The sequence below is a fragment of the Collimonas arenae genome, assembly GCF_001584165.1.
Classification (GTDB): Bacteria; Pseudomonadota; Gammaproteobacteria; order Burkholderiales; family Burkholderiaceae_D; genus Collimonas; species Collimonas arenae.
The window spans coordinates 4,602,277-4,717,619 of the sequence record NZ_CP013233.1; the positions used below are offsets into that span (position 1 = coordinate 4,602,277).

Consider the following 115,343-nt stretch of genomic DNA (forward strand, 5'->3'; position numbering starts at 1 on the left):
CGGCACTGCCTATCGCGGGCAAGTCGGCGGCTGATCCGTAGCTGGCCAAGTCAAAAAAAATGCCGACCGGATAAGCGGTCGGCAAACACATCCCCCATAGGATGCAAAACTACTCAAATCTACGTGGAGCACCGCTCTCAGCAGCAGCGTCCCACCCGGCCATTGCCGCCATAACGGGCTTCCTGGCGCTCCTTGAAAAACTCTTCGTAACTCATCATCGGTTCACCGGGATGGGTGTTCTCCATGTGCGTGACGTAAGTGCCGTACTCGGGCAAACCCACCATCAACCGCATGGTTTGCCCGAGATAGCGTCCCGCTTTCGACAGTTCTTCCAGCATGCTTGGCCTTTCAGGCTGACGGCAGGGCACTTGCCGGCAGCGATTCGAATGGCGTTTCCTTGGTGCTCGGCTTGTTGACTGCGCGTGCCGCCAGCACCGTCTTGATGCCAAACCCGAGGATACTGAGCAGCACCAGGATGAAGAAACCAGCCAGGCCGGCATCCAGGTAGTCGTTGAAAATCACCTGCTGCATCTGCGCGATTGACTTGGCCGGCGCCAGCAATTTGCCGTCCGCCAGCGCCGCCTGGTATTTCTCGGCATGCGCCAGGAAGCCGACGCGCGGATTGGCGTCGAACATCTTTTGCCAGCCGGCCGTCAGCGTGCAGATCAGAATCCAGATGGTCGGCAAGATGGTGACCCAGGCGAAGCGGTCGCGCTTCATCTTGAACAGCACGCAGGTCGCCAGGATCAGCGCAATTCCCGCCAGCATCTGGTTGGAAATGCCGAACAGCGGCCACAAGGTGTTGATGCCGCCCAACGGATCGACCACGCCCTGGTACAGGAAATAACCCCAGCCGGCGACACACAATGCGGTTGCGATCAGGCTGGCCGGCACCGAATCGATCTTGCGCATGGAAGGCACGAAGGTGCCGAGCAGGTCTTGCAGCATGAAGCGGCCGGCGCGGGTGCCGGCATCCACCGCGGTCAGGATGAACAGCGCCTCAAACAGGATCGCAAAGTGGTACCAGAACGCCATCATGACTTGGCCACCGCCGATGCTCGACAGGATGTGCGCCATGCCGACCGCCAGGGTCGGCGCACCGCCGGCGCGTGAAATGATGCTGTGCTCGCCGACATCCTTGGCTACCTGCGCCAGCATTTCCGGCGTCACGTAGAAGCCCCATTGCGACACCGCCTGCGCAGCCGAATCGACGGTAGTACCGATCAGTGCCGCCGGGCTGTTCATGGCGAAGTATACGCCCGGCTCGATACAGGAAGCAGCGATCAGCGCCATGATGGCGACGAACGATTCCATCAGCATCGCGCCGTAGCCGATGAAGCGCGCGTGGCGTTCGTTTTCCAGCAATTTGGGCGTGGTGCCGGAAGCAATCAGCGCATGGAAGCCGGATACCGCGCCGCAAGCGATGGTAATGAACAGGAAAGGAAACAAGCTACCCGACCAGACCGGGCCGGAGCCGTCCATGAACTGGGTAAAAGCCGGCATCTTCAGCGTCGGTGCGACGAACACGATGCCCAGCGCCAGGCCGACGATGGTGCCGATCTTGAGAAAGGTCGACAAGTAATCGCGCGGCGCCAGCAGCAACCACACCGGCAGCACCGAAGCGATGAAGCCGTAACCGATCAACATCCAGGTCAATTCCTTGCCGGTGAAGGTAAACATCGCAGACAACACCGGATGGTCATGCACATACTGGCCGCCGACAATCGCCAGCATCAACAACACAAAGCCGATCAGCGAAATCTCGCCAACCCGGCCCGGACGCAGGTAGCGGGTGTAGACGCCCATGAACAATGCAATCGGGATGGTCGCCGCCACCGTGAAAGTACCCCACGGCGATTCCGCCAGCGCCTTGACCACGATCAGCGCCAGCACCGCCAGGATGATCACCATGATCATGAACGTACCGAGCAATGCGATCACGCCCGGAATCGGTCCTAGCTCGGACTTGATCAGGTCGCCAAGGGAACGGCCGTCGCGCCGGGTCGAGATGAACAGCACCATCAGATCCTGCACTGCACCGGCAAACACCACGCCGGCCAGTATCCATAACATGCCTGGCAGATAACCCATCTGCGCCGCCAGCACCGGACCGACCAACGGGCCGGCGCCGGCAATCGCCGCAAAATGATGGCCGAACAAGACGTTCTTGTTGGTCGGCACATAATCCAGCCCGTCGTTGTATTTGTACGCGGGCGTCATCCGTGTGGCGTCGAGGCCGAGCACCTTGTCGGAAATATACAGGCTGTAGAAACGGTAGGCGATCAGATAGACGCAGACTGCGGCAATCACGATCCAGATGGCGCTGATGGATTCGCCGCGCTGCAGGCCGATATAGCCAAACGCGAATGCACCGAGCAGGGCCAGCGCAAGCCAGCCCATTTTTGAAAATAGACGATTCATTGTTCTCCTCCCAACCGGGAATGAATTTGTGAAATATTGTTTTTATTGATAGAGGGCGATTTGCCAGGACGCAAAAACTCCCCCGAATGTAGCCGGCCAAGTATTTGGCAAATGCGGGTTGGGAACAAGCGAGGAACTACGCAGCATTTCTAGGTAGAACTACGTATACGCGGTTGTCGGTGCAAGCCCGGCGGCCAAGGGATTTTGTGGATTCCCATGCATTTCCGAGTAAAGTAGCGCCATGAAATTACGGCAAAAAATCATCTTCCTGGCGATCGTCCCACTGATCCTGGCGTTGTGCGCCATCGCGCTGGCGGTGCGGCACCAGGCGATCTCGCTCGGCCAGCAGCAACGGGCGACGATCCAGGCCGCTTACCTGGCCAGCAAGGAAGCCGAGCTGAACCACTATGTCGCGCTGGCCACGCGTTCGATCGCGCATCTGTACGATTCCGGCCGCAACGACCAGGCCACCCTTGACCAGGCCAAGGCGATCCTGGCCAAACTGTCGTACGGCGACGATGGTTATTTCTTTGTCTACGACATGCAAGGCAACAACCTGATGCATCCGCGCCAACCGGAACTGGTGGGCCGCAACCTGTGGGGCATGAAAGACGCCAACGGCAGCCTGACCATCCAGCACCTGATCGAACGCGCCCGCAACGGCGGTGGCTTCGAACGCTATCTGTGGACCAAGCCGTCCAGCCACCATGTCGCTCCCAAGCTCGGCTATGTCGTGCCGCTGCCGAAATGGGGCTGGATGCTCGGCACCGGCATCTATCTGGATGATGTTGACGATGCGCTCAACAAGATCGATACCCAGGTCTCCGGCAATATCCTCAGCACCATGTGGTGGATCGCCGGCATCGCCATCCTCAGCGCACTGGTGGTCGGCGCTTCCGGGCTGGTGCTGAATATCAGCGAACACCGCGTCGCTGACGCCAAGCTGAAGGTGTTGGCGCAGCGCGTGGTGCGCTCGCAGGAGGAGGAGCGCGCCAGGCTGTCACGCGACTTGCACGATGGCATCAGCCAGTGGCTCGTGTCGATCAAGCTGCAGGTCGAGGCCGGCATCGCCAAGCTCGACAACGGTCCGCAGCATGCCGCCGCAGCCAGGACCAACTTCGAACGCACTGCCGGCCAACTCAACGATGTGCTGGGCGAAGTGCGCCGCATCTCGCACGACTTGCGGCCCGCCATCCTCGATGACCTGGGCCTGGCGGCAGCGCTCGGCCACCTCGGCCAGGAATGGCAGGCGCACGCCGGCACTCCGATCGATTTCAGCGTCTCCGGCAACACCGATGACATGCCCACCGTGGTCAATACAGTGCTGTTCCGCATCGCCCAGGAAGCCCTGACCAATATTGCCCGCCACGCGCAAGCCAAGCAGATCGTCATGCACTTGCAGGACGATGGACAAGCAATTACGCTAACCGTGCACGACGATGGCGTCGGCTTTGACATGGCGCAGATCGACGGCAATCCAAAACGCGGCATCGGCCTGCGCAATATGGCGGAACGGCTGGAAGCGGTCGGCGGTAAACTGGAAGTGAGTTCATCGTCAGCGGGCACCACTGTGCTCGCCACAATCCCCCGATCCCAATTGAAAGCGGCGTAACGCTGCGCCTCACAGAAAAGAATCAATGTCCGATCAACCATCCACCAAAATCATGCTGGTCGACGACCACCCGCTGGTGCGCGACGGCCTGCGCGCACGGCTGGAGGCGGTGCCGCATTTCGACATCGTAGCCGAGGCCGGCAGCGCCGAAGAAGCCTTGCAGCGCGCCGAGCAGCAGCCGATCGACCTGATCCTGATGGATATCAACCTGCGCGGCAGCATCAACGGCATCGACCTGACCGCCCGTTTTCATGTGGACTTCCCGGAAATCGCCGTGCTGATCCTGAGCATGCACGACAAGACCGAGTACCTGATGCAGTCGGTGCAGGCCGGCGCGCGCGGCTATGTGCTCAAGGACGCACCTGGCAAGGACATCGTGCACGCGATCGAAACGGTGATTTCAGGGGGGATCTATTACAGCGCCGCGCTGGCGCAAAAACTGGCGCGGCCAATGACGCCGGGCCAGTTGCTGACTGCGCGCGAAAGGCAGGTGCTGCAGCACATCGCGAACGGCGAATCGAACAAGCAGATTGCCCGCGAACTGGACCTGAGCGTGCGCACCGTCGAAGCGCACCGGCTCAACATCAAGCGCAAGCTGGATATCGACGGCCAGGCGGAATTGATCAAGTTTGCGGTGGAAAACAACTTCCGATAAAAGCCGGTCCGTAAAGATTTGAATGAATTGCGCGCCCCGCCTCTACAGACACCTCATTCGTCATCCCCGCGAACGCGGGGATCCAAATTGCTGAATGGGCGCACTGAAAATGGATTCTCGCGCTCGCGGGAATGACGGGGAGCCGAGCTGGAGACACCTAGTCGGGGCGCCGAGTCCGGGTCGGCCGGACGGGCAGCGAGACAAGACACGACAAGCGGAATCCCGTCTTAACTTTACGGCATCAGGACCGCAGCCGGGTTTTATCCCAACCGGCCTTCGGCAGCCAGTTCGCGGATGACACGCACCGTGTCGATATCGGCTTCCTGATAGGCGGAACGCCGGAATTCGTCGTAAAACTCTTGTTCGGCCTGGGCCGCCGGCTGCAACTCAACGGCGTCGTCCTCATACTCGAAACGCACAAACAGCATTTCCGGCTCCGGTTCCTCAATCGTCATGATCAGGTTGGAGCCGCCGATATCCTGCTGTTTTGGCACCTGGTAGCGCACCTGGAGCTGCGGCAGGTAGCTGACGATGTCGCGCACGATGACTTTGCCATAGCGCAACTCACGCGTGACCGACTGCATCGACTGCTCGGATAGCTGGCAGTCGTCGAGATGCTCGACAAACAACATCGGCTGTTCGGCGCGCATGACCAGCCCGCGCCACAATTGCTCGCGCGTCAAGGTGTCGATCAGCGGGTTGAGGGGATCGTTGATTTCGATCAGATGGCTGAATTTCATGGCATGTCCGGCAAATGGGTTGATGACGAATTGTCCCATATTCGGCGGCCTAGCTGGGGCAAGACGGTAAGCAGGGTCGCAGCACTCCCACACTGTTAAAATACAGCGCTTTGCTCCTTCCGGCTTGTCGCTGTCTTGTCACTTATGTCGTCTACCCCCAATTTCGGTCTGAATGCTCCCCAACGGGAAGCCGTCAAGTATCTTGACGGCCCCTGCCTGGTGCTGGCCGGCGCCGGTTCGGGCAAAACGCGCGTGATCACGCAGAAAATCCAGCACTTGATCGAGGATTGCGGCTACGACGCCAAGCATATCGCCGCGCTGACCTTTACCAACAAGGCGGCTACCGAAATGCAGGAGCGGATCGCCAAGCTGCTCAAGGATCCGAAACAGGCCAAGCACATCACGGTCAGCACCTTTCATTCGCTCGGGTCAAGATCCTGCGCCAGGAAGCGCGCGAACTGGGCCTGAAAGACCGTTTCTCGATCATGGACAGCGACGATTGCTTTTCAATCGTGCAAGACCTGGCCATTACCACCGATAAACAACTGATCCGCCGCATCCAGACCGCCATGTCGCTGTGGAAAAACGGCCTGGTAGATCCAGAACAGGCCATCAAGCAGGCGGTCACTGAAGACGAAGCCCAGGCCGCGCGCATCTACCGCAGCTATGTGGCGACACTGGCGGCCTACCAGGCGGTGGATTTCGATGATCTCATCCGGTTGCCGGTGGAACTGTTCCGCAGCAATGAAACGGTGCGCGACAAATGGCAGCGCCGCCTGCGCTATCTGCTGGTCGATGAATATCAGGACACCAACACCTGCCAGTACGAACTGGTCAAGTTGCTGGTGACCGGGCTCGGCAAGAAACCGATGTTTACCGCGGTGGGCGACGACGACCAGGCGATCTACGCCTGGCGCGGCGCCACCATCGAAAACCTGAAAACCCTGCAGGTCGATTTCCCCGACCTGAAAGTCATCAAGCTGGAACAGAATTACCGTTCCTCGACCCGCATCCTGCAAGCCGCCAACGCGGTGATCGGCAACAACCCCAAGCTGTTCGACAAGAAGCTGTGGTCGGAACACGGCCTGGGCGATCCGATCAAGGTGATGGGCATGGAAGATGACGAGAAAGAGGCGGAGCAGGTGGCGATCATGCTGTCGGCACACCGCTTCGAGCGACGCGCCAAGTTCTCCGATTACGCCATCCTGTACCGCGGCAACCACCAATCGCGAATTTTTGAAAAAGCGCTGCGGCGCGAACGCATCCCGTACACGATGTCGGGCGGCCAAAGTTTCTTCGACCGCGCCGAAATCAAGGACATCATCAGTTACCTGCGCCTGATCGCCAACGAAGACGACGATCCGGCCTTCATCCGCGCCATCACCACGCCCAAGCGCGGCGTTGGTCAGGCCACGCTGGAGGTGCTGGGCACAGTGGCCGGCCAATGGCAGTGCTCGCTGTTCGAAGCCGTGTTCAAAGGCGGCATCGAAGCCAAGCTGACCGACCGCCAGCTGTATCCGCTGCGCGAATTCTGCCATTTCATCAACCAGCTGGAAGCGCGCGCCAGCCGCGTCGGCCCGGCTGGCAGCGGCGAAAATGCGGCGGCGGTGCTGGATGACATGATGAAGGAAATCAATTACGAGCATTACCTGTACGACAGCTTCGACGACCGCGCCGCGCAAGGCAAATGGCAAAACGTGCTGGACTTCACCAACTGGCTGAAGGAAAAGGGCAACGGCGGCAAGGAAGGCGACGGCGACGAGCGCAATCTGCTGGAACTGACCCAGATGGTGGCGCTGATGTCGATGCTGGAAGGGCGCGACGAAGAACCGGATGCGGTGCGCATGTCGACCCTGCACGCCTCCAAAGGGCTGGAATACCCGCACGTCTTCCTTATCGGCGTCGAAGAGGGCATCCTGCCGCACAAGGGCGATCCGGACGCGCCGCCCGAGACCATCGCCGCCCGCATCGAGGAAGAACGACGCCTGATGTACGTCGGCATCACACGCGCCCAGCGCAGCCTGCATGTCAGCTGGTGCAAGAAGCGCAAGCGCGCCGGCGAATCGATCCATTGCGAGATATCGCGCTTCGTCAAGGAAATGCGGCTCGACGAGGGCGACGCAGTGCCGACCGAAGCCGAACAGATCACGCCGCAGAACCGCCTGGCCAGTTTGAAGGCATTGTTGCAGAAGCCGCGAGCGGCGTGAGATGATAGGCAAGTCAGGACGCACCGCGAATCTTGCGGTCGGCCCAAAATGCATGCCGGTTCCAGCCTGTACGGAACCGCAACACTTACTTCAGGAGTAGCACACCATGACCATCGACAATATCAAGGCATCACTGCAAAAGCTCCACACCACGCTGGAAAGCAACGGTACAGTCGATAATGAACTGAAGGAACTGCTGCAAAAGCTGGATATCGACATCCAGGACCTGCTCAAAAAAGATGCAGCAGACATCGCCGCCAAAGCGCCGGAACCCGATCTGCGCTCGGAATTGGTGGAACGCGCGCAAGGCATTTCGGCGCGGCTGGCAGTGAAACATCCGCATCTGGAACCGGTATTGCGCGAAATCGCCGATACACTGACCAATATGGGTATCTGATCATCCCGTCAATTTAACTTTGCAGGCTGGATTGGCCTCGCGCGACCTGGCCTGCAACTGCTGCTTCAAACTTCCCGTTTAACCGATTTGGGCACAGCATAATCGCCGCACGATGTGTGGCCATGAAGCCGTGCCTGCGATTGCTTTATTTTATTGGAACGCCATGTGGTTTAAAAATCTCCAAATTTTCCGAATTCCCGCTCCGTGGGCCATCTCCGCAGAACAATTGGAAGCCTTCCTGGCACCGCAGGCTTTCGCCAAGTGCAGCAGTCTGGAATTGCAAAGCCAGGGCTGGCTGTCGCCGCGCGAGAACGGCATGCTGGTGCATACCGTCAATCGCCAGATGATGATCCTGCTTGGCACTGAAAAGAAATTGTTGCCGGCCACCGTCGTCAACCAGGTCACCAAGGCGCGCGCCGCCGAGATTGAAGAGCAGCAAGGCTTTGCGCCCGGCCGCAAGCAGCTCAAGGACCTCAAGGAACAAATCACCGACGAACTGCTGCCGCGCGCGTTCAGCATCCAGCGCAATACCTGGGTCTGGATCGATCCGGTCAACGGTTGGCTGGTGATCGACGCCGCCAGCCCGACCAAGGCCGAGGAAATCCTCAAGCTGCTGCTGGCATCGGTCGATAAATTGCAGATTTCCGGCCTGCGCACCGCGCACTCGCCGCTGACCTCGATGACCAACTGGCTGGCATCGGATGAAGCGCCGCACGGCTTCACCGTTGACCAGGACACCGAACTGCGCGCCACCGGCGAGGGCAAGGCCACCGTCCGCTACGTACGCCACACCATCGAAGCCGACGACGTCCGGCGCCACATCGCCGCCGGCAAGCAATGCACGCGCCTGGCCATGACCTGGGCCGACCACATTTCCTTCGTCCTGACCGAATCCTTGGCAATCAAACGCATCGCGCCGCTGGACGTCCTGAAAGAAGGCAACGACACCAGCAGCAAGAACGACGACGAACGTTTCGATTCCGACATGATGCTGATGACCGGCGAACTAAGCAAGATGCTCAACGACCTGGTATTTGCATTAGGCGGCGAAGCCCAAGCCCTAAGTTAAAAACAAGTTTTAACAGCCGGCAAGGGGCTCTGCAGAAGCGTAGCGAGCCCGTCAATGTCAGCGCGAGAAGCGCAGCCGTACGAAAGTACGGTGAGCATCACAGCGTTGAGATTGCCGGGCGCAGTAGCTTATGCAGAGTCCAACTAGAACGCGCGGATGGTGGTGCCGTCGCTTGAGGTATCGAAACTGTCAGGGCTGATCATGACGCGATTGCGCCCAGCCGATTTGGCCGCGTACAGGGCCATGTCGGCACGCTGAAATGCAGCGTCGATGGTTTCCCCCGGACGGAAATCGGTAATCCCGATCGAAGCAGTCAGCACAATGCCTTGTCCAAACTTGCTCCAATCGTAGACTTCAGTTTCGGCGCAGATGCGGTCGAGCGCAGTCACGCCTTCACTGACCGTGGTACCGGTCAGCACCAGTACGAATTCATCGCCGCCATAACGGGCAAAGTGGTCGCTCAAGCGCATTTCATTGCGCACGATCTCGACGAAGGTCTTGAGCACCATATCGCCGGCTGCATGGCCGAAATTGTCATTGACTGACTTGAAGCCGTCCAGATCAAGGATGGCGATGCAGAACGGCGTACCGCCGCGCTGGAAGCGCTTCTGTTCGACCGCCAGAATTTCCATCAGCGAACGACGGTTCTCGATGTTGGTCAGTTCGTCGCGCGTGGCCAGTTCCTGCACCCGCTTCATGGCCTGCACCAGCTGCTGGTTCTTCTCGGTCATCTTGCGCTGCATGCGGCTCAGCATGTTGGCCAGGTAGATGCAACGCCCCAGAGTCAGGATGAAGGACAGGCAAACCAGCAGCTGGCTGAAATTGGTGGCGACCGGGAAGCTCAAGTGCGACCCCATCACACTGAAGGCCAGCACAAGCGCCAGCGAACCGATCAGCCAGCTGACCACGTACCAGAAGGTACTCAGTCCCAATACCCGAAGCCGTAGATAATGAAGAAATTGATCAGGAACAGATAGCCAACATGAGGCGCCATGATCATGAAAGCGGTCTGCATCAACAGCGCCGTCACCATCTGCGGAAACATCATGCTGGGATATTTGTAGCGACGATTGACTCCGCTGCGGATCAGCAAATAGAAGATGCCGTTGACGATCACCACGACCATGCCATACAGCAGCGCAATCTCCGGCTCGATTACCCCGGCACGCGAAAATCCCCATAGCAGCAATGTATCCAGCAAGCCGCTCAAGGCGACGCGGGCAACCATGCCAAGCGCCATCGCATTGAATTCTCTTGAACGTTGCTGTGTCATGTACCCGATTTCCTGTAGGTTGCCATTTGTTTTTCTAGTTTGATTGGCAACAAGCAGCCACGCGTAACAGACACCAATGCATTTTTCCAGCGAAATGGATGCGGGATGTATTTCCATGCAAAAACATTAGCGCTAAATCTTCTGGCATTCGCATATTCGCATGGATGCGGGATTGTTAAGTTATCTATCAAAATTATTGCACTACAGATATTCTATAGCTTACTGGCTATTTAAGTTACATCTTCCATCGATAGTAAACCCGCAGGCGGGTGTCGGCATGGCGGAATGAAAACTTTTTTAGAGGCTGTTTTTCCCGCTTAAAGGATTAAGGAAGCATGAGAGTCATTATTTTATTGTTAGTTGCCATCGGGATAGGTGGTTGGTATTGGAATCGTCAAAATACCATCGACGAGGAAAGCGTCAACCGCTTTTACGATACCGCCACCGAACATATCCTGAACGGCCGCAGCAAGGCGCTGTGCGCGATGATGACCAAGGATTTTACCCGTACCGGAGTCAATTCCACCAGCCAGGGACGGATTCAGGAGAACGCCGACAAGGAAGAGTCCTGCGACAAATTCGACAAGATGTTTACCTCGCTGGCCCAGGCCGGACGGCAGACCGGCGGCCAGATGTCGACCAACTACCAGGTCTCCATCGACCATATCGACATCGCCCCTGACCGCAAGAGCGCAGAGGTAAAGGTCTCGACCCAGATCAGCATGGCGGTCGGCCCGATCGGCCGGATCGCCGAAACCAGGGACAAGAGTACCGAAACGCTGGTGATCCGCAATGGCAAGCTGCTGTTGCAAAAATCGGAAGGAAGTTCGATCACGCGCACTATCGGCGATCGCTTTTGAGATGAATTGGACTTACAAATAAAAACGCCCGCTTGCGCGGGCATTTGTATTCTTGGCGGAGTGGACGGGACTCGCCTACATGCTGCAGGCCGCTGCTGCGCTTGCAAGCGCAGCCCTTCGCGTCCGCCGGAAGCCGCGCAGGCGGCTTCCTCCACCCCGCAGAGCGATATTCCCGCACACGGGAATATGAAACTGGACGTATAAATAAAAACGCCCGCTTGCGCGGGCATTTGTATTCTTGGCGGAGTGGACGGGACTCGAACCCGCGACCCCCGGCGTGACAGGCCGGTATTCTAACCAACTGAACTACCACTCCTAAACTGCACTTCATTTACGATCGTCTGGCTACTTGGTGGGTGCTGAGAGGCTCGAACTCCCGACCTACGCCTTGTAAGGGCGCCGCTCTACCAACTGAGCTAAGCACCCAAAATGCACACTTAGTCAGCCAAACTTTCTTAGCGTATGTCACTACGCCTGAAGGGGGCAGATTGTACAACGGTTTTTTTAAATAAGCTAGCGCTTCGTCAAATTTTGTTTCGAAAAGTTTTTCGAAGCAGTGTATTTCGATGCGCCGGCCTGTTGATCCGCTCTTGCAACAAGCGCTCATCAACCCGGCAGAATTATATACAAAACCGCCGGTAAAAGACGATTAAAGAAGGATTAATTGCATATTTCCATTCAGCAATCGGAAATTCCCATCATTGTCATGACAGATTCTGAAAGCCGAATTGAACCTCAAGTAATTTTCTGCATCTCAAAACCCGCCCGCACAAAACCAAGGCGGGCGATTGATTTTTGCAACGACGCTTGCCACACTGGGCACAGGCCACCACGATACCGGTAATGCCACGCCACGTTCGGAGACTGCAATGAATGCCAAGACCAGGATGGGACTGTACTGCGCAACAGCGGTACTGATGAGTGGCTGCTCCGGCCTGCTGCCGGGAACCCGGCCGCCAATCGCCACCACCACGCCGGACGCTACCTCAACCGCCTCCACACTGGACGACTACAAACGTGCGCTGGCGCAGCGCATCGTAGCGGTCAACTCGACCGCGGTTTATGTCGGACGGCCGCAAGCGCTGCTGCGAGCGGTAATCGTGGTCAAATATTATGTCGACGCCGATGGCAAATTGCTGCGCACCGAAATCATCCGCACCAACAAGGACCGCCGGGCGGAAACCAGCGCACTGACCGCCTTGCGTCGCGCAGCGCCCTTCCCCAAACCCGAAAGCAAATTCCTGCGGCGCGGCGAAGTCGAAATCGCCGAAAGCTGGCTGTTCAATGACGACGGCCGTTTCCAGTTACGTTCGATCGCCGAACAGCAGATGGACGAATAGGACAGCGCGGCTGTTGCCGGGCGTCACGACCTGCCTGACTTGCTTCCGCCGCGCTTCTCGCCTACCATCGGTCTACCAGCCGCAACGCCAGGAATGCCACCGTGTGACAACCCGTCACGCAGCGTTCGCACTTGCCACTTGCATTACTCCCACCTTTTTTCTGATGAGATCACAAAACAATGGATATCAAGCCGCCAATCACCATCTCCAGCTTTGACCTTGAACGGATTGAACAATTGCTGGAATCGGCCGCCTATCGCAACCTGCCGGGCCTTGATGCCCTGCAAGAGGAATTGCACCGCGCTACGGTGGTCGATCCGGAACAAATCCCGCCAGGCGTGATTACGATGAATTCCGCAGTACGCTTCGTCGACGACACGACCCACACCGAATACGGCCTGACGCTGGCTTACCCAAGCCCGTCAAACCCGCCCGATGCCGTGTCGATCCTGGCGCCGGTCGGCAGCGCCTTGCTGGGCCTGTCGGTAGGTCAGTCGATTTCCTGGCAAGGGCCGGGCGGCCGTCCCTTGCAACTGCGGATACTGGAAGTCACCTACCAGCCGGAAGCCAACGGCGAATTCCACCTTTAACAGGAGGCAGGCGACAACTCGCTCCAGCGGGCAGAATCGTTGTCGCCACTTCCCCTATTCCACCAGCCAGGTATCAGCGCGATTTGCCGGCCAGCGGCCGGATACCGACGCCGATACGCACTACATCCAGACAGGTCACCATGTTAAGCGCAGATTATCAACGCCCTTCCAAGCTTTACCGATATTCGGAACGGCAATGGCTGGAACGCTCCCTTACGCTCGGAGAATTTCGTTTGCGCCCGCCGGCAGAAAGCCTGCAGATCGGCAATCTGCATCATTCGCGCAGCACCGGCGTGCGGCCGATGCCGCAGTTGCTGACCCTGAGCATGAGCAGCAGCGACGATGCCGCCCTGTTTTCCACATTTGCGCCGGCAGATTGCTGTCTGGTGATTCACGACACCGAGCAATTCGGCGAACTGATCCATCGCGCCGCACAGCGAATCCTGCCGAACTGGGCCGGCATCGACGCCGCCGTGAGCTATGGCCAGAAAAGTCCTCTGGGAACGGCGTTCACCAAGGGCAAACCCGAAGCTTCCCAACGCGAATGGCTGTTCGCCTGGCGCCCGGCGCAACCAACGATTGCGCTGCGGCCGATCGTTCTGCAGATAGGTAACATTGAAAAGATTGCCGAACTACGTGACAAGAAGTAGTACATTATTGCAATATTATTGCTCACCTTCACTGACGCAGATAAAGAGCTGTCCCATATCGCAGTGCGATTGGGCAGCGCCTCACTGGTAATCAGCCTTTTATTAGCAGATAAACATGAGAGCCTGTATCATCGCCGACATGGCCTTGCCGACATCAGCAATCGCTTCTGCGGAAACCGCACAAACGATCCGCGCTATTTGAACATGACGAATTAAGGAGTCCCACGATGTATCGATCCACTCTGAAAACCACCCGCAGCGACGTCCGTAGCCTGGTGAAGGATGCCCAGGAATTATTCCTCGAAGCAGCTGCGACAACTGGCGAGAAAGCCGAAGACCTGCGTGAAAAAGGTTTGGAACTACTGGACGCGGCAATGTCCAAGGCACAGGACGTGCAAGCTGCAGCAATCGAAACCAGCAAGGAAATTGCGGCAACCACAGATGAGTACGTGCAGGAAAACCCATGGCGCGCAATTGCCATTTCGGCCGGCATCGGCTTGCTGGTCGGCCTGGTCATCTCCCGTAAATAATCGCAACATAACCTTCAGGCGCGCATGAACCCACAACAACCCAAGCAAGGCAGTCCGGGTCTGGTGTCCGGCCTGGTTGGCACCGCCAAGAACATGTTTGCGCTGGTGATCAGCCGCATTGAACTGGCCGCATTGGAATTCTCCGAAATCGGCACCCATCTGCTCAGGCTGATGTTTGCCAGCGCACTCAGCATTGTCGCGCTCTGGTTTGCACTGGCATTCTGGTGCGCTCTGGTGGTGGTGTTGGCCTGGGATGCGCTGGGATGGAAGATCCTGCTGATCCTGGCGGCGCTGTTCACGATCCTGGCAGTCGGTTGCGCTTTATATGTACGCAGCGTGCTGCGTCAGGGCCGCCTCGGCCTGCCTGTCACCATGGCCGAACTGCGCAAAGATCGCGACGCCATACTTTGAGCGGAGAACCTCACATGCATCGACACCCGCAACAGGACGGTCATCTTTCGACCGCCGAACGCAAGCAGAAACTGCTCCAGGAAGGTGCCGAATTTCGCGCCGCAATGGTGAGCTCGCGCGACGTCGTCCGCACCAGCCTGCACAGTCGCTCGCTACTGGCCAACCTGTTTGGACGCATCACCGGCGCAGCCTCATCGGTCTTCGGCAAGCCAGGCAATATCAAAACCGCCAATCTGCCGGCCCTGTTGCCACTGCTGCTCTCCAGCGCATCCTGGATCGCCAGGCGCGGCACCCGAAAACCATTGCTTGTCGGCGGTGCCGCCCTGGCCGCGATCGGCGCCGCCGTTTATCTCAGCAGTAGAAGTAGCAAGGCAACAAAAGATAGTGAATAGCTGTAATCCCCAGCGAGGGAAAAGGTATTTTTCTGATGCTGTCTCATACCAAGATTTGAAAGGAAAGACCATGAATAAATTCAAGATTGGCGCCCTGGTGTTGGCCGTTACCATGGCAACCGCAGGTTGCGCCGACATGTCGGAGACACAAAAAGGCACGGCGATGGGCGCCGGCGCAGGAGCTGTGCTGGGCGGCCTGGTCGGCGGCATCGCAGGTCCGGGCGGCGCCAAGCGGACAGCTATCGGCGCCGGCATAGGCGCTGCTATCGGCGCGGTTGGCGGCAATATCTGGGGCCAGCGCCAGCAAGAACAGAAACTGGCAATGGAACGGGCAACGGCAGGTACTAACGTCCAGGTCACCCAGACTGCCGACAACCGGCTGAAGGTAAACGTACCGGCCGATACCGGCTTTGCTACCGGACGTGCCGACCTCAATCCGGCCTTGCGCCCGATCCTGGACCAGCTGGCGACATCGCTGGTGCAAAGCCCGACGTCCCTGGTGGAAGTCTATGGCCATACGGATAATACCGGCACAGATGCGATCAACGGCCCACTGTCACGCCAGCGCGCACAGAATGTCGCCAGCTACCTGACCAGCCGCGGCGTTGCGCCGAATCGCATCACTACGGATGGCCTCGGCTCGACCCAGCCTCTGGTCGCCAATGATACGGTGGCCAACCGTGCGATCAACCGTCGCGTTGAATTGTTTGTCCGCGAACCGGCTCCTGCTCAGTAAGGCCAGCCTCAAGCCTATTGATCGCTGTCCCGAAGTCTTGGGCAAAAAAAAGCCAGTCAATAACTTGACTGGCTTTTTTACGACCGCGGCTACACTGCATTATTTTGCGGCAGGCCCCGAAGCTGCGCTAGCGGCAGCAGAAGCGGCGGCGCTTGCTGAAGCATCAGCGGCAGCCGCCGGTGCAGCCGGAGCCGGCACTTCAGGTTCCTTGAATTTGCCGCCGGATTGATTGGCCATGTAGACCACCGCGCGCGCGACTTCGATATCGTCCAGATCGGGATTGCCGCCCTTGGCCGGCATTGCCCGCAAGCCGTGCAGCGCATAACCAACAACCTTGTCGTAGCCATCAGCCAAACGCGGCCCCCAGGCGGCGGCGTCGCCAACCTTAGGCGCACCAGCAACACCGGCAGCATGGCAGGCGGAGCAAGTCGACTTGAAAACTTCTTCGCCCGACAGCAATTGCTTCGGTGCGTTGACATCCTTGAAGGTGAAGCCGATATCGGCCACCGGTTTGATACGGGTATCGATCGCTTCCGCCGTCTGCCCCTCTGAGCCAGCGCCGACCTTCTTGCCGTTGGTGACGTACTGCACCAGCAAGACGATACAAATGATGGGAACCAGAAAGCCTGCCGCTACGGCAGCGATCAGTTGCTTTGGCGTCTTGATTGCGGATTGATGTTCTTCGTTATGTGCGTCGCTCATGATTTCCCCAGTGCAATTTTCAAAACCGAAAAGCCGGACCATCCGCACAAAAAACCGTTCAAACCGCCAGAACAGCGCACGATCCCTCGCCAAACCCTTGATTATAGTCGCAATAATTACCTTTTGGAACGGGAAACCTTTGCTTTGCATGGACGCGCACGCAGAAAAACGGTATCCTTCATGCCTCTTCTCAGTTCCTCATACGCGGCTGTAGCTCAGTGGATAGAGTATTGGCCTCCGAAGCCAAGGGTCGCTGGTTCGATTCCAGCCAGCCGCACCAGTAAAATCAAAGCTCTTTGCTTGCCATCACATTTCTAGCCCAGCACCTTGCTTGTTGCCAAAAATTGCGGAAATTATATTTTTCGATACGGCGTTGCGACGCTTGATGGACATCAAATCACTGTTGTCTCTTGCAATAATGAATTACTCGACGTCAAACAATTGACGCCCAAAGATGCTGCGCAGCGTAGGCGCGCCAAGGCCGCCAAGCCTCTGCCCGTTCAGTCAACTGCCTTGCATTGGGTCTGTCACCTTCATGCTGCGCTATCGCCTGCATCAGGCCAACATCGCCGGCCGGAAATGCGTCGGTTTCGCGCAATTGGCGAATCGCAATGTATTGCGCGGTCCAATCCCCGATTCCCGGCAACTCACGCAATGTGAGGACTGCTTCCTCGAGACTGGCGCGCGTATCAAACAAGCGTGGATTTGCCACCAGTGCCGCCGCCACGCCGGACAGCGTTGCGGCCCGGGTTCTAGGCATTCCCAGCGTTGCCAGATCGGCTGCGGCCACGCGTTCCGCCTGCGGAAAGACATGCGTCAACCCGGGCCGGTCAACGGCAATCTCGTGTAGCGGTTCGCCATATTGCTGCACCAGCTTCCCTGCCAGCTTGACTGCGGCAGTCACCGTGATCTGCTGGCCCAGGACTGCCCGCATCGCCAGTTCAAAGCCATCCCAGGCGCCCGGCACGCGCAACCCCGGGCGAGCTGCCGTCAATGTCGACATTAACGGATCTTCCGCCAACTGGCGATTGATGATTTCAGGATCCGCAGCCAGATCGAACACCCGGCGCAATCGGGCGATGATTGCCGGGAGCGCGGCCAGCCGCGGAAAACGGATCGTCACTTCTAGGGCATGCCCCGCCCCCGGTCGAACCGCTATCGTGCCATGCGTGCCGTCAAGGCTGATACTGCGGTAATAACAATCATCGGCAACCCATTCCAGGCCGGCAATCGCGCGCGCCTGTAAAAAACCTAGCATTGCGGGCCAGTCGTAAGGTGGACGGTAACGCAGCAAGAGCGTGATCTCTCCCTGCGGGCCGGCCGATTGCTCTGGCTTGGCCCATGTCGCAATGCACTTGGCGGTCGCTGATAAAGCGCCTGGAATACCTCATTGAAACGACGAACGCTGCCGAAACCAGCCGCGAACGCGATCTCGGTGAACGGCAAACGCGTTTCGTGAATAAGCTGTTTCGCCAGCAGCACGCGGCGTGTCTGTGCCACTGCAATCGGCGAGGCTCCTACATGCTGTACAAACAGGCGACGCAGTTGCCGCTCGCCGATACCCAAACGCGCCACCAAGGCATCCATTCCGGCTTCATCCAATGCACCCATTTCAATCAGAGCGAGTGCGCGCGACACCGTATTGGATACGCCCGTGTTGGAAACACCACGCCAGGCGCCTGAATCGGGCGCGGCTTCAGGACGACAGCGCAGGCATGGCCGAAAGCCGCTCTCCTGAGCTGCGGCCGCAGAAGGAAAGAACATCACGTTTTCCGACTTGGCGGTACGTGCCGGGCAGATCGGGCGGCAATAGATCCTGGTGGTTTTGACGGCGATGAAAAAGCGGCCGTCAAAGCGCGCATCGCGGCTGGCCAGCGCCCGGTAGCATATATCGTGATCGAGTTCCATACGGCATGATCGCGCCGATGTTTTGTACTGTCTAGCGGTTTTCGGACATAGCCATGACACCCAGGATGTCTCGATGGCCACGTCCGAAAAGCGCCAGTTCGACACGTTTATGACGGGAATAATCTGCGTTGTTGATATTCCTCATTATGGAGAAACACATGCAACCCCGCTTCGACCTCGCCCAGCAATTCCGCCACCTCAATTTGCAAGGCAATTTCCTGCTCGCCAACGCCTGGGATATCGCCGGCGCTCGTATTTTTGAGGAAACCGGCTTCGCCGCCATCGGCACCACCAGCGGTGGGATAGCCTATTCGCATGGCTACTGCGATGCTGAATTGATCGACCGCGACGATATGTTGCGTCATATCGCGGCAATTGCCGGTGCAGTGAATGTTCCGGTAACTGCCGATATAGAAGCTGGTTACGGCGCATCCGCGCCGGCAGTGGCTGATACGATCCTGCGTGTGATTGAAGCGGGTGCGGTCGGCATCAACATCGAAGACAATAGCCACGGTACGATGCCTTCGCCCCTATTCGATATCCCAGAACAATCCGCCCGCATCCGCGCCGCTCGCGAAGCAGCGGATCAAGCCGACTTGCCACTATGGATCAATGCCCGCATCGATACTTACCTGCTGGGCCTGGGCGATGAAACCGAAAGCCGATTGGCAATGACCGTGGCACGCGCCAACGCTTACCTGGCGGCCGGTGCCGACATGGTATTTGTTCCCGCGCTAACCGATATCTCACTCGTCAAACGACTGCGTGCCCTCCTGCATGGCCCACTCAACCTGATGGCCATGCCGGGCGCACCCTCTGCAGCAGAACTGTTCGCCGCAGGGGCCAACCGTGTCAGCTTGGGCGTATGCCCAATGCTAGCCGCAATGGGCACGATCCGCGAGATCGCCATCGAAGCCCGCAGCCGTGGGACCTGGCAGACCATGCAGCGTAGTTTCTATGGTTTTGCCGAAGCAGAAGCGCTGTTTTCGGCTCGTGGCAACTAATCAATCGGGGGCTATGACCAGCCAACAATGCAAAGCGTGTCGCCGGAGGCCGTGGCGCCTGCAGGGTTGCTGTTTGGAGGGAATGCTGCGCGAGGAGGTTGCGCGCAGCGAATTGACATTATTTGTTGCTGCTCGCAGCGCCATTGAGCGCAGACCACAACCTTGGGCCGCCGTCGCCGTAGCGATCGTCGAAACGCTTCAGTAATGCTTCGCGTACCGGATCGGACAAGCTTGGATATTTATCGCCTTGCTCGATGGCGGCGTATTCTTCGCCAGCCTTGGCGAGGTCTGCGGGGATATGGAAATTGCCGATAAAGTCCTGCTGCCACTGCTCGGTGACCTTAGCGACGAGCGCCACACGCGCAGCGTGATTCAGGACACTGAACTCGTCGACGCCAGCGGTGATGCGTTGCACCGTCTCAGTCAATCCCTCCTCTGTCAACGGGGCCTTGGTGAACTCTTTAACGGCATGTGAGCCACTCGTCTTACTCATGTCACTCTCCTCTGTAAAGTGGTGCGATGATGGACGGTCCGCTTGCGCGTCATGTTTCTGTTGGAAGGCAAGCGGGTATTGCGTGAGTCGATTTAGTGCGGATCCAATGTAGTCAGGGTGTGGTGAAAAATCGCTGCTGCATTTCCTCCAGACCCAGGGTGTGCAGTACTTCGTTCAAGCGCTCGGTCGGCCGTTTGCGAGGCAGGTCCCGATAACTGGCAATAATCAATTCATTTTTCATCGAATGCTCCCAGCCGACCAGTTCTGTGACGCTGACCTGATAGCCGTGTGCCTCCAGTTGCAGGCAACGCAGTACATTGGTGACCTGGCTGCCGAACTCACGCGTATGCAGCGGATGGCGCCAGATTTCAGTCAATGCTTCCTTGCCCAGCGATTTGCCCTTGTTCTTTTTCAATACCGAAGCCACTTCGGCTTGGCAGCATGGCACCAGTACCATGAAGCGCGCCTGCTTCTTCAATCCAAATTCAATCGCGTCGTCCGTCGCGGTATTGCATGCGTGCAGCGCAGTGACAACATCGATCCTGGCCGGCAATTGAGAGGATTCAATCGACTCTGCGACCGACAGATTGAGAAACGACATTCCCGGAAATCCCAGTCGTTGCGCCAGTTCCTGCGATTTCTTGACCAGTTCTTCCCGGGTTTCAATACCGAAAATGTGCGATTTGTCGTTGAGCGTCTTGAAAAACAGGTCATACAGGATGAATCCCAGGTACGACTTGCCGGCGCCATGGTCAACAAGTTGCACACTCGCATTATCGCGCTGGATTTCCTGCAACAAGGGCTCAATGAATTGATATAGATGATATACCTGCTTGAGCTTGCGACGGCTGTCCTGATTCAATTTCCCGTCGCGCGTCAGGATATGCAATTCCTTGAGCAGCTCGATCGACTGGCCGGGACGGATTTCGTGCTTGGACGACTGCTGGTTGGAGGAGTTGGACTCTTGCTTGATGCCGTTCATTGCGCTTGCTTTCTGATGACCGGACCAGCCGGTGATCTTCACAAGTATAACGGCTTCGCAGGCCAGCGGCCGCATTAACCGCCGACGAGTGTCCAAAATATCATGCCGTATGGCTGAGACGCCCCATGGTGCAGCAGTAGCGACCCAATTCAATGTCATTGCGTAAGCCCAGTTTTTTCATCGCGGAGCTTTTTTGCAGGCCGACAGTCTTGACGCTCTTGTTCAGGCTGCGGGCAATTTCGCGCAAACTGTTGCCCACCACATACATCTTCAGCACTTCGGCTTCACGCACGGTCGGCAGCTTGCCACTTGGCCCTTTGCGCAACAACCGTTGCACCGACTTCCCGAGATACGGCGTGCTGCGTGTGCCTTCCTGGATAGCCCTGCCGAGTTCGGCTATCTCATCACTCTTATGGATCAGTCCCTTCACCCCGACGGTGCTGATCTGGTACAGCACCGCGGGTATATCAAGCATTGTCAGGACAATCAGGTCGATTGCGGGGTAGTCTTGATTGAGCCGATTGAGCAAGGCGCAGCCCTCGCCGATGCGATTGATCGGCATCGAAAACTCCGTGATCAACATATCGCACGGCGTGTCTCGCAGGCGCAATGCCAGCTCGTCAATGGACGAAACGCATGCGACTACCGAATAACCGGGTATTTCATTGAGATACTTCAGTGCCCCCGAAATCACAGCAGGTTGATCGTCTGCCAGGATGATCTTGATCATGGAATTTTCTCCGGTTAATGAGGTAACAATTAATCTCCAGGGAGGCGCGCTCCCCTTTCGTTTGTCAAATTATGTTCGACCAGGATTGTTAATAATATAAGTTTATCCCTTAAAAATGTGATCGAAATGATAACATATAGGCAAAATATCTAAAATGATTCCCAGTTACACGCAGCCGGCATTCCTGCACCGCTGATCAGCGAGCGCCGGCATTTACCAGCATGACGTTGTTGAAGGAGACATCAACATGAAAATTGTTCTAGCGGATGACCACCCCGTGTTTGTCGCCGGAGTGCGGGCTTATTTTGACAATGTGCCGGATTGCGGCGTGGTGGCCAGCGTGACCAGTTCGGATGCGCTAATCAAATGCCTGGACTCAACGCCATGCGATCTTGTCATCACCGAGTTTTCGATGCCGATGAACCGCATCAGCGATGGCCTGCATCTGCTGTCTTATATACAGCGCCATTACCGCAAAAATGGTTGATCGTCCTCACCATGAACGCCATGCCGGCGGTGCTGCATCAGTTAATCCAGAGCGGCGCCAACGCCTTGCTGCACAAGAGCGACGAAATCCCCGAAATCAGCAAGGCGATCCGCCATCTCGGCAACAACACGCCATACATAGGGCCATCGTTCCGAGCGTTGCTGATGCAGGGAGTCGACCCACAAGCCAAAAGCGGCATTCCCAGCCCGCGCGAGACAGAGGTATTACGTCTGTATGCAGCAGGCAACAGCCTGCGCGAAATCTCCGAACGCCTGAGCAAAAGCGTGAAGACGGTCAGCCTGCAAAAAACTGCTGCGATGAAGAAACTGGGCCTGCGCAACGATATCGAACTGGGCCGTTACTACGCAACCGTCAGCGGCGATAGCGTCCAGCCGCCGGAACACGTCGGCTGGTTTCTTTCGGCGGAAGCAACCGACGCCGTCGATTTCACGCATTAGGTGGCTGCAAGCACCACTTCCCGGTTCGTTGAGCAGATTACATTGGAAAACGGGCCGGCCGAATATGATTTTAAGGAAAATCGTCGGCAACGCGATGCGGTTCTGCTTGCGCGTGCGGCGGCGTGGCACAATATAAGAAATATCATTTACCGCTGCCATGCCCATACAAGTTATACAGAACCGCCGCCTCTATCAGCAAATTGCCGACCAACTGCGCGACATGATAGATCGCGGCGAGTACGGCCCGGTGGCAATCTGCCGCCTGAGCGAGAGCTTGCCAAACAGTTTGGCGTCAGTCGCACTTCAGTACGAGAGGCACTGATCGCGCTGGAAGTCATTGGCATTGTCAGCGTGCGTGTCGGCAACGGCGTGGTGGTCTTGCCGCGTGGGCAGGCCATGGCCGGCGGCGAAACTGGGGCGTCAGCGCTGCAGCAGGCGGCAAGCCGCAGCGGCTGGGAGATTGATCCAGAGCTCGACCTCGAAATCAGCCGGAGCTGGATGATGAAATCCCACCGTTCAAGTTGTTGCAGGCACGGAGGCTGGTGGAACCTGAGACGGCGGCGCTGGCGGCGGTCAACGCCAGCGACGAGCAACTGCGCAGCATCGCCGAGGCGTTTGCCCGCAATGTCGAAGACAACCGCAACGGTTCCCACACCCATCCCGGCGATCGCCTGTTTCATATCCGCATTGCAGAAGCCAGCGGCAATCCGGCTTACCTGCTGCTGGTCAGCCATCTGCTGGGACGCAAATACGGCATGATGTTCCAGCGCCTGCAGACGTTATATACGTCGAAGGATATGCCGAATCGTTCGGAGCACGAACACCAGCTGATCCTGGATGCGCTGCAGGCGCGCGACGCCGTGGCGGCGCGACGGGCGATGCGCGCGCATATGGATTCGGTGGTGCGGATATTCTCGCGCTCGGTGCCGGAGCAAAGAAGCAATTAAAGCAGCGCCGCTTGGCGAATTCCATGCAGTTAAGTGATATTGCGCCGACATTCCCGCAGGTATTACGTCGTTCCCGCGAACGCGAGAATCCAGTTTCATGGCTTCACTCCGCAATTTGGATTTCCGCGTTCGCGGGAATGACGAGGACGCTCAGTCGGGAACGCCGAGTCGGGAGCGCTGAGTCTGAGCGCCGAGCCCCAGTCTTCAAACCGGCGGCGTCGAGCCGAGGCCGTCTAAACAGGGTCGCGTAAGCGGAACCACCGGGACGCCCAACGATGAAAATCACAGGCATATCAACTGAATGGCATGCCGCTCTCTGAGTCTCTTCATGGTTCGGCTGAGCAGTTGTCTTCCGCCAGAAACAATCCTCAGATATCGACCGGGTCCACTTCCAGCGACCACTTGGCGCGTGTCTTGACCTGCCTTAGCACTGCCATCCAGTCGGTCAGGAATGCCTGCAAACCCGGACGCGACGGACATTCGACCAACAATTGCGCACGGTCGACATTGGCGACCCGGGTCATGGTCATCGGGATTGGATCGTGAATCGTGATGCCGTCATGTTCGATGCAATTTGCTGCGTGCTGCAGAAACTCAATCGCGGTTTCCAGTTCTTTCGCTTCGGCGCGCAGCAGCGCCTGGTAAATATAGGGCGGCAGGCAGGCCTGTTCGCGCTCTTCCAGCAATGAGCTAGCGAAGTGATCGTAATCGTGGGCGATCACTGCCGCGTACAGCGGGTGCTGCGGATAGCGGGTCTGAATCAGCACTTCGCTCGGGCTGCCACCTTCCTTCTGCGCCGCACGGCCGGCGCGGCCGGCCACCTGCATCAGTTGCGCAAACAGGCGTTCGCTGGCACGGTAATCGTGCGAAAACAGGGCGGTGTCGGGATTGAGGATGCCGACCAGGGTCAGGTTCTTGAAGTCATGTCCCTTGGCGACCATCTGGGTGCCGATCAGGATATCCACATCGCCCCGGTGCACGCTGTCGAACGCCTCTTGCGCGCTACCTTTGCGCCGCGTCGAATCGGCATCGATGCGCAACACGCGCGCTTCCGGGAACATCGCCCGCAAACCTTCCTCCAGGCGCTGCGTACCGCGCCCCAACGGCTGCAGGTCGACGTTGCCGCAGGTCGGGCAGGATTTCGGAATGCGCAGCTCCAGGCTGCAATGATGGCAGCGTAGCCGATGCTCGGGTTTGTGCAGCACCATGAACGAGGTGCAGCGCGTACAGTTGCTGACCCAACCGCAGGCGTCGCAGGCGATCACCGGGCATAGCCGCGCCGATTCAGGAACAGCAGCGATTGCTCGCCGCGCTCCAGCCTTTGCTTGAGCGCGCTTATCAAAGTTGAGGTCAGGCCTTCGCTGGGTTTGTCGCGCTCCATGTCGATCCGCCGCACTGCCGGCAACACGGCATCCTTGACGGCCCGTTCGCGTAGCTCCAGTTTCTTGTAACGCCCGGACTGCGCGTGATGCCAGGTTTCCAGCGACGGCGTGGCCGAGCCCAGCACGATCGGTATCCGCAATTGGTGGGCGCGCCACACGGCCAGGTCGCGCGCAGAGTAGCGTAGGCCTTCCTGCTGTTTGTAGGATGGATCGTGCTCTTCGTCGATCACGATCAGCTTCAGATGCGGCAACGAAGCCAGCACCGCCAGCCGGGTGCCGAGGATGATCCGTGCCTGCCCCAGATGCGCCGCCAGCCAGTGGCGCATGCGCTCGCCTTCGGCCAGGCCGCTGTGCAACGTCGCCACCATGACACCCGGGAAGCGCGCGCGGATGTTGCCCTCCAGCTGCGGCGTCAGGTTGATTTCCGGGACCAGGATCAGGATCTGCGACAGGTTGTCTTCATCCGTTCCGCTATGCGCCAGGATTTGCGCTGCCGCCTGCAAATAGACTTCTGTCTTGCCGCTGCCGGTGACGCCATACAGCAGCGTCGGCGCAAAGCCGCTGGCGCCGGCGATGGCATCGGCGGCGTGCTGCTGCGCCGGGTTCAGCTGAGCGACGTCGATCGGTGTGGCATCGTGCACGGCGCCGGCTTGCTGCAGCTTCTTTAAACCGCGATCCAATGCTACGGTGGTCAGCGCACGCAGGTTTTTCGGCAAACCGGGTAACGCCACCTCGCCCAACGGCCGCTGGTAGTAATCGGCGGCAAAACGACACAGCGCCAGCCATTGCGCCGACAACGGCGGCAACTGGTGGCGCACGGCTTGCACATCTTTCAATTTTTCCGGCGGAACATCACTTTCGGCACTGGTACCGACGATCAGCCCGACTACTTCGCGACGGCCAAACGACAACTGAACCAATTGCCCAATTTGCGGCGTGGGTTCGCTTTCGTCGCGGGCCTGCCAGCGATAGTCGAAGCTGCTATCCAACGGGGTGTCGAGGACGATTTGGAGGATGCTTTGTTTCACGAACTTAATGTGGTTCCCGAAGAAATAGGCTAACTATCGGTTTCATAAGTGCTTTTACTGCTGTCCACAAGATCTGTGGATAACTTTGTGGACAAGGTTGCCAAAACAAAGTAACAGCATGTATTTGCGGGCGATTTCGTCGCTTGCTCAAACTATTGGCAAAATAAATATTCTTTAAAATCAAATACTTAATCCATCCATTTATATTGTTGAAAAATTTCTGATTTTCAAAAAAATGGCCTTGCAGAAACTAAAAAATGTGCATAACTAAATGCGCTGCGCCCAAAAAAGAGCAATTGAAGGTAACAATCATCGCGGCTAATCGAGGCTGGCAAATTGCCTTGCGAAATGACAATGTTTTCAAAAAACCCGTCCACTCCCGCCAGTAAAATTATCGGGATGTCAATCGCCTGCCATCACCAACAATTTCTAAAGGGCAACAAAAATTCAGATTTCACTTAATGTAAAACATCAAGACATGTCCTAACTCACGGTTTCATAAGCGCTTTTCAAATTATCCACAATGTCTGTGGATAACTTTGTGGGTAAGTCGCTCTTGACAGGCTGCAGACGCATATCTGATGCGGGTTTCAATAAATTGCCTAAACTAAAAGCAGAAAATTAATCCTTTTAAATCATGCACTTACAAAATAGATCGCGGCGACAAATAATAAATATAGATATAAATAATTACCGTACTGCAGCAGATTTAATTTGTGCATAACTAGAGCCGGTCGATAGCCAAATCAATCGGGAAATGTGCTATGCAGGATCATTTCCGGGAACCGGTTTGAGCGCCTGACGCAATGACTTGCCCGGACAGGGCACAATTGCGCACCTTAAGCGCTCACCAATCAGACGGCTCCCCTTATCCGCGCATCTTGCGGCTGATTTCATGCACCGCATCGACCATCACGGCAACCGATTCCGGTGGCGTGAATTGCGAAATGCCATGGCCAAGGTTGAATACATGGCCGCTATCGGCCTTTGGCGCGCCATAGGAGTTCAGCAGGCGCTCGACTTCATTGCGGATCTGCTCAGGATTGGCGAACAGCACCGCAGGATCGAGATTGCCCTGCAATGCTACGCGTTGGCCGACCCGGGCTCGTGCCTCAGCCAGATTGACGGTCCAGTCCAGGCCGACGGCATCGGCGCCGATGTTGGCGATCTGCTCCAGCCACAGGCCGCCGCCCTTGGTGAAGACGATAGCCGGGATCGGTACACCATCCTTCTCGCGCTGCAACTGTCCGAGCACTTGCTGCATATAGTTGAGCGAGAATTCCTGGTAGGCGCCATCCGCCAACGCCCCGCCCCACGAATCGAAAATCATGACGGCCTGGGCGCCAGCATCGATCTGTGCGTTCAAATAGGCCGCTACCGCCGCCGCGTTGGTGCTGAGCACATGATGCATCAGGTCGGGACGGTTGTAGAGCATGGTCTTGACGGTATGAAACTCGCGCGAACCGGCGCCTTCCACCATATAGCAGGCCAGCGTCCACGGGCTGCCTGCAAACCCGATCAACGGCACGCGGCCGTTGAGTTCTGTGCGGATTTGCGTGACGGCCTTGAACACGTAGTCGAGTTTCTCCAGATCAGGCGCTTGCAGTGCCATCACATCTTTTTCATGGCACAGCGGGCGTTCGAACTTGGGGCCTTCGCCATCGGCGAAATACAAACCCAGGCCCATTGCATCGGGCACGGTCAGGATGTCGGAAAACAGGATCGCGGCATCCAGCGGGTAGCGGTCGATCGGCTGCAGCGTGACTTCGGTAGCATAATCCGGATTGGTTGCCAGTCCCATGAACGAGCCGGCGCGGCTACGCGTCTTGCGGTATTCCGGCAGGTAGCGCCCGGCCTGACGCATCAGCCACAACGGTGTGTATTCGGTCGGCTGGCGCAGCAGTGCGCGCAGGAAAGTGTCGTTCTGGAGGGGAGCAAATTGTGGCATAGGGCAATTATCAGTTGAGGACGGCACAATTGGGGACAGCCGCATCCGGCACACGGCGACTGCACCTGGGACAATCCCGCAATTCATCAAAATACATGTGGCAATTTCTTATTATCTCACCCAAACCAACGGCGGCGACAGCTGCTGCGGCTAATGGTTAGTATTAGGCGCCATCGCGTTGCGCGGCGACAAGGTCGTCGAGGAAAGCCTGCAGCACCTCGCCGCGGCCGGATTGGCGCCGCATCACCATGTGCAGGGTGACATCATAAGACAACAATTGCGGGTTCAGCGCCGCCAGCAATCCCTGCTGCACCAGCGGCGCAGCAAAATGCTGCGGCAGGAAACCCAGGTGCCGGCCTGACAAGATCAGCACTGCCACTGCTTCCATGTTGTCGGCCAGCGCCGTCACCCGCGCCGGTGAAAATACGCCGCCCGGTCCATCGGCTTCCGGCAACGGATAACTGCGCCAGACCCAGTCGTACAGCGCCAGCGCAGCGCTGTCCAAAGTCCCTGCCTGGCTGAATAGCGGATGGCCGGCGGCGCAATACGCCACCTGATGTTCGTCATACAGGGGGACGTATTCCAGGTTCGGCAGCCGGTGCCAGAAGTACCCGATGCCGGCATCGAGGCGGCCGTTAACCACCTCCTCTTCCAACTGGCTCGGCGCCAGCACCGCCAGCGACAAGGTGACCGCCTCGTCCCGGGCGCGAAAACGGGCAATCGCCTGGCTCAGCCGCGCGTTGGCACTCATCGCCGCGTGGCCGATCAAACCCAGGTGCAACTGGCCGACCAGCTTGCGGCCAATCTGTCGTGCATCCAGGCAGAAATGGTCGATGTTTTCCAGCAACTGGCGGCTCGACTGGGCGAACTGCTCGCCGCGTGGGGTCAGCCGGAAACCGGCCCGGCCGCGCTCGCATAAACGGAAACCGAGCCGCGTCTCCAGCGTCGCCAGTTGGGTGCTGATGGTGGACTGGCTGACGTTGAGCGCGGTCTGGGCAGCCGAAATGCCGCCGGCGTCGCGCACCGACAGGAACACACGGATCAGGCGCAGATCAAGATCGGATAATTGGTTGAGCATGATGGAAAGGCAAGCGGCTGATGAAAACGAGAGTAAATCAACAACACATCTATTTATATCAATGTGAGCGTTACATTACACGCATTTTTCATAAAGTGGTTTATCGCTAGAGTGGCGCAATACGAAATCACGTACAGATTTCGCCCTTCCCTTCCCGGAGACGATCATGTCAGACACCCCACTCTATCAACCACTTGGCGGCAATGACATGCCGCGTTTCGGCGGCATCGCCACCATGATGCGGCTGCCGCACGTGACCAGCAGCGCGGAACTGGATGCCTGTTTCGTTGGCGTGCCGTTCGACCTCGGCACGTCGAACCGTTCCGGGACACGCTTCGGGCCGCGCCAGATCCGCAGCGAATCGGTGCTGCTGCGTCCATACAACATGGCGACCCGGGCCGCGCCCTTCGATGCGCTGCGGGTAGCCGACATCGGCGACGTCGCCATCAATCCGTACAACCTGCTCGATTCAATCAAGCTGATCGAAGCGGCCTACGATGGCATCGTCAGCTCCGGCTGCCGGCCGATTTCACTGGGCGGCGACCACACCATCGCGCTGCCGATCCTGCGCGCGCTGCATCGCAAGTACGGCAAGATCGGCCTGATCCACGTCGATGCCCATGCCGACGTCAACGACACCATGTTCGGCGAAAAAATCGCCCACGGCACACCGTTCCGGCGCGCGGTCGAAGAGGGCTTGCTGGATTGCCAGCGGGTGGTGCAGATCGGTTTGCGCGGCACCGGCTATACCGCAGAAGATTTTGACTGGTGCCGCGACCAGGGTTTCAAGGTAGTGCAAGTGGAAGATTGCTGGAACAAATCACTGACGCCTCTGATGGAAGAAGTGCGCGCGCGCGTGGCCGGCGGCCCGGTTTATCTGAGTTTCGATATCGACGGCATCGATCCGGCTTATGCGCCCGGCACCGGCACCCCAGAGATCGCCGGCCTGACCGTGCCGCAGGCGCTGGAAATCATCCGCGGCGCCTGGGGCCTGGACATCGTCGGCGCCGACCTGGTTGAAGTGTCGCCGCCGTACGATCCGATCGGCACTACCGCCCTGCTCGGCGCCAACCTGGCCTATGAAATGTTGTGTGTGCTGCCGGGCGTACCGCGCCGCTAACGATTACTCATCGTCACGCCACGGAATGGTCCATTCCTCGCCGCGCACGGTGGTGATGTATTCCGGCCAGCGATAACGATGCGGCACCTTGAAATCCTTCGGCAACAGTGGCGCCTGCCAGGTGCTGCCGCCGATGCCGCCGCCAGTGCGTTGCGTGAACTCATCCTTGGCGGCCTGTAGCAGCTGTGGCTGGGTGAACAGGTCGACCAGGGTCGCGCCGATGGTCTTGGCAGCGGACTGGATCATCGGATCGATGGTTTCGGCGATCCCGCCCAGCGCATTGGCCACCCAGTCCGGATAGACGAAACCGCGTGGCGCCGCCAGCATCGGCCGCGCCACGTACAGGCGCACGGTCGGGCAGTGCCAGGTGTAGTCGGTGTAATCGTCCGAGGTCAGGTATTTCTGCCAGGCCGGCATCTGCTTGCGCAGTTCGCGTTCGCAGTCTTCCGGGTCGATCAACTCCTCTGTCACCGCCAGGAAAGGCTTGTCCATCGGCTCGTGGCCGAGATTCTTCTGTATCTCGCGAGCGATGCCGATTGCCTTGTCGCCCCACTTGGGCGGCCCGGCCAGCACCATGTTGTCGTAGGTGGCGCGCGCCATCACATGGTTCGGCAAGCCGCCACGCGATTTGCTGACCCAGGTTTTCTTCCATTGGCAAAAGGTCGCTTTGGCGGCGGCTTCGGCGTTGTTGTCCATCACTTGGCTGATGATGTCGGCCTGCTCGATGGAATCGGTGCGCAGCATGAAATTGATTTGCGAGACATGCGGCGTCAGGTTGTCGGCAGTGGCCTGGCCGGCGCTCAGGATCGCTTCATTGAAACTCCACAATCCTGTGGCCGGCAGCATCGAGCGGCGCAGGCTTTCGTTGAGATTGTAGAACAGCACCAATGCATCGCTGGCGCCAGGCGCCCGCGCCGCCAGGTGGTTTTGCGGAATCGGGCTGAACTTGTCGGCGGCGATCCAGTTTTCCGGATCCTCGCAAGTGAAGGTGTAGATATAGTTGTAGCCGACTCCACAGTGGGCGTCCCATACCGTGGTGTTGCATAGCGGCAGCATGTAGGTCGGGTGAAAGCTGACGGCGGCGTCGAGCGTGTCGTAATAACCCTTGGCGGCGTGGATCGGCTTCGAGGCGCGCAACTTTTCGGCCGGCTCACCAAATACCTTCAACGTGCCGTGGATGCCGAATTTCAGCATCGCCTGCTGCGCCGCCAGCGCACCGCCAAGCGCGCTGATCCCGAGTGCAGAATGCGGATCGGTGTGGCCGGGCGCGTATTTGGATAAACCCTTGCGCGGCTCTTTCGTGGTCGACGCCGCCTGGCAATTGCCCGGCACCGCATCGTATTCGGCATAAGTGGCGATGGTGGGACCGTCGCCGTTCTTGAAGGTGGCGACAAAGGCAGTCGGCATGTCGCCGCTGCCGACTTCGACTTCAAACCCGCATTCGCGCAGCTTGGCAACATACCAGGCGCTGGATTTGTATTCGCGGAAAGCCGGCTCGGCGTAATGCCAGATGATCTGATGCCAGTCGGATAACTGCCGGGCGTTATCGCTCACCCAATCCAGTACGCTTTGTTTTGCTGCTGTAGTCATTGTCTTCTCCGGGATATGCTTCGCAAAATATTGATTCGCTGCGGATGCATCCTAATGAGGAACGGCGCCATGCCATAATTAACGGTCATCAGTTTTGTCGATAACGGCGCCTCCGGCCTCCTCCATGACTCTCGAAAACCTCCTGGTATTTGTCACCATTGCCGAATGCGGCAGCCTGTCAGCGGCGGCGCGCCGCCTGGGCAAAGCGCAATCGACCGTCAGCACCGCGCTGGCTAACCTGGAAGTGGATATGGACACGCGCCTGTTCGAGCGCGATTTGCACCATCTGGCGTTGACTGCGGACGGCGCCGTCTTGCTGGGCTTTGCCCGTTCGACGCTGACCGCCGCCAACAACCTGGAGCGCAAGGCGCACAGCCTGAGCGCCGGTCATGGCCATCGTCTGCGGTTGGGGATCGACCAGGCGTTACCGGTGGCGCGCAGCCATGGTTTGTGTGCGGAGCTGGAACGGCGCTTCCCGCAGTTGCAACTGGAACTGTTCCGCCCGACCAGCATTGATGCTACCGACCTGATGCGGCGCGGCCTGCTGGATATCGCGATTGCCGTCACGGTTGATCCGATGCCGAGCGACTTCAATGCCAGCACGCTCGGCCAGTTGCAATTCGTGCCAGTGGCGGCTGCTGCCCATCCTTTAAGCAGCTTGCCAATCGTCCACAACAGCGACCTGGCGCAGCATCGGCAATTGCTGGCGTCGAGCCGCGACGGCGGCGATGCCTCGGTTTTCGGCCGCTACAGCGAAATCACCTGGCGTATTGAAAGCCCGGAATTGCTGCTGGATTTGCTTAAACGGGGAATGGGCTGGGCCTTCTTGCCACTGCATGCGATGCAGGAAAACGGCGCGCTAGCCGATCTGAAAATATTGGCGCACGAGTACCGTGAGCCGGCTTTCCTGAAAAGCATAGACCTGATCTGGAGCAAGCAGGACCAGCAAAGCGAAGCTGCCCGCTGGCTGTGCAGCGACCTCGAATGGGCCCGTTCCGTGGTGCCGGCCTGATTGCACTTTTGCGAAGAAGTGAGTGCTGTCACCCGGGATTAGCCACTATTTATCGATATCTATTCTTGAACTCGCGCGGACTCACACCCTTGGCAGCGCGGAACTGGCGGTTGAAATGCGCCAGGTTGCGGTAACCCGCCTGCTGCGCAATCGCGCCAATTGACTTGTCGGTCTGGATCAATAACTGGCAGGCGCTGCCGATCCGCAGTTGCGCCAGGTAGGCGGTCACCGTCAATTGCGTATGCCGCTTGAAGAAGCGATGAAAGGCCCCGACCGACAGCGCCGCGCGCTCGGCCAGCAACTGCACCGGGATTTCCGTCTGGAAGTGTGCATGCATGTAATCGAGCACCCGCGCCATGCGCTGGCGTTGCGCATCCAGCGCGATCGGCGCCGAGGCAATCGACGCCAGCGGCTGCGCCTGCTCATCCTGGGCCAGCAGCAACAGCAGTTCCAGCAATAGCGGCAAACGCTGCGCCGGCGACAAATTCTCCATCCGCAGCATCAGCGGCCTGACCGCTTCGGCGGCCGTGGCGGAAAACTGCAAACCCCGGTCGGCGCGCTTGCCCAATTGCAGCAGGCCCGCCAGTTCCGGCAGGCTGGTTTGCAGTTGCACCAGCCAGTCGCGCGAAAACCAGACCACCACCGCCAGCATCTGACGCGCCGGATCGATGCGCTCGCTGGCCGACCAGGTATGCGGCAAGTTCGGCCCGAGCAAGATCAGATCGCCATCGGCAAAGTCGGCCAGATGGTCACCCACATAACGCTGCCCGCGCGCATTGACGGTCAAGGTCAGTTCGAACTCGGGATGGTAATGCCAGAGGAACGGCAACTCCGGCAACTCGCGCCACAGCAGTTGCCAGGAGTGCCCGGGAGACAGGGTGAGATGCTCGTATTGCGGTCGCATTCTGCTCTTTGAGAAGATTGATACATCAGAATAGTATCAATAAGCGGCATTTCCAGCGAAATCGGCATTCCGTTGCGGACTGAGAATGGGGCAGAAGTTGCGCTACTGGGCTGTAACAGTCCACTTTATCCCCTGCCCTCACATCCAAAACGCATATGGAGATGCCCATGAACCAGCCCTACGCCGTCGCCAAAAAATACCTCAGCAACCCGTCCGTGCTCTATCCTGAACAGGAGCAACTGCGCGATATCCGCAAAAAATTACCGCTACGGGTATTGTCGACGGCGGATTTTCGGCACTGGCAAACCAATGGCTATGTGATCGTCAAGCAGGCAATCCCGGCCGAACAGGTGCAACGCACCGTCGATTTCCTGTGGGAGTTCCAGGAAATGGATGCGCACGACCCGCAAACCTGGAACCGGGCGCAGTTGCGCGACCATGAAATGAAAGAGTTGAACGGCTCCGGCATGGTCGAGGCTTATCATCATCAAACCTTTTGGGACAACCGCCAGACGCCGCGCGTCGTCGATGCCTTCGTCGATATCTGGGACCGCGAAGACCTGTGGGTCACCATCGACCGCGCCAACCTGAACACACCGAACCAGGGTGCACGACGCTTCGGCGGCTTCATCCATTGGGACGCCGACACCACGCTGGAACCGTTGCCGGTCAACGTCCAGGGCGTGCTGGCACTCTCCGATACGACACCCGAAGGCGGCGGCTTTCAATGCATCCCTGAACTGTTCGAACACTTTGCCGAATGGCGCCGCAGCGCGCCCAAGAACCGCAACCCGTGGCGCCCGGACCTGGAATCGCTGCCGTGGCAACCGCGCTTCATTCCAATGCAGGCTGGCGATCTGCTGATCTTCAACAGCCTGCTGGCACACGGCATCCGTCCGAACACATCGGCCGATCAGGTACGGCTGGCGCAGTACATCGCCTTTACGCCGGCACAGGAAGAAGTCGCCGAGCTGCGTGACTGGCGGCTGGCAAGCTGGCGCCAACGGACGCCGCCGGAAAGCTACGCCTTCCCTGGCGATCCACGCGAGTGGGAGAGGACCCGCTATCCGCTGGCGCAGTTGAGTGAGTTGGGAGAAAAGATTCTTGGCTTGAAACGCTGGTAAACGGTAGTCTGAAACCAACCGACTGAGCGTCCCCGGCTCGGTGCCCCCATCATTTCCGCGAACGTGGGAATGATGGGTTCGTAGTGAAGTTACTCGCTCGGCGTCATCGCCAAGCCGCTATTGCGTTCGATCGACGCCGACCACAATGTCAGGCCCAGCGCCAGCACCACCAGCAGCACACCGACGTAAGGCAGCGTGGTCAGTTGGAAACCGGCGCTGATTGCCATGCCGCCGAACCAGGCGCCACTGGCGTTGCCGAGATTGAAGGCGCCCTGGTTCAAGGTCGAAGCCAGGTTAGGCGCGGCGCTGGCGCGCTCCACCACCAGCATCTGCAACGGCGGTACGATGGCAAACGCCAGCACGCCCCAGATGAAAATCGTGATCACTGCCGGCAACGGCGCGCGCATGGTCAACGTAAATACCGTCAGGATCACCGCCAGCGCTACCAGGAAAGCGATCAGCGACGGCAGCAAGCGCCAGTCGGCCAGCTTGCCGCCGAGCGCGCTGCCGACCGTCAGGCCGAGGCCGAACACCAGCAGCACCAATGTCACCGAGTGCGGCGTCAAACCGGTGACATCTTCCAGGATCGGCGTGATGTAGGTAAATACGGCAAACAGACTGGCCGACGCCAGCGCGCTGATCGCCAGCACCATCACCACCTGCTTGTCCTTGAGCACGGCAAATTCCTGCAACAGGCTGGTCTTCTGCATCTCGATTTTCTTCGGCAGCCACAACGCCAGCGCGATCGCCGCCAGCACGCCGATGACCGTCACCGCCCAGAACGTCGAACGCCAGCCCAGTTGCTGCCCGAGCGCGGTGCCAAACGGTACGCCCAGCACGTTGGCCAGGGTCAGGCCGGCAAACATCAGCGCAATCGCCTGCGCGCGCCGGTTCGGCGCCACCAGTCCGGCCGCCACCACCGAGCCGATGCCGAAGAAAGCGCCATGGCAAAACGCCGTCACCACCCGCGCCACCATCAGCACTGCATAATTCGGCGACAACGCACACATCACGTTGCCGATAATGAACAAGCCGATCAGGCTCAGCAACGCCAGCCGGCGCGGCATGTTGGCCGTCGCGATGGCAACGATCGGCGCGCCGATGGTCACCCCCAGCGCATAACCAGTCACCAGCATCCCCGCCGCCGGAATCGTCACCCCCAGATCACGCGCCACATCGGGCAGCAAACCCATGATGACGAACTCGGTTGTGCCGATGCCGAAAGCGGCAACAGCAAGGGCTAGTAGTGGCAAAGACAACATGATGGCATCCGGAAATGGAACCGCCGGAATAGCTTGAACGGCGTGGCGGTTTGAGGCGCGCACCTGAGGATGGTGCGTGGCAACATTATATCAACCGGTGTTATTTTTTGTTAGCGCTACCAGAATTCGCCTAAAAAATGGCGGTAGTGAAGGCTAAAGTGTTGGATTTCTGCGATAAAACTCCCAGCTGCCAGCCCTCACAGCAAGCGGCTCAAACGCCATACGCCACCACCCCACAACGTCAATGAAACGCCCCGGCTGTCTCTCACGACAGGCCGGGCGCGTCAAAGGCTCCGAAGTCAACCGCTATCTCAGATTCCGCCCATGCACAGATATTTGATGACCTGGTAGTCCTCAATCCCGTACTTCGAACCTTCGCGACCCAGGCCGGATTGCTTGACGCCGCCGAATGGTGCGACTTCGTTCGAGATCAGGCCGGTGTTGATGCCGACCATGCCGCTTTCCAGGCCTTCCGCGACGCGCCAGATACGGCCGATATCGCGCGAGTAGAAATAGCTGGCGAGGCCGAATTCGGTGTCGTTGGCCAGTGCGATCGCCTCGTCGTCGGTCTTGAAGCGGAACAACGGCGCCATCGGGCCGAAGGTTTCTTCGCGCGCCACCAGCATGTCGGATGTGACGTCAGCCAGCACGGTCGGCTCGAAGAAGCTGTGTCCGAGTGCATGGCGCTTGCCGCCGACGAGGATCCGCGCGCCTTTTGAAACGGCGTCGGCGATGTGCTGTTCGACCTTGGCAACGGCTTTATCGTCGATCAGCGGGCCTTGCGTGACGCCTTCCTGCTGGCCGTTGCCGACCTTGAGCTTGGCCACCGCGGCCACCAGCTTTGCGGCGAAGGCGTCGTAGATGCCGTCCTGCACGTATAGGCGGTTGGCGCACACGCAAGTTTGCCCGGCATTGCGATATTTGGAAGCCATCGCGCCTTCAACGGCTGCGTCCAGATCGGCGTCGTCGAACACGATGAACGGCGCATTGCCGCCCAGTTCCAGCGATAATTTCTTGATGGTCGGCGCGCACTGCTCCATCAGCAATCGGCCGACGCCGGTCGAGCCGGTGAAGGTCAGCTTGCGCACGATCGGATTGCTGGTCATTTCCGCGCCGATTTCACGCGCCGAACCGGTCACTACGCTGAACACGCCGGCCGGAATGCCGGCACGTTCTGCCAGCACCGCCAGCGCCAGTGCCGAGAACGGCGTCGATTCGGCCGGCTTGAGCACCATGCTGCAGCCGGCGGCAAGTGCCGGGCCGGCTTTGCGGGTGATCATCGCAGCGGGGAAATTCCACGGCGTAATCGCAGCGCAGACACCGATCGATTCCTTGATCACGACGATGCGCGAGTTCGGCGACGGCGACGGAATCGTATCGCCGCCGGCACGCTTGCCCTCTTCAGCAAACCATTCGATGAACGAGGCCGCATAGGCGATCTCGCCTTTGGCTTCGGCCAGCGGCTTGCCTTGTTCGACCGTCATGATCAGTCCCAGGTCATCGACATTGGCCAGCATCAGGTCATTCCATTTGCGCAGGATGATGCTGCGTTCCTTGGCGGTCTTGCGGCGCCACTGGCGCCAGGCGTCGTTGGCTGCGGAAATCGCGCGCTTGGTTTCGGCCGCACCCATCAACGGCACGCTACCGATGGTTTCGCCGGTGGCGGGATTGGTCACCGCATGGGTCTTGCCACTGTCGGCGTTGCACCACTCGCCGTTGATATAGGCTTGCTGGCGAAACAATGAAGGATCTTTTAATTGGATCATGGATAACTCCTGTAGGGGCATTGATGCCGCGCATACAGCGAGATGCAATATGCGCGGCGAAAACGGTAGCCGGTAAATCCAGCCTAGATCTTGGCGAGCGCCTTGTTGCGACCGCGTATCCACTCCAGCACCAGCAGCAAACAGGTCGAAAATACGATCAGGATGGTGGCCAGCGCAGCGATGGTCGGGCTGATGTTTTCCTTGATGCCTGTAAACATCTGGCGCGGCAACGTGGCTTGGCCGGGACCGGCAACAAACAAGGTTACCACCACATCGTCAAACGAGGTGGCGAAGGCGAATAGTGCTCCGGAAATCAAACCCGGCGCAATCACCGGCAAAGTGATCCGGAAAAATGTCGAGAGTGGATTGGCGCCGAGGCTGAGGCTGGCCCGCACCAGATTCTGGTTGAAGCCCTGCAGCGTCGCCAGCACGGTAGTCACCACAAACGGCGCACCAAGCGCGGCGTGCGCCAGGATAAGGCCGGTATAACTATCGGACAAGCCGATCTGCGCGAAGAACAGATAGACGCCGACCCCGACCACCACCACCGGCACCACCATCGGCGAGATCAACACCGCCATCAACAAACCTTTGCCACGGAAATCGGCCTTGTTCAAACCGACGGCAGCCAGCGTACCGAGAATGGTTGCCAGCACCGTCGCCAACGGCGCCACGATAAAACTGTTCTTGGCGGCGCTGATCCATTCTTCCGATTGCACCAGGTTCTGGTACCAGCGCAACGAGAAGCCCTGGATCGGATACACGAGGAAGGTACTGTCGCTGAATGACAGTGGAATGATGACCAGGATCGGCAACAGCAGGAACACCAGCACCAGCAAATTGAAGCCGCGCGAAACAAAGAACCAGACGCGTTCGATCAACGAAACATAGGGAGGAAATTGCGGAAACAGTTTCATTTTCTTATCCCATCGCTACATCATTTTTGGTAAAGCGGCGATATACACCGTACAACACAAGCGTTGCGGCAAACAGCAGAGCGCCGAGTGCGCAAGCCATGCCCCAGTTGATGGTGACATTGGTGAAATAGGCGATGTAATAGCTGACCATCTGCTCATTCGGTCCGCCCAGCAACGCCGGCGTGATGTAATAGCCGACCGCCAAAATGAACACCAGCAAAGCGCCGGCGCCGATGCCCGGATAGGTCTGCGGCACGTACACGCGCCAGAACGCAGCGAACGGATGGCTGCCGAGCGAGACCGCGGCGCGCAGATAGGTTGGCGGAATCGATTTCATCACGCTATACAGCGGCAGGATCATGAACGGCAGCAGGATATGCGTCATCGCGATATAGACGCCGACGCGGTTGAATAGCAGCTCCAGCGGCGCCTGGGTCAGGCCGGTCGCCATCAGCGCCTTGTTGACCAGCCCTTCGGATTGCAGCAGCACGATCCACGCTGCGACCCGCACCAGGATCGAGGTCCAGAATGGAATCAGCACCAGGATCATGAACAGGTTGGCGCGCCGTTCCGACATGGTCGACAGCCAGTACGCCAGCGGATAACCTATCACCAGGCAAGCCAGGGTAGCAACCAGGCCCATCCAGAATGTGCGGCCAAAAATCTTTTGATATACCGATGCGTCAGGATCGGCTTTTTCAATGTGTCCGAACGCGTCCTGTTTCAGATCGAGCGCGGCCAGCAGATAGTATGGGGAATACGGCGCGCCGTTCTTGGCGATCACTTGCCAGTACGGCAGTTGACCCCACTGGTCATCGATATCGATCAGCGCCTGCTTCACCTGCGTGGGCGGCAGCGGCTTTCCATCGGCATCCAGCAGCGGCAGTGCACGCGCGGTTTTCATGATGATCGAACGAGCACCGGAAATTTCAGAATTCAGGCGACGCGCCAACGAACCGGCGGAACTGTCCTCCCTGGCTTGCAGCAAATCGGTCGCCAGGCCCACGAACGCGGCATCAGGTGGACTGCTCTTGCGGTCCCAATCGGCCAGTGCGGCGACGGTGTGCGGCAATGTCGTCGCGATTTCCGGGTTTTCCACGGCGCGCTTGAGCAGCATTGCAATCGGCACCAGGAAAGTCAGCAATAGGAAAATCGCCAACGGCGCGATCAGGGCCAGCGCTGCGGCGCGCTTACGGAATTGTGCCTGGCGCAACTCACGCTTAAGTTGCGAATTCTGCGGCGCTGCGGGTGGCGCCGTCATCGCAGGACTGATGCCGGCGGCAGATGCAATGGAAGTCATAGTGATCCGGGAGTTACTTAAATTGTGAGTCGCAAGAAACTACCGCAAGCCGGCGGGATACAATCCCGAAAGCCGGCCTGCGGCGACACCTACTTGTTACTTGGCGGCCCAAGCAGTGAAACGTTGCTCCAGTTCTTCACCGTGGTCGGTCCAGAACGCCAGGCTCAGCTGCAGCGCATCTTTTGCGTTGGTCGGCGATGTCGGCAAATTGGCCAACACTTTCGGATCCAGCATCTTCAGCGCCTGGTTGTTCACCGGACCATAGGAAATATTGCTGGCATAGGCTTTTTGCGATTCCGGCTTGCTGGCGAACGCAATGAATTTCTCGGCGTCAGCCTTGTTCGGCGTCCCCTTTGGAATTACCCAGAAATCGAGCGTGTAAATGCTGCCGATCCAGCTCACCTTGAGGTTTTTGCCTTCCCGTTGCGCGGCGTCGATACGACCATTGAATGCTGTCGACATCACGACATCGCCGGCCACCAGGAATTGCGGCGGTTGCGCGCCGGCTTCCCACCACTGGATGTTCGGCTTCAGTTCATCCAGCTTCTTGAATGCGCGGTCGACGCCGGCTTTGGTGCCCAGCACCTTGTAGACATCCTTCGGCGCCACGCCATCGGCCATCAGTGCGAACTCCAGCGTGTATTCGGCGCCCTTCTTCATGGCGCGCTTGCCAGGAAATTTCTTGGTATCCCAGAAATCGGCCCAGGTCTTCGGCGCAACTTTCAACTTGTCAGCATCGTAGGCCAGCACGGTCGACCAGACAAATGCGCCAACGCCACATTCATGGATAGCGGCAGGGCTGAAGTCGGCTTTGTTGCCGATCTTGCTGAAGTCGATTTTTTCCAGCAAACCTTCTTCGCACGCACGGCCGATATCGCCGGCGTCCACCTCCACCACGTCCCAGCTGACTTTCTTGGCTTCCACCATGGCCTTGACCTTGGCCAGTTCACCGTTGAATTCCACTACGGTGATCTTGTCACCGCTCGCCTTGGCATACGGATCGATATAAGCCACCTTCTGCGCCGCGCCATTGGCGCCGCCAAAATTAACCACCGTCAGCGCAGCAGCCTGAGCCATGCCAACCGCGGCAAGCGACAATGCAATCCCAGTAAATACAGGTTTGAAAACAGAATTCATCACATCTCCCAAAGATGAAAAAACACACAAAATCAACAGCGCCAAAAATGACGTATCGGGGCTGTCAGGACCGTAGCGAGCGATTCAGTGTCAGGTAGAGAAGCGCGACTGTACGGAGGTACGGCGAGCATCGCAGATCTGAGACTGGGTCGCGCAGTAGGTCTTGGCGGCCCTCTTCTTAGATGAAGAGGCGTAGGTGCTTTGGATCTATGTCCAGTGCCACCTGGCTACCCTCATACAATCCGGCCAGCGCAGGATCGTTCAAGGACAGCTTGACGAAGCAATCGTCCTGTTGCGGAATCGCACAACGCACACGCACGTGGTCGCCGAAATAAATCAGGCTGGTGACGCTGACGCGCAAGGCATTCGGTGTGGTGCTGTCGAGTGGCAGCAAGTGAATACGCTCGGGCCGGATACATGCCACCACTTGTTGGTTGACTGCGGCCTGATTGGCGTTGACGCCGCTCAGCAAGGCGCCATGCGGCAAGCGCAGTGTGGCATTGCCGCCATCGGTCGCTGTGAGCACACCATTGAAGCGGTTGTTGTCGCCGATGAAGCCGGCCACGAACTGGTTTTCCGGATATTCGTAGAGACGGTCGACTACCGCCAGCTGCTGGATGATGCCCTGGTCGAACACGGCAACACGATCCGACATCGTCAACGCTTCGCTTTGATCGTGTGTGACATAGACGAAAGTGACGCCGAGCCGCTTGTGCAACGCTTTCAATTCAAGCTGCATGTGTTCACGCAACTGTTTGTCCAACGCGCCCAGCGGCTCATCCATCAACACCAGCTTGGGATCAAACACCAGCGCCCGTGCCAGCGCAATCCGCTGCTGCTGGCCACCGGACAATTGTGCCGGATAGCGATCGCCGAACTTGCCCATCTGGACCATGTCGAGCGCCTTCTTGACCTTCTCGGCGCGCTCGCTGCCATTGATATTACGCACCCGCAACGGATAAGCGACATTCTGCGCGACCGTCATATGCGGAAACAGTGCGTAGTTCTGGAATACCATGCCGATATTGCGCTTGTGCGGCGGTACCTTGTTGAGCAACTGACCATCCAGGCGGATCTCACCGCCGGTTGGAAACTCGAATCCAGCCAACATCATCAGGCAGGTGGTCTTGCCAGAGCCGGACGGCCCGAGCAAGGTCAGGAACTCGCCGCGCTGGATATCCAGGTTGAGGTTCTTGACGACCAGATTCTCGCCGTCGTAGGTTTTCTTGACCCCGGAAAACTGCACCAGGATATCCGCCGCGCCTTTGCCGACATCGGCCGGGCTTACGGCTGAGTTTACGACTGACGCCAGATGGGGGGCGATATTTTCTCGCTTCAACTTGTTCTCCTGCCAAATATGTAGAGCCTGCTGCAACATCCGGGCCGGCCGCATGCGGCCGGGGACAAATTTGCAAAAACCTCATCATGCCAACGATACTGCTGCGTTCATCGCATGCATGCGCAATGAACGCTGCGTTGGCCACCTCGGGGATCACCTGTAGGTGATCTCATATTATTATTTATATAAATCGAACTTCAACCTGCCTCACCACCAAGTGGCTTTCAGGCTGCAGCGACAGTCCGCATCGCCTTGCTCAGAATTGCCAGCGCTTCATCCATCAACGCATCTTCGATGGTCAACGGGAACAGGAATCGAATGGCGTTACTGTAGACCCCGCAGCTCAGCAACAGCAAGCCGTTTTTGAGCGCTTCCGCCTGTACCTTCTTGGTGAAATCGGCATCCGGCTGTTTGCTGCCTGGCTGCGTGAATTCCACCGCCACCATTGCCCCCAGGCCACGGATATCCGCGATTTGCGGCACATCGGCACGCAAACCTTCCAGCACCTGCTTGAGCCTGCCGCCGAGCACATTGGCGCGCTCAACCAGCTTTTCTTCTTCGATCACGTCCAGCACCGCCAGCGCCGATGCGACTGCCAGCGGATTGCCGGCGTAGGTGCCGCCGAGGCCGCCCGGCGCTGCCGCATCCATGATCTCGGCGCGGCCGCATACTGCCGATAGCGGCATGCCGCCAGCCAGGCTCTTGGCCATTGTCATCAGGTCAGGAATCACGCCCGAATGCTCAACAGCGAACAGCTTGCCGGTACGGGCAAAGCCGGTTTGCACTTCATCGACCACCAGCAAAATGCCGTGCTCATCGCACAATTTGCGCAGAGCCTGCATGAAGGCCGGCGGTGCGGCGTAGAAACCACCCTCGCCTTGCACCGGTTCCAGGATGATGGCGGCGACGCGCTTCGGATCGACGTCGGCCTTGAACAGGCTTTGCAACGCCGCCAACGAATTCTCGATGCTGACGCCATGCAACTCAACCGGGAACGGCACGTGATACACCTCAGCCGGGAATGGGCCGAAACCAACCTTGTACGGCACCACTTTGCCAGTCAGCGCCATGCCCATCATGGTGCGGCCGTGGAACGCACCGGAAAACGCGATCACCGCACTACGGCCGGTGGCGGCACGAGCGATCTTGACGGCGTTTTCGACGGCTTCAGCGCCGGTCGAGAAGAACGTGGTTTTTTTGGCATGATCACCTGGCGTGACCGCATTGATGCGTTCGGCCAGTTCGACATAGCTGCCATATGGCACGATCTGGTAAGCGGTATGGGTAAATTTGCCGAGTTGTTCCTGGATTGCCGCCACCAGTTTCGGATGGCGATGGCCGGTGTTCAACACGGCGATACCGGCAGCGAAGTCGATAAAGCGACGGCCTTCGACGTCCCAGATTTCTGAATTCAGCGCATGCGAAGCGTAGAAATCGCACATGACGCCGACGCCGCGCGGGGTCGCGGCATTCTTGCGCTGGTGCAGTTCGGCATTGGTGGCTGATTTGCCGCTGGTTGAGGTCGCAGTTGCCGCGGCCGCGTGGTATCCGTCGTTCTTCATTTTGGCTCCTAGATAAGATTGCGCTACGGAACCTCGAAAAACCAATTGCTCGCTGCGTTTTTTCGACGTTCCCGTCATATGCGCTTTTTGTATGTGCACATGCTTTGATGCATACTAAGGCCGTCGTGGATCTATAATATAGTGCCACTTTCAGTTTTTTAATGGAGCCACTTTGCGCATCGCGTCGCTCACCGATTTCCTGCTGATGCGCATCGAACGCGGCGCCGACGGCCGCATTGCGAAGACACGCGGCAGCGCCAAGACAACGGCAAGCAACGGCAACGCCGCAGCGCCGCTCAACCGACAGATCTACCTGGCCATTCGCGAAGCCATCCTGTCGCAGCTGCTGCCCTCTGGGCTGCAACTGCCATCGTCGCGCGACCTGGCCGGCGAATTGGGTATTTCCCGCAATACGGTGACCTACGCCTACGAGCAGCTGATTGCCGAGGGTTACCTGGAAACCCGCCCCGGCTCCGGCACCTTCATCGCCGACACGACACCCGACCAGATTCCCGAGGCGCGCCTCAACACGCTGCCGTTGACCGATCCCAGCGGCCAGTCGGAACTGTCGGCACACGGCGCGCAACTGATCCGGCAGGCTGGCGTCAGCGATCTGCAATGGGGCGCGTTCATGCCGGGCGTGCCGGACGTGACGCTGTTTCCCAACAAGATCTGGAGCCGCCTGCAAAACAAACACTGGCGGCGATCACGCGCTGAACTACTGACCTATGGCGAGGCCGGCGGCTACCTGCCGCTACGCGAAGCGATCGCCGAATACCTGCGCATGGCGCGTTCGGTCAACTGCAATGCCAGCCAGGTCATCATCACCACCGGCATCCATCAATCGCTGGACATCGTGGTCAAGCTGCTGGGCGAGCATGGCGACAGCGCCTGGGTTGAAGATCCTTGTTATTGGGGTACGCGCAGCGTGCTCAACTCGCTCGGCATCAAGCCGGTGGCGATCCCGGTCGACGCAGAAGGCATGCGCATGCGGCTCGCCAACCTGCGCCAGCCACCGCGCTTCATCTGCGCCACGCCGTCGCACCAGTATCCGCTCGGCATGGTGATGAGCCTGTCGCGGCGACGCATGCTGCTGGAATACGCAGCGACCCGCAAGGTGTGGATCATCGAGGACGACTACGACAGCGAATTCCGCTATGGCAGCCGGCCGCTGGCGTCGCTGCAAGGCATGGATACCAACGACCGCGTGCTGTACATGGGCACCTTCAGCAAAACCATGTTTCCCAGCCTGCGGATCGGCTTCCTGGTGGTGCCCGAGTCGCTGGCGAATGCCTTTGCGATCGGCGTCTCCGAGCTGTATCGCGGCAGCCAGGTGTTCCTCCAGGCGATCATGGCCGACTTCATGACTGAGGGCCATTTCGCTTCGCATATCCGGCGCATGCGCGTATTGTATGCCGAGCGCCTGCAACTGCTGCAAGCCGCCATCGAGCGCCATTTCGGCGACCGCATCACACTCACCGGCGGCGAAGCGGGCCTGCATCTGGCGCTTGGCCTGCCGCCGCAATGCGATGACATTGCGATCAGCCGCGCGGCGCGCGAAGTTGGCATCGTGGCGCGGCCGCTGTCGCGCTATTTCATGAACAGCGATACAGCCCGCAACGGTTTGTTGCTGGGTTATGCCTGCGTGCCGAATGAACAGATCGGGCCGGCTTTCGACAAGCTGGCTGCCATCATCAAAATGCACTGGAAATAAGCGGCAAACACGACTGCATAAGCCTCAAAAAACATCTCTAAATTTAGCCAGGGGAATTTCATGAAGAAGTTTATTTTTACGCTCGTTTTAACGCTCAGCGCAGCAGCCTCCTCGGTCTCGGCCCAAACCACGCCAACGCGGCTGGATGAGATCATCAAGTCAGGCACCCTGCGTGTCTGCATGACCGGCGACTACAAACCGTTCACCTTCCTGAAAGGCGACAACAGTTTCGAAGGCATTGATGTCGACCTGGCGCAATCACTGGCCAAGGCGCTCGGCGTCGAAGCGCGCTTCGTCAAGACCAGCTGGACTAACCTGACCAACGACTTCCTGGAGAAATGCGATATCGCGATGGGTGGCGTGTCGGTGACACTGGAGCGCCAGAAGAAAGTATCGTTTTCGGTACCGCACATGGTGGATGGCAAGGCCGCCATTGCGCGCTGCGCCGATGTCGGCAAATTCCAGTCGCTGGCGGCCATTGACCAGCCGAGCACGCGTGCCATCGTCAATCCGGGCGGCACCAACGAACGCTTTGCGCGCGCCAACTACAAGCAGGCGCAACTGATCCTGCATCCGGACAACGTCACCATCTTCGACCAGATCGTACAAGGCAAAGCCGATGTCATGGTGACCGACGCCAGCGAGACGATGTGGCAGGCAAAACTGCATCCGCAACTGTGTTCGATCCACCCTGACCAGCCGCTACAGTTCTCGGAAAAGGCATTCATGCTGCCGCGCGGCGACGTGCCGTTTAAAGAATTTGTCGATACGTGGATGCACCAGCTGAAGGCCACCGGCGAATACGACCGCGTGTTCAATCAGTGGCTGAAGTAATGGTCAGCCCTGCTTGCTGGCCGCATTCTGCGCGGCCTTGCTCTTCTTGATCGATTTCAGGTGGGCGGCAACCGCGGTCGCCAGCTGGCGCGCCCACAGCGCAACACCGCTAGCCGATGGATGGTAGCCGTCGGAAGCCATCAGGTCGCGATCGTTGATATCGATCAGCATCGGCACCCGCGTCACCCGAACACTCCGCAGGTCGACAGGCAGGTTGGAAATCAGGTGCTCGACCGTTTCATCCAGCGCCTTGGCTTTCATGCCGAGCACATAGCGCAACGGTTCCGGCAGCGCCGGGAAGGCATGGATCGGCGGAATGCCGGAAATCACCATCAGACGCGGCGACACATGCGCCTGCAAATCGCGCATCAGTTGCAGCAGCTCGGCGCGGTAGCGGCGGCAGGAGCGGAACGAAGTGGTATCGTTGACACCAAATGCGATGAGCACGATATCGACTTTTTGTGATGCCACCTGCGGCAGCATGGTCTTGACCGCCATGCTGATCGTCGCACCGTTCTGGCCGACAGCCTGCCAGGTAATCGTGCGCTGCAGGCGCGCTGCCAAGGCAGCGGCAAACTGACCGGTGATCGCCTCATAATGCGTGGCGACGCCAACCCCGGCCACCGGCGACTCACCGATAGTCAACAGGGCCAGTGGTCGCTGCGGCGTCTCGCCGGCGTCGGCGACAATGCGCGCCTGGCCGATCGTCGGCCCCATTGCCTCCGGCAGGCGCGGCGTGACGCGGCGCGCGCGGCGGCCTTGCACAATCAACCATGGCAATAGCGGTAATGCGATCAGTTCCGGCAACCAGCGGCGCACTTCGTATCTCCTTAAGCCTGTTATCAGAGCGCATTTCTTCGGTATCCGTGAAATGCGCCCATGTTCGAGAGTATGCTCATTTTGCCAAACGGCAAACGATTATAGTAGCCCTCTTTCCAGAATTTATTCGATCTTCAAGCCCTTTAATTCAGGCTTCGGATCGGGTGGCGTCAACTTCAGGTCGAGCAGGGTTTCCAGCAGAATGGTGGCAATCGCCAGGTTGCGGTGCGTCTTGGAATTGGCCGGGATCACGTACCAGGGCGCATGATCTGCATCGGTGGCATTGATCGCCTTGCCAAACAGCTCCTGGTACTTGTCCCAGCTCTTGCGCTCCTCCAGGTCCTGCATGTCGAATTTCCAGTGCTTGGCGGGATCGTCGATGCGTTCCTGCAGGCGGCTGCGCTGCTCATTCTTCGAAATGTGCAGCAGGCATTTGATGATGGTGGTGCCGGTTTCCGACAGCATCCGCTCGAAGTCGCGGATCTGCGCGTAGCGGCGCTCGCATTCGGCATCGTCGATCCAGTCATGCACGCGTGTTATCAGCACATCTTCATAGTGGCTGCGATTGAATACGACAATGTCGCCGGACTTCGGCACCTGCTGATGAACCCGCCACAGATAATCATGGGCCAGCTCAATACTGCTCGGCGCCTTGAAATTGACAATCTGAACGCCCTGAGGATTGATGACGTTAAACACATCCTTCACAGTGCCATCCTTGCCGCTAGTATCTATCCCCTGCAGCACCACCAGCACCTTATGCTTGCCAGCGGCGAACAACATCTCCTGTTGCACCGCAATCTGGGTCGCCAATTCGGCGACCAGCATCTTGTCTTTCGCCTTGTCGCCACTGGACAGCGGTTTCAATTCAGCGTCGGCATCCTTGATCTTGGTCTGTTTACCGCCACGAAACTGCTTGCTTGCTTTCATTGCTTTCTCCATTCGGTCAGTAACGCGTTTCCGGCGATGTGGCCAACGGTCTGTCGCCTACAAAATACCGTGCAAGTTGCCCAATGCATGCTCGATCTTCAGACAGCGATCCATCACGACCTGTATGCCATTGGCGCGCGCCTTCTCAGCAGCAGCTTCGTTGACAATGCCGAGTTGCATCCAGACGCATCGTGCGTCGATCATGATTGCCTCGCCGACCACCGGCGGAATATCCTCGGCCTTGCGAAAACAATCGACAATATCAATTTTCTGTCCCTCCGCAGCCAACGCTTTCGCAGCATCGAACAGATTTGCATAGCAAAGCTCTCCGAGGATGTGAGCGCCCACATGCATCGGATTGACCGGAATGATTCGATAACCACGCTCTTGCATGTAGCGAGCCACGCCGAAACTCGGTCGATCCGATTTGGTTGAGAGGCCAACGATGGCAATCACCGGGTTGGCGGGATTAGGAATGGGGGCGGAAGTGTTTGGCATGGGCGATGGAAATGATCCGGCTGGCTGCATAAATAAAATTCCCGATAATTCCGGGCAACTGCTCATGATCTTACCGCGAGAACATGATTGGTTGCTGGATTGCAGGATGCTTGCGCCCCCCCTGCCCTGCCTAGCTCAGGATTGCCGCCATTTGACAAATAAACGAAACTGAACGGGCAACAAAAAAGCAGCCGAAGCTGCTTTTTCTTGTTGTATCCAAACTACCGCCGAACGAGCAAATCAACGTCCTTTTTGACGCAATTTCTGGATCGCCGCCAATTGTGCAATCGCTGCCGACAACTCGGACTGGGCTTTTGCATAATCGATCAGGGATTCCTTGTTGGTCAGCGCTTCTTCAGCACGACGCTTGGCTTCGCTCGCCTTCGCTTCATCCAGGTCGGCGCCGCGGATTGCAGTGTCGGCCAGCACGGTAACGTGGTGCGGCTGCACTTCCAGCAAACCGCCGGCAACGAACACAAATTCGTCGTTTGCCTGGCCTGCTACCTTGATCCGTACAGCACCCGGCTTGATGCGCGTGATCAGCGGGGTATGACGAGGATAAATCCCCAACTCACCCGATTCACCCGGCAACGCGACGAATTCGGCTTCGCCGGAGAAGATCATCTCTTCCGCGGAAACAACGTCTACGTGAATAGTGTTTGCCATCTTAAACCCTTTGTTGTCCATTGAATCAACTAGCGGCAAGCGCTACCGCGTCATTCCCACGAACGCAGGAATCCATCTTAGTGAAAATATTGCTCAATAACATGGATCCCCACGTTCGCGGGGACGACGAGGCGAAACTTGCTTTAGCCGATCTTCTTGGCCTTTTCGATTGCTTCTTCGATCGTGCCGACCATGTAGAACGCTTGTTCCGGCAGGTGATCGAGTTCGCCGCTGGCGATCATCTTGAAGCCCTTGATCGTATCCTTCAGCGAAACGTATTTACCTGGCGAGCCGGTAAACACTTCAGCAACGTGGAAAGGCTGCGACAGGAAACGCTGCATCTTACGTGCGCGCGCGACCAGCAGCTTGTCTTCCGGAGCCAATTCGTCCATACCCAGAATCGCGATAATGTCGCGCAATTCCTTGTAACGCTGCAAAGTACCTTGCACAGCGCGGGCAGTTTCGTAGTGCTCTTGACCAACCACTTGCGGATCCAGCTGACGCGAAGTCGAATCCAGCGGATCAACCGCAGGGTAGATACCCAGCGAAGCGATATCACGCGACAACACAACGGTGGAGTCCAAGTGAGCAAAGGTAGTAGCTGGCGACGGGTCGGTCAAGTCATCCGCAGGAACGTAGACGGCCTGGATCGATGTGATCGAACCGGTTTTTGTCGAGGTAATACGTTCTTGCAGCTGGCCCATTTCCGAAGCCAGTGTCGGCTGGTAACCCACGGCGGAAGGCATACGGCCCAGCAGCGCGGAAACTTCAGTACCGGCCAGTGTGTAACGGTAGATGTTATCGACGAAGAACAGCACGTCTTTACCTTCGTCACGGAAGCCTTCAGCGATCGTCAGGCCGGTCAGCGCAACGCGCAGACGGTTACCTGGCGGTTCATTCATCTGGCCGTAAACCATCGCAACCTTGGATTTTTCCGGATGTTCCAGATCAACCACTTTCGCATCAGCCATTTCGTGATAGAAGTCGTTACCTTCACGAGTACGCTCACCGACACCGGCAAACACGGACAAACCGCTGTGCGCCTTGGCGATGTTGTTGATCAGTTCCATCATGTTCACGGTCTTGCCCACACCCGCGCCGCCGAACAGACCAACTTTACCACCCTTGGCAAACGGGCAAACCAGGTCAATAACCTTGATGCCGGTTTCCAGCAGTTCTTGCGATGGCGACAGTTCGTCGTACGCAGGAGCCTTGCGGTGGATCGATGCAGTGGTTTCGTGGCTTACCGGACCGCATTCGTCGATTGGGTTGCCCAGCACGTCCATGATGCGGCCCAGTGTTGCTTTACCGGTAGGCACCATGATTGGCTGACCTGTGTTCTTGATTGTCATGCCGCGGCGCAAACCGTCGGATGTACCCAGCGCAATGGTACGGACTACGCCGTCACCCAGCTGTTGTTGTACTTCCAGCGTCAGTTCCGAGCCATCCATCTTCAAGGCGTCGTAAATCTTAGGCATCGCGTCACGTGGGAATTCAACGTCCACCACAGCGCCGATACACTGAACGATTTTGCCATCAGCCATTTTCGTTCCTTCAATATATAAAATTAAGTTCTGTTAAGCGCAGTTTGCGCGTTACACCGCAGCCGCACCGGCAACGATTTCCGAGAGTTCCTTGGTAATCGCCGCTTGACGCGTCTTGTTGTAGACCAGTTTCAATTCGCCGATCACGTTACCCGCGTTGTCGCTAGCCGACTTCATCGCCACCATCCGCGCCGATTGCTCGGACGCCATGTTTTCTGCGACAGCCTGATAAATCAGCGCTTCCACGTAACGCACCAGCAATTCATCGATGACGCTTTGAACATCCGGCTCATAAATGTAGTCCCATGCATGCGAACCTTCTTTATCAGCCTCAAGACGATCAGACGACAGCGGCAGCAACTGCTGCAGCATCGGCTCTTGCTTCATCGTGTTGATGAACTTGGTGTACACCAGATAAACCGCGTCCAGGCGACCTTCCTGGTAAGCATCGAGCAGCACTTTGACCGGCCCGATCAGCTTGTCCAGATGTGGCGTATCACCCAGTTGCACGGCATGTGCAACGACCTTGGCGCCGATCCGGTTTAGGAAACCCAGACCCTTGTTGCCGATCGCTACTGCCTGAACCTTGTTGCCTTGTCCTTCCAGCTCACGCAGTTTCGCGGTCAGCAAACGCAAGGAGTTGGTGTTCATGCCGCCGCACAGACCTTTGTCTGTGGTGACGACGATGAAACCAACGTTCTTGGAGTTGTCCTGCTTCACCATGAACGGGTGCGTGTACTCTGGATTGGCTTGCGACAAGTTGGAAGCGATATTACGAATCTTGTCACTGTATGGACGTGCCGCGTGCATCCGGTCCTGCGCCTTGCGCATTTTGGAAGCAGCGACCATTTCCATCGCCTTCGTGATCTTCTTCGTATTTTCTACGCTCTTGATCTTGCCGCGTATCTCTTTACCTGTAGCCATTCCGTGCTCCAGTTAAATTAAGCCACGAACGATTTTTTGAAATCAGCAACGGCAGCGGACAATGCAGCTTCGCCATCTTTATCGAGTTGCTTGGTTTCTTCGATCTTTTGCAGCAAAGGTGCGTGGCTGGTCTTCATGAAGCTGTGCAGACCGCTTTCGAACGGCAATACTTGCTTGACGTCGATGCTGTCCAGGAAACCCTTGTTGACTGCGAACAGAGTCACAGCCATCAGCGAGATCGACAGCGGCGAGTATTGCGCCTGCTTCAACAGCTCGGTCACGCGTGCGCCGCGGTCCAGCTGCTTGCGGGTCGCTTCGTCGAGATCGGAAGCAAACTGCGCAAACGCAGCCAGTTCACGATACTGCGCCAAGTCGGTACGGATACCGCCGGACAGGTTCTTGATAACCTTGGTCTGAGCAGCGCCACCAACGCGCGACACCGAAATACCGGCGTTGATCGCAGGACGGATACCAGCGTTGAACAACGAAGTTTCCAGGAAGATCTGACCGTCGGTAATCGAAATCACGTTGGTCGGAACGAAAGCGGAAACGTCGCCGGCTTGCGTTTCGATGATCGGCAGAGCTGTCAGCGAACCGGTCTTGCCCTTGACTGCGCCCTTGGTGAAGGCTTCGACGTAGTCTGGGTTGACACGTGCTGCGCGTTCCAGCAAACGGCTGTGCAGGTAGAACACGTCGCCAGGGTAAGCTTCACGGCCTGGTGGACGGCGCAACAGCAGCGATACCTGACGATATGCAACAGCTTGCTTGGACAGATCGTCGTACACGATCAGGGCATCTTCACCGCGGTCACGGAAGTATTCGCCCATTGCGCAGCCGGAATAGGCCGACACGTATTGCATCGCAGCCGACTCAGAAGCCGATGCAGCAACAACGATGGTGTATTCCATGGCGCCGTGTGCTTCCAACGAGCGCACGATGTTCTTGATCGACGATGCTTTTTGACCGATCGCAACATAGATACATGTCACGTCCTGGCCCTTTTGATTGATGATCGCATCAATCGCTACAGCAGTCTTGCCGGTTTGACGGTCGCCGATGATCAGTTCGCGCTGGCCGCGGCCGATTGGTACCATCGAGTCGATCGATTTGATACCAGTCTGCATTGGCTGCGAAACGGATTGACGGGCGATAACGCCTGGTGCGATCTTTTCGATCGGCGCCGACAGCTTGGCGTCGATTGCGCCCTTGCCATCGATCGGCTGACCCAGCGCGTTGACGACACGGCCACGCAGCTCAGGACCAACCGGCACTTCCAGGATACGGCCGGTACATTTGACTGTATCGCCTTCGGAAATGTGCTCGTAGTCGCCCAGGATAACCGCGCCGACAGAGTCGCGCTCGAGGTTCAGCGCGAGGCCGAATGTATTGCCTGGGAATTCCAGCATCTCACCTTGCATCACGTCAGACAGACCATGGATACGGCAGATACCGTCGGACACGGAAATAACCGTGCCTTGATTGCGAATTTCAGCGGTATCGCCAAGGCCTTGAATCCGGCTCTTGATCAGTTCGCTGATTTCAGACGCGTTGAGTTGCATATAAACTCCTAAAATTTTTCTCGTTGCTCATTACGCAAATACGCAGGGGCTCAGGCAGCCAAAGCAGCGTGCAATTCCTGCAGCTTGGCACGTACCGAGGTGTCGAGCACTTCGTCGCCGACTACTACGCGTACACCGCCGATCAGCGAGTTATCCACTGTTACCGATGGGTTCAGCTTACGGCCGAATTTCTTTTCCAGCGTGGCGATCAGATCCTTCACTTGCGCTTCGGTCATTTCGAATGCGCTGGTGATTTCTGCATCGGCTGCGCCTTCTTGTGCGTTCTTCAGCACTTGAAATTGCTCGGCGATTTCCGGCAATGCTGTCAAACGGCCGTTATCAACCAGCGCCGCGACGAAGTTCTTGACCTCGGCGTGGGCCGATTGCGGCGATTTCAACAGTGCCAGGAACGTATCCACCAATTGCTGATGCGATACGGCGGGATTTTGTGCCAGCGCCTTGACATCAGGATGGACCGCTACCTGGCCCATCTCGGCAACCAGGCCAGACCAGGCAGCCAGGTCTTGCGACTTGGCTACGCGGAACAGCGCTTCTGCATAAGGACGAGCAATCGTTGCAAGTTCAGCCATGATTACAGCTCTGTTTTCAGTTGGTTCAGCAAATCGGCGTGTGCCGACAGATTGACTTCACGCTTGAGGATCTGTTCGGCGCCTTTGACCGCAAGGGTCGCAACTTCACCGCGCAGAGCTTCGCGAGCTTTGGTCATTTGCTGTTCCGCTTCGGCTTTGGCGTTAGCGATGATACGGGCAGCTTCTTCGGAAGCCGTTTTCTTGGCTTCGTCAACGATCAGCTGGCCGCGCTTTTCAGCTTCGCCAATACGCTTTTGACCTTCGTCGCGTGCGGTCGCCAGTTCTGCCGAAGCGCGCTTCTCAGCGGCTGCCAGATCTGCCTTGCCGCGGTCAGCGGCTGCCAGGCCGTCCGCGATCTTCTTGGCGCGCTCATCGAGCGCTTTTATCAACGGCGGCCACACGAATTTCATCGTGAACAACGCGAGGATAAAGAAGACCACGAACTGCGCAAACAATGTTGCATTTAAGTTCACGGTAATTTCCTTCTCAGAATAACGTGTGCTGAAGTGACTCAGCAGATTCGGTTACGCTTGATTAAATTAGTGAGCAATGAACGGATTTGCGAATGCGAACAACATGGCGATACCAACACCGATCAGGAACGCAGCGTCGATCAGACCAGCCAACAGGAACATCTTGGTTTGCAGGGTGTTCATCAGTTCTGGTTGACGTGCCGATGCTTCGAGGTACTTACCACCCATGATTGCGATACCGATACAAGCACCAATAGCGCCCAAACCGATGATCAAACCACAAGCCAAAGCAACAAAAGACAGATCAGTCATGACAATTCCTTCAAAGTTAAGTGAATACAAAAATTAATACAAAAACAGATTTAAAGCCAAAACTACAAATTCAAAACCAGTACTGATTAATGCCGCTCTTTAATTAATGAGCCTCATGTGCCTGGCCGATATACACCAGAGTCAGCATCATGAAAATAAACGCTTGCAACAACACGATCAGGATGTGGAAGATCGCCCAGATCGAACCGGCAATCACGTGGCCGACAACACCAAACGCCGTAGCGGTGGAGCCCAGCAGCGCGATCAACAGGAACAGCAGTTCACCGGCATACATGTTGCCGAACAGTCGCATCGCCAGCGATACGGTCTTTGCAGCAAATTCAATGATGTTCAACAAGAGATTGGCGGGAGCCAGCCAGATACCGAAAGGTGCGGCGACCAGCTCGTGCAGGAAGCCACCGATGCCCTTGATCTTGAAGCTGTAATACAGCATCAGCACCAACACGCCAAGGGCGATACCCATGGTGCCGTTCAGGTCGGCGGTAGGAACCACGCGATGATGCGAAATCACGCTATCCAGGCCTACCCATTTGAAGAATGAGGAGAACATGTCAACCGGCAGGAAGTCGAGCGAATTCATCAGGGCGACCCAGACGAACACGGTCAGCGCCAGCGGTGCGATGAAGCTGCGGTCGCCGTGGACGATGCCCTTGGCCTGGTCGTCAACCATCTCGACCACCATTTCGACGAAAGCCTGGAAACGGCCTGGCACGCCAGCAGTCGCCTTACGGGCTGCCACGTACATCAGCAGGCAGCCGAGCACGCCCGCAAATACCGACCAGAAAATCGTGTCGATATTGATAATCGAAAAATCGACTATCTTGCTTTGATGGCCGGTTGCAAAATGTCCAAGGTGATGGACGATGTATTCTGAGGGGGTTAGTGCTTCGCTTGGAGCTACGGTCATGATCGATGTCTAAAAAGTAAGATTATGTAACTTTTAAGTACCACGATGAAGCTGACGATAAATGCCGGCCAATTCAAATCATGGTACAACCATACGACCGCGCCAATCAGCGCAATCGTTGTAGCAATTTTGACAAACTCTCCGATGAAAAAAGACATCGGGTTGGCGCCACCTGGTTTGCGCGCGCTGATGTAAAGACGGAGGGCAAACAGTCCATTGGGAACCGCGCAGCACACACCACCTAAAAGCGCGGAACAGAATCCGGGTACGCCGGCTAGTAAACCTGCTATACATGCCAGCACGGCCGTAGTAACAAATTGCATAAGCACGATGCGCAGCATACTGACCCAATAATGTGCGAAAACGACTCGCTTAACAGAACGCGGTTGCAGTGTGGTGATGCAGCGCAGTTATCACGCAACGATCAGCCTACGGCTGATTTAGAAGCCCGAGGATTATAAAGGCTGGCCGCGACTTTCGTCAAACTTTTGCTGCCGAATCATAAGCTTATACAACAGGCGACGATCAATCCGGTTGCCACCGGCGGCGGAATTTCCGGGACCAATCCGGACATTTGCCGACACCGTGAATTTGCTACGATGCACCAAATTCGTGAATCCGGAAAATTCCCGAAGCTCATCCACTCTCGCGGCCGCAACTTCCTTTCGCAGCTATCTTTGTAACTTACTCTACACCCTTGAGGCGTGTGATCAGGCCATCGAGCGTATCCAGATCGGAAAAATCGATGATCAACTGGCCGCGATTCTTCGCTGCCGTTTTGATTGTTACCTGAGTTGCCAGCAAATCCGACAATTCCTCTTCCAGCCGCGCGATGTCGCGCGATTTTTCCTTGCTCTTGGCTGGGCGACCGGCAGCCTCCGCTTCGGTGGTCGTGCGCACCACGAGTTTTTCGGTATCGCGCACCGACATGCGCTTGGCCACCACCTGATTGGCCAGCGAGATCTGGGTCGCTGCGTCGACCGCCAACAGTGCGCGCGCGTGCCCCATATCGATATCGCCTGCCATCAGCATGGTCTGCACCGGCTTGGCTAGGTTCAGCAGGCGCAGCAGGTTGGATACCGCGCTGCGTGAGCGCCCTACCGACACTGCTGCCTGCTCGTGGGTGAAGCTGAAATCGGTAATCAGACGGTGGATGCCTTGCGCTTCTTCCAGAGGATTCAGATCCTCGCGCTGCATGTTTTCGATCAGCGCCATGGCGGCGGTGGTCTGGTCGTCAACATCCTTGACCAATACAGGCACCTCGATCAGTCCCGCCAGCTGGGCGGCACGGAAACGCCGCTCGCCGGCAATGATTTCATAGTGCTGGGAACCGTTGTGCAAGGCAATCGGCCGCACCAGAATCGGCTGCAGCAAGCCCTGCTCCTTGATCGATGCCGCCAGTTCAGCCAACGCGCCCTCGTCCATCCTGGTCCGCGGCTGGTATTTACCGGCTTGCATGACGGTCACCGCCAATACTGATGGCGCGCCGACAATCGTTGGCACCGCTTCAGTGATATCGGTTGAACCACCGAGCAAGGCTTCCAGACCGCGACCGAGTCCTTTTGATTTTTTCGTGACCATCTTTTCCTATCGTAGAGTGCCTGTTGCCCAGCAACAGCCTGTGGATAACTTTATGGATAACTCAGTGGATAAACCATGAATAAGTCAGGAATAAGCTGTGACTAACGCCATGGATAACTTCTGTATTACCGGTGTATTAGCTGTGTCTAACTTGCCGGGAATGAGTCGCATATCGCATCACATCTGCTGCGGTGGCCCTGCCCGGCAATTACTCACATCGTTTTGATACGTTCCACCATCTCGGCGCCAAAAGCGATGTATGCCTGCGCTCCCTTGGAAGCAGCATCAAAGCTGACGCCCGGCATGCCGTACGACGGTGCTTCGGCCAGGCGCACGTTGCGCGGGATGACGGTCTTGAACACTTTATCGCCAAAGTGCTTTTCCAGTTCTTCCGATACCTGTTGCGATAATGTCATGCGCGGATCGAACATGACGCGCAACAAGCCGATGATCTTCAGATCCGGATTCAGGTTGGCGTGCACCTTCTTGATGGTGTTGACCAGATCAGACAAGCCCTCCAGCGCATAGTATTCGCACTGCATCGGAATGATGACGCCGTTGGCCGCGCACAAGCCATTCAGCGTCAGCAGCGACAATGCTGGCGGACAGTCGATCAGGATGAAATCATATTCGTCGGCAACCAGAGCGAAGGCATCTTTCAGGCGCTTTTCCCGGTTCTCCAGCTCGACCATCTCAACTTCGGCGCCGGCCAGTTCACGATTTGCGGGCAGCACGTCGAAACCACCGGTTTCAGAAGTCTTGCGCACGTTCTTGATATCCGACATGCCCAGCAGCACTTCATAAATCGAAGCGGTCAACGTACCTTTGTTAATCCCTGCTCCCATCGTCGCATTGCCTTGCGGATCGAGGTCTGCCAGCAATACGCGCTGGTTCAGTTGGGCCAGCCCGGCGGCCAGGTTGACAGCGGTAGTGGTTTTACCGACTCCACCTTTTTGATTGGCGACGCAGAAGATTTTTGCCATGTGTTTTCTATTTATTGATGGGACGGATTCGATGTCGCCAACTGATCAGATAAAACGGTTAAATTACAAGGAGCTACGAGGCTATTAGACAATACCCTAGTGGGACGCAATAGCCCACTAGTGTCAGCTCCGTTTGATAAAAATAAGGTGACGTTCCGCATCCAGCCCGGGCACCGTCACTGGACGTATTTCAGTGACTTGCCAGCCCGCAAGTAAACGCGCGATCTCTTGATCCGGCTGCACACCCTTGAGGGCGATGAACTGACCGCCATCGGCCAGCAGATGTTCGGACCAGTTGATGAAGTCGGCCAGTTCGGCAAACGCCCGCGATGTAATCACATCAAATTTTTGTGCGACCTGCAGTTGTTCCACTCTTGCCGTGTGGACACTGACGTTACTCAATCCCAGCTCGGCCTTGGCCTGTGTCAGGAATGCCGTTTTCTTGTGCACCGTGTCGATCATCGAGACCCGCATTGACGGCCGCGCCTTGCTCGCCCAGATCGCCAGGATCATCCCTGGCAAGCCGCCACCGGCGCCGACATCCAGCACATTATCGGCCGCAGCAAAGGCCGGCACTACCGCCAGCGAATCCAGCAGATGGTGCGTCATCATCTGTGCCGGCTCGCGGATCGAAGTCAGGTTATAAGTGCGATTCCACTTTGCCAGCAAACTCAGATAAGCCAGCAATTGCTGCTGCTGCTTTTCATCCAGTTCAATTCCCAATGCCTGTGCGCCCTGCTGCAGGCTCGCTTCCAGCGATGCACCCGATGCGATCTGCGTTGCACTCATCCTGCCAATCCTCCACTATCCCGGCAATTACCCTTGAGGTCATTGCCCATTATTTATGCAGCCTGGTCGTCGGCGCCAAGCTCGTTCAAACGCTTCATGCCACCCTTTTTCAGGTGCACCAACAACAGCGACAATGCCGCCGGCGTGACACCGGAAATCCGCGAGGCCTGGCCAAAGGTTTCCGGGCGATGCAGGTTCAGCTTTTGCCGCACCTCAATCGACAGCGCCTGTACGTCCATGTAATCCAGATCGGCCGGCAGCTTCAGGTTTTCATTGTGTTCATGGCGCTCGACTTCGCGCGCCTGGCGATCGATGTAGCCGGCGTATTTCACCTGAATCTCGACTTGTTCCTTGACGGTATCGTCCTCGACTCCCGGGCCGCCTATTTCCTGGCCATCGACACCTTTGAGCGTCATCAATTGTTCGTAAGTAACATTGGGGCGACGCAACAGGTCGGCCAGCGCATATTCGCGCTCCATTGCCTTTCCAACAACCCGCTCCGCCTCGGCGTCGGAAATGATGCGCGGGTTGACCCAAGTCGTGCGCAACCGCTCCATTTCCAGTGCGACGGCTTCGCGCTTCTTCTCGAATTGCGCCCATTGAGCATCGCCGACGCAACCCAGCTGGCGGCCGATTTCGGTCAGGCGCAGGTCAGCGTTATCTTCGCGCAAGCTCAGACGATACTCGGCACGACTGGTGAACATCCGGTAAGGCTCTTGCACGCCTTGGGTAATCAAGTCGTCGACCAACACGCCAAGATAGGCTTCGTCGCGGCGCGGTGTCCAGGCGTCGCGCTCTTGTGTTTGCAAGGCAGCGTTCAAACCCGCCAGCATCCCTTGCGCGGCGGCTTCTTCGTAACCCGTCGTGCCATTGATCTGGCCGGCAAAGTACAAACCTTGGATCGACTTGGTTTCCAGAGAAGCTTTCAGCCCGCGCGGGTCGAAATAGTCGTATTCGATCGCATAGCCGGGACGCAGGATATGTGCATTCTCCAAGCCACGCATCGAATGCACCAAAGCCAGCTGGACATCGAACGGCAAACTTGTCGAAATACCATTGGGATAAAACTCATTGGTGGTCAAGCCTTCCGGCTCTAGGAATATCTGGTGCGAATCCTTGCCGGCGAAACGATGGATCTTGTCCTCGATCGACGGGCAATAACGCGGACCGACACCTTCAATCACACCGGTGTACATCGGGCTGCGATCCAGGCCTGCCCGAATGATGTCGTGTGTCTCTTGGTTGGTATGGGTCACCCAGCATGGCAACTGCTGCGGATGCATGCCGACATTACCCATGACCGAAAATACGGGAATCGGGTCGAGGTCGCCCGGTTGTTCCTGCATGACCGAGAAGTCGATGGTACGGCCGTCAATGCGTGGCGGCGTGCCCGTCTTCAACCGGCCTTGCGGCAACTTGAGTTCTTTCAGGCGCGCCGACAGCGAAATCGCCGGCGGGTCGCCGGCACGGCCGGCAGAGTAATTATTGAGGCCGACATGGATCTTCCCATCGAGGAAAGTACCCGCTGTCAGCACCACCGCCCTACTGAGGAATTTGATGCCAACCTGAGTCACGGCGCCAATCACGCGATCGCCCTCAACCAGCAAATCATCCACTGCCTGTTGGAACAACCAGAGATTTTCCTGGTTTTCCAGGCGTGAGCGAATCGCTTGCTTGTAAAGGATACGGTCAGCTTGCGCGCGGGTTGCGCGAACGGCCGGGCCCTTCGATGAATTCAGGATACGGAACTGGATACCCGCCTCGTCGGTAGCGATAGCCATCGCCCGCCCATGGCATCGACCTCTTTTACGAGATGGCCCTTGCCTATCCCACCAATTGACGGGTTGCACGACATCTGGCCCAGGGTCTCGATATTGTGCGTCAACAATAACGTTTTTTGGCCCATGCGAGCAGACGCCAACGCGGCTTCGGTACCAGCGTGACCGCCGCCGACAACGATTACATCAAAATTTGTAGGAAAAAGCATAGTGCGCCTCGTGGAGACGATGAAAAACGGTGAACAGAGGCGTGATTATAAACCCAGAAGCATCGGTGGAACGAGTCGCGGCCAAGACGACACATGATTTGACCTCGAGATACGACAGTGTTTCACGTGAAACATTGCCCATTACGAATTTTCGGCAAGCAAAAACAAAAGCGGCGATTGTTTCACGTGGAACAATCGCCGCTCATTACTGCCATGTTTAACTTGGATATCGACCAACGCCTATTTAAGGAAGGCGTCGTACCCTGTCTTCAAGATCAATACCGAGACCACCAGCAAGAATAGCTTCCGTACAAAACCACTGCCATGCTTCAATGCCAGACGCGTACCGACCAACGATCCACCTACATTGCAGATAGCCATAATCAATCCAAGTTGCCAGATGATATGCCCGCTATATCCAAACCAGAGCAAGGCGGCGAGATTGGTCGCAACGTTGATAACCTTGGATACTGCCGACGCAGCCAGGAAATCGAAGCCGAAAAACCGCACAAACAGGAAAATCAGGAAGCTACCTGTACCAGGGCCAAAAACACCATCGTAAAACCCAATTCCGCCACCGATTAATACTGCCAGTATTTTCTCTTTCGAACCCGAGTGCAAAGGGGCATGAATACTGCCGAAATCCTTCTTCTTTATCGTGTATATCGCTACTGCCAGCAAAATGAACGGCAGCGACTTGCGGATCGCTTCGGTCGGGATATGCGTAACGGTGTAAGCGCCGAGGAAGGCAAACAGAAATGCGGCGCCGGCTGCGGGCAAGGCCGCGCTCCATGCCAGCTTCACCCGTCGAGCAAAATTCACTGCTGCGGCGCTGGTACCGAATATCCCGGCCAGTTTGTTAGTGCCAAATATGGTTGCAGGTGCGGTATTGGGTAGCATCGCGAATAATGCCGGGATCTGGATCAAGCCCCCTCCTCCAACTACCGCATCGATCAAACCAGCGAGGAAACTGGCCGCAGCCAAGATGAAAAAATCTGGAAATAGTTCAGGCATGATCCGTTACCCCTTCTTTAACTATGCAGGAAAGGTCGACATGAAAGCCGTAGGCAACGACACGGATAAGTAAATACATGGATGACAGGAGCTGGTTAGGAGTGGAGCAGGATTGCCGTTTTTATATTTATGGCATCTGCAAGAGCTGTCATTTTACGTGGCGGATCTGAGGCTGGGCGCCCGCCCTGCTATGTTATTTACTCATAGCTATCCAAGAAATCCCATCAGCCAGACGGCTCTCATCGCGAAGCAGCTTTAACACTTCAAAATTAACCTGCCTATTTACTAGGCAGTGATTTGGCAGCTTAGAACTCAGCAGCACCGAACTCAGCAATATCCAACGCCAATGAAAAAAGCCCGTAGCAGCAAGCTGCATACGGGCTTCGATTTACGATATTACTTACGTCAGTTTTTAGCATTTGCTGTTTTTTTAAGCAATGCGGAAATCTCACCAACGATCCCTCGCCTGAACGCCAGCACACAAACGATAAAGATAAAGCCTGTCACGATAGTCACCGATTCACCCAAGCCATTGAACCAGTCGATATGGGTCACGGAGGCCAGCCAATTGCCGATATCACCCAGCTTGTTTTCCAACATGATGATGATCAATGCGCCAACGATCGGGCCGACAATTGTTCCCAATCCGCCAACCAAGGTCATCAGCACCACCAGGCCGGACATGGTCCAGTGAACATCGGTCAGCGTCTCAAAACCCAGCACCAGCGTCTTGGTCGAGCCCGCCAGGCCTGACAGCGCAGCCGACAAAACGAAGGCCAACAGCTTGTAGCGGCTGACATCGTAGCCTAGCGAAATGGCGCGGGGCTCGTTTTCCTTGATCGCCTTGAGCACCTGACCGAATGGCGAATTGACGATCCGCACGATCAACGCAAAGCCGGCGACAGCGATTGCCAGCACTACATAATACAAGGTCAAGTCGTTGCCGAGATCGATGAAGTCGAGCAGATGTCCGCGCGGCACGCCTTGCAAGCCATCCTCACCACCGGTGAACGGTGCCTGCAGGCAAACGAAATACAGCATCTGTGCCAACGCCAGCGTAATCATCGTGAAGTAGATACCCTGCCGCCGGATCGCCAGGCTACCCATGACCAGGCCAATCAGCGCGCCGAACAGGGTTCCCAGAATCAGACCCAACTCAGTCGGCAATCCCAGGGTCGTCAACGCATAACCGGTTACATAGCCGGCGCCGCCGAAAAACGCTGCATGCCCAAATGACAACAAACCAGTAAAGCCGATCAGCAAATTGAAGGCGCAGGCAAACAGTGCGAAACAGATGATCTTCATCAGGAACACCGGATAAACCCCGAATGGGGCAGCCAGCGCGACAAGGAGAATCAGGCCGTAACCAATTTTCTTATTCATGTTCATCTATCATTTCTCCTTGCCGAACAAGCCAGCCGGCCGAATCATCAGGACGATCGCCATCACGATGAACACCACGGTCGCCGAAGCCTCCGGATAAAACACCCGGGTCAGTCCTTCAATCACGCCCAGCGCCAGGCCGGTGATGATCGAGCCCATGATGGAACCCATGCCGCCGATCACCACAACCGCGAATACGACGATAATCAGGTTGGAACCCATCAGTGGCGACACCTGGATCACCGGCGCCGCCAGCACCCCGGCAAAGGCCGCCAAAGCGACGCCGAAGCCGTAGGTCAGCGTAACCATCAACGGCACGTTGATGCCGAACGCTTCGACCAGTTTCGGATTCTCGGTGCCGGCGCGCAGATACGCACCCAGCTTGGTTTTTTCAATCACGAACCAGGTCGCAAAACACACCACCAGCGAAGCCAGCACCACCCAGGCACGATAATTCGGCAGCACCATGAAGCCGAGGTCGGTAGCGCCGCTCAAGAGGTCAGGCACCGAATACGGCTGGCCGGAGACGCCATAGAACGAGCGGAAGATGCCCTCGACCATCAAGGTGATGCCGAAGGTCAGTAACAGCCCGTAGAGATGATCTAGCTTGTACAGCCAGCGCAGCATGGTCTTCTCAATGACGATCCCGAACAGGCCGACCAGCACTGGCGCCAGCACCAGCATCACCCAGTAGTTCAGGTTGAGATAAGTGAGCCCGATCCAGGCCAGGAACGCGCCCATCATGTACAGGGCGCCGTGGGCGAAGTTGATCACGTTAAGCAGACCGAAGATCACGGCCAGGCCAAGCGACAACATCGCGTAAAACGAACCGTTGACCAGGCCCAGCAGCAGCTGGCTCATCAAGGCTTGAAAGGGAATGCCGAATATTTCCATGGCAATGTCATCAAAAAATCACTCGGGTGAGTGAACAACTATCAAACAGCGCAAATCAAGCAGCGCAACGGCGTACATGCCCTGTCAGGGACATGCACGCCTGTCACACGCTCGGTACGCCAGGAATATCGTCAGGCAACCGCACTCAATCATGGTCAAATGCGGTGGCGCTGAAAACTCAGAGCACCATTATTTCCACAACGCGCACTTGGTTTCGGCTTTGGTGCCGAAGGCTTGCTCGCCAGGAATAGTCTGGACCTTGTTCAGATAGTCCCAAGGGTATTTGGATTCAGCCGGTGTCTTGACCTGATACAGCACCATGTCATGCACGACACGGCCGTCCGGGCGCAGATAGGCATTCTTGGTGTACATGTCGTTGAATTTGGTCTTGCGCAGTTGCGCCATGACCTTGTCACCGTCATCGGTGCCGATCGCCTTGACCGCCATCAGGTATTGCATCGCCGACGAGTAATCGGCAGCTTGCAGGCTGGACGGTTCCTTCTTCATCTTCTCAAAGTAACGCTTGGCCCATTTGCGGGTTTCGTCGTTCTGGTCCCAGTACCAGCTGTCGGTCAGGTACATGCCCTGCGTCTGTTTCAGTGTCAGCGAATGGATATCGTTGATGAACACCAGCAAGCCAGCCAGCTTGGCGTTCTTGGTCACGCCGAATTCGTTCGCAGCCTTGACCGCATTGATCAGGTCGCCGCCAGCATTCGCCAGACCGATGATCTGCGCTTTGGACGATTGTGCCTGCAACATGAACGACGAGAAGTCGGAAGCGTTCAGCGGATGCTTGACCGCGCCTAGCACCGTACCGCCGGAAGCCTTGACCACTGCTGTCGTATCTTTTTCCAGCGATGCGCCGAAGGCGTAATCCGCAGTCACGAAGTACCAGGTCTTGCCGCCCTGCTTGACCACTTCCGAACCAGTGCCGTGCGCCAGCGCGTAGGTGTCGTAGGCATAGTGCACGGTATAAGGCGTGCACTCTTCATTGGTCAGGCGGGTGCTGCCGGCGCCGATTTCAAAGAACGGTTTTTTCTTTTCCGCAGCAATCTTCGCCATCGCCAACGCTGTGCCGGAGTTGGTGCCGCCGATCAGCATGTCCAGGCCTTGCTGGTCAAACCATTCGCGCGCCTTGCTCGAGGCAATGTCGGCCTTGTTCTGGTGATCGGCCACGATCAGTTCGATTTTCTTGCCGTTGATATTGCCACCCATGTCGGCAATCGCCATCTTGATGGCTTCAGCGCCGCCAGGACCGTCAATGTCGGAATACACGCTCGACATGTCGGTGATGAAACCGATCTTGATTACGTCTCCGGAAATCTGTGCTGACGCCGGTGCGGCAAAACCGATAGCGATTGTGCTGCTGACCGCGATTGCCAAAGTCTTTAATTTGATATTCATTGTCTTCTCCATTTTATAAACGACCTCCGACTTGTGACTCGTGACTAATGACCCGTCATACTCCCAACAAAGCATTCAACACCGGCATTTTTTCTTCCAGTTGAGAAGAAGCAAACGACTCGACGATCTGTCCGTGCTCCATCACATAAAAACGATCCGCCAACGGCGCGGCAAAACGGAAATTCTGTTCCACCATCACGATGGTGTAACCCTTGGCCTTCAAAGTCGTGATCATGCGCGCCAGAGCTTGCACGATCACCGGCGCGAGGCCTTCGGAAATTTCATCGAGCAGCAACAGCCGTGCACCGGTGCGCAGGATACGCGCAACTGCCAGCATCTGCTGTTCACCACCTGACAGGCGTGTGCCTTGGCTGGAGCGGCGTTCCTTCAGGTTCGGGAACATGTCGTAGATTTCCTCGATCGACATGCCCTTTTCCGTGGTCGACAAGGTCGGTGGCAACAGCAGGTTTTCTTCCGTCGACAGCGAAGAAAAAATGCCACGCTCCTCCGGACAATAGCCGACGCCGTGATGCGCAATTTTGTAGGTTGGCAGGCCGATGGTCTCGACGCCACCGATCTTGATCGAACCTTTGCGAGCGCCGGTCAAGCCCATGATAGCCCGCATGGTGGTGGTGCGGCCGGCGCCGTTCCGGCCCAGCAGCGTCACGACTTCACCCTTGTTCACGTTCAAATTGACGTTGTGCAGGATATGCGATTCACCGTACCAGGCTTGCAGGTTCTCGATGCTGAGCGCCGCGGTGCCTTGCGCAGCGCCGGCGATGGATGGGGATTGGACTGCGGACATCAATGCGCTCCTGCCAGGGCCTCGGCAGTGGTGCCCATGTAGGCTTCCATTACCAGCGGGTTCTTCGAAACTTCTTCGTAGCGGCCTTCAGCCAGCATCGCGCCGCGTTGCAGTACGCTGATCTTGTCGCAGATGCCGGATACCACGTTCATGTTGTGCTCCACCATCAGGATGGTGCGGCCGGCCGACACCTTCTTGATCAGCGCCGTGACGCGGTCAACATCCTCGTGGCCCATGCCTTGGGTTGGCTCATCCAGCAGCATCAGCTCGGGCTCCATGGCCAGCGTAGTGGCAATCTCCAGCGCGCGCTTGCGACCGTAGGGCAAATCGACTGTCAAGGTATCGGCGAATTCGGTCAGGTCGACCTCCGCCAGCAACGCCATTGCGCGCTCATTCAACTGCGCCAGTGACTTGCCACTTTTCCAGAAGTGAAACGATGTTCCCAATGTTCGCTGCAAGCCGATGCGAACGTTTTCCATCACCGTCAGATGGGGAAAAACGGCTGAAATCTGGAAAGAACGAATGATTCCCTGGCGCGCAATCTGGGCCGGCGCATCGGTGGTGATGTCGCGACCGTTGAACAGGATCTGGCCGGAGGTCGGCACCAGGAATTTGGTCAGCAAATTGAAGCAAGTGGTTTTCCCGGCCCCATTGGGACCGATCAACGCATGAATATGGCCGCGCTGGACTTGCAGATTAACGCCATTGACGGCCGTGAACCCCCTGAACTCCTTGGTCAGGTTTTTTGTCTCCAAGATGATGTCGGTCATCTGGTCTCCTATTGATGTTGCTTTATCGGAACATCCCGTAGTGATTGGTTATGTATATTGGACTAACCTTATCACCCTTATATTTTTTTACGGATACTACCGGTGCCACTCTGACGGAGCAATACGTAGAAATACTATACAAAAACTTAGACGAAAATCAGAATTGCCTGACAAATTACCGAAAACAACACTATCGACCGCGATTCAGGCAAAGCCGCACATTACTTATCAACTTCACAAGCCTGCATCGGCTCCCCCATCATCGGCTCTCCTTGACAAAACCCGCAGCCATTTCTGCAATCATCAAGGTTGGCGAGTTGGTGTTTCCTGACGTAATGGTCGGCATGACCGACGCATCGACCACCCGCAATCCGGCAACCCCCTTCACTCTCAATTTGCTGTCTACCACCGCCATAGGGTCAGCTGCATGTCCCATCTTGCAAGTCCCGACCGGATGGAAAATGGTCGTGCCGACCTCGGCGGCAGCGTCGACCAATTCTTCTTCAGTCCGATATTGCAGGCCAGGCTTGAACTCTTCCGGCGCATATTTCTGCAGTGCCGGAGCGGCAACGATCTTGCGCGTCAATCGCACCGATGCGGCGGCAACGGCTCGGTCTTCGACAGTATCTAGGTAATTTAGCGTGATCTTCGGCGCCACACCGGCATCGCCCGACGCAATCCGCACATGTCCGCGCGAAGTTGGCCGCAAGTTGCAAACGCTGGCGGTAAAAGCCGGAAAGGTATGCAGCGGATCGCCGAATTTCTCCAATGATAAAGGTTGCACGTGATATTCCAGATTGGCGCTGGCCTGAGCCGGATCAGACTTGGCAAAGGCGCCCAACTGCGACGGCGCCATCGACATCGGTCCGCTTTGCGACAACAGATATTGCATGCCGATCTTCGCCTTGCCGAACCAGTTGCTGCTCATTGTGTTGAGTGTTTTGACGCCGCTCACCTTGAACGCCATACGGATCTGCAAATGGTCTTGCAGGTTTTCACCGATGCCTGGCAAATCAACCTGTACCGGAATCTGCAGCTGTTGCAACAGCGCGGCAGGACCGATGCCAGACAACTGCAAAATCTGTGGAGAGCCGACCGCGCCGGCACTCAGCAAGGTCTCTCGACTGGCTTCGGCATTCCATTCCCGTCCGCCGCCGGAAAACTCAACACCCTTGCACACCACGCCCTGCTCACCGCGTTCCAGTAGCAGACGCTTGACCTGGCAGCCGGTCATGATCGTCAGATTGCCGCGACCGCTAGCTGAACGCAGGAAAGCTTTGGATGCATTCCAGCGTATGCCGCGTTTCTGGTTGACGTCGAAATACCCGGATCCTTCATTGTCGCCGCGATTGAAATCGTCAGTCTTAGGAATCCCGGTTTCGGCAGCAGCATCCCTGAACGCATCCAGGATCTGCCACGACAAACGCTGCTTTTCGACCCGCCATTCACCGCCGGCGCCATGAAATTCATCGGCACCTTTATAGTGATCTTCACTCTTCTTGAACAGCGGCAGAACATGCTCCCAGCGCCAGGCATCATCACCGGTCAATTGCGCCCATTCATCGTAATCGCGGGCCTGGCCGCGCATATAGATCATGCCGTTGATCGACGAGCTGCCGCCCAACACTTTACCGCGCGGATAAATCAGGCTGCGGCCGCGCAAGCCAGGATCCGGCTCGGTCCGATATAACCAGTCGGTACGTGGATTATTGATGCAATACAGGTAACCGACAGGAATATGAATCCAGATGTAATCGTCTTTTGCACCTGCTTCTATCAGCAGAATTTTTACCGAACTGTCCTGGCTCAAGCGATTCGCCAGAACGCAGCCAGCGGTTCCCGCACCGATGATGATGTAGTCGTAATTCCCTGCAGATTCCATTCGTCTCTTTCTATTTATTGTGTGCTGCGACAATCTGTTCTACGTCTGCTCTTCGACTTATTATTGCAATTTCAAACCAGCGATTTTCAAGTCACATGAAACATCGCTGGCTGAATAAAATAAACAATAATATTATTTATACTGTTTGTAATTTTAATTATTTACACTATTTACTTGGCAACTGGCATGGTGAACTCAGCGCCTTTTGAAATCGTCTGCGGCCAGCGTTGCATGATCGATTTGTAGCGCGTATAAAATCGCACGCCTTCTTCACCATAAGCATGCGTATCGCCAAACAACGAGCGCTTCCAGCCGCCAAACGAATGCCATGCCATCGGCACCGGAATCGGCACGTTGACGCCAACCATGCCAACCTCTACACGCCGCGAAAAATCGCGTGCAGTATTGCCATCCGAGGTGAACAACGACACGCCGTTGCCAAACTCATGCGCATTGATCAGGCTCACTGCAGCAGCAAAATCGGGAACACGAACGATGCACAACACCGGCCCGAAAATCTCTTCCCGATAAATCTGCATCTCCGGCGTAACCTGGTCAAACAACGAACCGCCAAGGAAAAATCCTTGTTCCAGACCTGGTACTTTCAAGCCGCGCCCATCAACCAGCAATTTCGCTCCAGCGCGCACGCCGCTGTCGATATATGTCTCGATCTTGTCCTTGTGCGCAGCACTGACGACCGGCCCCATTTCCGCATCGAGCTCCATGCCGTTCTTGATCTTCAACGCCTTCACGCGTGGAATCAGTGCTTCAATTAATTTATCCGCGACATCGCCGACCGCGACCGCCACGGAAATCGCCATGCAACGCTCGCCGGCAGAGCCGTAGGCTGCTCCCATCAATGCATCCACCGCCTGTTCCAGATCGGCATCCGGCATCACCACCAGATGATTTTTGGCGCCACCCAACGCTTGTACCCTGAGCGGATAAGCGCCTTTGCGTTGCGCACCCTGCTGATAGATATATTCAGCAATCGGCGTCGAGCCGACAAAGGATACTGCCTTCACGTCGGGATGCTGCAACAAGGCATCAACGGCCAGCTTGTCGCCCTGCACCACATTGAAGACGCCGTCCGGCAAACCGGCCTGCTGCAACAAATCAGCAATCATCAGCGACGGCGACGGATCGCGTTCGGATGGCTTCAAGATAAACGTATTACCGGTAGCGATCGCCAGCGGCGCCATCCACAACGGCACCATCACCGGAAAATTGAACGGCGTGATGCCCACAGTAACGCCGAGCGGCTGGCGCAGGTTCCAGTTATCGATGCCACCACCGATGTTGTCAGTGAATTGCGTTTTCAACAGCTGCGGAATGCCGCAGGCGAACTCAACGATTTCCAGGCCACGCGTCACTTCACCTTTGGCATCGGAAAAAACCTTGCCGTGTTCACGGGTGATCGCAGCTGCCAATGCATCGTGATGCTGCTCCATTAATTCCTTGAACTTGAACATCACACGCGCACGCTTTAGTGGCGCCGTGTCGGCCCAAGCAGGCGCAGCCGCGGAAGCCGCGGCTACCGCGGCGTTCACTTCTTCAACGTTGCCCAATACGACTTTTGCAGACGCGGCCCCGGTTGCCGGGTTAAACACATCCTGCATGCGGCCGCTACTGGATTCGGTCACTTTGCCATTGATGAAATGCTGGATCAGCGGAATATTGATTGAAGAGGTAGTCATAAGGATTCCTTTTAATGAAGCCGGGTTGAATTATTTTTTGCCCAGAATATCGTTTGAACTACCAACAATCCAATGAGTTATCATCAATATCGATATAAGAAACCTTAATAATGAAACCCCTTTGATGAAAAATCAGGCAATGGACCTTACACTGCTTCGCGCCTTTGTCACGGTCGCCCGTGAAGGCAATCTGACCCGAGCCGCCGAATTGCTGCATGTCACTCAGCCGGCTGTCAGCCTGCAAATCAAATCGCTACAGGCAAATCTGAATCTGCAATTATTCACCCGCGTTCCCAGTGGCATGGCGTTGACCGACGAAGGCATCAAGTTACTGCCTTTTGCCGAACGCGCCATTGCCAGCATGTCCGAACTGCGGCAACAAGCTGAAAGCCTGCATCCAAGTCACTTGGAAACACTCAGTGGAAAACTCGCAATCGGCACGATTCTCGATCCTGAATTTATCCGTCTTGGCGCATTTCTCAAACGACTTGTTGAGAGTTATCCACAACTTTCTACACAGTTGCAGCACAGCATGTCGGGTGATGTCTTGCAGCAGATTAAGTCCGGTCATCTCGATGTCGGCTACTACCTGGGCATCCCGAACAAGAGTTTTCATCGACTGACATTGACACAATTTACTTACTGCGTGCTTGCACCGTCGGGTTGGAAAAATCGCATTTCCGGAAAAGACTGGCCGGCATTGGCAAAATTACCCTGGATCTGGACTCCCCCAGAATCTGCTCATCATCGTTTACTCAGCAAAACTTTTGCTCAACACAAAGTTACTCCGAATAAAGTTGCTTTGGTTGATCAGGAACCATCGATGCTGGATTTGGTGAAATCTGGAGTCGGTCTTTCTCTTGTCAGAGAGTCAATTGCACTTCGCGAAGCACATGCACATGGTTTGGTGATCTCCGATACGGTGAATTTATCCACTGAATTGTCGTTTATTACCCTGGATAAACGTAAAGACGAACCAATCATTGCCGCTATTTTTGCCATATTGCAAACAATTTGGGGAAATTGATGTTCTAAAGGCATTTTCTTTGTCCTGTAGACCCGTTTTTTTGGAAAACCAACTTCTTCAGGTTTAAATTTAAAGATTTATATATATAAATAGTAGTAGTAGTTAACCACCTGTTTTTCTGTGGACAACTCAAAATTTGACTATTCATTCAAGCACTTACGACTTGGATAAAGACTTGGTAAGCCTTGTATCTGGAAAGAACATTTCTTGGATAAAAAATAGGTTGTGGATTTCTATCTGGATTATTCACAATGGATTCCTGGTGTTATCCAAAGACTTATCCACAGTTGTTTCATTGCATCCCTTCTTTTTCTGCTTTTCACGTAGAAATTCTCAATAAATTTTCTTAAACAGAGTTGTGTAAAAAAATCATTTTTTTTGAAAAAGTGATTTTTTTCATCAACCGCTTTTTTTCGGGCAATTTCAAGAAAAAAAGTGCTTCGGTTTTGTATTTAAAGATTTATATATACAAATAGTAGTAGTAGTTAACGACCTGTTTTCCTGTGGATAACTCAAAATTTGACTATTCATTCAATGGCTTACAAATTGGATAAAAGCTTGGTAATCGGTGTATCGCAAAAGAATAATTCTTGGATAAAAAGTCGCCTGTGGAAAACTAACTCTGATATCCACAATTCAAAAGCAAGATATCCACAGCTTTATTCACAAAATTGCAAAAAATGTCCGTTTACAGCCGTTTTTTGAGTTGCGAAGGGGAAATTCGAAAAATTTTTCTCTGATTAAATTATGAGCAGCAAGGATTTTTTAAAAATCTGGACAGCCAAAGCTGAAAGCAGTAATGTACGCAAAGCGTATATTGGGAGATATGAATGATCGATCAACAGACTTTTCTTCGTGATGCAATGCGGCGCTTGAACCTTACCAGGGATCATTTTTCGGACCGCATCGGCGTTCGCAAACGTGCATTGGATACTTGGTTGTTACCGGAAATATCGGGCGAATTTCGCGCCATGCCTGACATTGTCAGCAAATTCGTCAACGAAATATTGCATGGCGAGTTACCAGAAGCGAGAAATACGCAGAGCGTATATATAGCAAAACCAAACGTCCCTCTCCGGACGATCATCGGTCATGCCGGCAAGCCGCAGCTGCTATCTGTCGACCAGTTTTCGCGCGATTCGCTGGAAGACCTGTTCCGCGTCGCAGACATGATGCAGCCCATTGCGAGGCGCCAGAAGGTGTCGCGCATACTGGAGGGTGCCGTACTAGCCAATTTGTTCTTTGAAGCCAGCACACGCACGCGTATCAGCTTTGGAGCCGCTTTTTGCCGGCTTGGAGGCTCGGTGTGCGACACCACCGGCTTTACCTTCTCTTCGATGACCAAGGGCGAATCGATTTACGACACGAGCCGTGTCATCAGCGGTTATGTCGACGCATTGGTGGTGCGCCATCCGGAACAAGGCGCGGTTGACGAGTTTGCGCGCGCCACCAACATCCCGGTGATTAATGGCGGCGACGGGCCGGGAGAACATCCGAGCCAGGCGATTCTTGACCTGTACACGATCCAGCGTGAATTCTCGCGCCTGGGCAAATTGATTGATGGCGCGCACATCGTCATGGTCGGCGACTTGAAATATGGCCGCACGGTGCACTCGCTGATCAAGTTGCTGGCCTTGTACCGCGGCTTGAAGTTCACGCTGATTGCTCCGCCGACGCTCGAAATGCCGGCGCACATCCTGGAACGGATTTCACGCGGCGGCCATGTGGTGGAGCAAACGACTTCGCTGGCGCAAGGCTTGAAGGGAGCGGACATCGTCTATGCGACGCGCATCCAGAAAGAACGCTTTGCTGACGAAGCAATAGAAGGCTATACGCCGGAATTCCAGATCAACCAGGCTTTGATCGATGCCAGCTGCGGCGCCAGCACCATCGTCATGCACCCATTGCCACGCGACGGCAGGCCCGGCGCCAACGATCTCAGTACCGACTTGAACCATGATCCGCGACTGGCGATCTTCCGCCAAACCGACAACGGCATACCCGTTCGGATGGCTATTTTTGCCATCTTGTTGGGAGTGGAAAACCAGGTGCAGCATTCGATGCGCGACGCGAGTTGGCGCTCGCCGTCACACGTCGGACCGGATGATGCGGCGTTTGACGGACTCGACTGAGGGATGAGGAAGAAATTGCGCCGGCTGTCCATTCTGTAAATGGCGAGGCCGGCGCAAAAGAGAGGACCTGAAGGGATTAGTGCGGATTCTTTGACTTTAAGGTCTTGCCCGGCGGCGGCGCCACCGGCTTTTGCTTCGCCTCTGCCAGCAGGCCCGCGCAATCGCTATGCTGGTCCGGCCCGATATTGATCAATGGCAGCAAGGCCGCAACCGGCGCCAGTACGCCAAGCGCCACAGCGCCGCCAGCCTTCAAGGCCAGCACGCCCTTGTCGACCCCGACGTCAGGGTCTTTGAACGTTCCTGTGAGGTGCAGCGGCGCGCGCAGCGAGAAGATCCGCAGGCCTTTGTTCTTTGGATTGATGGTCAGCGCCAGGGTTTCCTTGGCCAGGTTGACCTGGCCTTCGATATTAATGATGGCGTCGTCGGTGTCGAGCACGAATGTGCGCGCATCCATCACGCCATTGCTGACGGCAAAGTCGCTGGCCAGGCAGTTCAGCTTGACCTGCTTGTCGCCGAACAGCTTGGAAATCACCACGTTGCCGATGTTCAAGCCAGCCGCCTCCAGCAGGAATTTGCTGATGGTGCCCTGGTTGATCAGGGTTTTCACTTCGCCGTTCGATGCGCCCAGCAAGGTCGCCACCGAATTGCCCACTGCCGATAACGAGGCATCACCATTCACTTCGCCTAAACTAGCTTGTGCAGACTCCAGCGCCGGAAATAATTGCTTGATTTTCAGGTGGCGCGCCGACATTTTTATTTCCGCCTTGATCAGTTTGTTGCTACCGTCGAGCTTGATGTTGGAAATCAAGTTGCCGCCGGCTACGCCGAAATTCAATGGCGTCAACGACAGCACGCTATCCTTCATGTGCACATCGGCGACCAGGTCCTGGATCGGCAACTCCTTGTCGCGGATGATCTTGCGGCCGGTGAATTTGACATCGGCGTCGATGCTGCCCCATCGCGTGGTGTCGAATTGCTCGACCGGCAGCACCTTGCCGCTTGGTTGCGCCACGCCGTCGCCGCGATTGGCCTTGCTGGCGTTCGAATCGGCGCCGATCAGCGGCGCCAGGTCTTGCAGCCGCAGCTGATTGGACAGCAGCGTACCCTTCAGCAAGGGCCGCGGTTTTTGCGCCACATACTCCAGCGTGCCGGACAAATCGCTGGAACCGACGTGACCGCTGAACTTCTCATAGATCCAGTCGCCGCCGGCGCTGTTGAGTTTGCCGATCAAGTGCCCTTCGGTGGCGAACGGCGGCGTCGCCGGCAGCACGATGCCGGTCAATGGAAACAGATTCGACATGCTGGCGCCTGACAATTTCAGGCGCAGGTCGAGTGCGGCCAGGTCGCTCGGTTTGGTCAGGGTGCCCTGGATGGCAATCGCGGTCTTGCCGACACGGACACTGGCTTGTAATGGATAAGGTGTGCTTGAGTTTTGCAACGACAGCACCGCGCCGGCCCTGCCGTCGCCGCTGACAGCAGTCTTGTTGAACGTGCCGGCCACCTTCCAGCCGATGCCATAGCCTTCTGCGCTGGTGGCAGGCAGGCTGTCGATATCGGCTTTGATATCAAGTTTGCTGACCGGGTCCAGCAATCGCACAGTGCCTTTCGCCAAAACCAGCTTTTGCAGGTCAAGCTGCCAGGCCGATGGCCCACTGGATGCGAAGGTCCAGTTGTTTTCGCCATTCTGCTGGCGTTCCAGCGCGATGTTCGGCGCATTGAGTTCCAGCTCGGGCAAGACAATCCGGTGCGCCAGCAGTGGCAAGGGGCTGAGTGAAAACGTCAGCTGGCCGATCTCAGCCATGTGCGGGCCGGTCTTGGCCCACTCCGGATTGTCGAACACGATGTCATTGGCGCTCAGGCGTGGCCATGGTATCCAGCGCCGCCAGCTATCCTGGTCCGATTGCGACTTTTGCCAACTCAGCGACAAATCGCCTCGGATCGCAAACGGGCGGCCGGTGGCCTCGCTGACAGTCTGGTTGAGCCACGGTTTGGCCCGATTCCAATCGAATGTGAGCAGCAATGCAATACATAAGGCGAACAACGCTGCCAATAAGGCCAACGTACACAACAACAGCCTGACGGGGCGGATTTTTTTTGTAGTCATGAAATTTGTGAGGCAACCAAATTGGAAAGGTTCAACAGACAGGCACTGATGAAACAATAGTTAATATTTTCCAAATAACAACTACCATAAAGATTGTATGTCATCGAGACTCCTTGTCCAGGCGTTACACAACAAGCACGGCGCCATCGCGTCCAAGCGTTTGTTTTCTGTGAGACATGCAATAGTTTGTAACCTATTGTTGCGACGGAAATCCAGCATGCTAGCTTGTAACAACTGCCATTTCATGTTGTGTGGAGTAAAAAATGACAAATAATAAAAAAACCCTTTCGCTGATGCTCAGCGCTTCGTTGTGCGTGGCGTTGTTGCCGCTGGCCGGGTGCGACAAAAAAACGGATGCCGGCACCGCCGCATCGGTGCCGCCAGCCCCCCAAGCCCAGGCGGCGCAGCCGTATGTGCCTCCAACTGCCGACCAGTTATACCAGCTGGTCGGGCCGATCGCGCTGTTCCCCGACAAGCTGTTGGCGCAGGTCCTGGCTGCCTCCAGCTATCCAGACCAGATCACGGCGGCCGATAACTGGCTGGCGCAGAACAAAAACCTGAAAGGTGGCCAGCTGCAGGATGCAATCAATCAGCAACCTTGGGATGTCAGTGTCAAAGGCGTGGCGCAGTTCCCAAGCGTTTTGGACCAGATGGCCCACAATATTCCCTGGACTTCGGCGCTCGGCGATGCATATGTCAATGATCCGACCGACGTGATGAATGCGATTCAGGTCATGCGCCAGCGCGCAGCCAGCAGCGGCAACCTGAAAAACAACCAGCGGCAGCGGATTGCCGTTGCGCCACGCGTGCAGCCGGCGCCGCCAGCCAACTATGCGCTGCCGCCTGGCGAACCGCTGGTGTATGCGGGGCCGGAAGTGATACCACCGCCGCCCGAAACCATCGTGATCGAACCAGCGGAACCAGATGTGGTGTATGTGCCGGACTACAATCCGAGCGTCGTGTATGGTGAACCGTTGCCAGTCTATCCGGGCTATTACTATCAACCTCCACCGGCTTACTATCCGCCCGGTGAAATAGTCACTGCCGGCGTGATTACGTTTGGCGTGGGCATTGCAGTCGGCGCGTTGATCGGCCACCACGACTGGGGCTGGAATTCGTGGGGTGTGCACTGGGGCGGCCCAGGGGGCGGCGGCAACTGGCGCGGCGATGGCGATGGCGGCGGCGGTGGTTGGCACCGGCCGGCGGTGGTGTACAACAACAACACGTATGTGTCGCGCTCCACCACCATCGTCAACCGGGTTACCAACAACTACAACAACACGGTGATTAATAACAACAACGTTACCCGGAATAATTTCGGACCGGGCCCGGCCAACAATCCCGCTTTGGCCAATGGTGCGCGTCCTGGCCAACCGGGCGGAGGCGCAGCCAATTTCAATTCGGCGCGTCCCAACTTTGCGCCGCAAGGTAATCCCGGCCAGCCGCGTCCGAACCAGAACGCGATGCCAAATGGACAGCAGTTCGGCGGTAGCCAACAGCAAGCGCACGTGCGACCAGACTTCAACAACATGACGCGGCCGAATTTCGGCAGGATTCCGCAAACTACTGCTCCGCTTGGCGCTGCGACCGCAAATCAGCTAGCGCGTCCGGGCTTTGTCCATCCTGGAGCGAATCCGGCGCCGCAGAATGAACCGGGACGGCCCAATTTTGGCCAACCGGCGCAAAACGGCAGGCCAACGCCAAATCCGTTGCAGCAAAATGCCCAGACCCATGTTCCGGTCCAGCCGCGCCATCTTGATTTGGAAAAGCCCCCCGTCAATCTTAACCAGCATCCGTTTGGCGGCAATCTGCAGCAGCCGGCTGTGAATCATCCGGCCGCGCCGGCACCAAGGGCGCAACCGTTCGAGCCGCCGCAAAATGTACAGAACCGGCCGCCGGAACAATTTCAAAACAGGCCAAATGGTGGTCAGCAAATGCATCCGGAAATGAATCGTCCGGCGCCGGCCGCCCCACCACCGGTTTTTAACCGCCCGGAACCACGCCCGCAGGCACCGGCACCACAGGCTAGGCCGCAGCCTCAACCTCAACCACAGGCACGGCCACCTATGCCGGCGCCGCATCCATCTGCGCCTGCACAAAATCACGAACAGCCGCATCACGATGGCAATCATCCGGATAAGCGGAATGAAGATCACAAGTAAGCGGGTTGGAAGTCGCTGATCGGGCTAGCGGCTGGAGTAAAGCGAATTCGTCATCCTGGAGTGCAAAAAAAAAGCTGGCTGAACGTGAGTTCAGCCAGCTTTTTCACTTTCGCAGCTTGCGCGTTGCCCCGGCGAAAATCAAGCCTGCAAAGTCATCAGGCTCGCATTACCCCCGGCGGCGGTGGTGTTGACGCATACAGCCCGTTCCGCCAGCAAGCGCCACAACGGGATCGATCCGTATTCCGACGTTTCCAGGAGCGGTACCAGCGCCCCACTTTGCTCCCCCAATGTTGCCAGCAAGGGACGCAAGCGCCACGTGCCAGCGCCGTCGACCAGCGCCAAATGCAGGGGTACGCCTATAGCATTTGCATCAATGCCATCGACCAGTCGAATCGCCGCATGCACCGCTTTCGGCAACCCTTGTGGAATCATCGCGGCCGAGGCCTTTTCAATCACCGGGAAATTACCGGTAGCAAAAACCGCAGCCAGTTGATTCAGCATTGCGCCGACATTGTCCGCGCTGCAAAGGATCGCACCGCGCGGTGCGAACGACAGGCTGTTGCGTTCGCCGGTCGGGCCTGGCAGCACCAGCGAAGTGCCGAGCCAACTGGCGTGCAGGTACTCTTCGCCGAGCGCGGCAACGCGCTGGTGGCCATGGGTCCGTGCCCAGCCCAGCAAGGCTTGTAGCGCGGGTGTGTCGACTTCCGCGTTAGGCGCATGGATCGTATGCGCGCCTAGCGAAACGATGGGATTGCGCTGCAGGCGCTTCAGGTATAGAGGGCCGCCGGCTTTGGGGCCGGTTCCCGATTTGCCTTCGCCGCCGAACGGCTGCACGCCGACCACGGCGCCGACGATATTGCGGTTGACGTAAATGTTGCCGACATGGGCATGGCTGACGATGAAGTCGATGGTTTCATCGATGCGCGAGTGAATGCCGAGGGTCAAGCCGTAACCGGTAGCATTGATGGCATCGACCAGTTGCGGCAGCGTATTGCGGGCATAGCGCAGCACGTGCAAGACCGGGCCGAATACTTCGCGTTTCAATTCGGACAGCGAACCAATCTCGATCAGCGTTGGCGCCACGAACGTACCATTGCGCTGTTCTTCCGGCAGCGGCAGCTGGTAGAAATCCTTGGCGGCGCCACGCATTTTCTCAATGTGGGCCAGCAGATTGCCCTGCGCTTCGGCGTCGATTACCGGGCCGATGTCGGTTGCCAGGCGATCCGGATTGCCGATCCGCAGTTCCTGCATCGCTCCCTTCAACATATGCAGCGTGCGATCCGCAATATCGTTTTGCAGGCACAGCACGCGCAATGCCGAGCAACGCTGGCCGGCGCTATCGAATGCTGAATTCAGCACGTCCTGCACCACCTGTTCCGGCAACGCGCTGGAGTCAACGATCAAGGCATTCTGACCGCCTGTCTCTGCGATCAACGGCAGGTCTACCGATTCCTCCAAAGCACGCTTGGCCAGCGTGCGGTTGATCAGTTGCGCAACTTCGGTCGAGCCGGTGAAGATCACGCCCTTGACGCGTGGATCGCCGGTCAGCGTAGCGCCGACGGTCTCGCCCTGGCCCGGCAGGAATTGCAATGCCGCGCGCGGGATGCCCGCTTCATGCAGTAGCTGCACCGCACGCGCCGCGATCAGCGGGGTTTGTTCGGCCGGCTTGGCCAGCACAACGTTGCCGGCTGCCAGCGCTGCACTGACTTCACCGACAAAGATCGCCAGCGGGAAATTCCAGGGGCTGATGCAGACCACCGGTCCCAGCGCCAGCGCATTCTGGGTGTGACGGATTTGTGCCGCGTAATAGCGCAGGAAATCAACCGCTTCGCGCACTTCGGCGATGGCGTTCGGCAGCGATTTTCCGGCCTCCCGGATCGCCAGCGAAATCAGTTCCAGCTGCTGCACCTCAAACAGCGCTGCAGCACGCTCCAGTTTCTCGGCGCGCTCTGTCGGCGGCAGGGTTTGCCAATCCATCGCGTACGTGGTGGCGGCGTGCAAGGCATTGTCGACATCTGCGGTGGTCGCTTCGACCACGCTGCCGACCACATCCCGATGATCGGCCGGGTTCAGCACTGGCCTTGCCGTACGGCTGTAGACATGCAGTTCCGCCAGCAGCGGCGTGGCGTGCCATTGTTGCTTGCCGAGCGTTTCGAAGGCGATATCGACTTGGCGCAGCACTTCTTCGTTGCTGAGATCGAGACCGGCAGAATTCCTGCGCTCTGCGCCATACATTGCAGCCGGCAGCGCAATGTGCGGATGCGGCTCGCCGCCGAGCTGCTGAGCGGTTTGCAGCGGATCGGCAATCAGCGAATCGATCGATACGCTTTCATCGACGATCTGGTTGACGAACGACGAGTTGGCGCCGTTTTCCAGCAGGCGCCGCACCAGGTAGGCGAGCAGGGTCTGATGCGAACCGACCGGTGCGTAGATACGACATGGCTTGTCCAGCATGTCCTTGCCGACCACCTGGTCGTACAGCGTTTCGCCCATGCCGTGCAGGCACTGGAATTCGTAGTCGGTGATGTTCTTTTCTTTCGCCCAGCTGTAGATGGTCGCCAGCGTATGCGCGTTATGTGTAGCGAATTGTGGATAGATGACGTCGGTCGAGGCCAGCAGCTTTTGTGCGCAAGTCAGGTAGGACACATCGGTGTATACCTTGCGCGTGTAGACCGGAAAACCAGGCATGCCGTCGACTTGCGCGCGCTTGATTTCGGAATCCCAATAAGCGCCTTTGACCAGCCGCACCATGAACTTGCGGCCGCTGCGGCGCGCCAGGTCGACCAGGTAATCGATCACGAAAGGACAGCGTTTCTGATAGCCCTGCACCACGAATCCGATGCCATCGAAACCGGCCAACTCGACATCGAAGGCCAGCGCTTCCATCAGATCGAGCGACAATTCCAGGCGGTCGGCTTCTTCGGCGTCGATGTTGAGGCCGATATTGTATTGCTTGGCCAGCAGCAGTAATTGCTTCAGGCGCGGCAACAGTTGTTCCATCGTGCGTTGCCGCTGCGCGCGCGAATAGCGCGGATGCAGCGCTGACAGTTTGACCGAGATGCCCGGCCCCTGTTTGATGCCGCGTCCCGCCGAAGCGCGGCCGATGGCGTGGATGGCTTCTTCATACGAGCGGTAATACGCGGCCGCATCTTCTTCAGTCAGCGCCGCTTCGCCCAGCATGTCATAGGAATAGCGGTAGCCGCGTTTTTCATTGTCGCGGCTGTTGTCGAGTGCTTCGCCGATGGTCTGGCCGGTCACGAACTGGTTGCCCAGCATGCGCATCGCCACATCGACGCCCTTGCGGATCAGCGGTTCGCCACCCTTGCCGATCAATTTGGTCAGGGCCGAGCCTAAACCGCTTTCGCTGCTGGTGCCGACCAGCTTGCCGGTGATCAGCAAACCCCAGGTTGCGGCATTGACAAACAGCGACGGCGATTCACCCAAGTGGCTGCGCCAGTCACCCTTGCTGATCTTGTCGGCGATCAGGCGATCGGCGGTCTGGTGATCCGGAATCCGCAGCAGCGCTTCGGCCAGGCACATCAATGCGACACCCTCTTCCGACGACAGCGAAAACTCATGCATCAAGGCATCGACGCCGGATGCGCGGGTGCGCTTTTCGCGCACCGCCTGCACCAGCTTGCGCGCCAGCGTCTGGCTGGCTGCATGGGCGCTCGCGTTGTTTTCTATCTGCGACAACAACCATTGGACAGCCAGTGTTTCATCGCGTCGATAAGCGGCGGTGATGGCGGCGCGCAACGGCGTCGGGTCGCGCATGACTTCATCGTGGAAAGCGGAGAACGGGCTGGGCATGATTGAGGAACTGGAATTGCTGGATGGCTGGGATGACGGCTGTAGCGGCGGCATGGCGATTGTCTCGGTAAGGGTATTTATTGTGTCAATTGGCTGCTGCTTGCGAACAAGCCCGCAAGCGCCGTCGCCGGATGGCAATGCTGACGCTCCCTGCGATGCATCTTGTGGGAATTGCAACATTGCCGTCCGGCTGCAGAATTGCTTGCTGACGTTGTGTCAGGCGATTTATGTTGACTCTCGTTGAAAACCAAGTTGTTCGATTGTAGGCGGCATCGGCATGGATTAATTCTGGTAATAATGGCCGCTATCAAAATTTTGTTATTGGTGAGAAAATTTAACCGAATAAAATTTTTCAGAAAACAGCCCATGCTTGACAAGATCAGTAAGAAAATTCTGGCGGAGTTGCAGAACGACGGCCGTATCAGCAACGTCGATCTGTCGGCCCGCGTCAACTTGTCACCCGCGGCGTGCCTGGAGCGGGTGCGCAAGTTGCAGGAAGCCGGTTATATCCTCCACTACAGCGCTCAGCTCAATCCGCAGCTGCTCGATGTGGCGCTATTGGTGTTTATCGAAGTGGTGTTGGACCGCACCACGCCGGAAGTCTTCGACGCCTTCAGCCAGAGCGTGCAGATCATTCCGGAAGTGCTGGAGTGTCACATGGTGGCTGGCGGGTTCGATTACCTGGTCAAGGCGCGCGTCAAGGACATGAATGCCTATCGCGAGTTTCTCGGCAAATCGCTGCTGCAGCTGAAGGGGGTGCGCGAGACGCACACCTATGCAGTGATGGAAGAGGTAAAGCACACTACCAAGTTGCCGATTCGATAAGCGTTTACGCCGCTGCCAAACAAAAACCGCTCTGTCCGGCGCTATCGGAAAGAGCGGTTTTTTTATCAAACCTCGGATTTCTTGCTCAGGTGCTATGCCGGATCGCCAGTCGGAAACCGAGGTTGATATTCGGATTGTCGATTGGTTCGCGCCGCAAGATCTTGATGAGCAGTTGGGCTGCAGTAAAACCGATCTGGTAGCGCGGCGTGACGATGGTGGTGATGCCAGGATTGGCGAACGCCGACCATGGCAGATCGTTGAAACCGGCTATCGCCATCTGGCTGGGAACCGACAAGCCGCGGCGCTGGCATTCGAACAGGACGCCCAGCGCCAGATCGTCATTGCAGCAGAACACAGCGTCACAGTCGGGAGCCTGTTGCAGTATCTGGCCGAGCATCTGGGTGCCAAGTTCAACCGTCGACGCTGCCGGCGTCAGCACTTCGACACCGGGGTTGAGGCCGGCTTCCGACAATGCCCGGCGAAAGCCATGGCGGCGCTTCATCATGCGCGGATCCAGCTGGGCGCCGAGGAAACCGGGCTGGCGGTAGCCGCGCTCGATCAGATGGCGGGCAATGCTGTAACCCGCCTCTTCATGCGAAAAGCCTACCGTTACATCGTCGCAGCTGGTGCCAAGGTCAAACATGCGCACTGCCGGCACATTGTTGGTGGCCAGTTGCTCGCGTAGCGTGTCCTGCTGCTCGATGCCGCTCAGCAGAAAGCCGTCCGGCGCATGCGCCAGGTAAGTGCTGATCAGCTGGCTTTCCCGTTCCGGCGAATAGCCGCTTTCACCGATCAGGAATTTGTAGCCGTGCTGGTTGAGGCTATCGCGAATGCCCGTCAGGGTTTCCACGAATACCGAGTTGCTCAGCGATGGCACGATGACGCCAATCACTTGCGACTTGGCCGACGCCAAGGTGCTGGCGGCCTGATTCGGCACGTAGCCGAGTTGCTTGATCGCTTCCGCAATCCGTTCGCGTGCGCCCAGTTGCACCAGCGCCGGTGTCTTTAGTGCACGCGAGACAGTCATCGGGCTGACTTTGGCCAGCCGTGCGACGTCGACGATTGTTACCCTTCCGCTGGCTCTGCTGTGACGTTGTGGTTTCAATTCCGGAAACGGAGTATTCATGGTGGCTGACAGTGATTAACGTATTGTCTTCTTGGCGCTCGATATTTTGCCAGTAGCTCGCGCTGTTTAGTATGTTCTGCCGCTGATGTTGTATTTCAGGCTGCCGCGGGATATTGTTGCTTTGCCCAGCGTAATGATGTTACGCCGAAACATGCCTTACTGTTACTGTTTCCTTAGGGGAATGATACTACTCGCACGTGAACTGTTACCCTGCATTTTGCGAAAGATGGGCAATGTTAGCGCTAACATCTGGTGTATCATCCCAGCCGCCTGCAAGCACTACAATTGACAGATTCAGGTGGCAGAGACAGGTAACGATTACCGCCCCTGTGCGGAGTTCATCAGATCACGAGGAAGTTCATGCATCATCAGCCAGAATACATGCTTGGCGTAGACATCGGCACCACCAGCACCAAGGCGGTGCTGTTCACAACCCAGGGAAAAGTGGTGGCGCAGCACGCGGTGGAATATCCGCTGATGTGCACCAGTCCCGGCATGGCGGAACAGGATCCGTTGCTGATCTATGCCGCGGTTCTTGAAGCGATTCGCCAGGCTGTCAGCAGCAGCAAGGCGGCTGCCGAACAGATTGCGTTGGTGTCTTTCAGTGCGGCCATGCATAGCGTCATTGCGGTCGACAGTGAAGGCAATTTACTGAGCAACAGCATTACCTGGGCAGATAACCGCGCCGGCGAATGGGCCAACCGGATTCGCGACAAGATGGATGGACGCGCGATTTACCTGCGCACCGGCACGCCGATTCATCCGATGTCGCCGCTATGCAAGATCATGTGGTTGCGCCATGACCAACCGGACATGTTTGCTCGCACCGCGCGCTTCGTGGGCATGAAGGAATACGTTTTCTATCGATTGTTCGGAAGTTGGCTGGTCGATCATTCGATTGCATCGGCAACCGGGCTGTTCAACCTGCAGCAGCTTGATTGGGACTGTGGCGCGCTGGAATTGCTCGGCATTGGCGCCAACCAGCTTTCGCAATTGGTGCCGACCACGCATCACCTCAGCGGCCTTGAGCCAGCGGTGGCGCAACAACTCGGATTGTTGCCGACGACGCCGTTTGTCATCGGCGCCAATGACGGTGTGCTGTCCAACCTCGGCGTCAACGCCATCGGTCCGGGCCAGGTGGCGGTCACCATCGGCACCTCCGGCGCGATGCGTACTGTAATCGACAAGCCGTTGACCGACCCATCCGGCCGTACGTTCTGCTATGCATTGACCGACAAGCATTGGGTGGTCGGCGGCCCGACCAACAACGGCGGCAGCATCTTCCGCTGGGTGCGCGATGAACTGGCGACAGCCGAAGCGGCGGCGGCCAGGGATGCCGGCCTGGATCCTTACGAAGCCCTGACCAGTATTGCTGAAACGGTGGTAGCCGGTTGTGAAGGCCTGTTATTTCACCCGTATCTGGCCGGTGAGCGTGCGCCGCTGTGGAACGCCGATGCACGCGGTTCCTTCTTCGGCCTGGCGATGCATCACCGCAAGCAACACATGATTCGCGCCGCCCTGGAGGGCGTGATTTTCAGTTTGTACAGCATCTTGCCGGCGGTCGAGGATTTGATCGGTCCGACCCAACGCATGATGGCGACCGGCGGCTTTGCCCGTTCAGCCTTGTGGCGGCAGATGATGGCCGACATCTTCAATCGTGAAGTGGTGGTGCCGGAGAGCGTCGAATCGTCCTGCCTCGGGGCGACCGTGCTTGGCTTGTATGCGCTGGGGAAAATCGATTCTCTGGAAGTGATCGCCGACATGGTGGGAGCGACGCACCGGCATGTGCCGAATCCAGACAATGTCGCGCTGTATGCGCGCTTGTGGCCGATCTATTCGGCGATTCCGCAGCTGCTGGAGCAGCAGTATCGGCAGTTGTCGCTGTTTCAGCGGGAGACTGCTGCTTGAGTTAAGTTGAGGTGGTGTGTGGGCAAAAATTTGCCCACCCAACTTCGCTAAATTTCGCCTTGTAGAGTGAGCACCTGTGCTTACGCACATTTCAATGTCGTCTATGTGGGTCAATCTTCCTCTTCAGGATCAATCAGGCTGAATTTTTCATGCGCCGTCGCGCTCAGGTGGCTGCGCAGCCATTTGTGCGCCGGGTTGCGCGCATCCCGTTCGTGCCACAGCATGTCGACATGCACCGCCGGTGTCGGGAACGGCAACTCGCGCGCAACCAGGACATCGGTCATGCCGGTGGCGCCGATCAGGTGGCGCGGCAACACTGTCAGCAGGTCGGAACTGGCGACCACGCGGCCGGCAGTGAAGAACTGGTTGACGGTCAACAGGATGCGCCGCTCACGACCCATCGCCGCCAGCGTTTCATCGATCAAGCCGTGGGCGCGGCCCGAGAAGCTGACCAGCAAGTGATGCGATGCGCAGTAATTGTCCAGCGTCAGCACTTGGTTGGCCAGCGGATGGTTCTTGTGCATCACGCACACGTACTCGCCGGTATAGAGGCGCTCATGATGGATAGGCGAAGCGCTGGTGGTTTGACCACCAGCCAGTTGCGCCGCTACGCCAGGGAAAAAACCGACCGCCAGGTCAACGTCGCCACGCAACAGCATTTGGCGTGGATCGCGGGTCGTCAGCGGCACCATGCGGATATTCAATTGCGGGGCGTCGCGCTCGATGGTGCGCACCAGCGCCGGCAGCCACAAGGCCGCAGTGGCGTCTGCCATGGCCATCTGGAAGGTGGTGTGCGCGCGCGAGACGTCGAAGGTCTCCGGTGTGATCGCGGTTTCCAGGTCAGTCAATGCGCGCCGTACCACAGGCCACAACTCTTCCGCATGCTGGGTCGGCTTGACGCCGTGCGCGGTACGGATCAGCAGTTCATCGTTAAGGGTGTCGCGCAAGCGCTTCAAGGCATTGGACACTGCCGGTTGCGTCATGGCCAGGCGGCTGGCGGCGCGCGTCAGGTTTTGCTCAGTCATGACTGCATCGAAGACGCGCAGCAGATTCAAGTCAAGCGTTAGAAAGCTCATGGTCGGTTAATCGTTAATTTCATTCTGGCTGAATGCGGGAATAATTCGTTTGGCTATAGAAATATTCATGGATTTTATATCTGTTATATGAAACCACAATGACAGATTTCAAGCGAGATATAAATATTGCGGTGCCGCAAAAGCTGCATATCGAGTTTGATTATGTCTGAAATATCGGTTGATTGCTGACGTGGAACGGAAACCAGCACGTGAACGTTGTCAGTATTGGCGCGGCACAGGAAATGTTAACGGCGGCGCATCCTCCATCTTTTAAATATTCCACCCATTATTCGCTCAGGGCATAACTGATATCGAAAATGGGAATTGGATAGGTTACTTCCTAATGAATATACTGCAATGCAACAACACCATGAAAAGTAATTTGTATGTCCATATTTGCCCTAGCCATCCCTGCTGAAATTGCCCTGTTCGATGCGTCGGCCTTGTTGGCCGCAGCGGCAAACGTGCTGCGGCCGGTGCTTGGGCTGGGCGCGGTGGCGACCTTGATGGTTTATTTCAAGCCGCTGTGGATGGGGTTGTTGCGTGCTGCACTGATGTTGATTAAACCGCGCAAGTCGCTGGATCAGCGAATTGCGCGCAGCAAGTTCATGGGACAGCAATTGATGCGCCGCATGGCTAACGACCATGCCGTCAGCCAGCCGAACCTGGCCGCTGAATTGCGTTTGCTGGCCGGTCGCGATTAATTAACTATAAGGAGTTTCCACATGCACCAATATATCTACCACGACGACGACGGTTTCCCGACTTTTGCAGTCATGCAATGGCTGCGTGCGCAAGGCGCGCGCGTGTTGGCCTGGATGGGTCTGAACGGCCTGTAAGAAGTTGCCTCAAGGCGGATGCGCTGTATTTGTCCGCCGTATTGCATTACCGTATTTCTGACGTCTCCTCTTTCCTGCGATGGAAGGATTAACCCCGTTGCCTGAAATGGCCGCGGGGATTTTTTTGCCTTAAGTATCCTGGTTCGCGTTTTTGTTCGCACTTGGATTTGTCGTGTAGCATAAAAAACGCCCGCAAATTGCGGGCGTTTTTATTTGGTGGGCATTCAGCGCGGGTGCGACATGGCGCGGGTGTTTAGTCGGCCAGTTGCTTTTCCAGCGCTTGCTTCACCGCCACCAGTTCCTGCGGCAAATGATGCTTCAGCTTATCGAACAACTCGGTATGCAGGGCTGTTTCGGCTTTCCAGGCGGCCTTGTCGATTGATGTGATGTGGTCGAACTGTTGCTCGCTGAAGTCTAGGCCTTCCCAAGTCAGGTCGGCAAAGCGCGGAGTTACGCCGAACAGGTGCTCGACGCCGCCGCTCTTGCCGTCGAGGCGATCCAGCATCCACTTCAGCACGCGCATGTTGTCGCCGAAGCCAGGCCAGACAAACTTGCCGTCGGCGTCGGTGCGGAACCAGTTGACGCAGTAAATCTTCGGCAGCGCAGCAGCGCCCTGTGCCGTCAGCTTTTCACCCAGCGTCAGCCAGTGCTGGAAGTAGTCGCTCATGTTGTAGCCGATGAACGGCAGCATGGCGAACGGATCGCGGCGCACGATACCTTGCTGTCCGGCTGCGGCGGCAGTGGTTTCCGAACCCATCGTCGCCGCCATGTAGACGCCCTCGACCCAGTTGCGGGCTTCGGTTACCAGCGGCACCGTGGTGGAGCGTCGGCCGCCGAAAATGAAAGCGGAAATCGGCACGCCGGCTGGATCGTCCCAAGCGGCGTCGATCACGGGATTCTGGGTTGCGGCGACGGTGAAGCGCGCGTTCGGATGGGCTGCCTTGGCGCCGGTTTCCTTGGCGATCGCGGGAGTCCAATCCTTGCCTTGCCAGTCGATCAGATGCGCTGGCGCTTCCTTGCTCATGCCTTCCCACCAGACATCGCCGTCGTCGGTCAGCGCAACGTTGGTGAAAATCGTGTTTTCACGCAACGAAGCCATGCAGTTGTGGTTGGTCTTGTCGTTGGTGCCGGGCGCCACGCCGAAATAACCCGCTTCCGGGTTGATCGCATACAGGCGGCCATCGGCACCGGGTTTGATCCAGGCGATGTCGTCACCGATGGTGGTGACCTTCCAGCCTTCGAAGCCCTTCGGCGGGATCAGCATGGCGAAGTTGGTCTTGCCGCAAGCCGACGGGAACGCTGCCGCCACGTAGTGTTTTTTGCCTGCTGGCGATTCGACGCCGAGGATCAGCATGTGTTCCGCCAGCCAGCCCTGATCGCGGCCCATGGTCGAGGCGATCCGCAATGCGAAGCACTTCTTGCCGAGCAGCGCATTGCCGCCGTAGCCGGAGCCGTAGGACCAGATTTCGCGGGTTTCCGGATAATGGACGATGTACTTGGTTGGGTTGCAAGGCCAGGCCACGTCCATCTGGCCAGCTGCCAGCGGCGCGCCGACGCTGTGCACGCATGGCACGAATTCACCGTCGGCGCCGAGCACGTCGTACACGGCTTTGCCCATGCGGGTCATGATGCGCATGTTGACAGCGACGTAAGGCGAGTCGGACAGTTCGACGCCGATATGCGCAATCGGCGAGCCCAGCGGACCATCGAGAATGGCACAACGTACATGGTGCGGCCCTGCATGCAGCCATCGAACAGGTTGTGCAACGTGTTGCGCATTTCGGCCGGATCGGTCCAGTTGTTGGTCGGGCCGGCGTCTTCTTTCTTGGCCGAACAGATGAAAGTGCGGTCTTCGACGCGTGCCACGTCCGATGGATCGGAACAGGCCAGGTAGCTGTTCGGACGCTTTTCCTGATTCAGCTTTTTCATGGTGCCCGCGGCGACCATTTCGGCGCACAGGCGATCGTATTCGGCTTGCGAGCCATCGCACCAGTAGATACGTTCAGGCTTGGTCAGTGCTGCAACTTCGGCGACCCAGTTGATCAGTTTTTGCTGTTTGACGTAGGCGGGTGCATTCAGTGCGGCGATGCCGCCCATGAGTGGTTGATTCATGAAAAACTACCTCCAATACTAATAAAGAAATTTTTTCATTCCAGTGCGGCGCGCGGCGCTCAAGCAACTGGTTTGCCAGGTGGTTCTGGCTTTGCTCTGACTCGATTGTTATCGCTATCAGTGGATGACCGCCGACAGCGAAAATGAAATAATGGGTCCGGTTCAGATCAGCGTTCGCTCGTTGGTTTTACTGCTGGCACACGCCGCATACCAAGGCTGATGTTGTCTCTTTTGTACAAGTTATCCTGGAAATTGGGGCGATTGTACACCCGATTTGTAGTGAAAATGACCAACTTTTGTAGTAAGGTATTTTCCATTTTCCGGATGCCGTTGCTTTATTACGCAAAGCCCGGGTTTTCGCCGTTTTTCCCTGTTTATTCTTCAATTTCCTGATCAAGAAACCGCCATGAAAATTGCCGTATTGGATGATTATCAAGACAGCGTCCGTCATCTCGATTGCTTCAAGATGTTGGATGGCCACGACGTGAAAGTGTTCAACAATTCTGCGCGCGGAACCGGGCAGTTGGCGATCCGCCTGGCCGAATTTGACGCGCTGGTGCTGATCCGCGAACGCAGCACGTTTTCAAAGGCGCTGCTGCAAAAATTGCCGAACTTAAAAGTGATCTCGCAGACCGGCAAGGTCAGCGGCCATATCGATGTCGAAGCGGCTACCGAAAACGGCATCGCTATCGTTGAAGGCATTGGTGATCCAACTGCGCCGGCTGAACTGACCTGGGCGTTGATCATGGCTGCCAGCCGCCGTATTCCACGCTACGTCGCCAATTTGCAGCAAGGCCAATGGCAAACGGTGTCGTCGCTGCCGCAAAACAATGTGCTCGGCAATGTCCTCAAGGGACGGACACTGGCTATCTGGGGTTATGGAAAAATCGGCCGCATGATTGCCGGCTATGGCAAGGCGTTCGGCATGCGCGTGCTGGTCTGGGGCCGCGATGCCAGTCGCGCGGCAGCGCAGCAGGATGGCTATCAGGCCGCCGAATCGAAACAACAGTTTTTTTCTGAAGCCGATGTGCTGACATTGCATTTGCGCCTGAACGATGCGACACGCGGCATCGTTGAAGCCGGTGACCTGGCGCTGATGAAGCCGAGCGCTATCTTCGTCAATACCAGCCGCGCCGAACTGGTTGCCACCGATGCCTTGCTGCCTGCCTTGCAGCAAGGTCGGCCAGGTTACGCGGCGCTGGATGTGTATGAGACCGAGCCGTTGCCGCACACGTCCCCACTGTTGCAGATGGAGAATGTGCTGGCGTCGCCGCATCTCGGTTATGTGGAAAAAGACAGTTACGAGCTGTATTTCCGTGCGGCCTTCCAGAACCTGGTGGACTTTGCCAACGGTACGCCGAAGAATGTCCTGAACCCGAACGCCCTGTTGCAAAAATAATCGCAGGGGGCAGCGCGCCGAGCCTATGTCAAATCAATCGTCGTCCGCGCCACTCGGCAGGATCAGCTTGTTCAGCCTGGCGGCGGGTGCCGCCAGCGTGGTGTCGTGCCACATGCCGTTCCAGCCGGGCGGCCATGGCAGCGGTGGACCGCTGTACTCGGGTACGTTCTTGCGCACTGGGATCACCGGCAGGCTTGGCGGCAATACGCCGCCGCTCCAGCCGAGGCTGAACGCATAGTCGGGCAGCAAGGCGTCGCAGATGTGGGCAAACCAGTTGCTGTGATCCTCGTCGCGTCCCAATGCCTGCGCCAGGCCGTGCGGATCGAATTGCGCCAGGGCGCTCGCCAGTTCCGGCACTGAAGCGCCGGGCTGGTCGCCCCAGCCGAGGATCGGATTGAAATTGTAATCGGCGCCGGAACCGTACCAGCCTTCGCGCCATGGGCGTTCCATCCAGTTGCGGCGACCGCAAAATAGGTGCCAGCGCCAATGCAGGCCGGACGGTTTGGGCCAGTTGTACAGATACAAACGCTGATAACCGGCGCGATGCAATTCGCGCACCAGCGCCATCAGGCGCGCATGCGGCATGCGATCCGGTGGCGCCCGCCGGAACAGGATCGGCTCGCCATCGGCATGCTGCAATTCGTCGGATGACAGGTTCATGTCGAGCGTTCGCACTTCACTACCGAAGCGCGCGGCGACCCAACCGGTCAACAGGTTGACCGAGGTGATCACGCCATAGCCGCGATAGCGATGGAAAATAACAGTGCCGGGTGCGATGGGTTTCATGTGCGATGCTTAAAAAAGGGCTTATGCTGAAATCAAACGCTACCAGTGTAGCTGCTGCGCCGCGTTTTCATAGATAGCACGCTGTAACAATCTTTGATTGATACAGCCCGCCCGTAAAAACACGAGGCAGTGATTTTCTTTGCCATGTCCTAGTATAATCAGCCAACCCACAAGGCAGAAAGGACTAGCCACATGAAGCAACGTCCACACAATGCAAGTGAAAAGAAAGTCGATCCGCCCGATGCAGTGCCAGACGGCAGTGCGTTTTCCGCCAGCAGGCGCAATGCCATATTGCTGACCGGCGTCAGTTTCGCATTGCTGAGTACGCCACGCTGGATGCGGCAAGCATCCGCCCAAACCCAATCCCCCCTCCCGTAACACCCGCCGCATCCGCATCCTCTCCGCAAAATCCCGCCAATCAGCAGCAAAGTAATTTCCTGGCTCTATCGACATTGTTGACCGGTACGCAAAAACTCAATCCGCGCACCGGCACGAGAATCTATGGCGCGCTGAGTACGCAGGCGATCGAGTTTGAAAAGCAGGCTGCGGCGCTTTGGCAATACGCGCTCGATCATCAGATCAAGGATGTGGATAACCTGGCGGCGGCGGTCGGCAACGATTCTGCGCTCTCGCTGGTATTGCATCGGATTATCAGCGCCTGGTATCTGGGCGTCGTCGGCGACGACGGCGTAACCGGCGGCGCCAAAGTCGTCTCATTCGAGTCGGCGCTGATGTTTGACCAGGTCCGCGACGCGGTGGTGGTGCCGACCTATTGTCGCGCCGCTCCCGGCTATTGGGTGACACAACCGGCAGTCTTGAAAGCGGGGGGTTGAACATGGCCGATAACTTGTCTGCCGATGTCGTGATCGTGGGTTCCGGCGTCGCCGGCGCTTTGGTTGCGCATCAACTTGCCTTGTCTGGCGCATCGGTACTGGTGCTGGAAGCCGGGCCGCGGATCGAACGCTGGCGCATCGTCGAAAACTATCGGAATACGCCGAGCAAAGACGATTTCATGGTGCCCTACCCGTCCACCAAATATGCGCCGCATCCGGAATACACGCCGGAAAACAATTACCTGATCCTCAAGGGAACACACAAATACAATTCGCAATACATCCGCGCAGTGGGTGGTACGACCTGGCACTGGGCCGCCGCTGCATGGCGCTTCCTGCCTAACGACTTCAAGATGAAAACCTTGTACGGCGTCGGCCGCGACTGGCCGATCAGTTACGACGAGCTGGAGCCGTACTATTACCGCGCCGAAGTCGAGCTTGGAGTATCCGGCCCCAACGACGGCACCGATCTCGGCTCGCCGCGCAAACAGCCGTATCCGATGGATCACCTGCCGCTCTCGTGGAATGACCAGCGCTTCAGCGCCGTCGTCAATGCCGCCGGCCATAAGGTCGTGTCGGAGCCGGTGGCGCGCAACAGCCGCGCTTACGACCAGCGGCCGAACTGCTGCGGCAACAACAACTGCATGCCGATCTGCCCGATCGCCGCCATGTACAGCGGCATCATCCACGTCGAGAAGGCCGAGAAAGCCGGCGCCAAGGTGCTGGCCGACGCGGTGGTCTACCGCATTGAGGTGGATGCCAAGGAACGCATTAGCGCAGTGCATTACAAGGACCCGGACGGTGTCACGCATCGTGTCACCGGCAAGTATTTCGTGCTGGCGGCGAACGGCATCGAGATTCCGAAACTGATGCTGATCTCGACAGACGACAAGCATCCTAACGGCGTCGGCAACAGCTCCGACCAGGTCGGCCGCAACCTGATGGATCATCCCGGCACCGGCGTCACTTTCCTCGCCAACGAAGATTTATGGCCGGGACGCGGGCCGATCGAAATGACTTCCTTGGTGGATATGCGCGATGGCGCTTTCCGCTCCGAATACGCCGCCAAGAAGCTGCATCTGAATAACATGGCGCAGACTAATCATGCGGCGCAAACGGCGCTGAAGAATGGATTGGTCGGCGTCAAGCTGAACCAGGAAATCCGCCGCCGCGCGGCGCGCACCGTCAATATCAACAGCTTCCACGATATCCTGCCGAATCCGGAAAACCGGATCCGGCCGAGTGCCGACAAGCGCGATGCATTGGGCATCCCGCAACCGGAGATCACCTACTCGATTGATGACTACGTAAAGAAAAGTGCGGTGCTGACGCACCAGACCTACGCCAGCATCGCGGCAATGTTCGGCGGCACAGAAATCCAATTTGCAGACGATTTTGCGCCGAACAATCACATCATGGGCGCGGTCATCATGGGTGGCGATCCGCGCGATTCGGTAGTTGATGCCCATTGCCGTTCGCATGACCACGAGAACTTGTTCATCGCCAGTAGCGCCGTGATGCCGGTGGCCGGTACGGTGAATTGCACCCTGACGATCGCGGCGTTGTCGCTACGCATCGCCGATACCTTGAGGACAGTGCTATGACGGCCCGCCATCACTTTTCCCGCTGGATTGGCGCTGTGGCCTTGGTCGCCGGCGTGGTGCACGGCGCGTATGCAGCCGATGTCGTCAATGCGGCCAATCCGCCCCCCGGTCCCGGTCCGAACGCCGACCAGATCAAGCGTGGCGAATATCTGGCCAAGGCCGCCGACTGCATCGCCTGCCACACGGTAGACCCGGCCAAGCCATTTGCCGGCGGTTATCCGCTGGCGACGCCGTTCGGCACCATCTACGGCCCCAACATCACGTCCGACAAGGAAACCGGCATCGGCAACTGGAGCGACGAAGATTTCGTTCGTGCGCTGCATGAAGGCATCGACGACGAAGGCAAGCATCTCTATCCGGCGTTCCCCTACGCTTCTTTCACCAAGCTGTCGCGTGACGATGTACTGGCGATCAAGGCCTATCTGTTCAGCCTGCCGCCGATACAGCAGAAAACCCCGGAAAACAAATTGCCGTTCCCGCTCAACCAGCGTTGGGTCCTGGCGGGCTGGAATCTGTTCAATTTCAAGCCGGGCGAATTGAAGCCCGACACCGCCAAGAGTCCGGAATGGAACCGCGGCATGTACCTGGTCGAAGGGCTGGCCCACTGCCAGGAATGCCATACCCCGCGTAACGTCACCATGGGCGTCGACGGCAAGCGCGCCTTCGGTGGCGCTCAGCTGGGCGGCTGGACCGCGTTCAACATCACGCCCGATCCGGTCAGCGGCGTCGGCGGCTGGAAAGATGAAGAATTGATCCAGTATCTGAAGACCGGCCTGGTTCCCGGCAAGGCCTCGGCCGCCGGCGGCATGGCCGAAGCGGTCGAACACAGCTTGCAATACCTCAACGATGACGACCTGAAAGCAATCGTCACTTATCTGCGCAGCGTGCCGGCCATCAATGATGCAGCCGACAAGAAGCCGCGTTATGCATGGGGCCAGCCGTCTGACGACGACGCTGATTTGCGTGGCGTTGCAACGGTATCGGTCAGCAACAACGCATCCGGTGGCGTTGAACTGTTCAGCGGCAATTGCGCAAGTTGCCATTCAGCCAGCGGCAGCGGCGTGGTCGGCGGTTATTACCCGTCATTGTTCAGCAACAGCGTGGTGGGTGCGCGCGATCCGGGCAATCTGCTGATGGTGATCCTGAATGGCGTGCAGCGTCGCGGCAAGAATGACGAGGCTTTCATGCCCGGCTTCGCCGACCATTTGAACGATGCCCAGATTGCCACGCTGGCCAATTACATCCTCAAGCAATACGGCCATGCCGACGCGCCGGCTATCACGCCGGAGCTGGTCAAGACCCAGCGCCAGGGTGGGCCGGCATCGCCGTTGCTGACTTTATTGCCGGTGGGGCTGGCGGCAGCGGCGTTGATCGTGGTATTTATACTGTTTTTACTGTTCGGACGGCGTCGGCGCAAACCATCGCCGTGACAATCGACCGGCAATAATTGCAGAAAAGGAAACGGAATACCATGGCTTTACGCATCATCGCCACCGGCGGAACCTTCGATAAACACTACGACGAGATCGCCGGTAAATTGACCTTTGCCGCCAGCCATCTGCCGCAGGTGATCCAGCGCGCCCGGATCACCGTCGACATCGCGCTGGAAGAATTGCCGTTGCTCGATTCGCTCGACATGCAGGACATCGACCGTCGCCGCGTGCTGGCATCCTGTTCGCACGCGAGCGAGCAGGCGATCGTGATCATCCACGGCACCGACACCATGCGCGATACCGCCGCCGTACTGGGCGCAGCTGCGCTCGACAAGACCATTGTGGTGACTGGCGCGATGATTCCCTATTCGATCGATAACTCAGACGCGTTGTTCAATTTCGGATTTGCCTGCGGGGTCGCGCAAGTGTTGCCACCTGGCGTCTATGTGGCGATGAATGGCAAGATTTTTGCGTGGGATAAAGTCGAAAAGAATCGTGCGGCAGGGGTTTTCGAGCCACTTTAATTTCGCTCTGACACCCGCTGCAATTCGAGCAGGCAAAAAAACGGAGCAGGCTAGCTGCTCCGCATCGGTAATCAACCACATTAGCAAACCGGGGATAGCCTTCGCCGATCCCCGTTCAATACCCTCACTGGGTCTTGGCAGTTTGCGCCATGCCGCGCGCTTCCAGCAGCGGTCCGACATCGGGACCACGTCCATAAAAATCCTTGAATAATGCGCTCGGATCTTCACTGAAGCCGCGCGACAGTATCTTGGCCCGCAGCAGGTCGCCGTTGGCGCGCTTGAGGCCGCCGTGGGTGTTGACCCAGTGCTCGGTATCCTTGGCCAGCACGTCGCTCCAGATATAGGCGTAGTAACCCGCCGAGTAGCCGCTGGCGAAGATGTGCTGGAAGTATTGTGTGTGATAGCGCGGCGGCACCACGTATCCTTCACCGCCGGTCTTCTGCAAGGTTTGCGCTTCAAAATCCATCACCTCCGTGGCTGACGGCGTCTGCCCTGCCGGCAACTGGTGCCATGCCTGGTCGAGAATCGCTGCTGCCAGATACTCGGAAGTTTCGAAACCGGCATTGAATTTGTGCGCGGCCAGCACTTTTTCCATCAGTGCGCGCGGCATCGGCTTACCGGTTTTGTAGTGCTTGGCATAGTGCGCAAGCACTTGCGGATTATGCGACCACATTTCATTGAATTGCGACGGATATTCGACAAAATCTTCCGGCACCTGGGTACCGGCGAACATCGGATACTGCACGTTCGAGAACAAGCCGTGCAGCGCGTGGCCGAATTCGTGGAATATGGTGTTGACTTCGTCGAAGGTCAGCAGCACCGGCTTGCCTGCAGGTGGCTTTGGAATATTGATATTGTTCGACACCACCGGTTTGGTGCCAAACAGGAGCGACTGATACACATAGCTGTTCATCCAGGCGCCGCCCTGCTTGTTGTCGCGTGCAAAGCCGTCGAACAGGTACAGGCCAAGCGGCGAGCCGTCGGCGTTGGACACTTCGAACACGCGCACATCCTGCTGGTACACCGGCAGGTCGGAGCGTTCTTTGAACGTCACGCCATACAATTCATGCGCCGCATAGAACACGCCGTCTTTCAGTACGTGGTTCAACTCGAAGTAAGGTTTGACCTGGGTTTCGTCGAAGTTGTAGCGCGCCTTGCGCACCTGTTCAGCATAGAACGCCCAGTCCCACGGCTGTAGCTTGAATGGCTTGGTGTGCGCGGCCTTGGCCTGGCGGTCGATCAGCTTCTGGATTTCGGCCGCTTCCTTGTGGGCATTGGCCGCAGCGGCGGGCGCGAGTTGCGCCAGCATCCGGTTGACGGCTGCCGGTGTGCCTGCAGTCTCGTCTTCCAGCACATAAGCCGCGTGGTTGGGATAACCGAGCAACGTCGCGCGTTCGGCGCGCAGCTTGACGATCTGGGCGACGGAGGCGACGTTGTCGTCGCTACCGCCGTCGGCGCGGGTAATGGAGGCTTTATAGATGCGTTCGCGCAGCTGGCGATTCTTGAGCTGCGCCAGCACCGCCTGGTCGGTGGTGTTTTGCAGCGGGATCACCCACTTGCCCTCAAGGTTGCGGCTCTTTGCCGCCTGCGCTGCAGCGGCAATTCTTTCTGGCGGCAAGCCATCCAGGTCGGCCAGGCGGTCCACCACCAGCGCACCGTTGTTGTTCGCCTTCAGCAAGGTTTGCTGGAATTGTGTGGTGAGTGAGGAAATCTGTTGGTTCAGTGCACGCAACCGGTCTTTGTCTGCCGAGCTCAGGCGCGCACCCGCACGGACGAATTTGACGTGATAGCGCTCCAGCAGCCGGAGCGATTCCGGATCGAGGCCAAGGCCGGCGCGCTGCTGATAAAGCTGGTCGACGCGGGCGAACAGCGCCGGATCGAGCAGGATGGCATCATTCTGCGCCGCCAGTTTTGGCGCCACATCCTGCTGGACCTGGTCCAGCGCAGGGCTGGTGTTGGAACCGGTGAGATTGAAAAACACGTCCGAAACGCGCGTCAGCATCTGGCCGGAGCGCTCCAGCGCGACAATCGTATTATCGAAAGTCGGCGCCGCGGGATTCTTGGCGATTGCCGCCGCTTCCTGGCGTTGCTGGGCCATGGCCTGCTCGAAGGCAGGAGCGAAATCCGAATCCTTGATCTTGTCGAACGGTGGCAGGTTGTATGGCAGGGAACTGATTTGGGCGAACGGCGATGGCGCCGTTGCTGGACTTGTTGCTGCCGTTGGAGTGGCGATGGAGCTGTTCGGTTTGGTGCCGACATCGCAGCCCATCAACCCTGTGCCAATGGTCAACATCAATCCGCATGCCGAGATACGTTGTATGGAAGCTTGCATCAATTCCCCTTGTCTATTTGAACTGGATATTGTTTGCGCAATAACAAAAATCAACGCGAACCTTGTGGATTGGCGTTGAGATCTCGTTTGCGTGCAGCAACATTCTACGCTTTCGGCGTTAATTCGCAGCATCGCCAAAAGGTCTAGTGCTGATCAAGGCCTATGCAGATGTTTTGCGCGGCTGAGGCGATACAGGGAGAGAAAATCGCCGGACGCAGTGAGTGTGCGTCCGGCTTGATACCAGTTGCCGTTAGAACCGGTGCTGGATACCGGCAATCACGCCAGTTTGGCTGTTGCCGTAGGCCAGGTCGTCACGCGACAGGCCGACCAGTTGCTGGTTCTTGGCCTTGGCGTAGGCCGCGCTCAGGTACAGGTCGGTACGTTTCGATAATGCGTACTTGCCGCGCACCGAATACATGATCGGGTCCGCATCTTTGCCATTGGCGACGTTCTTGATGTCCTGATAGTAGATCGCGCCGATCAGCGTGACTACCGGCGTCACTTTGTAAGTGGCGCCGCCCCAGAAGAAATCGCTGCGCAGGTCGGGTGCGTTGCTGGCCAGCGTCTTTTTGTAGTTACGATAGCCGAGGTCCAGTCCCAGGTTGCTGGTGACCTGATAATCGCCGGCCAGGTGGATGCTGGTGGCTTTATCGTAACCGCTACCGAGCGTTGCCGCTGCGCCGTTGACGCGGTCGAATGTTGCGGCGATCCGGAACGGACCGTTTTCATAGCCCACGCCGAGCGCGTACTTGGCGCTGTCGCCGTTGCTGCCGGCAACTTCACCGAAGCCGTAGGTCGCACCTAGCTTGAAGCCGCCGAATTTACCCTGGTACTTGAGCATGTTCGGCAGGTTGGTCAGCATGCCGTCCTTGCGGCCGCCGGTGGCGCCGGCTGATGTCACCCACGAATACTGGCCCGAATAACCCATCGGATCGAATGGCAGGATGAAGTCATAGGTAGTCGAATAGGAACGGCCAGCGACGATGCGGCCGAAGCTGCCTTCCAGGCCGACATTGGCTTGCCGGCCGAACAGCAGACCGGCGCTGTCGAATTCGCCGGTGTCGGTCTTAAAGCCGTTTTCCAACTGGAACACGGCCTTCAGTCCGCCGCCCAGATCTTCCGTACCGCGAAAGCCGATGCGCGATGTGTTCATCGCGCCGGAACTCAAGCGGAACAAACCATCCTTGCTGGCATTGGCGTTGTTCACATATTCAACGCCGGTATCGATCAGGCCGTAGACGCTGACGCTGGTTTGAGCGTGCGCGCCGCAGGCTATCGTGCCGAGTGCGGCGAGCGTTGCCGTCGCCAGGTATTTTCTTGTCATGTTGCTTCCTCCGGTTTGATTTTGATGACTATTTTTTTGTTGCTTGTGCTGTTACCGCTGAGCGGCACAAACGCTACTGCGTGATATCGACCTGAGTCCCCCCTTTCCCCGTGATGTCTTAGAACGCCCACAGCGCGTCTTGCGGCAATTGCAGCCAGTACTCCCCCGGCGACAAGCGATGCCGCGCATAGGCGCGCAGGACGGTGCTGTCAGCGCCACTCTCGGCGCCGTTGCGGAACACGCACTCCCAGCGGTCGCCCAGATACATGCAGGTCGACAGCGGCAGCTTGATGGCGTTTTCCAGAGGTATATCGGAGATGTTGACCTGCTCGACGCGAATGATGGCGATGGCCTCTTTGCCGTCGTTATTGACAGCCTGGCCGCGCAGCGTTGCCTTGACGTTGCCGCCTTCCATTTGCAATAGCGCCTGAGCGCCATCGCGCTGCAAAATCTTGGCCGGCAGGCGATTGTTGCTACCCATGAATTCGGCGGTGAACAAGGTATCCGGCGTCTCATACATGTTTTGCGGCGTGCCTTGCTGTTCGATCTTGCCGTTGTTGAGCAGCAGGATGCGATCGGAAATCGCCATCGCTTCGGCCTGGTCGTGCGTGACCATCAATGCCGACAAACCAAGCCGCACGATGAGTTCGCGCAAGAAAGCACGGGCTTCCTCACGCAGCTTGGCGTCCAGGTTCGACAAGGGTTCGTCGAGCAGGATGACCGGTGGGTTGTACACTAGCGCGCGCGCAATCGCCACGCGCTGCTGCTGGCCACCGGACAATTGATGCGGGAAGCGGTCGCCCAGATGACCGAGGCCGAGCTGGATCAGTACGGTATTGACACGTTCGGCAATGTCGCTGCCGCCCATCTTGCGCAACTTCAGGCCATACGCAACGTTGTCGAACACTGTCTTGTGCGGCCACAATGCATAGGACTGGAACACCAATCCGAGGTTGCGCTCTTCGGCTGGGATTTCCAGCTTGCGCTCGCCGTCATACATGGCGCGCGCACCGATCTGGATGGTGCCGGATTTTGGCGATTCGAGACCGGCTACTGCGCGCAGCAAGGTGGTTTTGCCGCTACCGGACGGTCCTAGCAACGCGACCACTTCGCCGCGTTGCAACTCCATCGATACGCCTTTGAGAATCGGATTGGCGCTGGCGCCGCTGCCGTAGTCGAGATGCAGGTTGTTGACACTTAATTCGCTCATGATGATTTCCTGGATTAGTCGTGCAACTTGACGCCGAAGCGCAGTGCAATGCCGAGGCCGATGGCCACTAGCGTGATGTTGATGAAGGACAGCGTGGCAACCAGATCGACCGAGCCCGAGGCCCACAACGAGACGATCAGGGCGCCGATGACTTCGGTGCCGGGCGACAGCAGATAGACGCCGGTCGAATACTCGCGCTCGAAAATCAGGAACACCATCAGCCACGCACCGAGCACGCCGTAGCGCACCAGCGGCAACGTGACGTCGCGCGTCACCTGCGAGCGGCGGGCGCCGACCGCGCGCGCCGCCTCTTCCAGTTCCGGGCCAACCTGCAACAATGCCGTGGTGATCAGGCGCAGGCCATAGGCCAGCCATACCACCGAGTACGCCAGCCAGACCGAGAAGATGGTCGAGCGTAATTCGCGCAATTGCGGAATGAAGTTTTCCACCAGCCACGCCGCGATGAAGTTGTCATGGCCTTGCAGCAGCTTGTCGAGGAACGACGGCACAAACAGGAACACCCACAGGAACGACAGTCCGGCCAGCAGGCCCGGCACGGCGCGCGGGATCAGCACGCTATAGTCGAGGAAGCGCGTGATGCCATCTGATTTGCGATGCATCGCCAGCGCAATGCAGCAATAGCAGGCCACCGCCAATGCGCCGCCGATGACGCCGATCATGATGGTGTTGACGATGCCGCGCACCAGCGATGGTTGATCCATGATGTCGCGGAAGTGCTGCAAGGTCAGCGCATCCATCAGCGACACGCCGTAACCCCAGTGTGAGACAAACGCACGCAGGGCGATACCGGACAACGGAATTACGATGGTGAACACCAGCCACGCCGCGATCAGGCTGAACGCCAGCCATTTCCATTTACCCAGCGGCAGCGCCTTCTGACGTGCGCCCTTACCCTTGATCGAGACGTATTTATTGGCCGAGCGCAGCAGCCAGCGTTGGATCATCACCAGTGGCAAGGTCACCGCCACCAGGCAAACCGCCACTGCCGCCATCAGATGATAGGACGGTGTGCCAAGTTTGTTCGTCAGTTTGTAGAGATAGGTCGGCAGCACCAGATGGCCTTCGGGATCGCCCAGCACCAGCACCAGGCCGAACACTTCAAAGCCGAGGAAAAATACCAATACGCCGGCATACGACAGCGCCGGCAGGATCATCGGCAGCGAGACATTGAGCGCGACCTGTAGCGGCGATGCGCCGGCCACACGTGCTGCTTCTTCGACATCGGCGCCCAGGCTCTTCAGTGCCGCCGATGCATACAGATAGACGTGCGGCACGTGAGTCAGGCCGGCGATGATGACGATGCTGGGGAAGGCATACACGTTCCACGGTGTCGCCTCGATGCCGATCATGCGCAGCAGATCCTGCACCCACACGGTATAGAAACCGACCGGTCCCATCGATACCACGTAGCCGAACGCAATCACCATTGGCGACACGAAAATTGGCACCAGCAGCATCGGCGCGATCCAGTTGCGGCCCGGCAGATCGGTGCGCACCATCAGGAACGCCAGCATGCCGCCCAGCGGCACGGCGATCAGTGCCAGGCCGGTGGCCAGCAGCAAGCCGTTGATGAAAGCCTGGCGGAAATCGGGATCGTCAAAAATGAAGCGATATGGTTCCAGGCTAAGGGTCTTGATCGGCGCAAAGAACGGGGCCGACAGAAAGCTTTGATAGAAAATCAGGGTCAGCGGCAGGAAGATGGCTATTGCTGCCAGCGTGACCACCAGTCCGCGCGGCCAGTTAATGCGCGCCAGCCGGGAGCGGCTGGCCAGCGGATGGGGAGGTGAAATGGATGACATTTTGTACCTTGCAGAAAAACCTGCGTTTAAAGAATCTGTCATCCCCGCGCACGCGGGGATCCAGGTTGGCAAACGAAATAGGCAAAAATGGATTCCCGCGTGCGCGGGAATGACAGGGACGCCAAGTTTGGGGCGCCAAGTCGGGAGCGCCGGCCGTCGTTAATTTATTTCTTTCCTGCGGCGGCTTTCCATTGCTTCAGGAATGCCAGGCGCTTGGTCTGGTCCAGGTATTGCAGCAAGGCCGGTGTGACAGGAATCGGCTTGAGTGCTGTACCCAGTTGCGTAGTCAGTGTCGCCAGAGTGGCGTTACCGCTGACATCCGAGCGCAGCGCATACAGCTGCGATTCGTTCGAGATGATGGCTTGGCCGCGCTTCGACAGCAGGTAATCGATCCACAGCTTGGCGGCATTCATGTTCTTGGCCGATTTGTTGATGAACACCACGCGCGACAGCACCAGGTTGTAGTCTTTGGTAAAGGCAACGCCGATCGATGGATCTTTTGCCGCGCGCGCCTGCGCGTAGGAACCGATCACGTTGTAGCCGATCAGGTTCTCGCCGGAAGAGATGCGCTCCAGCATGGTGCCGGTCGACGATTGCACGCGTACGCCGACATCACCCAGCGCCTTTGCCAGATCCCAGAATTGCGGATTCAGCTGCGCATCTTCGGTGATGAAGGAAAAGCCGACGCCGGATTTTTCGATATCGTAGGTGGTAACCTTGTTGCGGAACTTGTCTGCCTTGGTGGTCAGCAGCTTGGTCAAATCGGCATGCGTGGCCGGCACTTCATCGGCGCTTACCAGGCGCTTGTTGTAGACGATGGCAACCGGCTCGAAGGTGGTGCCGTAGGCGGTGTCCTTGAAGTTGGACCAGGCTGGAATCGCTGCGGCTTCCGGCGATTTGTATACCGCACCGTAGCCTTCGCTGACCAGCTTCACTTGCAGGTCCATCGACGAAGACCACAGCACGTCAGCCGTGGCGCCGCCAGCTGCCGCTTCCGAAATGAAGCGGTTATAGACTTCAGTCGAATTCATGTCGTTGAATTCCACCTTGACGCCTGGGTACAGCGCGCTGAAATCCTTGATCAACGGTTCTGCGGCCTTGGAATCGGTGGCGCTGTAGATCACCAGCTTGCCTTCCTTCTTGGCGGCATCGACGATCTTGGCGTAATCGGCCGGATAGCCGGCAGGGGCTTGCGCCGAGGCGTTGAGCGCGAAGCTCAACGACAAAATTGCGAGTGCGCTTGCCAAAGGTTTTTTGATAAACATGCGTGTCATCTCCTGGTGGGTTGAGTTATTCGTTATTCAAAAAGGCGCAGACGAGCCGCAGCAAGCCATGACATGGCTGCCACTTTCTGTACCTGGCGGAATTTTTTGCCGACGTTGTCGGCGCGGTCCGGCTTACCTGATCAAGCCAAGCTGGTCCGATTGCTTGCGATAGTCTTCGACGGTCTTACGGATGTATTTGGTCAATTGGTCACCGCTCATCGTCATTGGATAAAGGCCGTTGGCGGCGCGCAAGTGATTGAATTCCTGACTTGCCATCATCTTGTCGAAAGTCCTGACCCAGCGTTGATAGTCATCGTCGCTGACTTGCGGGCCCATGTAGACGCCACGGACGACCGGCCAGCTGATGTCGATTCCCTGTTCACGCGCGGTCGGCACGTTAGCCAATGTACCGGGCAAGCGTTTGTCGGATAGCACGGCAAGTACCCGGATTTCACCGTCGACGGCGTGTAGTGTGGCTTCCGAGGCATCGCCCGACACCAACTGGACATGGCCCGCACGCAACGCAGTAAAGGCTTCACCGCCGCCTTCCAGTGCGACGAAGCGCAAAGTTTTTGGATCGATCTTGCTGTACTTCGCCAGCATTGAAATCTTCAGCCAGTCCTGGCTACCGACGGTGCCGGCAGCGCCGATGGTGACGTTGGCAGGATTTTTCCTGAGGGCTTCCATCAGTTCGCGCAAGGTCTTGTAAGGCGAATCGTTGCGCACCGCGACCATGCCGTAGTCAACGCCGACAGCGGCTACCCAGCGCACATCGTTGACATCGGCGCGGCCGTATTTTCCTTGTGCCAGATTCATCAGGGAACCGCCGGAGAACGCTACTAGCGTATCGGCTTCGGCGCGTCGCTGTGTGACGATGGAATTCCAGGCGACGGCGCCGATGCCTCCCGGCAGGTAGCTGATCTTGGCGGCAGTCGGCTCCTGCGTTTGCAAGCCTTGCTGGATCAGTTTGCAGGTCACCGCCATGCCGCCGCCGGGCTTGGCCGGGGCGATGCATTGCACCGGCGCTGCATGAGCGCTGAGTGTGATGCATGCACCAAGTGCACAAATCCAGTTGATCGGGGAAGTCATTGTCTCCTACCCATTCTTTGTAGTTATATTTGCAATGCGTCGTAAATTTCCTTGCAGATAATTTACGCGGACTGATCGTGCATCCGGAAAGATCGAGCTAACCAGTCGATGCGCGCGTGCAGCCAGGGTTTTATTGGTTTTTCGCATCATAGCGGGCCGAGTCTTTCATTTTCCTTTCACTCGGATTTTGCCAAGCACGGCGTTCTGTGTGAGTATTGGCGCCTAATGTTTCCATACTTTCGCTTACAAGGCCATGCGGATTTTATTAATTGAGGACCACGTTGAACTATCGCGTTGGCTGACCAAGGCATTGCGAGATGCGCACTGGTCGGTCGAGTGCGCCATGAACGGCGCCGATGCCGACAGCTTGCTGCATACCCAGCAATACGCGCTGGTGATACTCGATTTGAGCTTGCCGAAGATGGATGGCCTGGAAGTGTTGAAGCGTTTACGTGCCCGCGGCAGCAAGACCCCGGTTCTGATCCTGACCGCGCGCGGTGGCTTGCAGGATCGGGTACAAGGCTTGAACTTGGGCGCTGACGATTACCTGGCCAAGCCATTCGAACTGGTCGAGCTGGAAGCACGGGTCAAGGCCTTGCTGCGCCGGGCTCAAGGCGGCGAAGCGCCGGTCTATAGCTGTGGCGCCTTGAGCTTTGACACGGTGTCGCGCATGTTCCGGTACGGCGACGCCGCGCTGGCGCTGACGCCGCGTGAACATGCGGTGCTGGAAGTGTTGATCAGCCGCGCCGGACGGGTGGTGTCGAAGGAAAAATTATTCGATGAAGTGTTTTCATTGGTCGACGACGCCAATCCCGACGCCATCGAAATCTATATCCATCGGCTGCGCAAGAAATTGCAGCGTAGTGAGGGTGGCCAGGAGGTCGCCATCACCACGTTGCGCGGCCTCGGTTACTTGCTGGAAGCCGTCGCCGAAAAATGATCCGCGCCTCCAAGCCGGCTTCGCCAACGGCGACCCGATCCCTCGGCAGCCTGCGCACCCAACTGTTGCGCTGGCTGCTGATTCCATTGCTGGTGCTGGTCGGACTCGACGCCTTTTCGGTATACCGCAACGCGCTGGACGTCGCCGACCTGGCGTATGACCGCGCATTGCTGGCGTCCACCCGGGCGCTGGCCGAGCGCGTGTCGGTAGTCGATGGCAAGGTGGTGGCCGATGTGCCGTACGTGGCGCTCGATAGCTTTGAAACCGACACTCTCGGACGCATTTACTACAAGGTCACCGGTACCCGCGGCGAATTCGTTTCCGGCTACGAAGACTTGCCGGCACTACCGCCCAACGTGCCGCGTTCGGAAATCTATCCGGCGCTGGTGCGGTTTTACCATGCGGACTATCATGGCCAGCCGGTGCGCATCGCCGCACTGTACCAACCGGTATACGACGATTCGATGCGCGGCATCGCGTTGATCCAGGTTGGCGAAACCATGGATGCGCGCAGCGACCTGACTCGCAAGATACTGTTCAGCACCTTGTGGCGTCAGGGTTTGCTGGTGACGGTGGCGGCGTTGCTGGTGTGGTTTGCGGTGCGCTTCGTGCTGCGTCCGCTGATGCAGCTGAAGGCGGAAGTGGAGGCGCGTTCACCAACCGATCTCGCTGATTTCGATGCCGATCGCGTGCACAAGGAAGTGCGGCCACTAGTCGCTGCCATGAACGGCTACATGGGGCGCTTGCAGGCGCTCATCACCGGCCAGCGTCGCTTTATCGCGGATGCATCGCATCAACTGCGCACGCCGCTGACGGTACTGAAGACCCAGGCCGAACTGGCGCTGCGTGAACTCGATCGCAATCCGAACGATGCGCGCGCCTGGCGCGACATGCGTGAGATCGTCGAAAGCATTGCTGGCACCACTGACTCCACGGTCCATCTGGCCAATAGGCTGCTGACCCTGGCGCGCGCCGAACATGGCGTGGTCGAGAGCGGGTGGTGCCGGTGTCGCTTACCGATGTGGTGCGCCAGGTTGGGTTGGAGTTGGCGCGTACGGCGGTCAAGAAACAGATTGATCTGTCATTCGATGCCGATGAAGGTGTCATGGTCAATGGCAATGCCTTGCTGTTGCATGAGCTGGTCAGTAACCTGGTCGACAACGCGATTCACTACACGCCGGCACACGGCAGGGTGATATTGCGAGTGCGACGCGACGATGCTGCGCAACGCGCGCTGCTGGAAGTGGAGGACAGCGGCATGGGCATCCCCGCAGAAGATCGCGAACGCGTATTTTCAGCGTTCTACCGCTCCCCGTCAGCGCAGCAGCAGAATCCGGGCGGCGCCGGCCTTGGTTTGTCGATTGTGCGCGATATTGCGCTGTCGCACGATGCGCAGATGAAATTGACGGCGGCTGAGGACGGCAACCCTGCCTGCCCGGGCCTGAAAGTGTCGATCAGCTTCCCGATGCCCTGATTCGGTATAGTATTGCGCAAACCAAGGAGGCAGATCTTGAACGATACTCCCAGCAAAGTGGTGCATGGCACGGCGTTGAGCGACGAACAGAAGAAGGACCTGCTGCATCGTTTGGCGCGCGTCGAAGGACAGATTCGCGGAGTCCAGAAACTGATCGCCAATGCTGCGGTGCCTGCCGATTGCGAGGGCGTCGCCCAGCAGCTGGCGGCCGCCCGCAAAGCGTTGGACCGCGCTTTCGTCACCTTGCTCACCGATGCCATCGTGACTCACACCGCCGCTGCCGCCACACCAGAGGAAGTGCAACAGCGTGTCAAGGATCTGGCGGCATTGCTGGATAAATTTGCCTGACCCCGAGTGCATCCGCCCGACAACAAATTAAGCGCATCCCGCATTTCTGGCAACTGACGCAATTCCTATAATGCAATTTCAGGCGAGCACTGAAAAAGGGGAAGCGGCATGGCGCCAGTCAACCACATAGCGACGACACAATCAGGCATCGGCATGATAGAAGTGCTGGTTTCGCTCGTCATCGTCGGCGCCGCCCTGCTAGCCCTGGTCGATGTCCAGACAGCTGCGCTGCGCGCCCAGAAGCTCGCGCATTTTCGTTTGATGCACAGCCATTTCAGCGCCAATCTCGCCGAGCGCGTGCGCGCCAATATGCGAGGCGCCCATGATGGCGGCTATAGTCTGTCGGGGCAGGTCTATCCACTGCCCCCTTCCGCTGTGCCGTCGTGTATCGAATCCGGCATTTGTTCGCCGCAAGAACTGGCTGCTGCCGACATTCACGAATGGCGCAACTGGCTGGCCTATTCATTGAGCGGCGGCTGGGGTGACATCAGCGGTTCGGTCACGCGGGTTTTACTGTCCGCATATATTTCAAGGCGCCGGAAGGACGGTGTGAATCGGACGCCGTCGACGTAGCGCACCATCCTGACGTGCATTGTATGTCGATGCATTTTTCCCATGAGCCAAAGCATCAGTGGACCGATGGCCGGAACGATTCGAATGTCGCCGCCACGTTTCGTATGTGCGGCAGGCGTAGTGCTTCCGGTGTTGCTGATTTTTCTGCTGGCGACGATGGTGCTGGCTTTTGCCGCATTGCGCAGCGCGACGGTGGAAGAGTTGATGGCTGCCAACGCCAATGACCGATTGCTGGCTTTCCAGGAGGCCGAACGGGCGTTGCGATTTTGTGAAAACCAGCTGCAAATGACACCGATTCCGGTTACGTTGCCGCAACTGGAACAGGGACCACAGCCAGCTGGTGGCAAAGTCACGAAAAGCCATTGGGAAATTGCGGAAAACTGGCGCAGCGATAGCGTTTCCGTCGCTGTCCCGGACATCTCCGGACCAGCCACGGCAGCGCGTTGCATGGTTGAGCGTTTGCAGTTGCAACCCGGCATGCGGTTTCACCTGGAGCCGCCGCCGCCAAGACCCGCCTTCAGAATTACTGCGCGCGCTGTCGGCGCCGGCGGCAGCGCAACGGTGATGCTGCAAAGTTATCTGCTTTTATGATACGGATTTCCATGACATCGAGAGAGTACCGCCAATGAAGGCGCAACTGCACTGCGTCATTGGGATCATCGTGTCGCTATGCGCGGCCGTCGTGCATGCCGGTAGTCCGCCACATCAACCTCCGTTCATCTACACTGCCAGCTATGAATCGGATTCATGGCTGGGACACCTCAAGGCCTTTCCGATGACCGACGATGGCGTCTCCGGCGTAGCGCAATGGGATGCAGCCGATTTGATTCCGCCATGGTCGCAACGCAGGATATTTGCTGCCGGCGCGGCGTTTCAGTGGCAGCAATTAGATGACGTGCAAAGAGCCATGCTATTGTCGGAGCCGGTCGTGCAATACCTGGCCGGCGACGATGCGCTGGAGGTTGCGCATGGCATCGGCCGGTTCCGCAATCGCAACGGCAAGCTGGGCGACATCATGCACTCTTTGCCTCTGTATGTGGGGCCATCCGATTCCGTTTATCACCTGATTCCGCAAGCCGCCGGTGGTGGTACATACAAGGAATTTGTCGGCAACAAGCGGCAGCGTCGCGCGATGCTGTATGTCGGCGCCAACGATGGCATGCTGCACGCTTTCGATGCGGTCACCGGCGTCGAAACGATGGCGTTCGTTCCGTCTGTTGTTTTTCCCTATTTACACGAACTGAGCGACGTCGCTTATCGGCACCGGAGTTTTGTCGATGGCCTGTTGACCGCCGGCGATGCGTATCTCACGCACGGAGGAAAGACCGGCTGGCGGACGATATTGCTCGGTTCAACCGGCAAAGGCGCAAAGAGCCTGTTTGCGCTGGATATCAGCGATCCGGAGAGATTGGACGGCAGCAGCGTGCTGTGGCAAAGAAGTGCCGACGACGACGGCTTTGGCGCTGCGGATGACGACATGGGTTACCTGCAGGGAGAAGTCTTCGCGGTCCGCTTGCGCCATGGCGGCTGGAGCGCGCTATATGGCAACGGTGACGACAGCAGTGAACGGCGCGCCGTGCTGTATCTGGCCGATCTCGCCAATGGGAGCCTGATCTGCAAGTTATACGCCGGAGTGCGTGATGCCGCGTTGCCAAATGGCCTGTCGACACCGGCGCTGGAGTTCAATCCGCAACGTGAAATCGTCGCCGCCTATGCAGGCGACCTGCTGGGCCATCTTTGGAAGTTCGATCTCGACCACGTCGAACCGGAGAACTGGGGAGTCGCATTCGATGGCGCGCCTCTGTTTGCCGCAACGGATGACCTTGGGCAGCGTCAGTCGGTCACACAGCAACCGTTGCTGGCGCTGCATCCGAAAGGCGGGAAAATCGTCATGTTCAGCGGCGGCGCAAGCACCGATATCGTTGGCCCGGACGTCAAGCGCGTACAAACTCTTTACGGCGTACGGGAGAAAATAGGTGCCGAGCCAATCTCCGGTCGCGCGCAGCTGCAACAGCAAACCTTGACGGCAACCGGCGACGGCCGCTGGACGTTAAGCCGCAATCCAATCGATTGGAGTCGCCAGCGTGGATGGTATGTTGATCTTCCCGAACAGGTGGGCCAGGTGGTCGGGAAATTGCAAATTGCCGACGGCGTATTGTGGGTGCTGACATTTTCTGCCGAACACCAGAAGTCGCATCTGCTTGCGCTCGATTACACCATAGGCGGGGCAACGGTCGGCACTGCGCAGGCGACATTTTTGCAAAAGACTTCCATGATCGAAGCGGTTGCTTCCACGACTACGCCCACCTTCATCAGGCTGCCTGACGGTCGCCGCAGATTTGTGGTTATCGACCGCAACGGCGTGCCGCGAGCGATTGAACTTGATACTGCGCGTGGGCCTGTGTTCAGGACCTGGCGTCAATTACCCGTGCCGCCAGGTCTTTCCGATTAAACGCGCATCATCGATAACGGGTATCGATTGCACAACCCGTTATCGATCGTAGTATTCGCGATAATGTTCATGCCGCCACTCGCGACGCCGCCATTCTTCACGACGCCATTCCTCGTCGCGACGCTCGCGCCATTCGCGACGTTCGCGCCAGTCTGGCTCGACATAGACTTCGCGCGGCGGGTAATAGACCGGCGCAGGGACGTAGCGCGGTTCGTATTGCACTACCGGCGGGTAATACGGTTGAGGCGGCGGTTGAACGTAAATGCCTACACCGATATCAACATGGGCCGCAGCACTGCCGCTTGCGCCAACGATGATCGCGCCAAGGGCCAGACATACCAAAAATTTCTTCATATATTCCTACCTTGCCAGTATTGCATGCGGCGATTTCGCCAAATTGTGAATTCAGTGTACGGACGATGTGCCGCCGGAGGTGTACCGAGGGGCAACAATTGTAACGTTAAGTAAATGCATGTAGTAAAAATGGAAGAGCTATCGCTGAATATTTGTTCGCCAGCTTGTCGTGCAGGCAATTTTGCTGCGGGGCGGCATTAAGTCCGGTAATCAGCGGCAAAGCCAATGTGGGAAACGTATTTGCCTTTTTCAGAGAGGCCCGCGGACTTGTCGTTGCAATACGAAAATCAACCGGCAAAGCGGAGCGCAGCTTGTACATGCCGTTGCTTTTTGTTTCACGCCCTGAACTTTTTGGATTTTTTTTAGCGGGCTTTTCCGTTGTATAGTTGGCGCAAAACGGGAGAATCGCATGAAGACCATCATTCTCGCGGCGTGGCTACTCGTTGTGTCGTGCGGCAGCAGCGCCGAAGAGATATCGAAAGAGGCGTGGTGTTCATCAACATCGCAAATCTATGAAACAGCTGTTTACGCGCGGGATATGGGCAAGAGCCAGAAGACCGCGCTCGACATGGTGTCGAAGTTCACGGCGATTCCTGTTGATGTGCAAAAAGGCATAGTCCGCCAGGTCTACTTCTCCAAGGAATTCCAGAATGTCGGCAGCCAGGGATTGCGCTGGGCAATCCTCAACATCTGCCTGCATGAGTCGAAGAAGAACAAACCCCTCAAATAGCATCTGAATCTCGAATTCGTCAGCACGCGCGGCGCCAAATCCCTTGGGTTAGTATGTCTTCCTGCACAATATAGTGTTTCGGAAAACAGAGGGAGCTGGGAATGGGTAAAGGCAGGCTGGAAGCGTTTAGCGATGGTGTCATCGCCATCATCATCACCATCATGGTGCTTGAAATGAAAGTGCCGCACGGTACCGATCTTGCCGCGCTGCAGCTGGCCTACCCGGTATTTCTCAGCTATATCCTTAGTTTCGTCTATACCGGTATTTACTGGAACAACCATCACCACATGCTGCACGCGGTGCAAAAGATCAACGGTCCGGTGTTGTGGGCCAATTTGCATTTGCTGTTTTGGTTGTCCCTCATTCCTTTTGCTACCGGCTGGATGGGCGAAAATCATTTCGCCGAGCTTCCGACCGCCCTGTACGGCGTGGTCCTGCTGATGACCGGTATCGCCTACTACATTCTGAGCCGTAGCCTGATCCGCATGCATGGCGACAATTCGCAGCTGGCGCAGGCGATCGGCAACGATGTGAAAGGCAAGCTCTCCGTCGCCGCCTATGCGCTCGCCATCCCGCTCTCATTCGCCAATCGCTGGCTGGCGCTAGGGATGTATGTCTTGGTGGCAATCATGTGGCTGATTCCCGATCGCCGCATCGAGAAGGTCATCCACAACTGATGCTGGCGGCGTTCAGCTAGGTGATATTGCCATTGAGACAGTTTTCTTGAAAAGGGAATAAGAACAAAATCGCATTCCGTCCCTCTAACAGGAAGCGCCGCCTGCTGCGCTCAAACCAGAGGGGATAAAAATGAAAAATGCACATCGTTTTTTCACCGCAACCAAACAAGGTTACACACTGATCGAACTGATGCTGATTGTAGCGATCATCGGTATCCTGGCGGCGGTGACCATACCGGCCTATCAGGTCCACGTGAAGAAGGAAAAATTCGCGCAAGTGGTGGCGGCCGGTTCGACAGCCAGGGCCGCAGTTGAGGCTTGTGCGCAGCAGCTGAAGACTGTCGCCGGCTGCAATGGCGGCAGCAACGGTGTTCCTGCCGATGTCACTGGCAATGCCGGCAATTATGTCGCTTCGGTTAGCATCAAGGACGGGGTAGTGACGGTTGTACCGCAAGAGAAAGACGGCATTCTTGCAAGCGATACGTATGTAGCCACGCCAACCATGCACGGCGCTGATAATCCGCTGCAATGGTCAACGGCCGACAGTGGCTGTATCGCGACAGCGCTTTGCAAGTGATGCCGTCAGCGCCTTGACGCCTGCGCAGCCAGTGGGCCTCCCGGTGGCGCTGCGTCTCAGCCCGCTCCGCGCAAAGCGGTCAGGTCCGGCGTGATGCGCAGCGGACGCTGCACCGGCGATAGCGCTTGCGGACGCTGTTTCTCCGCCACGTTCTCGACGCCGTCTGCAGAGATCGCTTCAAGGAAAGCCAGCACGTTGCGGTGGTAATCGACACGCATCTCCGCTTCCAGCAACTGCCGTTCTGCTTGAAACAACGCCAGGCGCGCATCACCTAATTCGCGGTCCGCGACCTTTTCCGGCGTCAGGACATACTTCATCGCCAATCTGTTAAGCCAGCTCATGTTGGCACCTCATTTGTCAGGAAGACGCTCTGATCATAAAGCGTTCTGGATAAAGCTGCTGGGAATTGACATCATTTAACAACTGTTGTGGATTCTCAACATCGAACACCGGGAAAACGGGGGGGCAATTCGATGCGCCGACTGTGAACCGCAATTGGTGTCAGACTAGGCCATTCCCCCAACAATAAGGAGTTCACATGAAACGCTTGACTCTTTTGTTTGTACTTACGGCACTGCTCGGCGGTTGCATCGTGGTACCCGATCATCCGAGAGATGGCGATCGTTACGAGCATCGCGACGATCGCGGTTATGGGGATCATCGAGGTGACAATCCGAACCGTTATTAACCTCTGGTGTTAACACCGGCAACCTCGGATCGGCGACGATCCGAGGTTTTTCATTTCTGCACCGACGATAAAGTCTCCGCCTCGTTGGTAGCCGATATCAAATGAAGTCACATTGCAGGCAAAAACTTCGACAACGACAGAGAATTGGCATGCCTATCTGTTAAATTAATATGCATCTATCCGCGCAACACGGCAATGCCGTGGCGTCGATTAAATTCTTTGACGGCAGATACGGATAAATCCAGGTCGGAAGCATACCAACAGGAAAAGAAATCCCATGACCCAACGCAAGCCAGGCGAGTCCGAACCGAGCAACAAGAAAATCCAGCATGCCGCGTCGACCGTGCTTTACGCGCTGCTCGTCATTCTCGCGCTGTGGGTGGTGCGCGATTTTATTCCTGCTGTAGTGTGGGCTGCAGTCATTGCAATTGCGTTGTGGCCGCTGCTGCAGCACCTGGAATCCCAGCCGGGATCGCGTGCTCGCTCGACGGGCGTCGCTCTGCTGCTGACCGCCGCCGTTGGGTTGTTCATCGTGCTGCCCTTCTTGCTGGTGCTGACACAAGCGGCGCACGAGTCGCACGAGTCGCACGAACTCATTGCCTGGTTCAAGCAAGCTGAAGCGAACGGCATTCCACTACCGAGCCTGGTTGAGCATTTGCCGTTTGGCTCACAGCAGGTGAGCAGCTGGTGGCAGGAGAATCTCGCGCGCCCCCTGCACGAGTCGCCGGTGGCGAATGGCTTGCATGC

Annotated in this window: 102 protein-coding genes, 3 tRNA genes and 6 pseudogenes (2 of these 111 only partly in view); 47 read left to right on the forward strand and 64 right to left on the reverse strand. The window is 57.4% G+C overall.

The window, feature by feature from the left end; all coding sequences use genetic code 11:
* Positions 1-34, forward strand: partial view of a DUF6622 family protein gene (locus CAter10_RS21095; protein WP_335339756.1) — the 3' portion only. It extends 518 nt beyond the left edge of the window; 34 of the gene's 552 nt are visible here — the last part of the coding sequence; its start codon lies off the left edge, out of view; its stop codon occupies positions 32-34.
* Between the two features lie 103 nt (positions 35-137).
* Here the strand turns inward: CAter10_RS21095 and CAter10_RS21100 are convergent, their stop codons facing one another.
* Positions 138-338, reverse strand: a complete 201-nt coding sequence (locus CAter10_RS21100; RefSeq protein WP_041742732.1) for a YbdD/YjiX family protein — start codon at positions 336-338, stop codon at positions 138-140.
* A 10-nt stretch (positions 339-348) separates the two neighbouring features.
* Entirely contained in the window at positions 349-2,421 is a 2,073-nt protein-coding gene (locus CAter10_RS21105) for a carbon starvation CstA family protein (RefSeq protein ID WP_061534996.1), read from the reverse strand.
* 241 nt (positions 2,422-2,662) lie between these two features.
* Between CAter10_RS21105 and CAter10_RS21110 the strand changes: the two genes are divergently transcribed.
* Positions 2,663-4,033: a cache domain-containing protein gene (locus CAter10_RS21110; RefSeq protein ID WP_061534997.1), complete on the forward strand. Its 1,371-nt coding sequence runs from the start codon at positions 2,663-2,665 to the stop codon at positions 4,031-4,033.
* A 25-nt stretch (positions 4,034-4,058) separates the two neighbouring features.
* The gene (locus tag CAter10_RS21115; RefSeq protein ID WP_061534998.1) at positions 4,059-4,688 is read left to right on the forward strand and encodes a response regulator; all 630 of its coding nucleotides are present in this window, start codon (positions 4,059-4,061) and stop codon (positions 4,686-4,688) included.
* Between the two features lie 260 nt (positions 4,689-4,948).
* Here CAter10_RS21115 and CAter10_RS21120 read toward each other — a convergent pair whose 3' ends face one another.
* On the reverse strand, positions 4,949-5,428 hold the full coding sequence (locus tag CAter10_RS21120) for an SRPBCC family protein (RefSeq protein ID WP_061535495.1): 480 nt from the start codon (positions 5,426-5,428) through the stop codon (positions 4,949-4,951).
* A 144-nt stretch (positions 5,429-5,572) separates the two neighbouring features.
* Between CAter10_RS21120 and CAter10_RS21125 the strand changes: the two are divergent.
* The 3 genes and pseudogenes from CAter10_RS21125 (at position 5,573) to CAter10_RS21135 (ending at position 9,101) form a co-directional block, all read left to right on the forward strand.
* Positions 5,573-7,635 (forward strand): annotated as a pseudogene (locus CAter10_RS21125) (UvrD-helicase domain-containing protein).
* A 106-nt stretch (positions 7,636-7,741) separates the two neighbouring features.
* A complete protein-coding gene (locus CAter10_RS21130; RefSeq protein ID WP_231879090.1) occupies positions 7,742-8,032 on the forward strand; it encodes a DUF4404 family protein in 291 nt (96 codons plus the stop codon).
* Positions 8,033-8,195: 163 nt separating this feature from the next.
* Positions 8,196-9,101 carry a recombination-associated protein RdgC gene (locus CAter10_RS21135; protein WP_061534999.1) on the forward strand — a complete coding sequence of 302 codons (906 nt, stop codon included), beginning with the start codon at positions 8,196-8,198 and terminating at the stop codon, positions 9,099-9,101.
* A gap of 143 nt (positions 9,102-9,244) precedes the next feature.
* Here CAter10_RS21135 and CAter10_RS21140 read toward each other — a convergent pair whose 3' ends face one another.
* Both CAter10_RS21140 and CAter10_RS22960 read right to left on the reverse strand, forming a co-directional pair.
* Entirely contained in the window at positions 9,245-10,033 is a 789-nt protein-coding gene (locus CAter10_RS21140) for a GGDEF domain-containing protein (RefSeq protein ID WP_061535000.1), read from the reverse strand.
* Positions 10,024-10,374 carry a hypothetical protein gene (locus CAter10_RS22960; RefSeq protein ID WP_164840477.1) on the reverse strand — a complete coding sequence of 117 codons (351 nt, stop codon included), beginning with the start codon at positions 10,372-10,374 and terminating at the stop codon, positions 10,024-10,026. Before CAter10_RS22960 ends, CAter10_RS21140 begins: the two co-directional genes overlap by 10 nt.
* 335 nt (positions 10,375-10,709) lie before the next feature.
* Here CAter10_RS22960 and CAter10_RS21150 point away from each other — a divergent pair, with 335 nt between their 5' ends.
* Positions 10,710-11,234: a hypothetical protein gene (locus tag CAter10_RS21150; RefSeq protein ID WP_128083166.1), complete on the forward strand. Its 525-nt coding sequence runs from the start codon at positions 10,710-10,712 to the stop codon at positions 11,232-11,234.
* 239 nt (positions 11,235-11,473) lie between these two features.
* Here CAter10_RS21150 and CAter10_RS21155 read toward each other — a convergent pair.
* Both CAter10_RS21155 and CAter10_RS21160 read right to left on the reverse strand, forming a co-directional pair.
* Positions 11,474-11,550 (reverse strand) — tRNA-Asp (locus CAter10_RS21155).
* Between the two features lie 34 nt (positions 11,551-11,584).
* Positions 11,585-11,660 (reverse strand) — tRNA-Val (locus CAter10_RS21160).
* A 443-nt stretch (positions 11,661-12,103) separates the two neighbouring features.
* Here CAter10_RS21160 and CAter10_RS21165 point away from each other — a divergent pair.
* From CAter10_RS21165 to CAter10_RS21200, 7 genes are all read left to right on the forward strand, one after another.
* A complete protein-coding gene (locus CAter10_RS21165; RefSeq protein ID WP_061535497.1) occupies positions 12,104-12,574 on the forward strand; it encodes an energy transducer TonB family protein in 471 nt (156 codons plus the stop codon).
* 179 nt (positions 12,575-12,753) lie between these two features.
* Positions 12,754-13,164: a nucleoside diphosphate kinase regulator gene (gene rnk, locus CAter10_RS21170; protein ID WP_197467156.1), complete on the forward strand. Its 411-nt coding sequence runs from the start codon at positions 12,754-12,756 to the stop codon at positions 13,162-13,164.
* 140 nt (positions 13,165-13,304) lie between these two features.
* Complete coding sequence (locus tag CAter10_RS21175; RefSeq protein ID WP_061535003.1) at positions 13,305-13,814, forward strand: hypothetical protein; 510 nt, start codon at positions 13,305-13,307, stop codon at positions 13,812-13,814.
* Positions 13,815-14,041: 227 nt separating this feature from the next.
* The gene (locus CAter10_RS21185; RefSeq protein WP_061535005.1) at positions 14,042-14,344 is read left to right on the forward strand and encodes an ElaB/YgaM/YqjD family protein; all 303 of its coding nucleotides are present in this window, start codon (positions 14,042-14,044) and stop codon (positions 14,342-14,344) included.
* A gap of 24 nt (positions 14,345-14,368) precedes the next feature.
* Positions 14,369-14,755, forward strand: a complete 387-nt coding sequence (locus CAter10_RS21190) for a phage holin family protein (protein WP_061535006.1) — start codon at positions 14,369-14,371, stop codon at positions 14,753-14,755.
* A gap of 14 nt (positions 14,756-14,769) precedes the next feature.
* Positions 14,770-15,147 carry a hypothetical protein gene (locus tag CAter10_RS21195; protein ID WP_061535007.1) on the forward strand — a complete coding sequence of 126 codons (378 nt, stop codon included), beginning with the start codon at positions 14,770-14,772 and terminating at the stop codon, positions 15,145-15,147.
* A gap of 70 nt (positions 15,148-15,217) precedes the next feature.
* Complete coding sequence (locus CAter10_RS21200; RefSeq protein ID WP_061535008.1) at positions 15,218-15,883, forward strand: YiaD family glycine zipper/OmpA-like lipoprotein; 666 nt, start codon at positions 15,218-15,220, stop codon at positions 15,881-15,883.
* Positions 15,884-15,982: 99 nt separating this feature from the next.
* Here the strand turns inward: CAter10_RS21200 and CAter10_RS21205 are convergent, their stop codons facing one another.
* Complete coding sequence (locus tag CAter10_RS21205) at positions 15,983-16,585, reverse strand: c-type cytochrome (protein ID WP_061535499.1); 603 nt, start codon at positions 16,583-16,585, stop codon at positions 15,983-15,985.
* Positions 16,586-16,789: 204 nt separating this feature from the next.
* On the opposite strand from CAter10_RS21205, the gene CAter10_RS21210 reads away from it, so the two are divergent.
* Positions 16,790-16,865: transfer RNA gene (locus CAter10_RS21210), tRNA-Arg, on the forward strand.
* Positions 16,866-17,018: 153 nt separating this feature from the next.
* Here the strand turns inward: CAter10_RS21210 and CAter10_RS24415 are convergent.
* Together CAter10_RS24415 and CAter10_RS24420 are read right to left on the reverse strand one after the other, a co-directional pair.
* Positions 17,019-17,843 carry a DNA-3-methyladenine glycosylase family protein gene (locus CAter10_RS24415; protein ID WP_061535009.1) on the reverse strand — a complete coding sequence of 275 codons (825 nt, stop codon included), beginning with the start codon at positions 17,841-17,843 and terminating at the stop codon, positions 17,019-17,021.
* A complete protein-coding gene (locus CAter10_RS24420) occupies positions 17,837-18,493 on the reverse strand; it encodes a bifunctional transcriptional activator/DNA repair enzyme AdaA (protein ID WP_061535010.1) in 657 nt (218 codons plus the stop codon). The genes CAter10_RS24415 and CAter10_RS24420 overlap by 7 nt, the downstream gene beginning before the upstream one ends.
* A 158-nt stretch (positions 18,494-18,651) precedes the next feature.
* On the opposite strand from CAter10_RS24420, the gene CAter10_RS21225 reads away from it, so the two are divergent.
* Entirely contained in the window at positions 18,652-19,497 is an 846-nt protein-coding gene (locus CAter10_RS21225) for an isocitrate lyase/PEP mutase family protein (RefSeq protein WP_061535011.1), read from the forward strand.
* Between the two features lie 118 nt (positions 19,498-19,615).
* Here the strand turns inward: CAter10_RS21225 and CAter10_RS21230 are convergent, their stop codons facing one another.
* From CAter10_RS21230 to CAter10_RS21240, 3 genes are all read right to left on the reverse strand, one after another.
* Entirely contained in the window at positions 19,616-19,990 is a 375-nt protein-coding gene (locus CAter10_RS21230; RefSeq protein ID WP_061537505.1) for a hypothetical protein, read from the reverse strand.
* A gap of 112 nt (positions 19,991-20,102) precedes the next feature.
* The gene (locus CAter10_RS21235) at positions 20,103-20,972 is read right to left on the reverse strand and encodes a class I SAM-dependent methyltransferase (protein ID WP_061535500.1); all 870 of its coding nucleotides are present in this window, start codon (positions 20,970-20,972) and stop codon (positions 20,103-20,105) included.
* 100 nt (positions 20,973-21,072) lie between these two features.
* Positions 21,073-21,702, reverse strand: coding sequence for a response regulator (locus CAter10_RS21240; protein ID WP_061535013.1), 630 nt, complete (start codon positions 21,700-21,702; stop codon positions 21,073-21,075).
* A gap of 247 nt (positions 21,703-21,949) precedes the next feature.
* Here CAter10_RS21240 and CAter10_RS21245 point away from each other — a divergent pair, with 247 nt between their 5' ends.
* From CAter10_RS21245 to CAter10_RS21255, 3 genes and pseudogenes are all read left to right on the forward strand, one after another.
* Positions 21,950-22,189, forward strand: coding sequence for a response regulator (locus CAter10_RS21245; protein ID WP_061535014.1), 240 nt, complete (start codon positions 21,950-21,952; stop codon positions 22,187-22,189).
* Between the two features lie 11 nt (positions 22,190-22,200).
* Positions 22,201-22,647 carry a LuxR C-terminal-related transcriptional regulator gene (locus CAter10_RS21250; protein ID WP_205630273.1) on the forward strand — a complete coding sequence of 149 codons (447 nt, stop codon included), beginning with the start codon at positions 22,201-22,203 and terminating at the stop codon, positions 22,645-22,647.
* Positions 22,648-22,804: 157 nt separating this feature from the next.
* A pseudogene (locus CAter10_RS21255) lies at positions 22,805-23,594 on the forward strand (FadR/GntR family transcriptional regulator).
* A 368-nt stretch (positions 23,595-23,962) separates the two neighbouring features.
* Here the strand turns inward: CAter10_RS21255 and CAter10_RS21260 are convergent.
* The 3 genes and pseudogenes from CAter10_RS21260 to CAter10_RS21270 all read right to left on the reverse strand — a co-directional run bounded on the left by CAter10_RS21260 (position 23,963) and on the right by CAter10_RS21270 (position 29,030).
* A pseudogene (locus CAter10_RS21260) lies at positions 23,963-26,004 on the reverse strand (primosomal protein N').
* Between the two features lie 868 nt (positions 26,005-26,872).
* On the reverse strand, positions 26,873-27,952 hold the full coding sequence (gene hemE, locus CAter10_RS21265) for a uroporphyrinogen decarboxylase (protein WP_061535016.1): 1,080 nt from the start codon (positions 27,950-27,952) through the stop codon (positions 26,873-26,875).
* Positions 27,953-28,115: 163 nt separating this feature from the next.
* Positions 28,116-29,030: a LysR family transcriptional regulator gene (locus CAter10_RS21270; protein WP_061535017.1), complete on the reverse strand. Its 915-nt coding sequence runs from the start codon at positions 29,028-29,030 to the stop codon at positions 28,116-28,118.
* A gap of 166 nt (positions 29,031-29,196) precedes the next feature.
* Between CAter10_RS21270 and speB the strand changes: the two genes are divergently transcribed.
* Positions 29,197-30,150 carry an agmatinase gene (gene speB, locus CAter10_RS21275; protein ID WP_061535018.1) on the forward strand — a complete coding sequence of 318 codons (954 nt, stop codon included), beginning with the start codon at positions 29,197-29,199 and terminating at the stop codon, positions 30,148-30,150.
* Positions 30,151-30,153: 3 nt separating this feature from the next.
* On the opposite strand, the gene CAter10_RS21280 is transcribed toward speB, so the two are convergent.
* Positions 30,154-31,740 (reverse strand): zinc-binding metallopeptidase family protein, encoded by a 1,587-nt coding sequence (locus CAter10_RS21280; protein WP_061535019.1) that lies wholly within the window; start codon positions 31,738-31,740, stop codon positions 30,154-30,156.
* A 124-nt stretch (positions 31,741-31,864) separates the two neighbouring features.
* Here CAter10_RS21280 and CAter10_RS21285 point away from each other — a divergent pair, with 124 nt between their 5' ends.
* Positions 31,865-32,752, forward strand: a complete 888-nt coding sequence (locus tag CAter10_RS21285; protein WP_061535020.1) for a LysR family transcriptional regulator — start codon at positions 31,865-31,867, stop codon at positions 32,750-32,752.
* Between the two features lie 49 nt (positions 32,753-32,801).
* Here the strand turns inward: CAter10_RS21285 and CAter10_RS21290 are convergent, their stop codons facing one another.
* Complete coding sequence (locus CAter10_RS21290; protein WP_061535021.1) at positions 32,802-33,656, reverse strand: helix-turn-helix domain-containing protein; 855 nt, start codon at positions 33,654-33,656, stop codon at positions 32,802-32,804.
* A gap of 167 nt (positions 33,657-33,823) precedes the next feature.
* On the opposite strand from CAter10_RS21290, the gene CAter10_RS21295 reads away from it, so the two are divergent.
* The gene (locus tag CAter10_RS21295) at positions 33,824-34,780 is read left to right on the forward strand and encodes a phytanoyl-CoA dioxygenase family protein (RefSeq protein ID WP_061535022.1); all 957 of its coding nucleotides are present in this window, start codon (positions 33,824-33,826) and stop codon (positions 34,778-34,780) included.
* An 89-nt stretch (positions 34,781-34,869) separates the two neighbouring features.
* Here CAter10_RS21295 and CAter10_RS21300 read toward each other — a convergent pair whose 3' ends face one another.
* The 7 genes from CAter10_RS21300 to CAter10_RS21330 form a co-directional block, all read right to left on the reverse strand.
* On the reverse strand, positions 34,870-36,039 hold the full coding sequence (locus tag CAter10_RS21300; protein WP_061535501.1) for an MFS transporter: 1,170 nt from the start codon (positions 36,037-36,039) through the stop codon (positions 34,870-34,872).
* Positions 36,040-36,353: 314 nt separating this feature from the next.
* A complete protein-coding gene (gabD, locus tag CAter10_RS21305) occupies positions 36,354-37,808 on the reverse strand; it encodes an NADP-dependent succinate-semialdehyde dehydrogenase (protein ID WP_061535023.1) in 1,455 nt (484 codons plus the stop codon).
* Positions 37,809-37,891: 83 nt separating this feature from the next.
* Positions 37,892-38,725, reverse strand: coding sequence for an ABC transporter permease (locus CAter10_RS21310; protein WP_061535024.1), 834 nt, complete (start codon positions 38,723-38,725; stop codon positions 37,892-37,894).
* Positions 38,726-38,729: 4 nt separating this feature from the next.
* The gene (locus tag CAter10_RS21315; protein WP_128083231.1) at positions 38,730-39,986 is read right to left on the reverse strand and encodes an ABC transporter permease; all 1,257 of its coding nucleotides are present in this window, start codon (positions 39,984-39,986) and stop codon (positions 38,730-38,732) included.
* A 135-nt stretch (positions 39,987-40,121) separates the two neighbouring features.
* On the reverse strand, positions 40,122-41,162 hold the full coding sequence (locus CAter10_RS21320) for an ABC transporter substrate-binding protein (protein ID WP_061535026.1): 1,041 nt from the start codon (positions 41,160-41,162) through the stop codon (positions 40,122-40,124).
* A gap of 178 nt (positions 41,163-41,340) precedes the next feature.
* Positions 41,341-42,501 (reverse strand): ABC transporter ATP-binding protein, encoded by a 1,161-nt coding sequence (locus CAter10_RS21325; protein ID WP_417924699.1) that lies wholly within the window; start codon positions 42,499-42,501, stop codon positions 41,341-41,343.
* Between the two features lie 224 nt (positions 42,502-42,725).
* A complete protein-coding gene (locus CAter10_RS21330) occupies positions 42,726-44,063 on the reverse strand; it encodes a 4-aminobutyrate--2-oxoglutarate transaminase (RefSeq protein ID WP_061535027.1) in 1,338 nt (445 codons plus the stop codon).
* 172 nt (positions 44,064-44,235) lie between these two features.
* Between CAter10_RS21330 and pdxR the strand changes: the two genes are divergently transcribed.
* Together pdxR and CAter10_RS21340 are read left to right on the forward strand one after the other, a co-directional pair.
* The gene (gene pdxR, locus CAter10_RS21335) at positions 44,236-45,777 is read left to right on the forward strand and encodes a MocR-like pyridoxine biosynthesis transcription factor PdxR (RefSeq protein ID WP_061535028.1); all 1,542 of its coding nucleotides are present in this window, start codon (positions 44,236-44,238) and stop codon (positions 45,775-45,777) included.
* Positions 45,778-45,837: 60 nt separating this feature from the next.
* The gene (locus tag CAter10_RS21340) at positions 45,838-46,611 is read left to right on the forward strand and encodes a transporter substrate-binding domain-containing protein (RefSeq protein WP_061535029.1); all 774 of its coding nucleotides are present in this window, start codon (positions 45,838-45,840) and stop codon (positions 46,609-46,611) included.
* Positions 46,612-46,614: 3 nt separating this feature from the next.
* Here the strand turns inward: CAter10_RS21340 and CAter10_RS21345 are convergent, their stop codons facing one another.
* The 24 genes and pseudogenes from CAter10_RS21345 to CAter10_RS21460 all read right to left on the reverse strand — a co-directional run bounded on the left by CAter10_RS21345 (position 46,615) and on the right by CAter10_RS21460 (position 71,043).
* On the reverse strand, positions 46,615-47,430 hold the full coding sequence (locus tag CAter10_RS21345) for an SGNH/GDSL hydrolase family protein (RefSeq protein ID WP_061535030.1): 816 nt from the start codon (positions 47,428-47,430) through the stop codon (positions 46,615-46,617).
* A 123-nt stretch (positions 47,431-47,553) separates the two neighbouring features.
* The gene (locus CAter10_RS21350) at positions 47,554-48,360 is read right to left on the reverse strand and encodes a PPK2 family polyphosphate kinase (protein WP_061535031.1); all 807 of its coding nucleotides are present in this window, start codon (positions 48,358-48,360) and stop codon (positions 47,554-47,556) included.
* Positions 48,361-48,417: 57 nt separating this feature from the next.
* A complete protein-coding gene (locus CAter10_RS21355; protein ID WP_061535032.1) occupies positions 48,418-48,858 on the reverse strand; it encodes a CoA-binding protein in 441 nt (146 codons plus the stop codon).
* A 240-nt stretch (positions 48,859-49,098) separates the two neighbouring features.
* Positions 49,099-49,524, reverse strand: a complete 426-nt coding sequence (locus tag CAter10_RS21360) for a F0F1 ATP synthase subunit epsilon (RefSeq protein ID WP_061535503.1) — start codon at positions 49,522-49,524, stop codon at positions 49,099-49,101.
* A gap of 143 nt (positions 49,525-49,667) precedes the next feature.
* The gene (gene atpD, locus CAter10_RS21365) at positions 49,668-51,068 is read right to left on the reverse strand and encodes a F0F1 ATP synthase subunit beta (RefSeq protein WP_061535033.1); all 1,401 of its coding nucleotides are present in this window, start codon (positions 51,066-51,068) and stop codon (positions 49,668-49,670) included.
* A gap of 51 nt (positions 51,069-51,119) precedes the next feature.
* On the reverse strand, positions 51,120-51,992 hold the full coding sequence (gene atpG / locus CAter10_RS21370; protein ID WP_061535034.1) for a F0F1 ATP synthase subunit gamma: 873 nt from the start codon (positions 51,990-51,992) through the stop codon (positions 51,120-51,122).
* Positions 51,993-52,009: 17 nt separating this feature from the next.
* Entirely contained in the window at positions 52,010-53,551 is a 1,542-nt protein-coding gene (gene atpA, locus CAter10_RS21375) for a F0F1 ATP synthase subunit alpha (RefSeq protein WP_061535035.1), read from the reverse strand.
* 50 nt (positions 53,552-53,601) lie between these two features.
* Positions 53,602-54,141 (reverse strand): F0F1 ATP synthase subunit delta, encoded by a 540-nt coding sequence (locus tag CAter10_RS21380; protein WP_061535036.1) that lies wholly within the window; start codon positions 54,139-54,141, stop codon positions 53,602-53,604.
* A 2-nt stretch (positions 54,142-54,143) separates the two neighbouring features.
* Positions 54,144-54,614 carry a F0F1 ATP synthase subunit B gene (locus tag CAter10_RS21385; protein ID WP_061535037.1) on the reverse strand — a complete coding sequence of 157 codons (471 nt, stop codon included), beginning with the start codon at positions 54,612-54,614 and terminating at the stop codon, positions 54,144-54,146.
* A 66-nt stretch (positions 54,615-54,680) separates the two neighbouring features.
* Positions 54,681-54,926: a F0F1 ATP synthase subunit C gene (gene atpE / locus CAter10_RS21390; protein ID WP_061535038.1), complete on the reverse strand. Its 246-nt coding sequence runs from the start codon at positions 54,924-54,926 to the stop codon at positions 54,681-54,683.
* 103 nt (positions 54,927-55,029) lie between these two features.
* Positions 55,030-55,854, reverse strand: coding sequence for a F0F1 ATP synthase subunit A (atpB, locus tag CAter10_RS21395; RefSeq protein ID WP_061535039.1), 825 nt, complete (start codon positions 55,852-55,854; stop codon positions 55,030-55,032).
* Positions 55,851-56,195 (reverse strand): ATP synthase subunit I, encoded by a 345-nt coding sequence (locus CAter10_RS22210; protein ID WP_082798019.1) that lies wholly within the window; start codon positions 56,193-56,195, stop codon positions 55,851-55,853. Before CAter10_RS22210 ends, atpB begins: the two co-directional genes overlap by 4 nt.
* Positions 56,196-56,538: 343 nt before the next feature.
* Positions 56,539-57,435, reverse strand: a complete 897-nt coding sequence (locus tag CAter10_RS21405) for a ParB/RepB/Spo0J family partition protein (protein ID WP_061535041.1) — start codon at positions 57,433-57,435, stop codon at positions 56,539-56,541.
* A 212-nt stretch (positions 57,436-57,647) separates the two neighbouring features.
* A complete protein-coding gene (locus CAter10_RS21410; protein WP_061535042.1) occupies positions 57,648-58,418 on the reverse strand; it encodes a ParA family protein in 771 nt (256 codons plus the stop codon).
* Between the two features lie 123 nt (positions 58,419-58,541).
* Complete coding sequence (gene rsmG / locus CAter10_RS21415; protein WP_061535043.1) at positions 58,542-59,207, reverse strand: 16S rRNA (guanine(527)-N(7))-methyltransferase RsmG; 666 nt, start codon at positions 59,205-59,207, stop codon at positions 58,542-58,544.
* A gap of 53 nt (positions 59,208-59,260) precedes the next feature.
* Positions 59,261-61,194, reverse strand: a pseudogene (gene mnmG / locus CAter10_RS21420) (tRNA uridine-5-carboxymethylaminomethyl(34) synthesis enzyme MnmG).
* 240 nt (positions 61,195-61,434) lie between these two features.
* The gene (locus tag CAter10_RS21425) at positions 61,435-62,208 is read right to left on the reverse strand and encodes a sulfite exporter TauE/SafE family protein (RefSeq protein ID WP_061535044.1); all 774 of its coding nucleotides are present in this window, start codon (positions 62,206-62,208) and stop codon (positions 61,435-61,437) included.
* A 405-nt stretch (positions 62,209-62,613) separates the two neighbouring features.
* Positions 62,614-63,591 carry a branched-chain amino acid ABC transporter permease gene (locus CAter10_RS21430; protein ID WP_061535504.1) on the reverse strand — a complete coding sequence of 326 codons (978 nt, stop codon included), beginning with the start codon at positions 63,589-63,591 and terminating at the stop codon, positions 62,614-62,616.
* Positions 63,592-63,600: 9 nt separating this feature from the next.
* On the reverse strand, positions 63,601-64,485 hold the full coding sequence (locus tag CAter10_RS21435) for a branched-chain amino acid ABC transporter permease (protein WP_061535045.1): 885 nt from the start codon (positions 64,483-64,485) through the stop codon (positions 63,601-63,603).
* 189 nt (positions 64,486-64,674) lie between these two features.
* Positions 64,675-65,883, reverse strand: a complete 1,209-nt coding sequence (locus CAter10_RS21440; protein WP_061535505.1) for an ABC transporter substrate-binding protein — start codon at positions 65,881-65,883, stop codon at positions 64,675-64,677.
* Between the two features lie 61 nt (positions 65,884-65,944).
* Entirely contained in the window at positions 65,945-66,694 is a 750-nt protein-coding gene (locus CAter10_RS21445) for an ABC transporter ATP-binding protein (protein WP_061535046.1), read from the reverse strand.
* On the reverse strand, positions 66,694-67,464 hold the full coding sequence (locus CAter10_RS21450; protein WP_061535047.1) for an ABC transporter ATP-binding protein: 771 nt from the start codon (positions 67,462-67,464) through the stop codon (positions 66,694-66,696). Before CAter10_RS21450 ends, CAter10_RS21445 begins: the two co-directional genes overlap by 1 nt.
* Before the next feature lie 259 nt (positions 67,465-67,723).
* Complete coding sequence (locus tag CAter10_RS21455; protein WP_061535048.1) at positions 67,724-69,346, reverse strand: GMC family oxidoreductase; 1,623 nt, start codon at positions 69,344-69,346, stop codon at positions 67,724-67,726.
* Between the two features lie 170 nt (positions 69,347-69,516).
* The gene (locus CAter10_RS21460; protein WP_061535049.1) at positions 69,517-71,043 is read right to left on the reverse strand and encodes a CoA-acylating methylmalonate-semialdehyde dehydrogenase; all 1,527 of its coding nucleotides are present in this window, start codon (positions 71,041-71,043) and stop codon (positions 69,517-69,519) included.
* A 139-nt stretch (positions 71,044-71,182) separates the two neighbouring features.
* Here CAter10_RS21460 and CAter10_RS21465 point away from each other — a divergent pair, with 139 nt between their 5' ends.
* Together CAter10_RS21465 and CAter10_RS21470 are read left to right on the forward strand one after the other, a co-directional pair.
* Positions 71,183-72,070 (forward strand): LysR family transcriptional regulator, encoded by an 888-nt coding sequence (locus CAter10_RS21465; protein WP_061535506.1) that lies wholly within the window; start codon positions 71,183-71,185, stop codon positions 72,068-72,070.
* An 830-nt stretch (positions 72,071-72,900) separates the two neighbouring features.
* Entirely contained in the window at positions 72,901-74,202 is a 1,302-nt protein-coding gene (locus CAter10_RS21470) for an aspartate carbamoyltransferase (RefSeq protein ID WP_061535050.1), read from the forward strand.
* Positions 74,203-74,278: 76 nt separating this feature from the next.
* On the opposite strand, the gene CAter10_RS21475 is transcribed toward CAter10_RS21470, so the two are convergent.
* Positions 74,279-76,306 (reverse strand): AsmA family protein, encoded by a 2,028-nt coding sequence (locus CAter10_RS21475; protein WP_061535051.1) that lies wholly within the window; start codon positions 76,304-76,306, stop codon positions 74,279-74,281.
* Positions 76,307-76,569: 263 nt separating this feature from the next.
* Here CAter10_RS21475 and CAter10_RS23195 point away from each other — a divergent pair, with 263 nt between their 5' ends.
* On the forward strand, positions 76,570-78,468 hold the full coding sequence (locus tag CAter10_RS23195; protein WP_061535052.1) for a DUF3300 domain-containing protein: 1,899 nt from the start codon (positions 76,570-76,572) through the stop codon (positions 78,466-78,468).
* Positions 78,469-78,606: 138 nt separating this feature from the next.
* Here the strand turns inward: CAter10_RS23195 and putA are convergent, their stop codons facing one another.
* The gene (gene putA, locus CAter10_RS21485) at positions 78,607-82,332 is read right to left on the reverse strand and encodes a trifunctional transcriptional regulator/proline dehydrogenase/L-glutamate gamma-semialdehyde dehydrogenase (protein WP_061535507.1); all 3,726 of its coding nucleotides are present in this window, start codon (positions 82,330-82,332) and stop codon (positions 78,607-78,609) included.
* Positions 82,333-82,644: 312 nt separating this feature from the next.
* Between putA and CAter10_RS21490 the strand changes: the two genes are divergently transcribed.
* Complete coding sequence (locus CAter10_RS21490) at positions 82,645-83,103, forward strand: Lrp/AsnC ligand binding domain-containing protein (RefSeq protein WP_061535053.1); 459 nt, start codon at positions 82,645-82,647, stop codon at positions 83,101-83,103.
* An 85-nt stretch (positions 83,104-83,188) separates the two neighbouring features.
* Here CAter10_RS21490 and gntR read toward each other — a convergent pair whose 3' ends face one another.
* Entirely contained in the window at positions 83,189-84,229 is a 1,041-nt protein-coding gene (gntR, locus tag CAter10_RS21495; RefSeq protein ID WP_061535054.1) for an HTH-type transcriptional regulator GntR, read from the reverse strand.
* A 360-nt stretch (positions 84,230-84,589) separates the two neighbouring features.
* Here gntR and gntK point away from each other — a divergent pair, with 360 nt between their 5' ends.
* A complete protein-coding gene (gene gntK, locus CAter10_RS21500; protein WP_061535055.1) occupies positions 84,590-86,137 on the forward strand; it encodes a gluconokinase in 1,548 nt (515 codons plus the stop codon).
* Positions 86,138-86,247: 110 nt separating this feature from the next.
* On the opposite strand, the gene CAter10_RS21505 is transcribed toward gntK, so the two are convergent.
* Positions 86,248-87,213, reverse strand: coding sequence for a LysR family transcriptional regulator (locus CAter10_RS21505; RefSeq protein WP_061535056.1), 966 nt, complete (start codon positions 87,211-87,213; stop codon positions 86,248-86,250).
* Between the two features lie 386 nt (positions 87,214-87,599).
* Here CAter10_RS21505 and CAter10_RS21510 point away from each other — a divergent pair, with 386 nt between their 5' ends.
* Positions 87,600-87,917: a hypothetical protein gene (locus tag CAter10_RS21510; RefSeq protein WP_061535057.1), complete on the forward strand. Its 318-nt coding sequence runs from the start codon at positions 87,600-87,602 to the stop codon at positions 87,915-87,917.
* Between the two features lie 388 nt (positions 87,918-88,305).
* On the opposite strand, the pseudogene CAter10_RS21515 reads toward CAter10_RS21510, so the two are convergent.
* Positions 88,306-90,164 (reverse strand): annotated as a pseudogene (locus CAter10_RS21515) (phosphoenolpyruvate carboxykinase (GTP)).
* A gap of 406 nt (positions 90,165-90,570) precedes the next feature.
* On the opposite strand from CAter10_RS21515, the gene CAter10_RS21520 reads away from it, so the two are divergent.
* Positions 90,571-91,563, forward strand: a complete 993-nt coding sequence (locus tag CAter10_RS21520) for a D-2-hydroxyacid dehydrogenase family protein (protein WP_061535058.1) — start codon at positions 90,571-90,573, stop codon at positions 91,561-91,563.
* A 33-nt stretch (positions 91,564-91,596) separates the two neighbouring features.
* Here CAter10_RS21520 and CAter10_RS21525 read toward each other — a convergent pair whose 3' ends face one another.
* On the reverse strand, positions 91,597-92,349 hold the full coding sequence (locus CAter10_RS21525) for a hypothetical protein (RefSeq protein ID WP_061535059.1): 753 nt from the start codon (positions 92,347-92,349) through the stop codon (positions 91,597-91,599).
* 192 nt (positions 92,350-92,541) lie between these two features.
* Between CAter10_RS21525 and CAter10_RS21530 the strand changes: the two genes are divergently transcribed.
* The 5 genes from CAter10_RS21530 to CAter10_RS21550 are packed head-to-tail and all read left to right on the forward strand — an operon-like array spanning position 92,542 to position 96,743.
* Positions 92,542-92,727 carry a hypothetical protein gene (locus CAter10_RS21530; protein ID WP_061535060.1) on the forward strand — a complete coding sequence of 62 codons (186 nt, stop codon included), beginning with the start codon at positions 92,542-92,544 and terminating at the stop codon, positions 92,725-92,727.
* The gene (locus CAter10_RS21535; RefSeq protein WP_236905559.1) at positions 92,712-93,182 is read left to right on the forward strand and encodes a sorbitol dehydrogenase family protein; all 471 of its coding nucleotides are present in this window, start codon (positions 92,712-92,714) and stop codon (positions 93,180-93,182) included. Before CAter10_RS21530 ends, CAter10_RS21535 begins: the two co-directional genes overlap by 16 nt.
* A gap of 2 nt (positions 93,183-93,184) precedes the next feature.
* Positions 93,185-94,786 (forward strand): GMC family oxidoreductase, encoded by a 1,602-nt coding sequence (locus CAter10_RS21540; protein ID WP_061535062.1) that lies wholly within the window; start codon positions 93,185-93,187, stop codon positions 94,784-94,786.
* Positions 94,783-96,216: a cytochrome c gene (locus CAter10_RS21545; RefSeq protein WP_082798021.1), complete on the forward strand. Its 1,434-nt coding sequence runs from the start codon at positions 94,783-94,785 to the stop codon at positions 96,214-96,216. The genes CAter10_RS21540 and CAter10_RS21545 overlap by 4 nt, the downstream gene beginning before the upstream one ends.
* Before the next feature lie 41 nt (positions 96,217-96,257).
* A complete protein-coding gene (locus tag CAter10_RS21550; RefSeq protein WP_061535063.1) occupies positions 96,258-96,743 on the forward strand; it encodes an asparaginase domain-containing protein in 486 nt (161 codons plus the stop codon).
* Positions 96,744-96,867: 124 nt separating this feature from the next.
* Here CAter10_RS21550 and CAter10_RS21555 read toward each other — a convergent pair whose 3' ends face one another.
* The 6 genes from CAter10_RS21555 to CAter10_RS21580 all read right to left on the reverse strand — a co-directional run bounded on the left by CAter10_RS21555 (position 96,868) and on the right by CAter10_RS21580 (position 105,783).
* Positions 96,868-99,075 carry a M3 family metallopeptidase gene (locus CAter10_RS21555; protein ID WP_197467157.1) on the reverse strand — a complete coding sequence of 736 codons (2,208 nt, stop codon included), beginning with the start codon at positions 99,073-99,075 and terminating at the stop codon, positions 96,868-96,870.
* A gap of 250 nt (positions 99,076-99,325) precedes the next feature.
* Complete coding sequence (locus CAter10_RS21560; RefSeq protein WP_061535064.1) at positions 99,326-100,399, reverse strand: porin; 1,074 nt, start codon at positions 100,397-100,399, stop codon at positions 99,326-99,328.
* Positions 100,400-100,517: 118 nt separating this feature from the next.
* Positions 100,518-101,609, reverse strand: a complete 1,092-nt coding sequence (locus CAter10_RS21565; protein WP_061535065.1) for an ABC transporter ATP-binding protein — start codon at positions 101,607-101,609, stop codon at positions 100,518-100,520.
* Positions 101,610-101,623: 14 nt separating this feature from the next.
* The gene (locus CAter10_RS21570; protein WP_061535066.1) at positions 101,624-103,429 is read right to left on the reverse strand and encodes an ABC transporter permease; all 1,806 of its coding nucleotides are present in this window, start codon (positions 103,427-103,429) and stop codon (positions 101,624-101,626) included.
* 164 nt (positions 103,430-103,593) lie between these two features.
* Positions 103,594-104,694 carry an ABC transporter substrate-binding protein gene (locus CAter10_RS21575; protein ID WP_061535509.1) on the reverse strand — a complete coding sequence of 367 codons (1,101 nt, stop codon included), beginning with the start codon at positions 104,692-104,694 and terminating at the stop codon, positions 103,594-103,596.
* Positions 104,695-104,826: 132 nt separating this feature from the next.
* Positions 104,827-105,783: a Bug family tripartite tricarboxylate transporter substrate binding protein gene (locus CAter10_RS21580; RefSeq protein WP_061535067.1), complete on the reverse strand. Its 957-nt coding sequence runs from the start codon at positions 105,781-105,783 to the stop codon at positions 104,827-104,829.
* Between the two features lie 253 nt (positions 105,784-106,036).
* Here CAter10_RS21580 and CAter10_RS21585 point away from each other — a divergent pair, with 253 nt between their 5' ends.
* From CAter10_RS21585 to CAter10_RS21610, 6 genes and pseudogenes are all read left to right on the forward strand, one after another.
* The gene (locus CAter10_RS21585; RefSeq protein ID WP_061535068.1) at positions 106,037-106,723 is read left to right on the forward strand and encodes a response regulator; all 687 of its coding nucleotides are present in this window, start codon (positions 106,037-106,039) and stop codon (positions 106,721-106,723) included.
* Positions 106,720-108,197: pseudogene (locus CAter10_RS21590) on the forward strand (sensor histidine kinase N-terminal domain-containing protein). Before CAter10_RS21585 ends, CAter10_RS21590 begins: the two are co-directional and overlap by 4 nt.
* Before the next feature lie 36 nt (positions 108,198-108,233).
* Entirely contained in the window at positions 108,234-108,545 is a 312-nt protein-coding gene (locus CAter10_RS21595) for a metal-sensitive transcriptional regulator (protein WP_061535069.1), read from the forward strand.
* A gap of 108 nt (positions 108,546-108,653) precedes the next feature.
* Positions 108,654-109,118, forward strand: a complete 465-nt coding sequence (gene pilV / locus CAter10_RS21600) for a type IV pilus modification protein PilV (protein ID WP_061535070.1) — start codon at positions 108,654-108,656, stop codon at positions 109,116-109,118.
* 84 nt (positions 109,119-109,202) lie between these two features.
* Positions 109,203-109,709: a pilus assembly PilX family protein gene (locus tag CAter10_RS21605; RefSeq protein ID WP_061535071.1), complete on the forward strand. Its 507-nt coding sequence runs from the start codon at positions 109,203-109,205 to the stop codon at positions 109,707-109,709.
* A 34-nt stretch (positions 109,710-109,743) separates the two neighbouring features.
* Complete coding sequence (locus CAter10_RS21610) at positions 109,744-111,570, forward strand: pilus assembly protein (RefSeq protein WP_061535072.1); 1,827 nt, start codon at positions 109,744-109,746, stop codon at positions 111,568-111,570.
* Positions 111,571-111,609: 39 nt separating this feature from the next.
* Here CAter10_RS21610 and CAter10_RS21615 read toward each other — a convergent pair whose 3' ends face one another.
* Both CAter10_RS21615 and CAter10_RS22670 read right to left on the reverse strand, forming a co-directional pair.
* Complete coding sequence (locus CAter10_RS21615; protein WP_061535073.1) at positions 111,610-111,924, reverse strand: hypothetical protein; 315 nt, start codon at positions 111,922-111,924, stop codon at positions 111,610-111,612.
* Positions 111,925-112,030: 106 nt separating this feature from the next.
* Entirely contained in the window at positions 112,031-112,243 is a 213-nt protein-coding gene (locus tag CAter10_RS22670; protein ID WP_128083167.1) for a hypothetical protein, read from the reverse strand.
* 90 nt (positions 112,244-112,333) lie between these two features.
* Here CAter10_RS22670 and CAter10_RS21620 point away from each other — a divergent pair, with 90 nt between their 5' ends.
* The 3 genes from CAter10_RS21620 to CAter10_RS21630 all read left to right on the forward strand — a co-directional run bounded on the left by CAter10_RS21620 (position 112,334) and on the right by CAter10_RS21630 (position 113,908).
* On the forward strand, positions 112,334-112,654 hold the full coding sequence (locus tag CAter10_RS21620) for a hypothetical protein (protein WP_061535074.1): 321 nt from the start codon (positions 112,334-112,336) through the stop codon (positions 112,652-112,654).
* Between the two features lie 101 nt (positions 112,655-112,755).
* Positions 112,756-113,331, forward strand: a complete 576-nt coding sequence (locus CAter10_RS21625; protein ID WP_061535075.1) for a TMEM175 family protein — start codon at positions 112,756-112,758, stop codon at positions 113,329-113,331.
* A gap of 130 nt (positions 113,332-113,461) precedes the next feature.
* Complete coding sequence (locus tag CAter10_RS21630; RefSeq protein ID WP_061535076.1) at positions 113,462-113,908, forward strand: pilin; 447 nt, start codon at positions 113,462-113,464, stop codon at positions 113,906-113,908.
* Between the two features lie 56 nt (positions 113,909-113,964).
* On the opposite strand, the gene CAter10_RS21635 is transcribed toward CAter10_RS21630, so the two are convergent.
* The gene (locus CAter10_RS21635) at positions 113,965-114,249 is read right to left on the reverse strand and encodes a hypothetical protein (RefSeq protein WP_061535077.1); all 285 of its coding nucleotides are present in this window, start codon (positions 114,247-114,249) and stop codon (positions 113,965-113,967) included.
* Positions 114,250-114,446: 197 nt separating this feature from the next.
* On the opposite strand from CAter10_RS21635, the gene CAter10_RS22975 reads away from it, so the two are divergent.
* A complete protein-coding gene (locus CAter10_RS22975) occupies positions 114,447-114,596 on the forward strand; it encodes a hypothetical protein (RefSeq protein WP_164840478.1) in 150 nt (49 codons plus the stop codon).
* Between the two features lie 277 nt (positions 114,597-114,873).
* A protein-coding gene (locus CAter10_RS21640; RefSeq protein WP_061535078.1) for an AI-2E family transporter crosses the window boundary here: on the forward strand, positions 114,874-115,343 show its 5' portion. The gene runs 607 nt beyond the window's last position; the window shows 470 of its 1,077 coding nt (coding positions 1-470); its start codon is at positions 114,874-114,876; its stop codon lies off the right edge, out of view.

What these genes read in the sequence shown, in the direction of transcription:
- CAter10_RS21100 (WP_041742732.1), bottom strand. Translation starts at nt 338, where the DNA reads ATGCTGGAAGAACTGTCGAAAGCGGGACGCTATCTCGGGCAAACCATG.
- CAter10_RS21105 (WP_061534996.1), bottom strand. Translation starts at nt 2,421, where the DNA reads ATGAATCGTCTATTTTCAAAAATGGGCTGGCTTGCGCTGGCCCTGCTC.
- CAter10_RS21110 (WP_061534997.1), top strand. Translation starts at nt 2,663, where the DNA reads ATGAAATTACGGCAAAAAATCATCTTCCTGGCGATCGTCCCACTGATC.
- CAter10_RS21115 (WP_061534998.1), top strand. Translation starts at nt 4,059, where the DNA reads ATGTCCGATCAACCATCCACCAAAATCATGCTGGTCGACGACCACCCG.
- CAter10_RS21120 (WP_061535495.1), bottom strand. Translation starts at nt 5,428, where the DNA reads ATGAAATTCAGCCATCTGATCGAAATCAACGATCCCCTCAACCCGCTG.
- CAter10_RS21130 (WP_231879090.1), top strand. Translation starts at nt 7,742, where the DNA reads ATGACCATCGACAATATCAAGGCATCACTGCAAAAGCTCCACACCACG.
- CAter10_RS21135 (WP_061534999.1), top strand. Translation starts at nt 8,196, where the DNA reads ATGTGGTTTAAAAATCTCCAAATTTTCCGAATTCCCGCTCCGTGGGCC.
- CAter10_RS22960 (WP_164840477.1), bottom strand. Translation starts at nt 10,374, where the DNA reads ATGACACAGCAACGTTCAAGAGAATTCAATGCGATGGCGCTTGGCATG.
- CAter10_RS21150 (WP_128083166.1), top strand. Translation starts at nt 10,710, where the DNA reads ATGAGAGTCATTATTTTATTGTTAGTTGCCATCGGGATAGGTGGTTGG.
- CAter10_RS21165 (WP_061535497.1), top strand. Translation starts at nt 12,104, where the DNA reads ATGAATGCCAAGACCAGGATGGGACTGTACTGCGCAACAGCGGTACTG.
- rnk (WP_197467156.1), top strand. Translation starts at nt 12,754, where the DNA reads ATGGATATCAAGCCGCCAATCACCATCTCCAGCTTTGACCTTGAACGG.
- CAter10_RS21175 (WP_061535003.1), top strand. Translation starts at nt 13,305, where the DNA reads ATGTTAAGCGCAGATTATCAACGCCCTTCCAAGCTTTACCGATATTCG.
- CAter10_RS21185 (WP_061535005.1), top strand. Translation starts at nt 14,042, where the DNA reads ATGTATCGATCCACTCTGAAAACCACCCGCAGCGACGTCCGTAGCCTG.
- CAter10_RS21190 (WP_061535006.1), top strand. Translation starts at nt 14,369, where the DNA reads ATGAACCCACAACAACCCAAGCAAGGCAGTCCGGGTCTGGTGTCCGGC.
- CAter10_RS21195 (WP_061535007.1), top strand. Translation starts at nt 14,770, where the DNA reads ATGCATCGACACCCGCAACAGGACGGTCATCTTTCGACCGCCGAACGC.
- CAter10_RS21200 (WP_061535008.1), top strand. Translation starts at nt 15,218, where the DNA reads ATGAATAAATTCAAGATTGGCGCCCTGGTGTTGGCCGTTACCATGGCA.
- CAter10_RS21205 (WP_061535499.1), bottom strand. Translation starts at nt 16,585, where the DNA reads ATGAGCGACGCACATAACGAAGAACATCAATCCGCAATCAAGACGCCA.
- CAter10_RS24415 (WP_061535009.1), bottom strand. Translation starts at nt 17,843, where the DNA reads ATGCTAGGTTTTTTACAGGCGCGCGCGATTGCCGGCCTGGAATGGGTT.
- CAter10_RS24420 (WP_061535010.1), bottom strand. Translation starts at nt 18,493, where the DNA reads ATGGAACTCGATCACGATATATGCTACCGGGCGCTGGCCAGCCGCGAT.
- CAter10_RS21225 (WP_061535011.1), top strand. Translation starts at nt 18,652, where the DNA reads ATGCAACCCCGCTTCGACCTCGCCCAGCAATTCCGCCACCTCAATTTG.
- CAter10_RS21230 (WP_061537505.1), bottom strand. Translation starts at nt 19,990, where the DNA reads ATGAGTAAGACGAGTGGCTCACATGCCGTTAAAGAGTTCACCAAGGCC.
- CAter10_RS21235 (WP_061535500.1), bottom strand. Translation starts at nt 20,972, where the DNA reads ATGAACGGCATCAAGCAAGAGTCCAACTCCTCCAACCAGCAGTCGTCC.
- CAter10_RS21240 (WP_061535013.1), bottom strand. Translation starts at nt 21,702, where the DNA reads ATGATCAAGATCATCCTGGCAGACGATCAACCTGCTGTGATTTCGGGG.
- CAter10_RS21245 (WP_061535014.1), top strand. Translation starts at nt 21,950, where the DNA reads ATGAAAATTGTTCTAGCGGATGACCACCCCGTGTTTGTCGCCGGAGTG.
- CAter10_RS21250 (WP_205630273.1), top strand. Translation starts at nt 22,201, where the DNA reads ATGAACGCCATGCCGGCGGTGCTGCATCAGTTAATCCAGAGCGGCGCC.
- hemE (WP_061535016.1), bottom strand. Translation starts at nt 27,952, where the DNA reads ATGCCACAATTTGCTCCCCTCCAGAACGACACTTTCCTGCGCGCACTG.
- CAter10_RS21270 (WP_061535017.1), bottom strand. Translation starts at nt 29,030, where the DNA reads ATGCTCAACCAATTATCCGATCTTGATCTGCGCCTGATCCGTGTGTTC.
- speB (WP_061535018.1), top strand. Translation starts at nt 29,197, where the DNA reads ATGTCAGACACCCCACTCTATCAACCACTTGGCGGCAATGACATGCCG.
- CAter10_RS21280 (WP_061535019.1), bottom strand. Translation starts at nt 31,740, where the DNA reads ATGACTACAGCAGCAAAACAAAGCGTACTGGATTGGGTGAGCGATAAC.
- CAter10_RS21285 (WP_061535020.1), top strand. Translation starts at nt 31,865, where the DNA reads ATGACTCTCGAAAACCTCCTGGTATTTGTCACCATTGCCGAATGCGGC.
- CAter10_RS21290 (WP_061535021.1), bottom strand. Translation starts at nt 33,656, where the DNA reads ATGCGACCGCAATACGAGCATCTCACCCTGTCTCCCGGGCACTCCTGG.
- CAter10_RS21295 (WP_061535022.1), top strand. Translation starts at nt 33,824, where the DNA reads ATGAACCAGCCCTACGCCGTCGCCAAAAAATACCTCAGCAACCCGTCC.
- gabD (WP_061535023.1), bottom strand. Translation starts at nt 37,808, where the DNA reads ATGATCCAATTAAAAGATCCTTCATTGTTTCGCCAGCAAGCCTATATC.
- CAter10_RS21310 (WP_061535024.1), bottom strand. Translation starts at nt 38,725, where the DNA reads ATGAAACTGTTTCCGCAATTTCCTCCCTATGTTTCGTTGATCGAACGC.
- CAter10_RS21315 (WP_128083231.1), bottom strand. Translation starts at nt 39,986, where the DNA reads ATGACGGCGCCACCCGCAGCGCCGCAGAATTCGCAACTTAAGCGTGAG.
- CAter10_RS21320 (WP_061535026.1), bottom strand. Translation starts at nt 41,162, where the DNA reads ATGAATTCTGTTTTCAAACCTGTATTTACTGGGATTGCATTGTCGCTT.
- CAter10_RS21330 (WP_061535027.1), bottom strand. Translation starts at nt 44,063, where the DNA reads ATGAAGAACGACGGATACCACGCGGCCGCGGCAACTGCGACCTCAACC.
- CAter10_RS21340 (WP_061535029.1), top strand. Translation starts at nt 45,838, where the DNA reads ATGAAGAAGTTTATTTTTACGCTCGTTTTAACGCTCAGCGCAGCAGCC.
- CAter10_RS21350 (WP_061535031.1), bottom strand. Translation starts at nt 48,360, where the DNA reads ATGAAAGCAAGCAAGCAGTTTCGTGGCGGTAAACAGACCAAGATCAAG.
- CAter10_RS21355 (WP_061535032.1), bottom strand. Translation starts at nt 48,858, where the DNA reads ATGCCAAACACTTCCGCCCCCATTCCTAATCCCGCCAACCCGGTGATT.
- CAter10_RS21360 (WP_061535503.1), bottom strand. Translation starts at nt 49,524, where the DNA reads ATGGCAAACACTATTCACGTAGACGTTGTTTCCGCGGAAGAGATGATC.
- atpD (WP_061535033.1), bottom strand. Translation starts at nt 51,068, where the DNA reads ATGGCTGATGGCAAAATCGTTCAGTGTATCGGCGCTGTGGTGGACGTT.
- atpG (WP_061535034.1), bottom strand. Translation starts at nt 51,992, where the DNA reads ATGGCTACAGGTAAAGAGATACGCGGCAAGATCAAGAGCGTAGAAAAT.
- atpA (WP_061535035.1), bottom strand. Translation starts at nt 53,551, where the DNA reads ATGCAACTCAACGCGTCTGAAATCAGCGAACTGATCAAGAGCCGGATT.
- CAter10_RS21380 (WP_061535036.1), bottom strand. Translation starts at nt 54,141, where the DNA reads ATGGCTGAACTTGCAACGATTGCTCGTCCTTATGCAGAAGCGCTGTTC.
- atpE (WP_061535038.1), bottom strand. Translation starts at nt 54,926, where the DNA reads ATGACTGATCTGTCTTTTGTTGCTTTGGCTTGTGGTTTGATCATCGGT.
- atpB (WP_061535039.1), bottom strand. Translation starts at nt 55,854, where the DNA reads ATGACCGTAGCTCCAAGCGAAGCACTAACCCCCTCAGAATACATCGTC.
- CAter10_RS22210 (WP_082798019.1), bottom strand. Translation starts at nt 56,195, where the DNA reads ATGCTGCGCATCGTGCTTATGCAATTTGTTACTACGGCCGTGCTGGCA.
- CAter10_RS21405 (WP_061535041.1), bottom strand. Translation starts at nt 57,435, where the DNA reads ATGGTCACGAAAAAATCAAAAGGACTCGGTCGCGGTCTGGAAGCCTTG.
- CAter10_RS21410 (WP_061535042.1), bottom strand. Translation starts at nt 58,418, where the DNA reads ATGGCAAAAATCTTCTGCGTCGCCAATCAAAAAGGTGGAGTCGGTAAA.
- rsmG (WP_061535043.1), bottom strand. Translation starts at nt 59,207, where the DNA reads ATGAGTGCAACGCAGATCGCATCGGGTGCATCGCTGGAAGCGAGCCTG.
- CAter10_RS21425 (WP_061535044.1), bottom strand. Translation starts at nt 62,208, where the DNA reads ATGCCTGAACTATTTCCAGATTTTTTCATCTTGGCTGCGGCCAGTTTC.
- CAter10_RS21430 (WP_061535504.1), bottom strand. Translation starts at nt 63,591, where the DNA reads ATGAATAAGAAAATTGGTTACGGCCTGATTCTCCTTGTCGCGCTGGCT.
- CAter10_RS21435 (WP_061535045.1), bottom strand. Translation starts at nt 64,485, where the DNA reads ATGGAAATATTCGGCATTCCCTTTCAAGCCTTGATGAGCCAGCTGCTG.
- CAter10_RS21445 (WP_061535046.1), bottom strand. Translation starts at nt 66,694, where the DNA reads ATGTCCGCAGTCCAATCCCCATCCATCGCCGGCGCTGCGCAAGGCACC.
- CAter10_RS21450 (WP_061535047.1), bottom strand. Translation starts at nt 67,464, where the DNA reads ATGACCGACATCATCTTGGAGACAAAAAACCTGACCAAGGAGTTCAGG.
- CAter10_RS21455 (WP_061535048.1), bottom strand. Translation starts at nt 69,346, where the DNA reads ATGGAATCTGCAGGGAATTACGACTACATCATCATCGGTGCGGGAACC.
- CAter10_RS21460 (WP_061535049.1), bottom strand. Translation starts at nt 71,043, where the DNA reads ATGACTACCTCTTCAATCAATATTCCGCTGATCCAGCATTTCATCAAT.
- CAter10_RS21465 (WP_061535506.1), top strand. Translation starts at nt 71,183, where the DNA reads ATGGACCTTACACTGCTTCGCGCCTTTGTCACGGTCGCCCGTGAAGGC.
- CAter10_RS21470 (WP_061535050.1), top strand. Translation starts at nt 72,901, where the DNA reads ATGATCGATCAACAGACTTTTCTTCGTGATGCAATGCGGCGCTTGAAC.
- CAter10_RS21475 (WP_061535051.1), bottom strand. Translation starts at nt 76,306, where the DNA reads ATGACTACAAAAAAAATCCGCCCCGTCAGGCTGTTGTTGTGTACGTTG.
- CAter10_RS23195 (WP_061535052.1), top strand. Translation starts at nt 76,570, where the DNA reads ATGACAAATAATAAAAAAACCCTTTCGCTGATGCTCAGCGCTTCGTTG.
- putA (WP_061535507.1), bottom strand. Translation starts at nt 82,332, where the DNA reads ATGCCGCCGCTACAGCCGTCATCCCAGCCATCCAGCAATTCCAGTTCC.
- CAter10_RS21490 (WP_061535053.1), top strand. Translation starts at nt 82,645, where the DNA reads ATGCTTGACAAGATCAGTAAGAAAATTCTGGCGGAGTTGCAGAACGAC.
- gntR (WP_061535054.1), bottom strand. Translation starts at nt 84,229, where the DNA reads ATGAATACTCCGTTTCCGGAATTGAAACCACAACGTCACAGCAGAGCC.
- gntK (WP_061535055.1), top strand. Translation starts at nt 84,590, where the DNA reads ATGCATCATCAGCCAGAATACATGCTTGGCGTAGACATCGGCACCACC.
- CAter10_RS21505 (WP_061535056.1), bottom strand. Translation starts at nt 87,213, where the DNA reads ATGAGCTTTCTAACGCTTGACTTGAATCTGCTGCGCGTCTTCGATGCA.
- CAter10_RS21510 (WP_061535057.1), top strand. Translation starts at nt 87,600, where the DNA reads ATGTCCATATTTGCCCTAGCCATCCCTGCTGAAATTGCCCTGTTCGAT.
- CAter10_RS21520 (WP_061535058.1), top strand. Translation starts at nt 90,571, where the DNA reads ATGAAAATTGCCGTATTGGATGATTATCAAGACAGCGTCCGTCATCTC.
- CAter10_RS21525 (WP_061535059.1), bottom strand. Translation starts at nt 92,349, where the DNA reads ATGAAACCCATCGCACCCGGCACTGTTATTTTCCATCGCTATCGCGGC.
- CAter10_RS21530 (WP_061535060.1), top strand. Translation starts at nt 92,542, where the DNA reads ATGAAGCAACGTCCACACAATGCAAGTGAAAAGAAAGTCGATCCGCCC.
- CAter10_RS21540 (WP_061535062.1), top strand. Translation starts at nt 93,185, where the DNA reads ATGGCCGATAACTTGTCTGCCGATGTCGTGATCGTGGGTTCCGGCGTC.
- CAter10_RS21545 (WP_082798021.1), top strand. Translation starts at nt 94,783, where the DNA reads ATGACGGCCCGCCATCACTTTTCCCGCTGGATTGGCGCTGTGGCCTTG.
- CAter10_RS21550 (WP_061535063.1), top strand. Translation starts at nt 96,258, where the DNA reads ATGGCTTTACGCATCATCGCCACCGGCGGAACCTTCGATAAACACTAC.
- CAter10_RS21555 (WP_197467157.1), bottom strand. Translation starts at nt 99,075, where the DNA reads ATGCAAGCTTCCATACAACGTATCTCGGCATGCGGATTGATGTTGACC.
- CAter10_RS21560 (WP_061535064.1), bottom strand. Translation starts at nt 100,399, where the DNA reads ATGACAAGAAAATACCTGGCGACGGCAACGCTCGCCGCACTCGGCACG.
- CAter10_RS21565 (WP_061535065.1), bottom strand. Translation starts at nt 101,609, where the DNA reads ATGAGCGAATTAAGTGTCAACAACCTGCATCTCGACTACGGCAGCGGC.
- CAter10_RS21570 (WP_061535066.1), bottom strand. Translation starts at nt 103,429, where the DNA reads ATGTCATCCATTTCACCTCCCCATCCGCTGGCCAGCCGCTCCCGGCTG.
- CAter10_RS21575 (WP_061535509.1), bottom strand. Translation starts at nt 104,694, where the DNA reads ATGTTTATCAAAAAACCTTTGGCAAGCGCACTCGCAATTTTGTCGTTG.
- CAter10_RS21580 (WP_061535067.1), bottom strand. Translation starts at nt 105,783, where the DNA reads ATGACTTCCCCGATCAACTGGATTTGTGCACTTGGTGCATGCATCACA.
- CAter10_RS21585 (WP_061535068.1), top strand. Translation starts at nt 106,037, where the DNA reads ATGCGGATTTTATTAATTGAGGACCACGTTGAACTATCGCGTTGGCTG.
- pilV (WP_061535070.1), top strand. Translation starts at nt 108,654, where the DNA reads ATGGCGCCAGTCAACCACATAGCGACGACACAATCAGGCATCGGCATG.
- CAter10_RS21605 (WP_061535071.1), top strand. Translation starts at nt 109,203, where the DNA reads ATGTCGCCGCCACGTTTCGTATGTGCGGCAGGCGTAGTGCTTCCGGTG.
- CAter10_RS21610 (WP_061535072.1), top strand. Translation starts at nt 109,744, where the DNA reads ATGAAGGCGCAACTGCACTGCGTCATTGGGATCATCGTGTCGCTATGC.
- CAter10_RS21615 (WP_061535073.1), bottom strand. Translation starts at nt 111,924, where the DNA reads ATGAAGAAATTTTTGGTATGTCTGGCCCTTGGCGCGATCATCGTTGGC.
- CAter10_RS22670 (WP_128083167.1), bottom strand. Translation starts at nt 112,243, where the DNA reads ATGTACAAGCTGCGCTCCGCTTTGCCGGTTGATTTTCGTATTGCAACG.
- CAter10_RS21620 (WP_061535074.1), top strand. Translation starts at nt 112,334, where the DNA reads ATGAAGACCATCATTCTCGCGGCGTGGCTACTCGTTGTGTCGTGCGGC.
- CAter10_RS21625 (WP_061535075.1), top strand. Translation starts at nt 112,756, where the DNA reads ATGGGTAAAGGCAGGCTGGAAGCGTTTAGCGATGGTGTCATCGCCATC.
- CAter10_RS21630 (WP_061535076.1), top strand. Translation starts at nt 113,462, where the DNA reads ATGAAAAATGCACATCGTTTTTTCACCGCAACCAAACAAGGTTACACA.
- CAter10_RS21635 (WP_061535077.1), bottom strand. Translation starts at nt 114,249, where the DNA reads ATGAGCTGGCTTAACAGATTGGCGATGAAGTATGTCCTGACGCCGGAA.
- CAter10_RS22975 (WP_164840478.1), top strand. Translation starts at nt 114,447, where the DNA reads ATGAAACGCTTGACTCTTTTGTTTGTACTTACGGCACTGCTCGGCGGT.